The 114,546-nt window shown below is 47.0% G+C and carries 102 protein-coding genes and 3 tRNA genes (1 of these 105 only partly in view); 22 read left to right on the top strand and 83 right to left on the bottom strand.

The annotated features are described in order from the left end of the window. Positions 1-45: 45 nt before the first annotated feature. From HPY31_RS22140 to tlp, 4 genes are all read right to left on the bottom strand, one after another. A complete protein-coding gene (locus HPY31_RS22140; RefSeq protein ID WP_015891430.1) occupies positions 46-558 on the bottom strand; it encodes an ACT domain-containing protein in 513 nt (170 codons plus the stop codon). Between the two features lie 39 nt (positions 559-597). Next, positions 598-927 carry a hypothetical protein gene (locus tag HPY31_RS22135; RefSeq protein ID WP_016743597.1) on the bottom strand — a complete coding sequence of 110 codons (330 nt, stop codon included), beginning with the start codon at positions 925-927 and terminating at the stop codon, positions 598-600. A gap of 21 nt (positions 928-948) precedes the next feature. Next, entirely contained in the window at positions 949-2,061 is a 1,113-nt protein-coding gene (gene mnmA / locus HPY31_RS22130) for a tRNA 2-thiouridine(34) synthase MnmA (protein ID WP_064199254.1), read from the bottom strand. A 139-nt stretch (positions 2,062-2,200) separates the two neighbouring features. Continuing rightward, positions 2,201-2,419 carry a small acid-soluble spore protein Tlp gene (gene tlp / locus HPY31_RS22125; protein ID WP_015891433.1) on the bottom strand — a complete coding sequence of 73 codons (219 nt, stop codon included), beginning with the start codon at positions 2,417-2,419 and terminating at the stop codon, positions 2,201-2,203. 124 nt (positions 2,420-2,543) lie between these two features. Here tlp and HPY31_RS22120 point away from each other — a divergent pair, with 124 nt between their 5' ends. Next, positions 2,544-2,759 (top strand): hypothetical protein, encoded by a 216-nt coding sequence (locus HPY31_RS22120; protein ID WP_016743595.1) that lies wholly within the window; start codon positions 2,544-2,546, stop codon positions 2,757-2,759. Positions 2,760-2,762: 3 nt separating this feature from the next. Here the strand turns inward: HPY31_RS22120 and HPY31_RS22115 are convergent, their stop codons facing one another. Together HPY31_RS22115 and HPY31_RS22110 are read right to left on the bottom strand one after the other, a co-directional pair. After that, positions 2,763-3,113: a DUF952 domain-containing protein gene (locus HPY31_RS22115; protein ID WP_172142475.1), complete on the bottom strand. Its 351-nt coding sequence runs from the start codon at positions 3,111-3,113 to the stop codon at positions 2,763-2,765. 19 nt (positions 3,114-3,132) lie between these two features. Next, positions 3,133-3,378, bottom strand: a complete 246-nt coding sequence (locus HPY31_RS22110; protein ID WP_172142474.1) for a hypothetical protein — start codon at positions 3,376-3,378, stop codon at positions 3,133-3,135. Between the two features lie 164 nt (positions 3,379-3,542). Here HPY31_RS22110 and HPY31_RS22105 point away from each other — a divergent pair, with 164 nt between their 5' ends. Then, positions 3,543-4,550, top strand: a complete 1,008-nt coding sequence (locus HPY31_RS22105; RefSeq protein WP_172142473.1) for a glycerophosphodiester phosphodiesterase family protein — start codon at positions 3,543-3,545, stop codon at positions 4,548-4,550. Positions 4,551-4,622: 72 nt separating this feature from the next. Continuing rightward, positions 4,623-4,808, top strand: a complete 186-nt coding sequence (locus tag HPY31_RS22100) for a hypothetical protein (RefSeq protein ID WP_015891438.1) — start codon at positions 4,623-4,625, stop codon at positions 4,806-4,808. Positions 4,809-4,872: 64 nt separating this feature from the next. Here HPY31_RS22100 and HPY31_RS22095 read toward each other — a convergent pair whose 3' ends face one another. Together HPY31_RS22095 and HPY31_RS22090 are read right to left on the bottom strand one after the other, a co-directional pair. Further along, positions 4,873-5,925: a P1 family peptidase gene (locus HPY31_RS22095; RefSeq protein ID WP_172142472.1), complete on the bottom strand. Its 1,053-nt coding sequence runs from the start codon at positions 5,923-5,925 to the stop codon at positions 4,873-4,875. 1 nt (position 5,926) lies between these two features. Then, complete coding sequence (locus tag HPY31_RS22090; protein WP_172142471.1) at positions 5,927-6,481, bottom strand: GNAT family N-acetyltransferase; 555 nt, start codon at positions 6,479-6,481, stop codon at positions 5,927-5,929. A gap of 177 nt (positions 6,482-6,658) precedes the next feature. Here HPY31_RS22090 and HPY31_RS22085 point away from each other — a divergent pair, with 177 nt between their 5' ends. Continuing rightward, entirely contained in the window at positions 6,659-6,892 is a 234-nt protein-coding gene (locus HPY31_RS22085) for a hypothetical protein (RefSeq protein ID WP_172142470.1), read from the top strand. Positions 6,893-6,974: 82 nt separating this feature from the next. Here the strand turns inward: HPY31_RS22085 and HPY31_RS22080 are convergent, their stop codons facing one another. Both HPY31_RS22080 and HPY31_RS22075 read right to left on the bottom strand, forming a co-directional pair. Then, complete coding sequence (locus HPY31_RS22080) at positions 6,975-7,226, bottom strand: YolD-like family protein (RefSeq protein WP_172142469.1); 252 nt, start codon at positions 7,224-7,226, stop codon at positions 6,975-6,977. 198 nt (positions 7,227-7,424) lie between these two features. Beyond that, positions 7,425-8,399, bottom strand: coding sequence for a bile acid:sodium symporter family protein (locus HPY31_RS22075; RefSeq protein ID WP_172142468.1), 975 nt, complete (start codon positions 8,397-8,399; stop codon positions 7,425-7,427). Between the two features lie 179 nt (positions 8,400-8,578). Here HPY31_RS22075 and HPY31_RS22070 point away from each other — a divergent pair, with 179 nt between their 5' ends. Beyond that, positions 8,579-8,815, top strand: coding sequence for a hypothetical protein (locus tag HPY31_RS22070; RefSeq protein ID WP_016743588.1), 237 nt, complete (start codon positions 8,579-8,581; stop codon positions 8,813-8,815). Positions 8,816-8,951: 136 nt separating this feature from the next. Here HPY31_RS22070 and HPY31_RS22065 read toward each other — a convergent pair whose 3' ends face one another. Beyond that, positions 8,952-9,425: a YhcN/YlaJ family sporulation lipoprotein gene (locus HPY31_RS22065; protein ID WP_087349986.1), complete on the bottom strand. Its 474-nt coding sequence runs from the start codon at positions 9,423-9,425 to the stop codon at positions 8,952-8,954. Between the two features lie 613 nt (positions 9,426-10,038). Here HPY31_RS22065 and HPY31_RS22060 point away from each other — a divergent pair. The 5 genes from HPY31_RS22060 (at position 10,039) to HPY31_RS22040 (ending at position 13,490) form a co-directional block, all read left to right on the top strand. Then, on the top strand, positions 10,039-10,713 hold the full coding sequence (locus HPY31_RS22060) for an O-methyltransferase (protein WP_172142467.1): 675 nt from the start codon (positions 10,039-10,041) through the stop codon (positions 10,711-10,713). 171 nt (positions 10,714-10,884) lie between these two features. Further along, a complete protein-coding gene (locus HPY31_RS22055) occupies positions 10,885-11,376 on the top strand; it encodes a GNAT family N-acetyltransferase (protein WP_172142466.1) in 492 nt (163 codons plus the stop codon). Between the two features lie 74 nt (positions 11,377-11,450). After that, positions 11,451-11,999 (top strand): GNAT family N-acetyltransferase, encoded by a 549-nt coding sequence (locus tag HPY31_RS22050; RefSeq protein ID WP_172142465.1) that lies wholly within the window; start codon positions 11,451-11,453, stop codon positions 11,997-11,999. Positions 12,000-12,287: 288 nt separating this feature from the next. Further along, positions 12,288-12,632 (top strand): YkgJ family cysteine cluster protein, encoded by a 345-nt coding sequence (locus HPY31_RS22045; RefSeq protein ID WP_172142464.1) that lies wholly within the window; start codon positions 12,288-12,290, stop codon positions 12,630-12,632. A gap of 162 nt (positions 12,633-12,794) precedes the next feature. Further along, on the top strand, positions 12,795-13,490 hold the full coding sequence (locus HPY31_RS22040; RefSeq protein WP_172142463.1) for a DUF4386 domain-containing protein: 696 nt from the start codon (positions 12,795-12,797) through the stop codon (positions 13,488-13,490). Positions 13,491-13,615: 125 nt separating this feature from the next. Here the strand turns inward: HPY31_RS22040 and HPY31_RS22035 are convergent, their stop codons facing one another. From HPY31_RS22035 to HPY31_RS28920, 16 genes are all read right to left on the bottom strand, one after another. Further along, positions 13,616-14,029, bottom strand: coding sequence for an SRPBCC family protein (locus tag HPY31_RS22035; RefSeq protein ID WP_172142462.1), 414 nt, complete (start codon positions 14,027-14,029; stop codon positions 13,616-13,618). 20 nt (positions 14,030-14,049) lie between these two features. Continuing rightward, positions 14,050-15,054, bottom strand: a complete 1,005-nt coding sequence (locus HPY31_RS22030) for an aldo/keto reductase (protein ID WP_172142461.1) — start codon at positions 15,052-15,054, stop codon at positions 14,050-14,052. 344 nt (positions 15,055-15,398) lie between these two features. Continuing rightward, complete coding sequence (locus tag HPY31_RS22025; protein WP_172142460.1) at positions 15,399-15,656, bottom strand: HPr family phosphocarrier protein; 258 nt, start codon at positions 15,654-15,656, stop codon at positions 15,399-15,401. A 33-nt stretch (positions 15,657-15,689) separates the two neighbouring features. Continuing rightward, complete coding sequence (locus HPY31_RS22020) at positions 15,690-16,412, bottom strand: KDGP aldolase (RefSeq protein WP_172142459.1); 723 nt, start codon at positions 16,410-16,412, stop codon at positions 15,690-15,692. 5 nt (positions 16,413-16,417) lie between these two features. After that, a complete protein-coding gene (locus HPY31_RS22015; RefSeq protein ID WP_172142458.1) occupies positions 16,418-17,533 on the bottom strand; it encodes a DgaE family pyridoxal phosphate-dependent ammonia lyase in 1,116 nt (371 codons plus the stop codon). Positions 17,534-17,574: 41 nt separating this feature from the next. After that, the gene (locus tag HPY31_RS22010) at positions 17,575-18,225 is read right to left on the bottom strand and encodes a DUF4310 family protein (RefSeq protein WP_172142457.1); all 651 of its coding nucleotides are present in this window, start codon (positions 18,223-18,225) and stop codon (positions 17,575-17,577) included. Then, the gene (locus HPY31_RS22005; RefSeq protein WP_015891458.1) at positions 18,225-19,013 is read right to left on the bottom strand and encodes a DUF4311 domain-containing protein; all 789 of its coding nucleotides are present in this window, start codon (positions 19,011-19,013) and stop codon (positions 18,225-18,227) included. The genes HPY31_RS22010 and HPY31_RS22005 overlap by 1 nt, the downstream gene beginning before the upstream one ends. Before the next feature lie 21 nt (positions 19,014-19,034). Then, entirely contained in the window at positions 19,035-19,373 is a 339-nt protein-coding gene (locus tag HPY31_RS22000; RefSeq protein WP_172142456.1) for a DUF4312 family protein, read from the bottom strand. Between the two features lie 3 nt (positions 19,374-19,376). After that, positions 19,377-19,739 (bottom strand): glycine-rich SFCGS family protein, encoded by a 363-nt coding sequence (locus HPY31_RS21995; protein ID WP_172142455.1) that lies wholly within the window; start codon positions 19,737-19,739, stop codon positions 19,377-19,379. A gap of 32 nt (positions 19,740-19,771) precedes the next feature. After that, complete coding sequence (locus tag HPY31_RS21990; RefSeq protein WP_253901899.1) at positions 19,772-20,029, bottom strand: hypothetical protein; 258 nt, start codon at positions 20,027-20,029, stop codon at positions 19,772-19,774. 104 nt (positions 20,030-20,133) lie between these two features. After that, the gene (locus HPY31_RS21985) at positions 20,134-21,279 is read right to left on the bottom strand and encodes an amidohydrolase/deacetylase family metallohydrolase (RefSeq protein WP_172142453.1); all 1,146 of its coding nucleotides are present in this window, start codon (positions 21,277-21,279) and stop codon (positions 20,134-20,136) included. Continuing rightward, positions 21,254-23,209, bottom strand: a complete 1,956-nt coding sequence (locus HPY31_RS21980; RefSeq protein WP_172142452.1) for a BglG family transcription antiterminator — start codon at positions 23,207-23,209, stop codon at positions 21,254-21,256. Before HPY31_RS21980 ends, HPY31_RS21985 begins: the two co-directional genes overlap by 26 nt. Positions 23,210-23,443: 234 nt before the next feature. Then, positions 23,444-25,273 (bottom strand): UbiD family decarboxylase, encoded by a 1,830-nt coding sequence (locus HPY31_RS21975; protein ID WP_016743564.1) that lies wholly within the window; start codon positions 25,271-25,273, stop codon positions 23,444-23,446. 73 nt (positions 25,274-25,346) lie between these two features. Beyond that, positions 25,347-26,048, bottom strand: coding sequence for a YjjG family noncanonical pyrimidine nucleotidase (locus HPY31_RS21970; protein WP_172142451.1), 702 nt, complete (start codon positions 26,046-26,048; stop codon positions 25,347-25,349). A gap of 171 nt (positions 26,049-26,219) precedes the next feature. Further along, positions 26,220-26,480: a hypothetical protein gene (locus HPY31_RS28925; RefSeq protein WP_253901898.1), complete on the bottom strand. Its 261-nt coding sequence runs from the start codon at positions 26,478-26,480 to the stop codon at positions 26,220-26,222. Continuing rightward, the gene (locus HPY31_RS28920; protein ID WP_253901897.1) at positions 26,477-26,773 is read right to left on the bottom strand and encodes a hypothetical protein; all 297 of its coding nucleotides are present in this window, start codon (positions 26,771-26,773) and stop codon (positions 26,477-26,479) included. Before HPY31_RS28920 ends, HPY31_RS28925 begins: the two co-directional genes overlap by 4 nt. 106 nt (positions 26,774-26,879) lie before the next feature. Here HPY31_RS28920 and HPY31_RS21960 point away from each other — a divergent pair, with 106 nt between their 5' ends. Further along, complete coding sequence (locus HPY31_RS21960) at positions 26,880-27,407, top strand: isochorismatase family protein (RefSeq protein WP_172142450.1); 528 nt, start codon at positions 26,880-26,882, stop codon at positions 27,405-27,407. 83 nt (positions 27,408-27,490) lie between these two features. Here HPY31_RS21960 and HPY31_RS21955 read toward each other — a convergent pair whose 3' ends face one another. After that, positions 27,491-27,820, bottom strand: a complete 330-nt coding sequence (locus HPY31_RS21955) for a winged helix-turn-helix transcriptional regulator (protein ID WP_015891469.1) — start codon at positions 27,818-27,820, stop codon at positions 27,491-27,493. Between the two features lie 222 nt (positions 27,821-28,042). Between HPY31_RS21955 and HPY31_RS21950 the strand changes: the two genes are divergently transcribed. The 5 genes from HPY31_RS21950 to HPY31_RS21930 all read left to right on the top strand — a co-directional run bounded on the left by HPY31_RS21950 (position 28,043) and on the right by HPY31_RS21930 (position 31,177). Beyond that, positions 28,043-28,399, top strand: coding sequence for a DoxX family protein (locus HPY31_RS21950; protein ID WP_172142449.1), 357 nt, complete (start codon positions 28,043-28,045; stop codon positions 28,397-28,399). Positions 28,400-28,573: 174 nt separating this feature from the next. Beyond that, on the top strand, positions 28,574-28,783 hold the full coding sequence (locus tag HPY31_RS21945; protein ID WP_016743559.1) for a CDGSH iron-sulfur domain-containing protein: 210 nt from the start codon (positions 28,574-28,576) through the stop codon (positions 28,781-28,783). Positions 28,784-28,996: 213 nt separating this feature from the next. Next, a complete protein-coding gene (locus HPY31_RS21940; protein ID WP_172142448.1) occupies positions 28,997-29,980 on the top strand; it encodes a zinc-dependent alcohol dehydrogenase family protein in 984 nt (327 codons plus the stop codon). Positions 29,981-30,111: 131 nt separating this feature from the next. After that, the gene (locus HPY31_RS21935) at positions 30,112-30,504 is read left to right on the top strand and encodes a YkvA family protein (protein WP_172142447.1); all 393 of its coding nucleotides are present in this window, start codon (positions 30,112-30,114) and stop codon (positions 30,502-30,504) included. Positions 30,505-30,535: 31 nt separating this feature from the next. Next, on the top strand, positions 30,536-31,177 hold the full coding sequence (locus tag HPY31_RS21930; RefSeq protein ID WP_172142482.1) for a DUF3885 domain-containing protein: 642 nt from the start codon (positions 30,536-30,538) through the stop codon (positions 31,175-31,177). 10 nt (positions 31,178-31,187) lie between these two features. Here the strand turns inward: HPY31_RS21930 and HPY31_RS21925 are convergent, their stop codons facing one another. From HPY31_RS21925 to edeP, 21 genes are all read right to left on the bottom strand, one after another. Next, positions 31,188-32,105 carry an aldo/keto reductase gene (locus HPY31_RS21925; protein WP_172142446.1) on the bottom strand — a complete coding sequence of 306 codons (918 nt, stop codon included), beginning with the start codon at positions 32,103-32,105 and terminating at the stop codon, positions 31,188-31,190. A gap of 283 nt (positions 32,106-32,388) precedes the next feature. After that, a complete protein-coding gene (locus HPY31_RS21920; protein ID WP_172142445.1) occupies positions 32,389-33,360 on the bottom strand; it encodes an acetyl-CoA carboxylase carboxyltransferase subunit alpha in 972 nt (323 codons plus the stop codon). Positions 33,361-33,376: 16 nt separating this feature from the next. After that, a complete protein-coding gene (locus HPY31_RS21915) occupies positions 33,377-33,844 on the bottom strand; it encodes a MarR family winged helix-turn-helix transcriptional regulator (RefSeq protein WP_172142444.1) in 468 nt (155 codons plus the stop codon). A 271-nt stretch (positions 33,845-34,115) separates the two neighbouring features. Then, positions 34,116-35,102, bottom strand: a complete 987-nt coding sequence (locus HPY31_RS21910; protein WP_172142443.1) for a phosphotransferase — start codon at positions 35,100-35,102, stop codon at positions 34,116-34,118. Between the two features lie 97 nt (positions 35,103-35,199). Next, a tRNA-Gly gene (locus HPY31_RS21905) sits at positions 35,200-35,273 on the bottom strand. A 154-nt stretch (positions 35,274-35,427) separates the two neighbouring features. After that, positions 35,428-38,487, bottom strand: coding sequence for a cyclic peptide edeine export ABC transporter EdeA (edeA, locus tag HPY31_RS21900; RefSeq protein ID WP_172142442.1), 3,060 nt, complete (start codon positions 38,485-38,487; stop codon positions 35,428-35,430). Between the two features lie 166 nt (positions 38,488-38,653). Then, positions 38,654-39,415, bottom strand: coding sequence for a ParB N-terminal domain-containing protein (locus HPY31_RS21895; RefSeq protein ID WP_371811757.1), 762 nt, complete (start codon positions 39,413-39,415; stop codon positions 38,654-38,656). A gap of 24 nt (positions 39,416-39,439) precedes the next feature. After that, on the bottom strand, positions 39,440-40,408 hold the full coding sequence (gene sbnB, locus HPY31_RS21890; protein ID WP_172142440.1) for a 2,3-diaminopropionate biosynthesis protein SbnB: 969 nt from the start codon (positions 40,406-40,408) through the stop codon (positions 39,440-39,442). Between the two features lie 45 nt (positions 40,409-40,453). Then, the gene (sbnA, locus tag HPY31_RS21885) at positions 40,454-41,422 is read right to left on the bottom strand and encodes a 2,3-diaminopropionate biosynthesis protein SbnA (RefSeq protein WP_172142481.1); all 969 of its coding nucleotides are present in this window, start codon (positions 41,420-41,422) and stop codon (positions 40,454-40,456) included. A 65-nt stretch (positions 41,423-41,487) separates the two neighbouring features. Next, positions 41,488-41,724: a phosphopantetheine-binding protein gene (locus HPY31_RS21880; RefSeq protein ID WP_064199219.1), complete on the bottom strand. Its 237-nt coding sequence runs from the start codon at positions 41,722-41,724 to the stop codon at positions 41,488-41,490. A 25-nt stretch (positions 41,725-41,749) separates the two neighbouring features. Further along, positions 41,750-42,793, bottom strand: coding sequence for a BtrH N-terminal domain-containing protein (locus tag HPY31_RS21875; RefSeq protein WP_172142439.1), 1,044 nt, complete (start codon positions 42,791-42,793; stop codon positions 41,750-41,752). A 43-nt stretch (positions 42,794-42,836) separates the two neighbouring features. Then, on the bottom strand, positions 42,837-46,205 hold the full coding sequence (edeG, locus tag HPY31_RS21870; RefSeq protein WP_172142438.1) for an edeine polyketide synthase EdeG: 3,369 nt from the start codon (positions 46,203-46,205) through the stop codon (positions 42,837-42,839). Between the two features lie 41 nt (positions 46,206-46,246). Then, positions 46,247-47,515 carry an ACP S-malonyltransferase gene (gene fabD / locus HPY31_RS21865; RefSeq protein WP_172142437.1) on the bottom strand — a complete coding sequence of 423 codons (1,269 nt, stop codon included), beginning with the start codon at positions 47,513-47,515 and terminating at the stop codon, positions 46,247-46,249. A 16-nt stretch (positions 47,516-47,531) separates the two neighbouring features. Next, positions 47,532-56,189, bottom strand: coding sequence for an edeine biosynthesis hybrid PKS-NRPS EdeI (gene edeI, locus HPY31_RS21860; RefSeq protein ID WP_172142436.1), 8,658 nt, complete (start codon positions 56,187-56,189; stop codon positions 47,532-47,534). A gap of 1 nt (position 56,190) precedes the next feature. Then, positions 56,191-58,881 carry an edeine non-ribosomal peptide synthetase EdeJ gene (gene edeJ, locus HPY31_RS21855; protein WP_172142435.1) on the bottom strand — a complete coding sequence of 897 codons (2,691 nt, stop codon included), beginning with the start codon at positions 58,879-58,881 and terminating at the stop codon, positions 56,191-56,193. A 30-nt stretch (positions 58,882-58,911) separates the two neighbouring features. Further along, complete coding sequence (gene edeK / locus HPY31_RS21850) at positions 58,912-62,895, bottom strand: edeine non-ribosomal peptide synthetase EdeK (RefSeq protein ID WP_172142434.1); 3,984 nt, start codon at positions 62,893-62,895, stop codon at positions 58,912-58,914. 33 nt (positions 62,896-62,928) lie between these two features. Further along, positions 62,929-66,219: an edeine non-ribosomal peptide synthetase EdeL gene (gene edeL, locus HPY31_RS21845; RefSeq protein WP_172142433.1), complete on the bottom strand. Its 3,291-nt coding sequence runs from the start codon at positions 66,217-66,219 to the stop codon at positions 62,929-62,931. A gap of 17 nt (positions 66,220-66,236) precedes the next feature. After that, positions 66,237-67,400 (bottom strand): pyridoxal phosphate-dependent aminotransferase, encoded by a 1,164-nt coding sequence (locus HPY31_RS21840; RefSeq protein WP_172142432.1) that lies wholly within the window; start codon positions 67,398-67,400, stop codon positions 66,237-66,239. 15 nt (positions 67,401-67,415) lie between these two features. Next, entirely contained in the window at positions 67,416-73,934 is a 6,519-nt protein-coding gene (gene edeN / locus HPY31_RS21835) for an edeine non-ribosomal peptide synthetase EdeN (protein ID WP_172142480.1), read from the bottom strand. Between the two features lie 24 nt (positions 73,935-73,958). After that, positions 73,959-75,206 carry a lysine 2,3-aminomutase gene (locus tag HPY31_RS21830; protein WP_041749467.1) on the bottom strand — a complete coding sequence of 416 codons (1,248 nt, stop codon included), beginning with the start codon at positions 75,204-75,206 and terminating at the stop codon, positions 73,959-73,961. A gap of 79 nt (positions 75,207-75,285) precedes the next feature. After that, entirely contained in the window at positions 75,286-79,791 is a 4,506-nt protein-coding gene (gene edeP / locus HPY31_RS21825) for an edeine non-ribosomal peptide synthetase EdeP (RefSeq protein WP_172142431.1), read from the bottom strand. Between the two features lie 302 nt (positions 79,792-80,093). Between edeP and edeQ the strand changes: the two genes are divergently transcribed. Continuing rightward, positions 80,094-80,531, top strand: a complete 438-nt coding sequence (gene edeQ / locus HPY31_RS21820; protein WP_016743538.1) for an edeine self-resistance N-acetyltransferase EdeQ — start codon at positions 80,094-80,096, stop codon at positions 80,529-80,531. 156 nt (positions 80,532-80,687) lie between these two features. Here edeQ and HPY31_RS21815 read toward each other — a convergent pair. The 12 genes from HPY31_RS21815 to HPY31_RS21760 all read right to left on the bottom strand — a co-directional run bounded on the left by HPY31_RS21815 (position 80,688) and on the right by HPY31_RS21760 (position 89,141). Further along, positions 80,688-80,769, bottom strand: a tRNA-Leu gene (locus HPY31_RS21815). Between the two features lie 44 nt (positions 80,770-80,813). Next, positions 80,814-80,898, bottom strand: a tRNA-Tyr gene (locus HPY31_RS21810). 97 nt (positions 80,899-80,995) lie between these two features. Next, complete coding sequence (locus tag HPY31_RS21805; RefSeq protein WP_172142430.1) at positions 80,996-81,304, bottom strand: hypothetical protein; 309 nt, start codon at positions 81,302-81,304, stop codon at positions 80,996-80,998. Between the two features lie 66 nt (positions 81,305-81,370). Next, the gene (locus HPY31_RS21800; RefSeq protein ID WP_172142429.1) at positions 81,371-81,937 is read right to left on the bottom strand and encodes a thioredoxin family protein; all 567 of its coding nucleotides are present in this window, start codon (positions 81,935-81,937) and stop codon (positions 81,371-81,373) included. A 28-nt stretch (positions 81,938-81,965) separates the two neighbouring features. Next, positions 81,966-82,136, bottom strand: a complete 171-nt coding sequence (locus tag HPY31_RS21795; protein ID WP_015891498.1) for a YycC family protein — start codon at positions 82,134-82,136, stop codon at positions 81,966-81,968. A 289-nt stretch (positions 82,137-82,425) separates the two neighbouring features. Beyond that, positions 82,426-82,623 (bottom strand): hypothetical protein, encoded by a 198-nt coding sequence (locus HPY31_RS21790; protein ID WP_142496758.1) that lies wholly within the window; start codon positions 82,621-82,623, stop codon positions 82,426-82,428. 171 nt (positions 82,624-82,794) lie between these two features. Continuing rightward, entirely contained in the window at positions 82,795-83,328 is a 534-nt protein-coding gene (locus tag HPY31_RS21785) for a TlpA family protein disulfide reductase (RefSeq protein ID WP_064199206.1), read from the bottom strand. A 23-nt stretch (positions 83,329-83,351) separates the two neighbouring features. Further along, positions 83,352-84,062 (bottom strand): cytochrome c biogenesis CcdA family protein, encoded by a 711-nt coding sequence (locus HPY31_RS21780; RefSeq protein WP_015891503.1) that lies wholly within the window; start codon positions 84,060-84,062, stop codon positions 83,352-83,354. Between the two features lie 35 nt (positions 84,063-84,097). Beyond that, entirely contained in the window at positions 84,098-84,238 is a 141-nt protein-coding gene (locus HPY31_RS21775) for a hypothetical protein (RefSeq protein ID WP_172142428.1), read from the bottom strand. A 53-nt stretch (positions 84,239-84,291) separates the two neighbouring features. Beyond that, entirely contained in the window at positions 84,292-85,518 is a 1,227-nt protein-coding gene (locus tag HPY31_RS21770; RefSeq protein WP_172142427.1) for an efflux RND transporter periplasmic adaptor subunit, read from the bottom strand. Positions 85,519-85,546: 28 nt separating this feature from the next. Beyond that, positions 85,547-88,684, bottom strand: a complete 3,138-nt coding sequence (locus HPY31_RS21765; protein ID WP_016743530.1) for an efflux RND transporter permease subunit — start codon at positions 88,682-88,684, stop codon at positions 85,547-85,549. A gap of 124 nt (positions 88,685-88,808) precedes the next feature. Beyond that, positions 88,809-89,141 (bottom strand): MarR family winged helix-turn-helix transcriptional regulator, encoded by a 333-nt coding sequence (locus HPY31_RS21760; RefSeq protein ID WP_035985616.1) that lies wholly within the window; start codon positions 89,139-89,141, stop codon positions 88,809-88,811. Positions 89,142-89,359: 218 nt separating this feature from the next. Here HPY31_RS21760 and HPY31_RS21755 point away from each other — a divergent pair, with 218 nt between their 5' ends. Both HPY31_RS21755 and HPY31_RS21750 read left to right on the top strand, forming a co-directional pair. Further along, complete coding sequence (locus HPY31_RS21755) at positions 89,360-90,550, top strand: sensor histidine kinase (RefSeq protein ID WP_216675753.1); 1,191 nt, start codon at positions 89,360-89,362, stop codon at positions 90,548-90,550. Further along, positions 90,547-91,233, top strand: a complete 687-nt coding sequence (locus HPY31_RS21750) for a response regulator (RefSeq protein ID WP_016743528.1) — start codon at positions 90,547-90,549, stop codon at positions 91,231-91,233. Before HPY31_RS21755 ends, HPY31_RS21750 begins: the two co-directional genes overlap by 4 nt. 11 nt (positions 91,234-91,244) lie before the next feature. Here the strand turns inward: HPY31_RS21750 and HPY31_RS21745 are convergent, their stop codons facing one another. From HPY31_RS21745 to HPY31_RS21680, 15 genes are all read right to left on the bottom strand, one after another. After that, positions 91,245-91,754 (bottom strand): hypothetical protein, encoded by a 510-nt coding sequence (locus HPY31_RS21745; RefSeq protein WP_172142425.1) that lies wholly within the window; start codon positions 91,752-91,754, stop codon positions 91,245-91,247. A gap of 192 nt (positions 91,755-91,946) precedes the next feature. Further along, positions 91,947-93,473, bottom strand: coding sequence for a two-component system sensor histidine kinase NtrB (locus HPY31_RS21740; RefSeq protein WP_172142424.1), 1,527 nt, complete (start codon positions 93,471-93,473; stop codon positions 91,947-91,949). Positions 93,474-93,833: 360 nt separating this feature from the next. Continuing rightward, positions 93,834-94,112, bottom strand: a complete 279-nt coding sequence (locus HPY31_RS21735) for an antibiotic biosynthesis monooxygenase family protein (RefSeq protein ID WP_235617487.1) — start codon at positions 94,110-94,112, stop codon at positions 93,834-93,836. 98 nt (positions 94,113-94,210) lie between these two features. Beyond that, on the bottom strand, positions 94,211-95,119 hold the full coding sequence (locus HPY31_RS21730; RefSeq protein WP_172142423.1) for a hypothetical protein: 909 nt from the start codon (positions 95,117-95,119) through the stop codon (positions 94,211-94,213). An 87-nt stretch (positions 95,120-95,206) separates the two neighbouring features. Further along, positions 95,207-95,869, bottom strand: a complete 663-nt coding sequence (thiE, locus tag HPY31_RS21725) for a thiamine phosphate synthase (RefSeq protein ID WP_172142422.1) — start codon at positions 95,867-95,869, stop codon at positions 95,207-95,209. Positions 95,870-95,872: 3 nt separating this feature from the next. Next, positions 95,873-96,496, bottom strand: a complete 624-nt coding sequence (locus HPY31_RS21720) for a thiamine phosphate synthase (protein ID WP_172142421.1) — start codon at positions 96,494-96,496, stop codon at positions 95,873-95,875. After that, complete coding sequence (locus tag HPY31_RS21715) at positions 96,480-96,836, bottom strand: hypothetical protein (RefSeq protein ID WP_172142420.1); 357 nt, start codon at positions 96,834-96,836, stop codon at positions 96,480-96,482. The genes HPY31_RS21720 and HPY31_RS21715 overlap by 17 nt, the downstream gene beginning before the upstream one ends. A gap of 37 nt (positions 96,837-96,873) precedes the next feature. Continuing rightward, a complete protein-coding gene (locus HPY31_RS28650) occupies positions 96,874-97,011 on the bottom strand; it encodes a hypothetical protein (RefSeq protein WP_216675752.1) in 138 nt (45 codons plus the stop codon). A gap of 95 nt (positions 97,012-97,106) precedes the next feature. Beyond that, positions 97,107-97,523 carry a DUF3054 domain-containing protein gene (locus HPY31_RS21710; protein ID WP_172142419.1) on the bottom strand — a complete coding sequence of 139 codons (417 nt, stop codon included), beginning with the start codon at positions 97,521-97,523 and terminating at the stop codon, positions 97,107-97,109. 94 nt (positions 97,524-97,617) lie between these two features. After that, the gene (locus HPY31_RS21705) at positions 97,618-98,208 is read right to left on the bottom strand and encodes a GNAT family N-acetyltransferase (RefSeq protein ID WP_172142418.1); all 591 of its coding nucleotides are present in this window, start codon (positions 98,206-98,208) and stop codon (positions 97,618-97,620) included. Positions 98,209-98,317: 109 nt separating this feature from the next. Further along, on the bottom strand, positions 98,318-99,844 hold the full coding sequence (locus HPY31_RS21700) for a tripartite tricarboxylate transporter permease (protein WP_172142417.1): 1,527 nt from the start codon (positions 99,842-99,844) through the stop codon (positions 98,318-98,320). A gap of 17 nt (positions 99,845-99,861) precedes the next feature. Beyond that, entirely contained in the window at positions 99,862-100,329 is a 468-nt protein-coding gene (locus tag HPY31_RS21695; protein ID WP_172142416.1) for a tripartite tricarboxylate transporter TctB family protein, read from the bottom strand. A 46-nt stretch (positions 100,330-100,375) separates the two neighbouring features. After that, positions 100,376-101,413, bottom strand: coding sequence for a tripartite tricarboxylate transporter substrate binding protein (locus tag HPY31_RS21690; RefSeq protein WP_172142479.1), 1,038 nt, complete (start codon positions 101,411-101,413; stop codon positions 100,376-100,378). A 117-nt stretch (positions 101,414-101,530) separates the two neighbouring features. After that, complete coding sequence (locus HPY31_RS21685; protein WP_253901902.1) at positions 101,531-102,214, bottom strand: response regulator; 684 nt, start codon at positions 102,212-102,214, stop codon at positions 101,531-101,533. A gap of 32 nt (positions 102,215-102,246) precedes the next feature. Next, positions 102,247-103,836, bottom strand: a complete 1,590-nt coding sequence (locus HPY31_RS21680) for an ATP-binding protein (RefSeq protein ID WP_216675751.1) — start codon at positions 103,834-103,836, stop codon at positions 102,247-102,249. Between the two features lie 244 nt (positions 103,837-104,080). Here HPY31_RS21680 and HPY31_RS21675 point away from each other — a divergent pair, with 244 nt between their 5' ends. Then, positions 104,081-105,571 (top strand): NCS1 family nucleobase:cation symporter-1, encoded by a 1,491-nt coding sequence (locus HPY31_RS21675; RefSeq protein ID WP_172142413.1) that lies wholly within the window; start codon positions 104,081-104,083, stop codon positions 105,569-105,571. A gap of 68 nt (positions 105,572-105,639) precedes the next feature. On the opposite strand, the gene HPY31_RS21670 is transcribed toward HPY31_RS21675, so the two are convergent. From HPY31_RS21670 to HPY31_RS21650, 5 genes are all read right to left on the bottom strand, one after another. Then, entirely contained in the window at positions 105,640-106,164 is a 525-nt protein-coding gene (locus tag HPY31_RS21670; RefSeq protein WP_172142412.1) for a hypothetical protein, read from the bottom strand. Between the two features lie 89 nt (positions 106,165-106,253). Then, entirely contained in the window at positions 106,254-107,144 is an 891-nt protein-coding gene (locus HPY31_RS21665; protein ID WP_172142411.1) for a nitrilase-related carbon-nitrogen hydrolase, read from the bottom strand. A 34-nt stretch (positions 107,145-107,178) separates the two neighbouring features. Continuing rightward, on the bottom strand, positions 107,179-108,564 hold the full coding sequence (gene hydA / locus HPY31_RS21660) for a dihydropyrimidinase (RefSeq protein WP_172142410.1): 1,386 nt from the start codon (positions 108,562-108,564) through the stop codon (positions 107,179-107,181). A gap of 89 nt (positions 108,565-108,653) precedes the next feature. Beyond that, positions 108,654-109,931 carry an NAD-dependent dihydropyrimidine dehydrogenase subunit PreA gene (gene preA / locus HPY31_RS21655; protein ID WP_172142409.1) on the bottom strand — a complete coding sequence of 426 codons (1,278 nt, stop codon included), beginning with the start codon at positions 109,929-109,931 and terminating at the stop codon, positions 108,654-108,656. Between the two features lie 15 nt (positions 109,932-109,946). Continuing rightward, positions 109,947-111,293, bottom strand: coding sequence for an NAD(P)-dependent oxidoreductase (locus tag HPY31_RS21650; protein WP_172142408.1), 1,347 nt, complete (start codon positions 111,291-111,293; stop codon positions 109,947-109,949). A gap of 218 nt (positions 111,294-111,511) precedes the next feature. Here HPY31_RS21650 and HPY31_RS21645 point away from each other — a divergent pair, with 218 nt between their 5' ends. After that, positions 111,512-111,994 (top strand): hypothetical protein, encoded by a 483-nt coding sequence (locus HPY31_RS21645; protein ID WP_253901895.1) that lies wholly within the window; start codon positions 111,512-111,514, stop codon positions 111,992-111,994. A 9-nt stretch (positions 111,995-112,003) separates the two neighbouring features. After that, positions 112,004-112,432: a hypothetical protein gene (locus tag HPY31_RS21640; protein ID WP_172142406.1), complete on the top strand. Its 429-nt coding sequence runs from the start codon at positions 112,004-112,006 to the stop codon at positions 112,430-112,432. A gap of 10 nt (positions 112,433-112,442) precedes the next feature. On the opposite strand, the gene HPY31_RS21635 is transcribed toward HPY31_RS21640, so the two are convergent. Both HPY31_RS21635 and HPY31_RS21630 read right to left on the bottom strand, forming a co-directional pair. Then, complete coding sequence (locus HPY31_RS21635; protein WP_172142405.1) at positions 112,443-113,702, bottom strand: hypothetical protein; 1,260 nt, start codon at positions 113,700-113,702, stop codon at positions 112,443-112,445. Positions 113,703-113,887: 185 nt separating this feature from the next. Beyond that, positions 113,888-114,546 carry the 3' portion of a hypothetical protein gene (locus tag HPY31_RS21630; RefSeq protein ID WP_172142404.1) on the bottom strand. The gene runs 643 nt beyond the window's last position, so only the last 659 of its 1,302 coding nucleotides appear in the window; its start codon lies beyond the right edge, outside the window — the gene reads right to left on this strand; its stop codon occupies positions 113,888-113,890.

The following is a 114,546-nucleotide window of genomic DNA, read 5'->3' as shown; positions in this document are numbered from 1 at the left end:
CTGCCCGCTATTAACAACGGGCAGTTTTTGTTTACCATGATTCGCTTACTGTAGAGATAACACTTTGGTGATTTGGGGCAGCTCTTCGATGGCAGATACAATCGTTGGTGTAATCTCTTCATCAGTCACAGAGATAAGCAGGGCATTCTTCCCTTTTTGCTCGCGGGATACATTCAACTTGGAAACATTGATTTGATACTCGGCCAGTTTTCGTGAGACATCATAAATCACGCCTGGATAGTCGATATGGCGAACCAACAATCCGTGGGCCCCTGGAGGTATGCGACACGCGCAGTAATTGATTTCACTGATGTACACTTCTCTCCAATCTTGCGCAAAGGTGTACTTGTTCGCTCCTACACGCAAAATCGCCAAATGATTCGCATATTCGCCAGAGCTGTGTTGGACAGGAATCTTTGTCCCGAGTCCTTCCACTAGCAATGTTGCGATTTCCTCTTTATTTTCATGAGCAAGAATACTTAATTGTGCACCCGCTAACTCTGGCTCGAGTCTTCGAATCAGTTCAGCAAGTTCACGCAATCCAGCATATTGGGTCATGTGATGCCTTCACTCTCCCAGTCAGGTTTATCCTTGTTTTTACGGCAGAATCCATGCTTCCGGCTCTTTCTTGATGGAGGATTCGTTATCAGCACGATACCAAGCCGTCAACGTTTGCCCATCTTTCGTATAGTAGATACGGTAGATGGTATTGCCTTTTCCGCCGTTGGTAAAAGGACTTTCCTCCAGCGGAACAGCTGTCACTCCATCCGCGTTTACAACCCCGCCGTTCTCCTTGATGACGTTTTGGATCGTCGCCATATGCTCTTTACCCATGGAGGCCATCCCGAAATAAGAGATGATCGCCAAGAGAACCGCTCCCGCCAAAAATGAAACGATAATCACTTTTGATTTTTTCGTAGCATCCACCGAGTGCTTCCCCCGTCTATCTTAGTTCTCTTTATCGACTAAGCGTACCTTGTCAATCGTACCTCCACCCAAGCACACTTCCCCATCGTAGAAGACAACAGCCTGACCAGGCGTGACTGCTTTTTGCGGCTGATCAAATACAACTTCTACGTTGCCATCCTCCAGCAGGTGAACGGTTACTCCCTGATCTGGCTGGCGATAACGGAATTTGGCTGTACAAGTAAACGTTTCGGATGGTTTCTTATCACTCACCCAGCTCACGTTGGTCGCCAAGAGACTCTTCGAGTACAGACGGATATGATCAGAGCCTTCGCCAACGATCAGGGCATTCCGTTCCAGATCCTTGTCTACAACAAACCAAGGCTGTCCGCTTGTACCATGACCTCCGCCAATCCCTAAGCCTTGTCGTTGACCCAATGTATAGTACATCAGCCCGTCGTGCGTACCGATGACTGCTCCATCTACGGTCTCGATATTTCCTGGTTTGGCTGGCAAATAGTTTTGCAGGAACTCGCGGAAGTTGCGCTCCCCAATAAAGCAGATCCCTGTACTGTCCTTCTTTTTCGCTGTATAGAGTCCAGCTTTTTCTGCGATCTCCCTTACTTGCGGTTTCGGGAGATGACCAATCGGGAACATCGTTTTGGAAAGCTGTTCTTGGCCCAATACATTCAAGAAGTAAGTCTGGTCCTTGTTGTTGTCAGCGCCACGAATCAGCTTGTACTCGCCATCAATGTACTTGACCTGCGCGTAATGGCCGGTAGCAATATAATCCGCCCCCAAATCCATCACCTTGGCGAGAAGCTCACCGAACTTGATTTCACGGTTGCACATGACATCCGGATTCGGTGTACGTCCCCGTTTATATTCATCCAAAAAATACTGGAATACCTTGTCCATGTATTCTTTTTCAAAGTTTACCGTGTAATATGGAATGCCGATCTGTTCACAGACGCGCCGGACATCCTGGAAGTCTTCTTCCGCCGTGCAGTGGCCGAATTCATCGGTATCATCCCAGTTTTTCATGAAGATGCCGATGACGTCATATCCCTGTTGCTTAAGCAGGTAAGCCGTCACGGAGGAGTCGACTCCGCCGGACATGCCGACAACGACGCGTGTATCTTCTGGTCGCTTCATAAGTCTTTCTCCTCTTATTCAATTTGTACCATTACAGATTACCATGTTTCGCAAAACAAATCATGTTTTGTTGCACTTTTGCCCGATAGAATGAAAAAACGCCTGACGCATCGTTGGCGCCAGACGTTTGGTAGCAAGGTTATGCCTGCGTAGATTCATCCTTGATTTCCGCGCGATATCCCTCGATGCTTTCTTCACGACGATGATTTTTCGCTTCGAGGTTTGCTTTTTCCTCTGCAGAAATCTCTCCAGCATGAGCCGTCAGGTAATCTTCGGACTCACGAATGTTCTCTTCCGTATTGGAAATCATCTGTTGGAGCTTTTCTGCGTTGTCAGAACGGTCATCCGGCTTCGCCATAATCGATACGCCTCCTACAAAGGGTTATATTCAACACCTTTACCATTGTGCGCCAATCATGGTTTCTTTATGTACCCGTGTTATAATAGAAGAAACGGATTAAACGAAAAAGAGGGTTTCACCTATGGCTTCCTTAGATTTGTTGGAAAGAAAGCTGCTTCGGATCATCTCTGATACCGATCCCGTCCGCCTGAAGCGACAATGGGTGAAGGGACAAAAGGTACCTGAATCCGAAGTGGAACAGCGTATGCGAATCGATCTTCTCTTGCGCAGACTCGACAAGCTACCTGAGGCCAAGCGTCAAGAAGTGCTTGCGCTACTCAAATGGTTTAAATGGTAGAGATTAGCGGATAGATGTTCCCAGACGCCACTGGCCGTCTATCCGATTCATTTGCTTTATATCCACGATCGCCTCTTGATTCAGCGGTCCATAGATGTGCGGATACAGCAATCCATCCTTCGCAGCCTCGTATTTGACTTCCGAAGTCGTTTCCGTTTCATCGACAACGAGTACATACAACTCCTCGCCAAACTGTGCGTAGACGCGGTTTGCTACCTTTTCAAGCAGCTCGTCCCCTTTTGTCGCGTGAATAAAGCCTTCTTGCTCGTAATCGCGCGGTAAGTAGTAGTCTTTGTCCATCCACTTTTCCCAATATGTTTTTGGTACCATACAGTAAATGATAGAGTCTTGCATGCTTCTCCCCCACATTCGATTATTTTTTGGGCATTGCTTTGTTCAGGTGACGCATAGCTTTATCATAGAACATTTGCTCCATTTGCCCCTGATCGTATCGCCATTGAATGAAGTTACGCAGAGAGTGCAAATCTACCCAGGCATCCTTCGCTTGCGGATTGCGGTCAGGTACCTCTCCCGTTATTTCACCCTCGTAGACAAGCTTCGCCATCTCAGTTGGGTGCATGCCGATCTGATAAGCGATTTGATGTAAAGCTATTTTCATGGAACCTCCCCTTGCTCTTCCAGGATACATCTTATCTTCCGTCTATTGTGCCAGTCTTTTCGAATGATGCCAAGCCCCTAGCCCTACTCCCAAAGCATGTACCTTCCTCCCTTGCGTTTTGCTACAATGAACAGAGTATTTTAAGGAAGGGGTGGTATTCCATCATGTCAAAACAACGAAATCAACCACAAAAGAAATGGTTCCAGCGAAAACGCATCTGGATTCCCCTTCTTTTCATCGCTTTCCTGTTTCTGAGTAACAGCTCTTATCTTGCAAAAGAGCCAGAAGGCGAGCCTTTTTTACTTGCTCACCGGGGAATGGCGCAAACCTTCCATATGGAGAACATCACCAACGAAACTTGTACGGCGGAACGGATTTATCCACCGGAGCATCCGTACCTGGAAAATACGATTCCGTCCATGCAGGCGGCTTTTGATGCAGGCGCGGACGTTGTTGAGCTCGATGTACAATGGACCAAAGACAATCGATTCGCTGTGTTTCATGACTGGACGCTCGACTGTCGGACAAATGGTACCGGGGTCACAAGAGATTATACCTTGGCCGAATTACAACAGCTCGACATTGGCTACCATTATACAGCGGATGATGGGAATACCTTCCCCTTCCGTGGAAAAGGGATAGGCATGATGCCCGCTCTCGATGATGTGCTACAAACATTCCCTAATCGCTCGCTGCTTATCCATATCAAAAGCAATGATCCACTCGAGGGGAAAGCGTTGGCGGATGTTTTGGCGACGTTGCCAGCAAAACGACTGGCACAGCTCTCTGTTTATGGCGGTGACGAGCCTATCGAGACCTTGAAACAACAACTGCCCCAACTGCGTGTGATGTCTATGGCGACAATGAAAAGCTGCCTGATCCCGTACATCGCTGCAGGTTGGTCCGGATATGTACCACAAGCCTGTGCACAAACCCAGCTACATATTCCTGATCAGATTGCCCCATGGCTCTGGGGTTGGCCGAATCGGTTCATGGCAAGAATGGAAGCAAAAGACACCCGCGTGATCCTAGTCGCAGGCAGTGGCGAGGTGTCACAAGGCTTTGATGTCCCGAATGATTTAAAACGGGTGCCTGAAAGTTTTACAGGTGGAATATGGACGAACCGGATCGATCTGATCGGTCCAGCTTTTCACGAAAACGTACAAAAATAATGAAACAGTTCTCCAACATATTCGTATATACTTATACGAAATAGACTTCAAACCTAACTAGGAGTGATTGATATGCTCAAGAAGCTTTTAAAAAATTTACTCGGTAATCACTCATCTTCGCATAAGCACCGGAAATACAGCAGCAGCGATTACAAACATCGTAGAAAGTACAGCTCCAGCAATCGGTACGGACATTCCCATTACGGCAGCTCTCATTATAAAAGAAAGCGCTCCAGCCGTAGCTTCTTCAGCAGTTAAACAAATGTTTAACACAATTGATCAGACAACAAAACTCCGCTAACCGCAAGCGGAGTTTTTTCATTTAACGAGACATGATTTCTACGAAACGATCCAGTGGCAATGCATGTACGGTTCTGTTTTTCTGACCTTGCATCGTTTCCGCCATCAACATGGAGTTCAGAATCGCTTCCTTGACCCCTTCGATCGCTGCTTCAAACAGTGCATCCAGTTGTTCGGACGGAAACATTTTCACTGTGCTCATTTGCTCGTCGCCATATGAATAGCAATTTCCTGTGGAGAAGGTCAGAAAGAAATCACCGCTGCCCTCCTCACCTATCGCGCCGAGTTGTGCCATCGCGAGTGACGCTCGCTTGGAAATGCGCTTGCATTGTGTCGGCAAGAGAGGCGCGTCTGTCGCAATTGTGACTAAAAAAGAACCATCATTTTCAGGCGTTACCCACGGCAAAGGAACTTCATTCTCGGAGATCAGCTGGCCCACGGGAATACCATTCACATTCAAATCCTGTCTTCTGCCAAAATTCGTCTGCACCAATGTCCCGACAGTAAAAGTACCACATTCAGTCTCGACGATGCGTGAAGAGGTTCCGATTCCTCCCTTGAATTCGAAGCAGATCATCCCGGTACCTCCGCCCACATTGCCTTCCTCGACATGTCCTGTACGAGCCTCTACAATCGCTTCTTCCAAATCTTCATACTGAATCTGCGTCTTTTCGAGATCACTTAACCAACCATCCCATGTCTCCGCGACGATTCCGTTAGAAAACGGTTCAAGTCCCTCGATTTTTCTCGTCGCACGAGCAAGATGATGGTGTGCCAACCCTAGCAGATGGCTTCCCGTAAACACGATGGGTGTCACCAGCGTACCCGTCTCTTCTATCCAGTGACTTCCCGTAAACTCTCCCGTACCGTTAAAGGAGAAAAAGCCAGCAGGAAAATGCTGCCCCTCCAAATATCCGTCGTTGGGAACGATCACCGTGACACCCGAACAAACGTCTTCCTTGTTAATTGTTTTGTGTCCGACCCTCACTCCTTTTACATCCGTAATTGCATTATACGCACCTGGGATCCCCGTCCCAATCAATATGCCACATTCTCTCGCTCGTTTTCTCGTCATGTTACGCTCCTGTCATTTTGAATCTTCCCATAATAATGGTGTTGTAGTAATTGCCATCAGAAAGAACTTTGTCGTTTTTGAGTACCCCTTCGATTTCAAAACCAAACCGTTTGTATAGCTCGATTGCCTTCTCATTCGTTTCCATCACATTCAACGTCATTTTGGTAATGTGGTTGGCATCTGCCCAGGCAACCGATTCTTGCAAGAGATTCTTCCCGATGCCATAACCCCAGAAATCTTGTGATACGCAAACACCAAACTCTACTTTGTGCGCAAATCTGTTTAAGTAAACACCTGCACATCTGGAAAACCCGACAATTCGATCTTGAACAACAGCCACTAAAAACAAATTTCTTGGACTCTCTGCATCCGTTTTGATGATGTCTTCGAATCCTTGCACATCGATGAAAGCCTCTCCTCTTTCTCTGTCCAAATTTTCAGTCTCCCCATCGATTTGCAGTCGAAGGTCCGACAACTGTTGTGCATCTGTTTCCATTGCAGAGCGAATCGTGTAGGATAACCCGTTCACAGAAAGTAGTCGCTGGCTAATTATCATTATTTTTCTCCTATTGGTAAAATTTAGGTCTTTTATTTTATCATAGGTAGAAGTTTTTGTGAATCTTCTCGCTTCCTAAAGAGAAAGGAAACCACAATGTGTTTACATAACATTTATTATGTTCATTTATGCGCCAAACTGTGGATATGCTACAATAAGGAAAAGGAGCGTGCTCGTATGAATTTTTCTAAATCATTTTATTATACGGTCAACCATTCCAAGGTAGAAGAATATAAGAAGATGCTCGATTTAATGAAAATCCCCTACATCGTGGAAGCACCGATCGTTTTGCTGAATCAAGGAGCGAATGAATACTCCTTTGTTTTTCCTAACATGCCAGGTCGTCTTTATGGAATGGTGAGCAAGTTGTTTCAAGCGGATGCGAAGCCATATCCGAAGAAAGGTACATAAGAAAAAAAGACCCAATCATTGGGTCAAAAAAGGAAGTGGAGAGAATGCAGTCGATTTTCATGTAAGGTCTCCGTACATACCCCTATGCATGTACACTGATAATTTTCTCCATCTCGATCCATTGACTCCCCGTTTGGTTCGCTAATTGAACACGTCTCGCCTTCGGGTCTACCCATTTGACCACACCCCACATGCTGCATGTATTCCCCCGCTCCCCCTCAAAGGACACACACCAGCTCACATTTAAGGGATAATTCTCTCTACCCGAATCTCGCAGCATGTACATAAATGCCTCTCTTTCTTCGTGCGTTACTTCAAGATTGCCGTTAGCCACGCTTTTCCACCCGCCTACTTACGAACATTTGGATCAAATCCTCATCTTGTGTGGGAAATTGTACTTACATTATAGTGAGTACGAACATAAGTTCGCAACTCTTTTTTTAGCCACTCCTATCGCCATGTAAGTAGGTAGCTCAGGTTGTACCAAGAAAAAAGCCGTTTTCCCAGTGGTTTTGGAAAACGGCTCTTCCTTTTAGCTTGATAGTTCCTGTGGTTGAGGTTGCGGTCTTTTCTCGACCAGCTCCAAAAACTTTCCGAAGGTAGAAGCGAGTATTTGCTGAAAAAGCATACCGAGAACAACCGGAAGAGCAACAGGCGCTGGAAAGTACGTGATCGCCATTACTGCCCCTGCACTAATGTTTCGCATTCCACTGTTAAACGTTAACGTAACAATCACATCGCGCTCCCACCCGAACAGCTTTGCGATCCCCCACCCCATCAAATAACCTAAAATGGCTACTACCAGTACAAGGACTGCCATTCCCACCAGTTTAGCGTCCAACATATGAAAGTAAGACGAAACCATCGAGCTGTTGATCGCGACGACAACACCCATTCCCATCTTCGAAAAGGGCGCTAATTTGGGTGCCAACGTTTTTTTGACGTTCCCTTTTGACAAATGATTGAGCAGCATACCAACTAGCGAAGGCAACACGATCATATAAAATAAACCCTTCATCAGTTCTGCCAAATCCATCTCGACGGTTGCCCCTAAAAACAAGGACATCCCCAACGGAACAATCAATGGTGAGAGCATCGTATCCAACAATATAATAGAGAGCGTCAGGGCGATGTTCCCGAAATAAATCGATGACCACAAAAAGCTCGTGATCCCTGTGGGAATTAAGGCCGCCAGCAAAAAGCCCGTGATGACATGGATATCATCTGGATAAAACAACCGAGCCATTGACCAGGCAACAAGCGGCATAAGTGCATGAAGAATCAACAAGTTGACAATTAAAGGGAGTGGTCTGGTCAGTACCTTTGCAAATTCTTTAAATCCTGAACCCAGACTGCCGGTAAATGTCATGAAGGCAAACACCCAAGGAGACAAAAAAGCAAACGGTTGCAAATGTGTCCCTGCTATTACGCCAATAGCAACACTACTCGGCGTTAGTATGGGCATGATTTTCTCAAGAAATCGATTCAGTTTGGCTAACCCATTCATTTGATACACCTCAAGTCTCGTCCTTTGATGCTAGTGATGTGAGGTATGTTATCATGAACAGATTATCGTTACAAGACCAAAGTTCATTATTAGATTGCATACGCATCATTTTATTCGCATTTTCACCTTGCATACTTTCGCGCATGCGAGTAAAGCCTATGACGGAAAGGAGGTATTTTATGAACGGAATGGATTGGGTAGAGTTTATCCGAAAAACCGAAGATAAGATGTATCACCTCCATCGAGCGATAGATGGAATCTGTAATGATCCCGACTATAAGGAATCCATTACGACCTTGACGGAAGTGGTAAGAGATTATCAAGTCCTTGTGGAAAAAGCCAAGGGCGAATTACGCGGCATCGATCTCCATCGAGATCGAGAGCGCGCTCATCATTACGATCGTGATCACTACTAGCTGATATAGACTCCCAAACAGGGAGTCCTTCTTTGTTCATTGATTACAGAACCTTTATTTTCTATTCATCATTCTGTCAAATCAAACGACAAAAACCTCACTCTACCCATGCAGTGTGTGAGGTTTGGGAAATCGGCTAGCCCTTCATTTTCTTTTCAATTTCTTTTAAGGATTTCTTCTTCTGGCATGCCTCTTTTACATCGGTTGGCCACCGTTCGTCACTCAGCCTTTGCAAATCTTTTAACAATCGCTTGTCAGCTGTCACATGAATATTGGCATCTGGGAAGGCCTCTTTTAATTTCTTTCCGACTTCTTTTTGAATCGATTCCAGCTTGAACCGATTAAAATTCGTTACTTGAATAGCCACATCGAGCTCTTTATCGATCTGCACAACCACGATTTTGTCTATGCCCTTCACGCTAGCCGTAATCGATCTCGCTCGCTCTTCCCATTGATAATGTCTGACGGGAACAGGCATGCACAACGGCTCCGCTTCCGCTTTTTGCTTCGTTTCTGTACCAGATTTCTTCGTTTCCGTACCTGATTGCTTGGTACATCCCGTTACGGTTAAAGCAAAAGCCAGTGTCAGCACCACGAAAGTTGCGCGCACACAAAACACCTCCTGACCAAGATCACCTGTTACTAGCTTGACCTTGAACGGAGGAAGTATGTAAAAAAAAAGCGGTGACTCCTCTGCATAATTTGAGTCACCGCGGACCCCAAGAACATTTCAAGTCCTATGTACAAGGATATTAAAAATCGCATCGAAACGCGATAGGAGATAACTGGATATGAATCGGAACAAAAAAAATCCCAACCAGCAAAAAAGTGGTTGGGGCGTACGGGGTAGTACGCGTATGTCATACGTGAATGATATAATCATATAGGACTTGTTTTCTGTTGACAACGATCAATAATAGGTACATTTACCTATAGATGGAACAAAAAAATGGCGCCGACTTTGACTGCCTCAATTAGTCGGACGCGTAAAATAGAATCCCCAAGGTTGGATTATACTAGTTAGCTTGGATTACTTTTCTATTATCATGAAAATTCAGCGTTTACGCTATGCGAAAATAATGGTAACAGGTGAAAATCTTACCTATAAAGCTTGATCGACCATACAATCCCTCCGCTGAAGTGTGTTAATTGTTACAAAAAAGCCAGCCAGAAGTTGCTAATCGTGTTATGATATCCCTGTAAATTCTTGAGGAGTTGAGACCATGAATAGAGAGCAATGGACAGCAGTCGATCACTATTTTACGGATAAACTACTGGAAGCCGATTCCGTTCTAGACACAGTTCTTCAAGAGAACGCAGCTGCAGGTCTTCCAGCTATTGATGTAGCACCCAATCAAGGTAAATTCCTTCATCTGTTAGCACGGATTCAAGGCGCTCGTTCGATTTTGGAAATTGGCACTCTCGGTGGATACAGTACCATCTGGCTAGCCCGCGCACTTCCTGCGGACGGTCGTCTCATTACTCTTGAATATGATCCAAAGCATGCAGAAGTTGCACAAGCGAACATTACCCGCGCAGGACTGGATCAGATCGTAGAAGTGAAGGTTGGCCTTGCCTTGGATTCTCTCATCCAACTGCACAAAGAAAATCAAGGGCCTTTTGATCTTATTTTTATTGATGCAGATAAAAAAGGAAACCCCGACTATTTTCAATGGGCATTAAAGCTCTCTCGCAAAGGTACTGTGATTATCACGGATAACGTTGTACGAAGTGGTCAAGTCGTGGACGAAACAAGCACGGATCCCAATATTGTCGGCGTACGTCAATTCACCGATTTGGTAGCTGAAGAAAAGCGTGTCAGTGGAACCGTTGTACAGACAGTTGGCAGCAAGGGCTATGATGGCTTTGCGATCATGCTTGTCACTGAGGAGAACTAGTTTTTTCACTTTCAAAGGTTGTAACGAGTAGGAGTGTGTACATCTTGTTTAGGCTTGATTTACCTAGCATTATGCTCATCGCTAATGTCATTTTGGTTCTCACGGTACTGTCGTTGATTATCAAAGTGTTGGTGAAGAGAGAGTAGCTGATGTATTTGGAGGTGCTTTTCCTTGGAGCCATTATGTGATCAGTCCCTTACTTTGCGAGAAGTAACAGAGGCAGATCTCCCTATATTTTTCACCCAGCAATTGGACAAATCCGCTCATGAGATGGCTGCTTTTACTGTCAAGGATCCTGAAGATAAGGACGGTTTCATCGCTCATTGGACAAGGATTTTGAACAATGATTCGATTGTGAAAAGAGCTATTCTCTTGAATGGGCAGATTGTTGGTAATGTTTCGTGCTTTGAGCTGTTTGGCTTACCTACAATTGGATACTGGATAGACAAAAGCTTTTGGGGCAAAGGAATCGCGACAAATGCACTTACTCTCTTTTTAGAGGAACTCGAACTACGTCCTGTATATGCGCGAGTCGCCCATGACAACATCGGCTCCATTCGTGTGTTAGAAAAAAACGGTTTTCAGCCTTTCGGTGTAGATCGGGCATTTTCAGAAGCACGAAGCGAAGAAGTGGAAGAACTCATTCTGATCAAACACACATGAGATCCGAAGCGCTTACCTTAAGCGCTTCCCCTCTTTCTATCCAGCGATCATTTCAAAATCGAAAGGGATCTTCTATGCAAGAAACGATATCTAACCTGCACCTAGAAACCGAACGCCTCATCATTCGTCCGTACGCAGAAGCTGATTTAATGGAATCTTTTGAACTCATGCAAAGCCCAGAGTTGTTTACCTACCTGCCCATGGCCGTTATGCCTCTGGAAAACTACAAGCGTTTGTTTCACTGGCTACGAGGCAGCTATGACACCCCTTTTGACCAGCCTTTTAAATATTCTGTGGCCATACGCGAAAAGGCTACTGGCAGGTTCATTGGCTGGTGTGGTGTTGGCGTTCTCGATTTTCTTGCTCCGGAAAAAGAGCTCTATTATTTAATCGGACGAGATTATTGGGGGAACGGCTACGCTTTTGAAGCTGCCTCCGCTCTTACTGCGTACGCATTTGATGTAATCGGATTGGATCGATTGTACGCAAAAGCACACCCAGACAATAAAGCATCGGTGCGCATCATCGAGCGGCTCGGTTTTTCGTTTGAACGCGTCTTAGAAGGCTTGACTTGGGACGATGAAGAGTGCAATGGTGAGTGGTTGTATGTTTTGACGAAATAATCAAGAAAAAATGGGGCTTGTTCCGTCAATGACTTCCCAGATCTTGGATGACCGGTGATGGACCCGTCCGGAGCATCGTACAGTTCGAAACCAACTCGACTGTTTCGAAAAGCATTCGTCAAAATCTTCCTACATGTGCTATAATAGAAGTACAGTTTTTTCTTACCGAATTTTCGGATCACCCACACAATTGAATGCGGTAGTTCCTAAGATGATCTCCTGAATTAATCAGGATCATCTTTTTTGTTTTTTCTAGTACACATCACATGACGAAAGGTTGTAGATGATATGAATACTTTGCCTTGCCAAGGCTGTAAAGGATTGTGCTGTGGGCCTGTTCCCGTAACAGAAAAGGAAGTTAAAATGATACACAAGAAATTGAAAGCGCTTCCAAATAAACTCCGTGACGATCTAAAAAATCAACCGAGAATGTTTGGGACTTGCATCTTCTACGACATGCAAAACGATCAGTGTGGCATTCATAGCGTTCGACCGGAAGTGTGTCGCGCCTTTGGATATCACAAAGACCTTGTCTGTTTTCGTAAACCGGAATTGGCGAAAAAAGCAGCGCTGACCTTCAAGGAGAAACCGATTGGGTACTTGAGTATTGATTTTACGTGGAAGCATTTTTAAGGATATGGAGCAAATCATGGAACTCAACTGAATATTAATGTTATAGACTGCCTCATTGAACTATATTCCTCTTTACCCTCTACACTTGGTACGCGAAAAAAATGCCGAGGAAGGCAGCATCCCTTCATCCGCCAACGGTAGTGTATAAGAAGGAGGCAAATTATGTTGAGGAAGAGTACAAATGCAGGTAGAAGGTCTGCAATAATGACTGGGGTGTTATTAATAGCCGGATTGATTACGGGTATATGTAGTGTTGTACCTGTAATAGATGGAGCAGACTACCTTGTCATGGCTTCTCCAAATGAGAACCAGGTACTACTAGGAGCGTTTTTCCAATTGTTAATGATTGTTGCCTATGTTGGTATTCCTCTTTTGATGTATCCCTTGTTAAGTAAGCACCATAAAGGGTTAGCTCTAGGATCTGTTGCTTTTGGCATCATTGCGGGTGTGTTTATTATTCTTGGTGTAATCATTCTTCTGTTGCTATTGACAGTAAGCCACGAGTTTGCAAAAATCGGAACTTTGCATGTATCGTATTTTCAGACTCTGGGTGGATTGTTACGGGAAGGACGTGATTTGGTGAACCATGTGGCAACGACACTGGCATTCGCGTTGGCCATGCTCTTGTTCACCTGCGTATTTTATCAAACACAATTAGTTCCACGTTGGTTGTCAGTTTGGGGTCTTATCGGATCTACATTGTCTATATTGGCTAGCTTATTATTTATGATTCGCTTCATCGGTCTGGATACAACCTATATGATGTTGAACATTCCAATAGCCTTTCAACAATTGGTTTTGGCTATATGGTTAATCATAAAAGGATTCACCCCATCGGTACGGGATTCTGTATCCTAATAAAAATGAAAAGCAATTTCCCCTAAAAACAGCCGCGGTGTAGAACACTTTGCTATGTTCTACACCGCGACTGCCTTATCTATTTTTGTCAGTTGACCTTTTGCTCTACTATCCGTTCCAACTGCTTAAGCTTGAAATGCTTTTTTCAATGCTTCCAGACCATCTGAATAGATTCCGTGGAACAGCTTGATAGCCTCATCGTCGCTAACCCCTACCGGTGTAAATTCGCCAGACCATTCCACCAGCGTTCCGTTGCCACCATTCTCACGAACATGGATCGTCGATTCATAATTGGTCACAGGAAAGGGTGCTTGCATAATGGAGTAGGTGTAATGACGCTCTTTTTCATTAAAGCCCACCAGGCGCTCTATAATCACATCACCATCCGGGTTTTCCAACCGACGCACCCGTCCCCCTTCGCTCATTTCGCTACTTGGGATATAAGGAAGCCAGTCCGGTAGTGAGTTAAATCCACCGATCAATTTCCACACTTGATCAGGAGAAGCAGAGATTTTAATCGTTGCCATTGTGTTTGCCATGTTAATTACCCCTTTTTTCGTTAGATTGGTAGTGGAGCGTCTTGCGCCACCAGTTTTTGTTCACGCATTTCCTGCCAGAAGGCTGCAGGAATCACTTCGTTCATCGCAGCTACGTCCTCCGTGATTCGATCCGGGCGACTCGCACCAGGGATGACGGCAGCAACTGCTGGGTTTGCAAGCACAAATTGCAGCGCAGCAGCCTTGACGCTAATGTTGTGACGATTGGCAATCGCTTTGATGCGATCGACTTTTGCCATGATTTCAGGCGATGCTTTCTGATACTCGAAGTGGGTACCTCCGGCCAATACACCTGAGCTGTACGGCCCTCCAGCAATAATCTTGGCATTCATTTTTGCGGCGTTTGGCATCACGCGTTGCAAAGCTCGGTCATGATCAAGCAGGGAGTAGCGACCAGCCATCAAGAAGGCATCCGGCTGTGCTTCATCCAATGCCATCGCGATCTCGATTGGTTCTACACGGTTTACCCCGAGGCCCCACGACGTAATGACACCTTCCTCACGCAACCGAGTCAGGGCACGAAAGGCACCTTTTCGCGCAGTTTCAAAGTGAGAGAGCCACTCGTCGCCATAGAAGTCCTGTGCGATATCATGCACGTAGACGATGTCCAGGCGATCGGTCTGCAACCGTTTCAGGCTGTCCTCGATCGAGCGAAGCGTACCGTCTTCACTGTAGTCCACGTGGATCTTATTTTTGCGACCATATTCGAACAGTCCGCCTTTTTCACCCAAGTCACGCAAGGTTGGATCTTCCAGTTCATCCAGGATGATACGCCCAACTTTCGTACTCAACACATACTCGTCACGCGGACGTTTCGCAAGGGCTTCACCCAGGCGAAGCTCGGCCAAGCCGGCACCATAGAATGGGGCAGAATCAAAGTAACGGACGCCATTCTCCCAAGCAGCATCGACGGTAGCCAGTGCTTCTTCTTCCGGGATGTTGCGGAACATATTACCCAGCGGAGCCGTACCAAAACCAAGTTGTTTCTTCTGCAAAATGTTCTTCATATATGAATTCCTCCTAAAGAAGTGAGTATATTTCGTATCGATGACATCCTTTGAACGATACAATCGTCTTCTTCAAAGGTGATGATCATCTTGAGACTCATTATGTGATATAGCCTCATCAAAGAAAAGAACGCACTTTTTAGTACAGTAGGAACCTGGAAGTAACCATTTTCTACGATGGTTGGGGTTCGAATGAAACGAAATCTCTGATGATAACAATGTTTTAGTCTGATCCAATAAAAGAAAAAGCGTCAGTGTAAGACCTAATAAAGTCTTACACTGACGCTGATGTTGTTTAACGAAAGAACCCGTTTTTATGGTGCATCACCTATTGTCGTTCCCCTTTACTCCACACTTACCAAAACGCGCTCCAACGCATCCAACGCCTGTTCTGCATCGATACCATCCGCAGTCAAGACGACTGATTGTCCTTTCGACACAGCGAGGGACATGACGCCGATGATACTCTTGGCATTCACCTTCTTCTCCTCCTTGTTCAATCCGATTTCACTGGAAAAAGATGCTGCTACTTTCACAAACAAAGTAGCCGGACGCGCGTGTAATCCCTGTGCCAACTGGACGATGACCTGTCTCTCTCTCATCTGATTCACTCCTATCCCTTTCTCGTAAAATAGCTACAGGCCTTCTATAGCCGTCAGCAGTTCTTCTACCTGATCCAAACGAGTCAATCCCGTTTCCTTGTCGACGATCGATGTATAAATGTGTGGGATCACCTGCTTGGCACCAGCTGCAAGGCACACCTCCACAATCGGTCGAATCGAAGCAGCATCGATCCCCCCAGTCGGCTCAAAAACGGGAATCCCGTAACGTACGGCTGCTTCTGCCATCGCCTTGATTTCATTCAGCCTTTCCAACCCGTCGACTGGATAAAATTTGACCGAGTGTACGCCAATCTCCGCCAGCATCGCGGCGGCTGCATCGCAAGAGAGCAATTCTGGCAATTTGTTACTCATTGGTCCCGTGGTGACTTGAACCTTTCCTGGTTGCCCACCGGGGGCAATTAATGCATTCACGATCGTATGTGAGTTGCCGACTGCCTGTAGACCGCCGAGCGTATAGCCTGCTGCCGGAAATACTTGATTGACGTGATCCGGTTGAGTCTGCACCGCGACTTCAGCGACCTTTTTCCATTGCGTAGGATCACCTGCGCCCAGCCCTACAGACACGGGTACACCTGCTTGCTGGTATTGTTCAACAGCCGTTATTGCTGCTTCTACGGACGCAAATCCTTTGACCATGATCCCGATCAGAGCGCGGCCGTCAGCCACGGCACATACTTGTTTTGCGTTTTCTACATCCCGTGCCAAAACGTTTAAACGAATTTTTTGTGTGCCCACTTTTGTTATTCTCCTTCTCCCTGTTTTTGCAGCAGTTCCTTCATTCGTGCTGCAATGATGTGTTCTTGCCCTTCATGAAACGGTCGTGGATCAAAGGCGATCACACCCGTATTCACATAATGGTTACGGGTAAAAATAGCTGGATTTCCTTGCTCGAGTTGGCGTGTAAGCTCGCGAGCCGTCATTCCCGTCACTCGTTCGTCAAGCTGAACTTGCACACGATAAATCTCCCTGCCAGCCTCATCCTGTGCGATCCCTGCTTTCACACCAGCCAAGCTGTTCAGTTCTCCTGCCAGCCACTCCACTCGCCTGCGCTGCTCGGTAACATTTTGCTTTTCGGGATCGTACTGTCCAAGCGCTGCAAGTAAACCCGCAATGGCTTCCTTTCCTACCTTCATGGCGCGACCAACGCCTTTATATTGCGCGCGACATGCGGCAACCAGATCGGCACGACCTGCGATAAACCCAGACGTGGGGCCTCCGATGGCTTTTCCACCACTGTAGATGACGAGATCGGCCCCCATCGCCACGTAACGCCGCAGATCCTCCTCCGCCGCTGCGTCTACAATGACAGGAAGTCCAAACTCCCGACCGAGTTGAATCATCGTGTCTAACGACTGCATCCCTTTTTGAATCGCATGGTGAGATTTGACATAGAGCAGTGCTGCGGTCTGATCATCAATGGCTTCTCGCAAATGGTCTGCTTCTACGTGATTGGCATGCCCGACCTCTACGACTTTCCCTCCGCCCAGTGCAATCATCTGTTGAACGGAAGCACCGAAATGCACGGCGTGTCCTTTTTGGATGATGATCTTGTTATTCATCCCTTCGGAAAAAGGAAGCCGCTCGATCAAACTCAGATGGCAACCAGCTATGACAGCCGCTGCACTAATGGCAATGCCCGCAGCTGCTCCAGAGGTAGGACAACCATCTTCTGCCCCGGTCGCCTCTGCGACATGACGACCCGCCACAATCATCAGCTCGCTGATTTCTACATAATCCATGGCGGCTTCTCCCATGGCCTGTGCGATAGAAGGATGGACGGCACTCGCACCCAATGCCGTCATCTTACCGCTTGCGTTAATGACTTGCTTCAACCCTAGCTGCTGATAGATTCCCATGGTTTACGCATCCCTCCTGTAAAAACGGCTTCGCTCTTCCCTCATTGTGTCGGGATCGGGAAAATGGCGCCGAGGATCATAGCCCCGATAATCGCACCACCCGCAATTGGTTTGTTGTAATAGTAGAAAATCGCTGCTCCAACTGTTGCACCGAGTCCAACTGGAATCGAAGCCATAATCGCTGAAATAATGATCAATGGACCTAAGTAACGACCTGCTGCGTTTCCGGCTCCCATCATGACATCGGCACCAAAGGTGGAGTTCGACGCGTTGATCGTATACTTCCGAATCAAAATAATCACGGTACCAATGATAAAGCCCAAGAGCGCACCTGTCGCCAACGCCAAAGGAAAAGAAGTCAACGGAGCTGTAAAGCCCGCTCCCAGCATCAACGCTGGAACGCCAATCCCAATACCGGTTTGCAACGAGCCTCCAATATCGAGAATCCCAACCAACGGTCCCTCCAAAATACGTGCAAACAAAAAGCTCGCACCAAACGCGGCAGCCGCACCATATCCGCCCCCCTTGATCCCCGCCTCGAGCATCGCAACGATGGCGATATCGTTAAAGGCCCCGACATGATACACATAGTAAAGATGAGTACCCGCAAAGATTCCTGAAGCCAAGCACGCCACAAAAAGGGGAAATGCCCATTCTGAATACCAAAACCCTTTTGCCTGCAATTCACCCATTACTTTTTCACCACCGATCCGAATGTTTCGTGTAGCTCTATCAACCACTGTGGAATTTCCACGTACATACTCTTCAAGAGCGCGACATCAAAACCGCGGAAGAAGCCACTGAATACAAACAAAAGAATGACTGCAATAAACATGGATTTGGTAATTTTGTTCCAACCACTGTCATCCAAACCTTTACCGATCAAAATCCCCAAGACGATTCCAGGCACTGCATTCCCCATGACCAAGTGCGACAATCCCCCCAAGACCGTTCCCCAAATCCCCGTCCGTTTGCCTGCATCCATCGCCGCCATCCAGAACACAATCGGCATAATCGGGTTGATCAACCAGTTCGCAGCCGGGACCAGTACCTTCGTCGCTACGAGCTGCATCGATTCGGGAATTGCCGTTGCAGTGGAATTCAACACAGTGACCACAACGACACCGACTGCTGCTCCGGCAATCGCCATTTGTTTCGGATTGTGCAACGTTTCTGCGACATTCTTGTTGCGCCAGAGCAACAATGCCGCCGCCCAGTTCGGGATGACGCGATGATCGACATCTTGCGTCAATGCACCCGCACCAACAACAGACGCCCATGCGTTAAACAAAAAGCCAAGACCAAATGAAAAGTGGGAAATGGGATCGCCAGCACATGCGTTCAGCTCTCCAAAAGTCCGGAATGCTCCCATGCCTTGGACATTGGGTGCATGGAACATCCTCGCTGCCCCCGCACCAACCCCGAAGCCGACCAATGCCCCGATGACGATCGACTTCAACACAATCATCAATGTAACCATAAAGCTACCCCCTGTCTGCTTCTATCGCTGACGAACCAACTGCCCCATACCCGCTGTCGTCTCGGTCTGCTGCCGAAACGTTATGTTTTCTACCTGGACCAGACCCAACCTCACTTGAATATCTACGGTGATGTCATACCGCATCCGTTTACGGGGGAAAAGCAAACCCAAAAATCGCTCATGCTTCACAATTTCTGTCGCAGACACAATGGAAACCCCTACAGGTTCGATTCGCACGACCAAATCATTCGTTTGTCTGGCCACTACATGCTTGATTTGGGAAAAAATCTTGGTAAAGGCTCCTTCTTTCGTATCGCCACTGCCGGATAATCGAAAGGTCTGCGTCGTCTCCGTGTACATGAATTACTTCCCTCCCAGCTTGATGTATTCTTCCACCATGCGTCTGCCCAGCTCTTCTGTGTCCATGAAGCCAAAACCAATCACTTTGTTGCCACTACGCAAGGCAGTAACCCCAGCATCTATTGAGCGCAAGCCGTACTCGACTGGAAAACCATACTTGGTCTTGGCTGTCAGTGCCCCAGCCCCACCACTTCCGCAAAAAGACAGCCCGAAGTCTGCACTCTCACTGACCATAACATCCCCTACCTTCATATCCGCACCAACACCTGGAATGACGATCGCGGTTCCACCAGCAGCTTCGATTCCTTTTGCGATGTTCTGTCCTTTTCCGAGACGATCCCCAATCACGATTTTTACCTTAGACATATGCAAAACCTCCCTATATTTACAGCAATGTTTTAAGTTGGCCCCATCTGCATAGCACGGATCGCTTCAAAATGAACCGCCAATAGAAACGCCTCTGTATCATCTACCTGCCACGGCCCCTTTTCTTCCGCGAGGACTTTGTGCGAGAGCCTAACCATATCGGGATGAATTTCGGCGAATAACTCCACTTCAATCACAGGCAGCTTTTCACCGTTTGTCATCCGGCGTACAAACGCCAGCACATGAGCCCCAATGGCCAGCCAGCGATCTCGCGGTATATGAATTTCCATGAGACGAAACTCCTCTTCAATTTTCCGGAGAATTCGTCTGCATTCAGAAATTTCAGATATATATTCATGTTTTGTCTCAGCCAGTTCCTTGAGAATGTCATCAATCATTTGCATGTCAGTACCCTTCCAGAAGTAATCGCTTGATAAGCCACTACTCTTTGCATTGTCTCCATCGTTTCTTGTTCACTGTCCGTCAAAATTGTCCGCTCTTTTTTGAGCTGCAAAATGGATACGTCCGCGCATGCCCCTACTTTCAACGTCCCGATCTCGTTTTCCAACCCGAGAATTCGTGCGGGCGCATACGTACTCGCCGCGATCACTTCATCGAACGCATAGCCCATAGCGAGAAACTTCGTGAGTGTGTGCGTCAGGCTGTGCACAGGACCATCGATGTTACGCTGGTGAACATCCGTGCTAATGACATGTGGTGTAATACCCTGGGCCTGCGCATGACGCAATGTTTGGAAGCTAAAGCTCGCTTCGCCGTGCCCGATGTCGAGTAAGACTCCCCGCTCCAATGCGTCTTGTGCCTCTGGAATCAACTCGCCTCGTTCGTCGAACATCCCTCCTTTTTTCCCATGAAACGCATGTGTCACCACGTCTCCTCGGTCTAGCAGAGGCAATATTTCCGTGAGTTTTGGCGGAGCGTTTCCGATATGCACCATTATGGGTACGCCCGCTTCCCTCGCCGCTTCCTTGGCTACGAGCAAGGGTTGAAGCCCGTTTTGCTTGACAACAGAACCGCTCATGCGGGCTTTTATTCCTCGTATTATCGGCTGTTTTCTGATAAGGGCTACCGTTTCTCTCGGGGTTAACCGCGACATGTCTGCGAGCTCCCCACCACCTGTGCACAAGCCATCCCCTGAAATGTTCAGAAATGCCAGAACACGAGTAACAGAAGGGTGCACTGCTTCTTCAAGAAAAGCATCGAACGACCATAGCCCGACACTGCCAGCATCTACTACGGTTGTCACTCCTTGCTCGACCCCGACCCGATCCGCGGCTATGCCCAAACTCGTCTTTGTCGGAAAAACGTGAGCGTGCAGATCGATCAAACCGGGCGTCACCACATATCCCTCTGCCTCGATCGTCTCCTTGCTTTCCAGATACATCCCTTGATCGTCGGTTGTCTTCCCTTTCTCATACAACCCAACGATTCGCCCTTCCCGAATAGCAATATCATAGTCCCCGTTCAAGTTCTGGGAAGGATCAATGACCCGTCCGTTACGTATGAGTAGATCCACTGTCACTCTCTACCGTCCCCTTTCCTGAAAAATAGCGCATGATGGCCGTCACTTCACTAGACGGAACTTGGAGGTTTGACTCAGCCAACAATTGGTTCAGCTTTTCACGCCATGCCTTCCATTCTTTTGATTCTGCCTCAGCCAACGATTCCCACTCCTCCTGATAGGGTGAACCAAAAGCTAATCGATTCACCATCAGCAGCAGGTGCAGCGTCAGTCCACTTGCCGTCTGTTCCGTTACGTACTCACGAAAAGCAGTCACGATTTTTTGACTGATTTCATACCCTTTGCAGATGACATCCTGAGACAGCCTCTCCACCACTGGCAAATCTGATGGATTGAGATCAGTAGCCAGCGTGGGAAACCAAGCTTCCTTGCGACCATTCATAGTCTGCTGTCGAACTCCTCCCTCCACTTGCAAGGTTTCCAGACAATTCTGAATCTGGTTGATATCTTGGCGCGTTGGAAGAGGACTGACGATCACAACAGGCACCTCGGCTTTGATCGGCAGAACACTGATGATGACATCCACGCGACGACTCGCCAAATACTTTTCTACCTCTGTGCTGGAGCACAGGCCTACGACCCGAAGTGAACGCAATTCGCTTTCGAGGTACGTTTTCAAAAACCGAGAAGTCCCTCTGCCTGTTCCGCAAACAACGAGCGCATCTGCCTTTTTCTGCTCCAGCCAGCGATCATATCCCGCTTGGAAATGCAGGACAAAGTAAGCAATGTCTGCATCGAGCCAATAGACCCCGCGCTGCCAAAACACTTCTTCGCAAGAGCGTTTGACTGCATCAAACATGCGTGCGTATGAACGGCGAATCTCCTCTGTCAGTGGATTCGCAAAAAGAACTCCCTGGCGATAACGGTTCAAACTGTCATCCAGGTGAGCAAAAAGCAGTCTCATCAGCTCCTGATCCTCGTGCAACGGTGCCAGCATCCGGTTACTAACCGCTTCCGTCAGTTCTTTGGTTGCCTGGAAAACGTCCAAAACAATCCTCCCTGCTCGCGCCTCTCTTGGCACATGTTCGGTCCCTAACAGCGGAAGGCACGCATACGCAATCTCGTGTTCGGGAATATCGACGTGCAATCGCTGACATAATGCTCGAACCTCGTGTGAAAACAGCTCGTATCCGCTCCAATGCCTCGCTTCCCCCAGCTCGGCATCATCCGCCGTGACCAATTGACCTCGTTGTACACGATGGACGACAATGCATAAGCGAATCAGTAAACTAATCAGTGCTCGGTCTGCCAGCGTCTCCGCAGCAGCATTCATCCATGCTTTGATGCTGTGAATAATCCCCCCTAATTCTGCACGGCTGATCAGCCACTTCTCCAACAACGGACCCGTTCTCGCTTCTTGTCCATTTTCTAAAAACATCCCCTGTACCATCCGATACATGTCGATTCCATCCAACAGATCGTGAATCAAGTTTTCGAGGGCATACCGCTTGTGTCGCTCACTCCCGTCTACGCGCACACCGTACCTTTGCTTCGTGACGAGCTCGAGACGCCAGCCATCGAGCAGCTTTTCCGCGTCCTTCACATCGGCAACGACGGTATTGCGACTAACCCCCATATGGTCGGCCAAATCGTTCATTCGCTGATACCCTTCCGACAGCAAAAGAATGAACAAAAAATGCTTGACCCGATCCTTTTGCGGCAGAATAAGCGTCTTGCTGTCATCCCTTTGCAAATTTTCCTTCAAAGCATTTCGATGCTCTTGTTCTTCCGTGATCCACAGCCCTTTATTCGGTTGAGAATGGAGGATGACATTTCGTTCCTTTAACCATTGCCTGACGTTATCCAGATCGTACTTGACGGTGCGTTCGCTTACCTGGAAATCGCGCGCGACGTCCTTAATTTTCAGCGGATAGTAGCTGTCGAGTATCACCTTCAGTAATGCATGGGAACGTGTGGTTAAAAAGACCATTCCTTTCTCCTTTCCATAAAAAGCTGTGTCCTTGCTTGAGATTTATTATAGAAAACGCTTTCTCGGTGGTAAAGAACGATTCCTTTCCCCATCAATCGTGCAATTTTTGTAATTATCAGTTCGATTCGACAGCAACCTTCCATTCTGGTCGCTTGATAGGTTTGTGGGCTGATGGAAGCTCTCATAAAAAAGGTCCGCAACGTAAGGTTACGGACCTGTACTTGTAGGAGGTGCTTACAGGATTCCTCCCAAGCTCGCACCTTTGACAAACAATCGTTCGATATTTTTCTCGACAGTTGGATCTGGTACCAATGGCGGTGCTTGATGGGGCTTGGTTCGGGCATCAATAATCAGATTATCGCAGCCCCAATGCTTGTTCTCGTAGTAGCTGTTCACGCCATAAATGTCGTGGGATGGATTGCTTCGTGTGAAGGTTGCCCACATAAAGTTTTGTAGCGACGCGCTCATGAAGGTACTGTCATCACAAAGGATAATCATCGGGCAAGACGGGATCGGCCCTCTTGCTTGAATCGCGTCACACAGATTCTGCAATTGCTGCTGGGCGTTTGCGTAATCGGTAAAAGCAGGGCCTTGAATCGACACCACACCTGGCATAATCAGGCGAGCATTCTCAAACTCTCGCAAATCCTTCAGTTCATCCGGCACCTCTTTGCACAGCTCTCGTTTTTGATCGCCGTAAGCTGCGAGGACAACCTTACTGCCGCTGTTTAAGCCCGTTCCCGAATAATCCAGCGTATCAATGGTCGTGTTCGTATAAAAATGAACATCGCGATGCAGATCGATTCTCTCCAAAATATAGGTCATAAAATCAACTTCATCATGCGTCGTCAACGGTCGGTTTTCTTCGGCGGTAATGAATAAATACTTGGCTAAGCTCAATTGGCCAGTCCCTAAAATGCGATTGGCAATCGTGAGCATCTCCGTCGGCTGCTTGACTTGTTGATATGGCGTATAGCGCTCGCTTCCGATGGCAAACAACAGCGGATGTACACCAGCCGCATCGACTGCGTGGACTTCTTTTACACCCGGGATTTCTTGTTTGATTGCGTCGCCCGTTAACTCGTGGATCAACTGACCAAACGATGTATCTTCTTGTGGAGGACGGCCTACAACCGTGAATGGCCAGATGGCATTCGGCTTGGCGTACACTTTCTTTACTTTCATCACAGGGAATGGATGAATCAAACTGTAATAACCCAGATGGTCACCAAATGGTCCTTCTGGTTTCGTATCTCCAGGATAAATATCTCCTGTGATGACAAAATCCGCATCATTGCTTATGCAGTAACCATCGATATAGCTGTAGTGAAAACGGCGCCCAGATAGCAAACCTGCAAAAGTAATTTCGCTCAAGCCTTCTGGCAACGGCATAACAGCCGATAAAGTATGGGCAGGCGGCCCGCCAACGAAACAGCTTACTTTCAGCGGCATACCCATTTTGGTCGCTTTGGCTTGGTGGACACCGATCCCACGATGGATTTGATAGTGCAAGCCAATTTCTTTGTTTACTTCATACTCATTACCTGTCAACTGCACACGGTACATACCCAAATTGGAATTCATGATTCCAGGCTTGTCCGGATCTTCCGAATAGATTTGGGGCAGCGTGACAAAAGCTCCACCATCCATCGGCCAGCTTTGGATCAGTGGAAGGTCGGTTATACTGATTTCCTGTGCCGTTACTGGCATGCTAGTGGACTTTTTTGCAGGCAATGCTTTCAGAGCAGCAAAGCCGTTCTCGATATTTTTAAATGGCTGCTTTAGCGCTTTCATCGGATCATTGCGCATAGCGATGATATTTTCAGCGGCTTGCCAGGTGCTTCTGAAAATAAACTTGCTGCGCTCGATTGTGCCAAATAAATTGGATACCGCGCGAAATTTTGAGCCTTTTACATTTTCAAACAGCAATGCTGGTCCGCCCGCTTCGTAGACCTTCAAGTGAATCGCGGCCATTTCTAAGTAGGGATCTACTTCTTCCCGGATACGGACCAAATGTCCGTGCCTTTCCAAGTCAAGGATGCACTCTTCTAAATTCTGATACATATCTATAGGGCTCCAATCACTAGATTCTAGATTTACCTGTAGATCAATACCTTCTCATCATACAGGAAAGATCCTACAAATTCACGATACCCTTCCGCACAATTTCTTGAAGCTCGCTCCATTCTCTGATTTCGTACGTCGGCTGAATGCTCGTCTGATTTTCCATGCCAAAAGGATTGAACCAGCACGTATCAATCCCGTATTGGGCTCCCCCTTGTATATCAGAGGTCAGGGAATCTCCCACCATCAATACGTTCGCCTTGTCCGTCCATTGCAATTTGGAAAACGCGTAGTCAAAAATTTCTCGATCGGGCTTTTTGTAGCCGACCTCTTCGGAAATAATCAGATGCTCAAAAGAGTTGGAAAGCGGTGAAGCGGCGATTCTTGCTGTTTGCACAGAGGCGAACCCATTCGTAATGATCGCCAAACGGCAATCCTCCAAACTGTTGCACAATTCAACCGCTCCCGGTACCAAATGCACTTCTTTGCCCAAGGATTCGAGATAGGCGCTGCCGAACGCCTCAGCATCGACGTCTAGCTGAACAGCTTTGAAAAGTCTACGAAATCTTTCTATGCCCAGCTCTGCTAGAGTGATCCGCCCCTTTTCTAAATCCTCCCACAATCCTTTACTGATCTCTTTGTAAGCCGCTCCATAATCAGACGATCCCGTAGCAAGTCCAAACTGGGAAAACGTCTTTTGCAAAGCATTTGCTTCTGTCTTTTTGAAATCAAGAAGTGTATCATCTACATCGAATAATATGACTTGATAGCGCATGGCAACCTCCAGAAAACTTTATTGATCAATTATTCGTACAAACTAGACCTTTCTATCATATCAAAAACAGAAGGCGAAACTGCATACAAAAAGCCTCGAACTGTACTAGTCGAGGCCGTGAAGGCGAGCTGGTCAACAGCTTGTTCCTATAAAAATCCATACTCTCCTAGCTTAATTTGCACTTTTTCTTACGTAGCTCCCTGCAATGATGATCGAATTCGTATATCCGCCACTTACATTATCGAAACCTGAAAGTAAGGTTGGAACCCCCACAAATTCAACCGTATCATCTTCATAGATATCTAAAGCACCTAAGTAAACAACTTGGTAGCTATCCTCTTCGTCATTGTCGACATGTAGGACCGAAATGGTTCCGATTTCCGGTATTACTCCCTCTTCGATGCTCAACACCGTTCCTTTATCTTGAATCATGTAGCATGATACTTGGAAATATTTTTATTCATATGTTTCGGTTGCACATTTTGATCGACTAATTGCTGGGCTTCCTTCACTTTCTCTCCAGTTGCCGGGAACAGATGGGCATGTTTTTCCAAATACGCTTTAGATTCCGGTGGAAATTCTGCTTCCGCTTCAAAGCCATTCACTTTATGTAAGGTCAGTACAGCCATCGAAAGGTACGTAGCGACATTGTTTTCTGATTCTGCGACTACTTCTTTCCCTTCACTCGTGGAAGAAGAGCCTTGTGTGGCTAAATTGGAAAACACGGATGATGTACTTGAATTGGATGAACCACATCCCGTAACGATAATGCAGGAAGTACACGCTTTCCTACCGAATGATCTATTTACATGATAGAAGGAAGGTGAAGCAATGAACGCACTCTTAGTCATTGATGTGCAAAGCGGAATTGTGAATGGTGGGGATTACAAAGAGGAACTTTTTTTGATGGAACAAGTAATTAAGGATTTTAAAGAGTCCAATCGTCCTGTCATTTTTATCAGACATATCGATGCTGCAGAAGAAAGTCCACTGAATAGAAGCTCTATCGGTTCTGAAATACACCCTCCATTTAAAGACTATTCCGACTACTTGATCGAGAAGCAAACCCCTAGTTCCTTCTTCCAAACAGAGCTCACACAAACTTTAGAAAACGTAGGGGTCGAACATCTTTTTATAATCGGTTTTGAGACGGAATTTTGTTGTATGTTTACGGCGATCGCTGCCTATGATCGCGGATATAAGGTGACGTTCATTAAGGACGCAACTGGAACAACAAATACGGCCGAATCTTACGACATGCAAGGTTTAGACATTAAACGGTTTGTAGGAACCGTTCTTCGTTGGTCGAGTGTCATCGAAGTAGTAAACTACGCCGAGTACGCTGAAAAATACAAGTGATGAGTAGCGTGTATCTGTTATCCAAGGACTCGCCATCGATATTCCATTGTGGATGAAATGGCGGGTTTTTCCTATGTATCATTTTATTTATGAATACGCGCTTCGCCCCACTCGCACATCAGATTCAAGATCGTCCGCAAGCTCTCTCCTTGCTCCGTAAGTGAATATTCCACTTTTAAAGGAACCTGATGATAAACGGATCGGTTGACCAATCCATCTTCTTCGAGCTCACGTAGCTGTTGGGTCAGCATCTTTTTCGATGCGCTTGGCATATATCGATGCAGCTCACCGAATCTTTTCGTACCTTCTTTTAACAAACAAAGAATAACAACCTTCCACTTCCCACCAATTACTTCCAATGTCGCTTCAACGGGTACGTTATATTGTTTCGTTTGGATATCGCATTCCTCCATGCTTTTTTCCCGATTGGTTTGGTACCTTTGTGTACACCTGGTTCCCGGAAATTATCTACTTTTCGGCTATATCCCCATCCTATTATACTCAAATTAGCTTCCGAAATGGAGGAATTACCTTCAACTACGATCCCAAACGTTCAGTCATTGCTATATGACAAAAGATGTCATAATTGACGGCTTATACTGAATCCAACAACGAAACGATTGGAGGATTTCAGTGTGAAAAGTCTGCGTACGTTTGCAAAATGGGTAATGATTGTAGGATTGTGCTTGATGTTCGTTTCCTCTGGTATTTACAAGCTAATTGGTCATCCAGAGGCCACATTCGCCTTCCAAGGATTCGGGTTTCCCCCTTGGTTCCAAGTTGTGATCGGTTTGGGAGAAGTGCTCGGCGGACTGGGTTTATTGATGAAAAAGTATGCACGTTACGCCGCCTATACACTCGCAGTCATTATGCTTGGTGCTACAGTCACTCTTCTTTTACATGGTGACACATCTACTGTTGTGATTCCGCTTGTCTTACTCTTTGTTTTCTTGCTGATCGGTCTACGCCGATTTAATCCTTCTGCTCGCTAACAAGGCCGCTTAGTTCCCACCCGTAACCAGGATTTTAACACGAATTTTCCATGTTTCACCAGCAAGTTCACTATCACTGCGGCTGGACCTTCCCATGTAGAGAAGAATTATTTACCACATACCCTTCTGCCCGAAATCATAGTAGGTAAAGATAGTAAAAAGGAGGGATGACATGTGGATCAAGAAAAAGTAACCATCAAGATTAACGACAATGGATCAATTCGTGTTACCGGTGCAGTTGAGCTACTGGATGGAGCAGGTGACAAGTATGAAGTCGGTTCATCTTTTTCGCTCTGTCGATGCGGTCAATCCGAGAAAAAACCGTTCTGTGATGGCACGCATAAAAAAGTAGGCTTTGAAAGTGCACCACGAGCAAAAGAATGATCCGAAAGAGCGCAGATGCGCTCTTTTTCTCTTTTCAATCTCACTTTATGTCAAATTGTTTCCCCGCCGAACAATTTAGCAGCATGCCAAATTCTCGTTTTGATTGACGTCGTTTATTTTTTATCACTATGATAAAGACAATCCGATCTATACGTAATGACGGAAGAACTTTCCTTCGTCACTGATCGCTGACAAAGTTAGGAGTACACAACCATGTATGCACAAGTTATACGTTACGATCAATTTGGCGAGCCCCATGAAGTATTGAAGGTTGAACAACGGCTGATTGAACCGCTAAAGCAAGATGAGATTTTGGTGAAAATGAGCGCACGTCCTATTAACCCCTCGGACATCATCCCGATTCGTGGTGCTTACAAGCATCGCATCAACCTCCCCGCTATTCCTGGGTATGAGGGGGTTGGTACCGTTATTGATACAGGTCCTTCTGCTCCCCGCTCTCTAATCGGGAAACGTGTTCTGCCTTTGCGCGGTGAGGGTACCTGGCAAGATTACGTCAAAACGACAGCCGAGCTAGCCATTGAGGTTCCTGATTCGATCCCGGATGATATCGCCAGTCGGTTGTACATCAACCCCATTACTGCGTGGGTCATCTGCAAGGAGACCCTTCAACTGTCTTCTCAGCAGGTTTTGTTAGTCAATGCAGCCAACTCAGCCATTGGCCGCTTGTTTATTCAACTATCCGCTCTTTTTGGTTTTCGGGTAATCGCCATCGTCCGAAACGCAAGATATACCGAGGAGTTGATGCAACTCGGGGCGTGGCATGTCATCGACGGTTCACATGTTTCTATCTATGATGCCATCATGAGTGTCACAAACGGACAAGGTGCACATGCGTCTATTGATTCCATTGGCGGGCCAGACGGTTTAGAGCTGGCGAAGTCTACACGTGCTGGCGGGATATTCTTATCGTTAGGCCTTTTATCGGGAGTTCAAGTAGATTGGTCGATCATCTCGAAAGAGCTTGGCGTTCTCCCACAATTGTTTTTATTGCGCCACTGGAATCAACGGGTTTCCGTTTCTACCTGGCACGAGACGTTTGAGAAAGTCATCGAGCTCGTTCAGAATGGGAAGCTCCTTATAGCTGCGCCTGGAGAAAAATTTGCTTTGCAGGATGTAAAAGAGGCCGTGCAATTTGCGGAGAGCCGACATCGTACGGGGAAAGTCATCTTGGTGTAAACACCAGAAAAATACGCTGGGGAAGATCTATCATGCAGCACCTCATGGACTATAAGTGGTGTCAATAACACTGAAGCCAAAAATGACCGTTTTCTCGCCCTTTTTGGCTTCAACGAAACATAGGGGGCCTTATGGCTAAACATGAAAAGAGGTTTCTTAAAAATTATGAATCAAAAGCCTCGGAATATCTGAACGATAAAGAAAAAGCTTCTCATCTCCTAAAAAAAGCAATGAAAAAAGCTGATAAAAAAGCGCTCGGTGATGTTTGGGAGAATTTACAGCTACTCTTTAGTATTTTCGGTGATTGGACGAGTGGGAAATACCGAACAATCCCTGTTAAATCCATCTTGATGATTATTGGCGGGATTTTGTACTTTGTTTCACCCGTAGACGCCATCACAGATTTTATTCCCGTTGTTGGTTTACTAGATGACGCGACAATCATTGGATTGGTGTTTCGACAAGTGAGCAGCGACCTTACTCTATACAAAGAGTGGAAACAAAAGGATTTTTTACAGGAATAGCTTTCATCCATTTTAATAGAGAAGTGCTTTGATGACGCTTCACCAGTATTTACACCATACATTTCCAACGTTAATGCTTAGACCCCCTTTGTTTTATAACTGGGATATCGGAATCCGTTTTGAACTGGGCGTGGACTACCATTACCATAACGTTTATGAAAATTGCCCCTATTTACAGGGGGTTTATACGCGAGCGATTACTTTATGTAAGACTTTACATGCACCTAACGATGACATTTATATCGTAGTGGATGTAAACGATTTTGGAGACGGTGGAGCTTTCAAGCGTAAATTGAACGTCTTTTCCAAATATGTGAAGAACAAATCCCTTTTGTATAAGCTGCAACAACACACTATCCCTTTTGTTTTTCCAGAAGACGATGAGAATGAAGCCTATCGAACACATCGATTCGCCTTGAAGTGTAAGACATCGGACTTTTCATTTGTTCCGATGATAAAAGCAATCTGCCGTCAGGATATGGGATTACAACCACATATTTTTCACCGGGTCTACATTATCAATACGAGCAAACAAACCATCTTTCACATCTATGACGATCGAGGCTGTGATTTATTAGCCACTTCTCCTGAAACAATCAGAGGGATTTATGAAAGCTATTCGCATTGGATTTTAGACTATGACAGAGCCAAGATCGATCAGGTATTTTCGTAAATGGAAGCCGTTATGGCAACACATTTCCTGCAGATCGATAGATGTCATACCACTCTTCTCGCGTCAAACGAATATCGGCGGCTTTCACGCATGCTTTCATTCGGTCGATATTCGTCGTGCCAATGACAGGCTGCATGTTCGCCGGGTGCCGTAGTAGCCAAGCGATGGCGATTGTCGTGTTGGATACCTCATATCTAGCTGCAATTCCATCGATTTTCTTGTTCAGCTCAGGAAATTTCTCGTTTCCAAGAAATGACCCCTCGAAAAATCCATGCTGGAATGGCGACCAAGGCTGAATGGTAATATCATGCAGCCTACAGAAGTCGAGTACACTGCCATCGCGGTTCACAGCCGAGCTGTTCTCCATATTGACGTTAAAGCCCTGCGAGATTATTGTCGCGTTCATAATGCTGAGCTGCAACTGGTTCGCCACGATTGGTTGCTTCACATACTTGTGTAACAGCTGGATTTGCATCGGATTTTGATTGGAGACACCAAAGTAGCGGACTTTTCCCGTGCTTTCCAGAAGATCGAATGCTTCCGCTACTTCTTCCGGTTCGACAAGCGTGTCTGGACGGTGCAACAGCAAAACATCCAAATATTCAGTTTCTAGGCGCTTTAGAATGCCATCTACTGCATTCAAAATATGCTCTTTAGAAAAGTCGAACATGCCGGGCCGAATACCACATTTCGATTGCAACAAGATACGTTCGCGAACGCTAGGGCTCATCTGAATCGCTTCTGCAAATACTTCCTCACAACTGCCTTTTCCATAAATATCTGCATGGTCGAAGAAGTTCGCCCCTTCTTCAAGCGCCGTTTGTACGAAGCGCTCCGCTTGCAGCTTGTCTAGTGAGCCTATTCTCATGCAACCGATTGCGATGACAGGTACCTCTAACTTTCTCGTGCCGAGTGGTATGGTTCTCATGTCAATCCTCCGATTTTTTTCCAACTGGTATCATAAAGAAAGGACGGCTTGTTTAAGCGGATTATCATGTGAGCTCATTGGTTTATTCTACTCTCAAGACTGAGAATCCTGCGGGAATGGAGCTCGGGATGGATAAGGAGAATGTACAAATAAAAAGTCCTTCCAAAATTTCCATGGAAGGACTTTGTTTGGTGTAACTTCCCTGCACCCTTGTTTCTTCTGTTCAGAGAATATAAAGTATTTCACCTCACAGAAAGCTAATTTACCTTTCCTTAATTCTTCTCTATTTTTCCTCATCAGTTCCGTTTAGGATTCCAATTTTCCCCATCTCTCTATACTTTTCATATCGCTGTTGTGTAAGCTCTTCTGGAGACATTCGTACCAATTCTTTTAGAGATGATTCGATTGCAGATTCAACCATTTCCGCCTGCCATTTTATATCATTTTGTGCTCCACCTTTCACTTCAGGAATGATTTGATCAATAATTTCTAAGTTCTTCAATTCTTTTGCTGTAATTTTCATATATTCAGCCGCTTTTGGAGCATACTTAGCATCTTTCCATAATATCGATGCCGCTCCTTCCGGAGAAATAACCGAGTACCACGAGTTATCTAGCATATGAATATGATTACCGATACTAATACCAAGGGCTCCACCACTTGATGCTTCTCCTATTACAATACAAATAATCGGTACTCTAAGTGTTACCATTTCAAATAAATTACGAGCTATTGCCTCAGAAATTCCACGTTCTTCAGATTCTCTCCCCGGATAAGCACCTGAAGTATCAATGAATGTAATAATAGGGCGATTAAACTTTTCAGCTTGTTTCATAAGGCGTAAAGCTTTTCTATAACCTTCTGGGTGTGCCATTCCAAAATTTCTTTCTATGCTTTCCTTTGTGTTCCTACCTCTTTGGTGACCAATAATCGTAACAGGCATGCCTTTATATTTCGCAATTCCACCGATTATTGCTTTATCATCTCCATATAGTCGATCGCCATGAAGTTCGATAAAATCTGTAAACAATAACGGAATATAGTCCAATGTTGTAGGCCGGTTACGAAGCCGAGCAATTTGAACTCGTTGAAATGGTGAAATATTCGTATAAATTTCAGATTGCATTACTTTTAATCGTTCTTTTAATGCATGAATTTCTGAAGATAAATCGAGATCATTTTTTTCCATATACTTCTGTAATTCATCGATTTTTTCTTTTAATTCTATAATTGGTCCTTCAAAGTCTAAACTCATTCACGGCCTCCTTCTATTACGATTTTCCATTCCTATTTAAGGAAGCGGATTTAGCTATCGAGTTGATTAAGAGTTCAAAGCCATTGACAACTGTTTTCCGTTCAGCTTCTGATAAATCATTGAGAATTGCTTGATAAAAATGAATCGATTGTTCCCGTAAAGAAGCAACCGTTATTTTACCTTTTTCTGTGAGATGTAGATAAACTTCCCTTCTGTTTTTTTCATTTACTTCACGGCAAATAAGCTCATTTTTTACCAACTTGTCTACTAATCTACTTACCGATGATTGTTCTAATTTAAGCTTGTTAGCTAATTCCCAAATAGTTAATTTCTTGAGCTCTAGTTCTTCTAACGCCATCATTTGGGAAACCGATAAAGGTTTTTCAAACAGATCTTTTGGAATTCTTTCTGGTTCGAGAATTCCAGTCATTCTAATAAATTTTTTAATATCTGTTCTTAGTTTCAAGGCATCTTCCCTATTCATAAGAAATTAATTACTCCCCTCAACTAGTGTCTTGTGCATAATATGTACAATACATTAATTGCATTATACATGAAATTGATGTAATAACAAGTTACCGACTTATTTCACATCCAAAGAAAACCATTAGTTATGAAAAACTTGTAGGGAATTTGATAATAAATAAACACAACAGATTATTAAAGCTAACTGTTGTGTTTATTGAAGCATTTACCCCAGTCATTTGCTAGAAATGGCAAAAAGTCGGTTCGTTTTTCATGATCACTTTTTTTAGCTAGATATTCCCTAAAAGTGTGGACATATTTTTATGATTGTTAGCGAGCCAAATCATTTCCTTTGCAAAACGAGCCGGAGGTACACTATGTTGGTCCATGTTAGAATTAATCCACCATGGGCTTTCCATATACCACAACAACTGCAATGAATTTGTTAAGTAACCATCCATAACGGTGCGTTCCTCACTGTATCCCTCAATAAACGCTGAAGCCAGGGAAACGTCAAAATAATCATCTAAGGCACATGACATAACTGCCCGTGCAACATCAAGTTGAGGATAATCATATTTCAGTCGATCAAAATCTAGTATTGCAGTTAATCGATTATGATCAAATAAAATATTATCGACCCAGAGGTCACGATGTGCCCACCCAGTAGAAAGTATTTCCAGATTTTCAATATTCATTTCTTCAGTTGCTTTAAGTTGTGTCTCTATATCATCAAGCAATTCGATCTTCCCAGCTTCCCTCGCCTTTTTCAAAACTGATTTCCAATGTGCTAAACGCTCTTCACGGCTTGGAGGAACAAATTGGGGAGTATCTTTAGAACCAAGTGTCCCGTCGTTTAACAATCGATGCATTTTTCCAGTTGCTCGACCTAGATTGTATACTTGATGTGCATTAGCTTTACCTGGCGAGACTAGTTTGCCCTGGCAATATTCCATGACAATAAAGAGTTCTCCTTTATCTGATTCAAGCAGGATACTTTCATCGTGTGACAAAAGATTAGGACATTCAAGGCCTTGATTATTTAATCGAACCTGTTGAGAGAATGCAAACTTTAGATCCTCAGGATTATACAGCTTAAATCGTTCTTTATTGAATTGTTTAAGTAAGAATTGCCCTGATTCAGTCGTGACTCTCCATTTCAGGTTTAACCAACCACGTTTTATTGGACTGGATTCAATTACTTCCAATCCAAAAAAATGATGGGAAGCTCTAATTAAGTCTTCCAATATCAATTCCTCTGTCAATATGGACTCCATTTGACCACCTCTACTTACCGTTTTCGTGTTTTTCTGCAAACATTGCTGCAAAAACAAGAAAAGCCCTTGTAATCAAAGGCTTTTCTACCATTTCGTATGGAGCGGGTGATGGGAATCGAACCCACGCCGCAGGCTTGGGAAGCCGGAGTTCTACCATTGAACTACACCCGCATGATGATACCGCATTCTATTCCAACCACTTCCAATTATATAGCTGTCTGAATTATTTGTCTAGTGCCTCCAATCGAAGGGAGCTGTGCCACTCCTACAAGAAAAGACCGCCGGGCATCGTCCCCGTTCGGTCTTCTCTGCTTGTTTTTTTCCATCAGGCATGCGCAAACGTTTGCTGCGAAATAATTCGTCCACTCTCCATTTTCACTACCTGATCAGCAAGATGGAAATAGCGATCGTCGTGTGTGATCGCGATGACACATTTCCCCTGTCTTTTCATTTCTGGCAGCAAGGATTCATAAAAGAATTGACGATACTCAGGATCTTGGTCTGCTGCCCACTCGTCAAAGAGGAAAATAGGTCGGTTTCTTACCAGACTGAGCATTAAGGCAAGACGTTTACGCTGACCCGTTGACAGCTTCGTCGTGCTAAACGTTCCCGTTTCATCCACTTCTACTTTGTCTGCGATGCGAAGCACCTCTAAATATTTGTTCACTTCTTCTTGCTTCGCTTGGTAATCGATTCCGTACATCTTCTCAAATAGGTAGAAATCACTGAAAATCGCAGAAAAGAATTCGCAGCGTTGATCAGCATTCACTTTTTGGCCATTCATGAAAAACTCGCCCTCATCCTGCTCATACAATCCGGTGATTAGCTTGGCAAACGTTGACTTCCCGCTGCCGTTCCCACCTACAATGAAGACGATTTCCCCTTTTTGGCAGGAGAAGTCCAGCGGCCCTACGGAAAACTCTTCTCCCTCCTTGTTTTTGTATCGGAAACACACCTGTTCCGTTGAAAACGACTCAAAATCTTGCGCGTTCCGCTCAGCTAAGCTTTCCTCTTCTCTTCTCGTTTCCACTGATAAGGAATCAAGCAACGCATTCAGTCGCTGCCAGCTGATCTTGATCCGAATCAGCTCCGGTACTGCATTCAAAATACCGTGAACAGGCCCTGTCATATACAAAAAGACAAACACATAACTAATCAGCATCTCTTTTTGAAGCGAAGGGAATAGGACCGGGAATAAAAAGGCAACCGTGCCGATTACCACGACGAAAAGCAATTCCCCAATCAAATACACGTTCACAAATTTAAATTGGCCCGCTGATTTCTTATGTCGATAGTCAGAGCAGCTTTTTTCCATATCTTCTTCGAACTCTTTTCGTTGCGCCTGCGTCAAATACAGCTCCTTGAAGCCTCCAATCATATCGGTTATATAGGAGAAAAACACATTTTGGATGTCTCTCGTTTCCTCCCATACTTTGTTTGCAAAGCGACCTGCCAGCGTATACAAGCCTACTGCCACAAAAATGACCGCCAAACAAAACAAAAATCCGTATAGATCCAGCGAGCCCAGATAAATGAAGCAAAACACGAGTGTAACCGCACTCGTCAGTGCCACGACGACACTATTGGCGAACGTACTAATCGTTTCCGTATCGTTATTTAACCCCGCATATATTTCACCGTTATCAAGTGTCTCGTACTTTTGATAAGGGGTACGAAAAATTCTACGGATCAGTTCCATTCTTTTTTCGTATACGATTTCATTTGTGATGACAATCAGCCGGCTGCGCATCATTTTCTCCCCGATGATATACAACAAGATACCCAGGAGAAAATACAGGAAAATGGAGGCGTGAAACTTGTTCGTAGAAGTAAGCGCCAGATTGATCATAAAAATAATCAACGCATTTCCAAATCCGCTGATAAGCCCCTGTATGACAATAGACGTCATGGATGTTTCTTGCGATTTCGGGAACAAGCGGATGAGTGTGATATAGACATTAAACAGAGCGAGTCCTGTCACCAATGCGTACATGGCATAAAAAATGGTGATGGGAAGCCAGACCTCGATGAATGGCCACGGTAAGCCCATAAAAAAAACGTCTGGCAAATAGTATAAGGCGGCTGTCAAAACACTGCCCATGACAACAAATGCAACAAAGGATGCAAAACAGATTCGCCCCGCATTCGCGGCGAGTTTTCGTTCGCCTCGGTAAACTTGCACGAAAATCTGCACGATCCCCCCAACAAGTAGCAACAAAAGGATGCCAAGGATCACAAGAGAAATGCTTGCCAGGCGATCCGCTTGAAGATTGGTGTCGGACACGACTACGGGAGCTTCTTTGCCTAGTACGAGATTGACGGCCCCTTCAGCGATAACCGATGCGTTCAACGAATTGAGATTGGTCAAAACGACGGCGCCCAGCTTTTCTTCTGGACGAAATACCATGTACGAAGAAAAGGCAGGGTTATTGCCGCCGTGCGAAATTTGCCCTCCACCATCCTGATAAATCATCCAGCCTGACGCATACGAGAAACCGTCTGCAGCAGGAGCTACCGAACGATCAGGAAGTTGGGAAGCGCGCACCAACTCGGGAGGAAACGAAGATGCCTCCAACCCTAGCTGAATCTGCAACCATCGTTCCATATCGTTTAAATTGGAAACGACATAACCCGCTGGCGTATTTCCACGATAATCAGGCGCGTCATACACTTTTGGGGAAAAGAACTCGATTTTATGCCCTCTTGCCATCCCCTCCACGGGTGCCTGTGCCTTCAAAAAGGTTTGGGTTAGTCCCAATTTGGCAATGACCTGTTGTTGTACATATTGCTCATACGTTTCTCCGGTGACTTTCTCAACAATATAGCCCAGGATATCGTAATTAATGGTGGCGTATTCATACTCGGTCCCCGGCTTGCGTACCAGTTCAGAATGATTGATGGCTCGCACAGTTTCTTCGATCGCATTTTCACTAGAAGAAATAGGGATGGAGCCAATGCTTTCAAACGGAATCCCGCTGGTATGGTACAGCAAATGCTTAATCAGGATCGTTTCCGGTTGTCCTTTATATGTAACACCGAACCACGGAATATAGTTCTGAACCGGGTCCTCCAGCGAAAGTCGTTTTTGCTCGACAAGCTGGTGAACGGCTAGCGCTGTAAATGCTTTGGAGTTCGATCCGATTTCAAACAATGTGTCAGAAGTAACCGGCTCTTGCTTTTGGGTGTCAGAGAAACCAAACGATTGCTTGTAAATGGTTTTCCCCTCTTTGACGACCACAACGGCTGCACCTGGGATTTTTTCCGACTCCATTGTCTGATTGACCAGCTGTTCGATTGCCGTTCCGATTTCCGTATCTTGTCGAATGCTTGTTTCGGCGTACACGGGCATACTGCCAAATAGTACGAGAACCAAACCCATCAGCAAGAACGCTAATTTTCGTCTCGACTCCTCTATGATCTTTTGCAGAATGATCCACTCCTTTATAGGCACTGCGTCTGTGGGAAAGACCGCAACCGCAAGAAAACGAGCACATGCTGCCAATTGGGATTGGATAGAAACCGTGGCGAATCAAACTCGCCACGGTTTCTTATTACGCATCGCACATATACACGGGTTTCGAGTAGAGGCGCAAGGTTTCTCTCCATTTTTTAACCAATCGCTCCCATTGTTCTTGCTCGATTTGCTCTTGTTTCAATAGGCTAATCGGAATACACAAGTTTAATAGACGCCCGTCTATTTCAAAACGGGTAACACCCGCAGGCAAAACATGCCCTTCCGATACGATACGCTCCAATTCAGCCAGACTGATTTGCGGGAACCGTATCAAGGCAGATCCTGTTTCCGGCCATTCGAGCATCCCTGTAGGCAGACGGTGCACCGGATGGCTATAGTTGTAACTGTCAACCAGTTGACGCCATAGCTTCATTCGCCACTCATCATCCTGCCGATTTTCATTTGGATACAGATAGAAACGTTCGTTGTTCCCTATCTTCATTTCTGCCACAGGTGTTTCTCGTAAACGCTCTGTTTCCCATCGAAACACAGAATCTTGCTCCACTGATTGCAACCATGCAGCGACTGGCACAATATGATCCCACATATCCAAGTGAAAATCCTCTTGCTCCACTACCTGTACGGGGATATGTTTGCACCCAAGCGCTTGAAGAGCAAAGGTCCGATGTGCACCATCAATGATCAAATACTGGCCGTTTTGCATGAGAATCGCCAGTGGAGGATGGCGCAAAATCCCTTCCTCCTCAATGATCTGTCTGGTCTTGTGTAGTCGCTTATTTTCATGTGACTCGTGCAAACAAATACGAGATGACTCTACCAGTTTTAGATTTGCTAGCACATCGTACAAAATGGTAACCTCCAGTTAGTCTTGCAAGTGAGTTCCGATCCCCTGCGAGAGCGCTTGTTTGTAATAGTAGGCAGCAATGGCGATATCAAAAATCGCCATCCCCATCGGATTAAACATGATGGGCTCATCTTGTGGAAATTCCTTCATTTGGTCCAGGCAGACGATATCCGTGATGGATTTGGTATCTTCTTTTTGCAATCCTCTCTCCAGATGCATAATCTCGATATCTGTGTTTTCACGGCAAACTTCAGTCCAGTCATCTACGGTAATGGAGCGGGTATAGTCGAGAATTTTTGGTGTAAAATCGCGTAACGACACATTTAACAATAACGATTGACGTTTGGGTTGCTTGTCAATAAAACCATGCGGCGATACCGTGCACGTAATGAACACATCTGCCTCGCAGTATGCCTCTTCCCACGTTTGCGCGATAACCGTTTTCTCTTTTATCTCAGCCGGAATATGCTCCTGCTGGATACCCGCAATGTCATAGAGAACCACCTTGTCGATTTTTTCACCTAACATGGCCGTTACCATTTGTAGATGAAGTCTGCCAATCGGACCAAATCCGATAATTCCGACCGTTACATTTTGCAGGGGACGTACTTGTTCGTAATGCTTGAGGAGAAGACCGGAAACAGAAGCCGTTCGAATCCCGCTGACCAGGGCTGTATTAATCGTTGCCACAGGCTTACCGGTTCTGGCTTCGTTGAGGATCGTAATCGAATGCGCACGTTGGATACCCTCTTGGAGGTTTTTCGGGAAACTGGCAATCCACTTGATTCCCGCCATGTAAGTATCTCCGCCTACAAATGCTGGCATGGCAATAATGCGGTTTGCCATGTCGTGATATCGCAAGTAAGGTTTAATTGGCTGTGCATAATCTTCCTTGTATAAGGAATGCACTGCATGCTCAATGACATCAATGGTTTCCTTCCAATTCTTGCCGACCTTTTCAATATCACTCGTGTTTAGATATAACATTGTACATCCCACCCTGCTTATCATAGTAGATTTATTAGACAGTGCTTAATTGCCCACGAAAGAATGCTTTTGCTGATGCAACCACTGAACCCATTCCTGGTTGTATACGGTATTGACATATGGCATACCACCGTCTGGACATAAAAAGACGACATTTGGCTTGACTACATGCTTTTGATCTTTGAAATAGTTTTTAATCGCCCAGTAGGAAGTCCCAGAAGATCCTCCAGCAAAAATGCCATGCTCTGTATAAAGCTGATAGCAAGCCTCAACTGTGTCCTCCTCCGAAACATGAACGACCTCATCAATGATCGCGCCCTTGAGGATGTCAGGTCGCATGCTTGATCCAATTCCAGGGATGTATCGTTTTTGTGGCTCTTGTCCGAAAATCACGGATCCTGCCGTATCCACCGCAATGATTTTTATGTTGGGGAATCGTTCTTTCAATCGTTGCGAGATTCCAGTTATCGTGCCGCCAGAGCTGACGCCGATAAACGCATAGTCCAATGTCTCGAAGCTGTCTGCGATCTCGGCTCCCAGTCCGAAGTAATGGGCTCGAGCGCTATCCGGATTTCCATACTGGTTGGTCCAAAACGAGTTCTTCGTCTCATTGAGAAGGCGATTGACCGTTTGGATGCGCGTTAGGAGATATCCTCCTGTCTCGTCACGGTCCGTTACTTTTACGACCTCATGAGAAAATACCCTGAGTAAATTCTCATAGACAGGATTAATATTGGGGTCAATGACTGGAATAAATTTAATTCCGATTTGCTTGCACAAAGTCGCTAAAGCGATAGCAAAATTTCCCGAAGATGACTCGATTACGGTAGTTTCCTGCGTAATCTCTCCTCTTTTGATCGCCTCCTGTAATATATAAAAGGCGGGCCTCACTTTTACACTTCCCATGAGGTTGTTGTACTCCAGCTTGCAAAACAGATTGATGTGCTCATGCTCCAGTTTGATTAAAGGCGTATTGCCAATCATGTGACTTATGGCCATCATTTTCGTTAGCATGGTGAGCCCTCTCTCCCGTTTTTTCCCGTCTTCGTCCGATCGATTGAACACATCTCGGCCCTTGATCAGGCAGTCTTTGCATCCATTTTTTGCTGAATGTAACCTGCCAATGTTTTCATATCTTGAAAGTTTTCCAAATGAAGCATGTCATCATCGAATTCAATACCAAACTCTTTTTCAACCTTTACGACCGACTTGATAAAGGTCAATGAATCAATGTACTCCGTAAGTTCTCCGCTTTCGTTCACGTACTCAGAAAACAACTGTAGGAGCGTCTCGTATACTTCGTTTTCCTTTTCCATAGGAGTACCTCCATGTGCTAGATGCTTACACAACAACGCCAACTCGTTCCAGTACTTCTCTTGTGTTTGTGGCTGCCTCAAATTCCTGCGTTTTTATGCTGCTGATTTTTTGCAGAACGCGATGAACCATCTCACTGCGATTACTATCAAAAGCCTTTAGAATCATATTGGTCGTAATTTTCCATTGATGTCCGATACTCCGATACAGCTCGGCAAGATCTGCAAAGCTTTCGTACTTCTCACTGATCACCTGCAAGACATTGGCATACATCGCTCGTGTTTGTGCCATGCTGATCAAGCTGTGGTTAAGGATATCGAGATGATCGTCAGTAATCTCCACTCCACTAGCGAGAAAAGCCTCTACGTCTTTGAGAAACGGATCAAGCGATTTCAGCCCTACCTCGATGTTGACATCGTCAGGTACATCCAATTCCCGCTTGATTTGATTGATGTCGCAACGACCCTCAAGTACGCTGAGATTGCTCCTGACCGCTTCCAGCAGCTGATCGTGCGTCGGATGCAGGGAATCTGAAAGGACCAATTCAAATGAACGATTGTGGAGTGGATACCATTCACCTGTACCTGCATCCCGATAGGAAGAGTTGCTCGCCAGTAAGAATTGCTCGATGGGCAACAGACCTTTGTAGCGGTAGTAATCATCGACGATCAGCAGCTGGTTACCCTCTCTACCTGTGACAATGATGCTATGCATTTCAGGCAGGTCCTGATAATAAGGGTTATACGGGAGTTCTGCCATATTGCAGAGGACGATTGTCGGTATGTCCCGTTCTAAACGTTCTTGAATATTTGCCAAAAACAGGTCGTTTTCCGGTTCAGCCTGTCCTTCTACGCGGATATTGTGAATCCACGTCAGCTCTGCGACTGTTCTCATGTATTGACCGTTTACATCTCCATAAGGAGAATCTTGCGTTTTCAGATAGATGGCACCGCACTGCTTCCAAGCTGTTTCCAAAGCGGAAAAGTTCAAGTATTTCAGAACCGTGTAGATAGAAGCGCCGATGCAATCCAGGTTCGGATGCTTGCTCGGTTGAATCTCGGTGAGTGACATGAGCACTCTCCTTCCTGTCTATCGTAATGGTAAACACATGCGGCTATCGGATATCCGAATCACGTTCTCGCAAGGCTAATACTTGTTGCAGAAATTGACTAGTAAGTGACTTCAACTTGTCGACAGCAGCTTCCACATCGGATCGCTTCAACATTTTTTCTTTGTATAAGCTAAGGGCATAACGATTCACCGCGTTATTGGATGTCTGCAAAATCTCCTCCGCCAGTTCGCGCACAGACTGATCCGCCTGTGGAATGTACCAGTCCAATAATGTTTCCATCCACAGTTCTTTCCCGCCTAATTGAGCGTAGAGCTCGTTTAAATTCGCTTCATCAAAATAAATGTCTGGCTGCTCCGTAAGTGACAGTAACAGCGTAAGCTCACGGCCAACTTGCTGCTTAGTTTCGACCGCTTTTAGTAATCGCAGCAACTCCTCAGCCGCGCTCGCACGCAAGCTTGCCTCGTCATCTGTAACGCGATCGAGCACCATGATCAGCCGGGATTGCGGATCTACATTTGCATAAATCTCCTCAAGCGTTTGGTACGTTGTGGAAAATTTATCGTACTGGATTCGCTGCGCTTGCCCGCGAGTCAAATGATTGTGATTGATGATCGTATAGACCTGCTTTTCATGGTCATAGCCAGTGATGACGGTGAGATGATCGGTATGTTCCTTCTGGTATTGCGGTGTGTAAAAGGTATAGTACTCGTCAAACGCAACCATTACGGGCTTGCCATGATCCAGTTGGCGAATGATCGACTCATGCAATTCATCCAAATGTGTGACAGGCACGAGCTTGACCCGATAGCCAAATTTATAAAGCATCTCCTCATCCGACAAATACCCCATAACCTCAGCATGTTCCCGATACGAATAGGGGTACCCCTCAGCATCAAGCTGATAGCCGCGCTTCAACCCGAGAAAAAGCTTAAAATAAGGGATCAGATGAGCATCCTGCTCCTCCATTAATAAAGCGAGACCGCGATCATAACAATTTAATTGACGCCAGGATAAATGACTGAGATCGGCATACGAGCTGCGTTTGATTTGAGTACCCTGCCTTGATTTTGCGTTTCGTTGTTGAACAGCTTGGACTGCAGTAGCAGCTGCCTCTGCTTTCGCAACCTGTTCTTCTACATGCCCAGCCGCTTCAAGAAAGGCAGCAAGATCGGAAATCGTCAAATGGGTAAGCAGGTCTTGTACTTCTACTTCTCGGTTCATCCGTTTGGAGATTTCGCTGATCATTTTAATCGCGATGATCGAGTCCCCGCCCAGGTCGTAAAAATTGTCATGGACATCTACTTCTTCAAGCCCCAGAACATATCCCCAAATGTGAGCCAGCTCTTGCTCTAAAACGGTGTAGGTATCATGTTTTCTCCCACGTACCACCACGTTTGGCAGCTTCGCTTCTCCAGATTTTTGCGGTGCGACCTTGTCTTTTTCTCTCCCGGCATCCTTGTCAAGAGAAGGAAGAGAAGAAATGTCCAGCCAACAACGTTTACGCTCAAACGGATAAACAGGGAGGTGCACGCGGCGCGGCTTTTTAAACGTATACATGGCACTCCAGCGCACATCTGCCCCGCTCACATACAATTCGCCAAGCTCTTTCAGATCAGATAACTCTTTGCTTTGCGCCAACAAAAGCTTTTGCAAAAGAGCATTAGCCGCCTTATTCATCGCTTGTTGTTCTGCCTCTGTCAGTATTCCAGGCTCTCTATCGTCTTTTTCCTGGGAGATAACCTTGTGCCAGCCAAAGAGAATATCTGGATCAGAAAGTGTTGCCCAGTCGCTTGCGCACAACTTGGAGATTTTTGCGGCAAAATCGTCCATGTCCCTGCAAATCAGTAACAATCGATAGCCGTAGTGACTACGGCCCGTATTTGCCGTAAAGCTGAGACTTTCCAATGTCGGAAGTTCCACCACAGGCTTGCTGGTCCACTTCTGAAAGCGGAGCAACAGGTTGAGCAAGCTCTCCTTGCTTTTCGCGGATAACGCAATAGCCTGAGTCCCTTCTTCTTGCTTGGGTGGTGGCATGAATCCTGGTGCTTCCTCTACTACCAGGTGCACATTCGTTCCACTCATCCCAAACGAACTGATTCCAGCCCGTCGCACGCTTTGCTCTGGTTCCCACTCTGTCAATGTGTCATGGATGTAAATGGGAGATTGTTCAAAAGGAATCATCCGATTCGCGCGTTGAAAGTGCAAATGCGGAGGGATCTGCTTTTGTTTAAGAGACAGGATCACTTTGAAAAGACCAGCCATCCCTGCTACGTGGTCGGTGTGACCGATGTTCGTCTTTACCGAGCCGATCCCGCAAAATTGGCGCCGATTTGTGTATGGGCGAAACGCTCTCTCCAGCCCGTCCATCTCCATAGGATCACCCAGCTTGGTACCTATGCTGTGCACCTCGATATAGGAAAGGGTTTCGGGATCAATCTGCGCGTCTTTCCATGCCTGCTGGATCACTTCGGCTTGTGCCAGTGAATTTGGCGCCGTAAGCCCGAAAGAATGGCCGTCTTGATTGGCGGCGCTTCCCTTGATCACCGCATAAATCGAATCCCCGTCTGCAAGAGCCTTTGCCAACGGTTTCAGCAAAACGGCGCTAACGCCTTCACCGACACCCGTACCGTCTGAATCATTGTCAAAAGGGCGAGTACGCCCGGATTGCGATAAAATTCCCAAATCATTGCTTCCATCTTGTAAAGACAGCAAGATGAGCTTGACACCGCCAGCCAGCGCCATCTCGCATTCTCCTCGACGAATCGCTTGGCATGCCAGATGAACTGCCATCAACGACGAGGAGCAGGATGTATCTACAAGCATGCTCGGACCTTTGAGATCCAACAGGTAGGAGACTCGAGAAGCGATCACCGATTTCATATTGCCAATGATTGAGGTGGACAACGCTTCTGGTTCCAACTCTCGAATCATTCGTCGATACTCTTCACCAAAATCACTGCTAAATCCCAGATATACTCCTGTACGGCTGCCCGCGAGCATTGTTCCACCATATCCTGCGTCCTCAATCGCTTCCCAGCATGTCAGCAAGAATAAGCGCTGGTTCGGATCCATCTGGCTGGCTTCCTTAGGAGAAAGACCGAAGAGCTGCGGATCGAATTTATCAATTTCATTCAGGTAGGCAGCCTCTCGAAATTGAATTTGCTCCATCGTCAACCCTTTGGCGAGTAACAATGGAATCAAATCGTTTTGGCGCTCCTTGGGAAGCTCTCGCACGCAATCTTGACCAGCTTGCAACAGACGCCAAAAGTCTGCCGGGTTTTCTGCGCTTCCGAATCGGCAAGCAGCACCAATCACCGCAATATCGTGTTGATTGGCTTTGCTGTCAGTTGAATGAGCATCCGTCTGCTGTTTATTCAGTTTGACTCGGTTCAGTCCTAATGGCTTGCTCACTGCATTCTTCCTCCTTGGGTCCTCTGCTGACCTGGTTCGGCTTAGCTTGCTTGCCATTCGTTGCTGATCTCGGGAAATCGCTGTAGCAGGTCTGGTTTGCTGGTCAGCTGTTCAAAGCGCATGGTTTGTTCCGCGTCAGGAGCTTTTTTTGTTTGCAAGATCAAACGAAGCAGAGAAAAAGCTTCGCGTACATCCCCATAGCTTCCCTCTTTTTCCCCTTGTTCCAGCTGTTGTCTCAGTTGTTGAAGTGCTTGGTAGGGCGTAATCACCCCTTGCTGGTACGCTTCTTCATCGAGACCGCGGTTTTTCGTGCAAACGGCAATCGCAATGCAAGAATCGACGAATTGGGCAATTGCTGCTTGATTACGCGTTTTAGCATCTTGAAGCTCTTGCTGATAACGATCGATCTCCCCCTGCTTGTCAAAGGCAAAGGCGCGAAGCGGATATTTTTTGACCAAATTTGTCAGCACACTTTTTGGTCCGAGCTCAATTACGGTATTCGTTCCCTGTTTTACCAAGTAATCCATTGTAGCTTGCCAGCGAACAGGGCTGGTTGTCTGGGCTGTGAGCAAATCGACAAGTTGATCAGCATGGACATATGGTTGTGCTGTCACATTGGAAATGACAGGCCATTTGGGATCGCAGTACGTGTACCGCTTCAGTTCTTCATTTAATTGTTCGGCTGCTTGCATCATGAGTGGCGAATGGAAAGGCGCACTCACCTTGAGGGTGACAACGGAAGTAGAGCCTTGCTGCTTGCACGCTTCTTCTACTTGTCGCACAGCATGTGCATGTCCGGAGATGACGATCTGATCAGCGGAGTTATGGTTGGCGACCACAACGATCGCACCGTCGCGAGAATGTTCCTGACAAATCTCCTCGACAAGTTGAGCATCCAACCCGAAGATTGCTGACATAGCTCCGACACCCTGCGGCGTAGCCGCCTGCATGAACTGACCTCGCCGATAGACAAGGCGGACGGCATCTGCAAACTGGATGGCACCGGCACAAGTCAGGGCCGTAAACTCGCCCAGACTGTGACCCGCCACCCAATTCGGTTCGATGTCCAACTCCTGTGAATACACGCGGAAGGCTGCGACACTTGCTGTCAGGATTGCTGGCTGTGCGTGCTCAGTTTTGGTCAATTCTTGTACATCCCCTGCAAAACAAAGTGTTTGCAGGTTAAATCCAAGCGCATCACTTGCTTCTTCAAAGGTTCGCGCCGCAATGGGATGGGCCTCACATAATGCTTGGCCCATTCCAACATATTGCGAACCTTGTCCCGGGAATAAGAGTGCGATTTTGTCCATGTTTGATCACCCTTCTCTATGTCATGTATTCATTCACTAACATCTTGAGCAATTGCTGGTAATCCTGAGTCATCTCCGTGACTTTTTCTGCCCGGAGGCATTTAGGGTCGAACGCACACACGATATCAATCACGTCGTTTCCTTCCTTGATCCAGAAGGCAAGCTCATGTTCATGGTGTGTAAACGATGCATCTGTAAACGCGTTGACACCGCCAAATAATGGAATAATCGTTCCGTCGTTGCGTTCTTTCCGCAATTTTTCAAGCCACAACGAGGCGTCTCCCGTCCATTTCTCGATGAACTGTCGTTTCTGCTGCACCTGCTTGAATAGATCGAAGAAGGTATTGACCTCTGACATGTTCACCCGGAATGGATAGACATTCATCTGTAGCTCCCTGGCGACAGCTACTTCCATATAAAGATCCTGCTGTCCTGTCAATTCCGCCATGAGGTATAGGTACATCGAAAGCAGAACGTCTCGTACCTCAACTGCTTCCATTTGACTTACCTGCTGAACATTTTCAAACAGATCATCAGTAAGTGAGAATTGGACCCAGTCTGTGTCCACATTCGCTTCTCCACTAGCCCAATACTCAGGCGACAACTCTATCAGCGAGACACGATCCAGCTCCTTCAACCAATAGGTAGCCGTATCAGACTCCCCTTGTTCATCTGTCAGCTCTAATGCGGTATTCTTCAAAAAGTTGGTCAGGCTAGACAGCGTAGGATGAGCGAACAAATCGGCAATTCGAACCCGTCCAGGGTAAAGCTGTTCAAGCTTGGCATGAACTTGTACCAATAAAAGCGAATTACCGCCTATTTGGAAGAAGTGATCCTGCATACCGACCGTTTCACGTTTAAGCACTTCCTGCCAGATGCCCGCCACCTGTTCTTCCAGCCTGGTAGCCGGGGCTTGATATTCGATGTGGTTGTCTTGGAGTGAATCAGGCTCTGGCAATGATTTCCGATCCAACTTTCCGTTTGGTGTCAGCGGCCACATATTCATATGCGTATAGAAATGTGGAATCATGTAATCGGGTAAACTTTTGCTCAGCATCGCACGCAATTCATCACTGTCCAACGTTCGCTTCGCCATATAGTAGGCAGCCAGGTAAGGATTGCTGGCAGTATCCCGCACACTGACCACTGCTTCCGTAATATCCGGATGCTGAGAAAGGGCAGTTTCAATCTCACCCAATTCGATGCGATAACCGCGTACTTTGCACTGAAAGTCAGATCGTCCCACGTATTCAATACGCCCGTCCGGCAGCCATCTCGCGAGATCACCTGTTTTGTACATGCGCTGACCAGGTTGAAACGGATTAGGAATATAGCGCTCAGCCGTCAGTGTTGGCTGGCCAAAGTACCCTCTCGTTACCCCATCTCCTGCAATATAAAGATCGCCATTGATCTTCATCGGCTGCACTTGAAGATGCTCATCGAGGATGTAGACTTGTGTATTGGGCAACGGCGCACCAATCGTTACTTCCTCTGCGTCGGTCAAGTCCTGCACCGTAGACCAAATCGTTGTTTCAGTCGGACCGTACAGATTGTAAAGTCTTGCCTTCGTTTGTGTGCGAAGCCTTTGGAACAAAGACTTTGAAAGAGCCTCTCCTCCAATCAGGATCGCTTTCAGGCTGTCAAGTGCATGCAAGTTGCTCTTCTCTTCCAGCATGAGCTGCAGCCGGGATGGAGTCAGTTGAAGGAATGTGATTTCTTCCTGCAAAATCAACTCCTTGAGCACCTGCGGGTCTGCTTGCTGCTGCTCGGTTGCAATGACTACAGTCATCCCTTTCGTCAGCGGTACAATTGTTTCAAGCAGAAAAATATCAAACGAAATCGTTGTCACAGCCAGCATTTTGTCTGCGCTGGCAAAATCGATGCGTTCGCCGATCCCTGAGCAGAAGCTCATCAAATTGCCGTGCTCAACCATGACACCTTTAGGCTTGCCTGTAGAACCGGATGTGTAAATGACATAGGCGAGATCACCAGGTGTAGCCTGTGGCGGAAGATTGGAGTCGTCTTCTGTCTCTATCCGGGAATCGTTTACGTCCACTCGGACAACACTTCCCCACTGCTTCTCTGCCAAAGAATCGTGGGTTAACACGAGGGGAGTCATGCTATTTTCCAAAACATAGGAGATGCGTTCTTCTGGATAGTGCGGATCAATCGGAACAAACGCAGCCCCCGCTTTCAAGATCGCCATGAGCCCGACGATCATTTCCACGGAGCGATTCGTCAGAAGGCCCACGCAAGTATCAGCAGTGACGCCGTGTTGCTTCATCAAACGGGCAACTTGATTGGCTCGCTTATTTAATTCCACATAAGTAACTTTCTCATCTCCGCATGAAACTGCTAACGCGTTCGGCTGTTTTTCCGCGACTTCTTCAAAGAGCTGGACGACCGTTTTTTCACGAGAGTATTCCAAACTCGTGTCATTCCAATGCTCAATCAGCTGCATGCGTTCTTCTGCCGCCAGCATGGACATCTTGCCGATCAACTGTTTAGGATCCTCCACCATTTGCTCCAGAATCTTCTGGAAGTGTGTGGACATTGACGCGATCGTCTCTTTGCTGAATAGCTTGTTGCTGTATTCGATATCGACAATCAGGCGCTGTTCTCGTTCAATGATGTCAAAGGTCAGATCAAACTGGGCAGAGCGCTGTTCAAAAGGATAAGGTGAGAGCGTCAGCCCATTTGCACTCATGCTTCCCTTCGCGTCGCCGGTATTTTGCAAAATGAACATCACATCAAACAATGGGTTACGGGCTGTATCTTTGGGCAGCGTCAGACGATCCACCAGCATTTCGAACGGATAGTCGGCATGAGAGAGCGCCGCCAGTGCCCGTTCTTTTACTTCCTGAAGGAAATCTGACACGGTTCGATCGCTTCGCGGGAAATTTCTCATCGCCAGTGTGTTCAAAAAGACACCCACGATGTTTTCCAGGTCTGCATGATGACGGCCAGCCACTGGCGATCCGATGATAATGTCTTCTTCGCCAGCGTATTTCGACAACATAATGCTGAGCGCACCCAGTAGCGTCATGTACAAGGTTGCCCCATTATTTTTTGCCAGTGCCAGTATCTTCTGAGTCATCTCTTGAGGAATCTCAAAGGTTAGGACATCTCCCTCAAAGCTCTGGACAGACGGTCGAGGGTAGTCCGTAGGCAGATTAAGCACAGGAAGTTCTCCATCCAACTCTCCCTGCCAGAATTTCTCCTGAGCGGCCAATACCCCATTGCCAAGTTGTTCGGTTTGCCACACGCTGTAGTCTTTATATTGAATTCGCAGCTCGGGCAACTCGAGTCCCTGATACAACTGGAAGAACTCACGGATCAAAATGTTGATGGACACACCATCGGAAATAATGTGATGCATGTCGAACAGCAACAAGTGTTTGTTGACATCCGTGCGAATGAGCATAGCTCGAACAAGCGGCGCTTTTGATAAGTCAAATGGTCGAATAAATTGTTCGACCGTTCTCTTGGCATCGTTCTCGTCGACTTCACTATACGCCAACGTAAAATCTACGCTCGGTTGAACGGTTTGCATCAAAACTCCATCCACGATGGAAAATGAGGTGCGCAACGACTCATGACGCTGCACCAGGGAGACAAATGCACGTTCGAAAGCCTCTTTGTCCAGTTCTCCTTCAAGCATCATGACTGTAGGGATGTTGTAGGCGACTGCCCCTTCCTGCATTTGTTCCAGCACATAAATTCTCTGCTGAGACGAGGTGGCTGGGTAAGCTTCCCGATACTCCGCTACTGGAATCGCTGACACGGCTGTTTCTTCATTCGGAGCCATCAACATAGCTAATTGACGGATCGTTGGTGTCTGAAACAGGTTGGTGATCGTTATCTCTTTTTGCATCTGCTTGGAGACACGGGAAACGATCCCAATTGCCAAAAGAGAATCGCCACCCAGTCTGAAAAAGTCGTCGTCGATGCTCAGTTCGGTGTAACCCAGCACATCAGACCAAATCTGACCTAAGGCAAGCTCCAGCGAAGTGTAGTGATCGCCTTCCTCCCTGCCAGACAAAACAACACGGTTTTGCATGGTCACTTCTATAGGTACTTCGCATTCTTTACGAGACTTTTCGCTTGCAAATATCGAATCTCCGAGCTTTACTTTCAGAGACGGTGCCCATTCCTTCAGCACTTGCAAATCAAACTGTCCAATGATCAAGTGCTCAGTTTGGCAAGACAGAGAAGCATCGAAGGCTTGGATTGCGCCATCTATCGGCATGTATCCGATAAAACCAGGACCTGTTATCCCTTCAAACGCATACCAGTTCAAAGCTATCGTTGGTCTTCCTGTTCGACTGCGAGCTGCACTATAAGCATCCAAGAAGCAGTTGGACGAAACATAGTCACTTCCAGTCGCCCCACCCCAAATCGAAGCAAGTGATGAGAAGATTACAAAAAAATCCAAATGCTCCGGTTCTGCTATCTGATCGAGTATGACTGTGCCCGCCATCTTCGCTTTCAAACCATTTTGAAAATCGGAAAACTTCTTCTTCTGAATCGTCTCGAAGGTGATATGCGCCGCGGATTGGATAATGCCGTTGATCGGTCCATAACGAGCACGGACTTGCTCGGAAATATCCTCCATCTGCTGACGGTCTGACACGTCGGCTGCGTAGCAGACTACCTGCGCTCCCATTTCCTCTAGCTCCAGCAGGGCTTTCAGCTTTCGTGCCTCAGCAGCACTGCAGTCTGGATGCTGTAAACGTGCTTGCCACTCGTGGTTAGGTGGAAGTGGCGAACGATTAATCAGCACGAGCGTCACATTTTTTTGAGCGGCCAGATGCTTACTAAATGCCAGGCCCAGTTTTCCGGTACCTCCGGCAATCAAGTAAACGCCATTTTCGCGTATCTCTACAGGCCGTTTCGGAACTTTATCGATATCGCAGCGATTCATTTCAGGTACGATGCGATTTCCTCTATAGGCAACCAATGTGTCATCCTGATTGCAGCGAATCTCCGCTAGTAGCTGGCCTGCCAACTGCGATGCTGAACGCCCCTCTGTTGCGAGATCCAGGCTAAAGCACTGCAGTTTTGGATTTTCCTGCGAAATAACCTTGGCTAGACCGAACAAGGGAGCTTTTTCTGGAAAAACAGGTCCGCTGTCATCTACTGCTTGTGCGTAGTTCGAAACGATCCGTAAATCAAGCACCTGCTTCAGATCCAGCTCAAGCAACGCTTGTGTCAAATGAAACAGACTGTAAACTCCTAGAGGTTGCGCAGACTCAAGAGCTTCAAGCTCTCCGAGATCATTTGGCTGTTGGGCGCCCGAGGTCAGGCTCCATAAATGGATAATCCCAGTCAGCTTTTCCTTTTTGTCCCCGAGGCTCTCGAACACACGCCGCAGATCTGCCGGCTGACTAGGGTCTAGGATAAACTCGTGGGAAGAAACGGCGGCAAAAGCCTCACCGCTACGGAGTCTGAACACTTCATGTCCGTCCGCTGACATCGCGTCAGCCAGTGTTTCTCCTACACCACCTTCATCTTGAAGTACCAGCCAGACCCCGGGACGCTGGGTCTGCTGATTGGTTGTCAGCTCTTTCGTTTGCCAATGGATCTGGTAGAGCCACTCCCGATACTCTTGTGGCGTATATGCTGAATGTCCGATCAATAACGCTGAATCAGACAGTTCACCCATCGCTGTTGACGACGGATAAATGGCAACTGATTGATAGTTCGTATCTCGAAGCGCCTTTTCCCAACGTAAGGGATCCATCAGTCTGGCTTGCGGTCGCAGCTCAGTGTCTTCGTGCTGCCACCAATCTGTGGCAAGCCCTCCGATCACATTTGCCGTTGTACGATTTTTCACGAGCTCGATCGCAAACAGCACGCCTTGCTCTGCAAGCAACTGATGCACAATCGATAAGGAAGCCCGAACATCCCTCGTCCTGTGTATCGCGTTATTCGCGATAATCACATCGAATGCGTGTAGATCGAAGCCTTGTTCGGCTGGGGCCTGCTCCATGTTGAACAGGCGGAACTGAACAAACGGGTATACTTCTTGGAAGTCTTTTTCTGCCTCTGCGAGAGACGATTGCGCACCATCCGTAAACAAATAGGTGACAGCTTGTTTCTCAATCTTCGGCAGCAATAAGCGAGTAAGACTGCTGGAACCGCCTCCGAGCTCCAGAATTCGAACGGGACGGCTAAACGAATGGATGTATTGAGCAATGGTCTCCACTGCCATAAGTCCGGAAGGGTTTCCAAGCGTAATGCGATCCGCATACGACTTATATAAGTTAGAAGAACCGTGGTTCATCTCGAGTACGTCCTGCCCCGTCATGCTCTTTGAGTAATGGGCAAAACACGCTTTCAATTGAGAGAACGTATCATGCTCATCTGGATAGCGATCCAGACAATCCTGATAAAATGCTTCCGCATCAAGACCCTCTGCATGGGCAGTTAAACGGTATGTTTCTTCAACGTGTTCAACTAGGGAGGCTTTAACGACAAGTTCAAGCATGAGTTGGAAGAAGTGTTCATTTTTTCCATCAAACCTTACAGCTTCACGCAATTCTTCCAGCGAATACGTTTGCGTCTGCTTGTGGAAAGCGCCTAGTTGCTTGAAGCATTCAAGCGATAACAAGCCGGAATAAAAAGTTTCGTCCTCTTCCAAACCCGTTTGCTTTTGGACATTCACCTGAGTCAGTAACATTTCCCCAAAAGTAAAGAAGGTGGAAGCAATTTTATGCACATCAGCCGTTTCGTTCTCTTGAGCCGCTACAGATGCTACAGCATCGGACCGTTCAACCGCGTTGTTTGCGGGTTGATCCGTTTGCACCCAGTGACGGGTTTTGGCAAAGCTATAGGTTGGTAAAGGTACCTTTTTCCATTTAACTGGACGGTAGTATTCAAGCCAATTGATCGGCACTCCTCGTACGTACTGTTTTGCCATTTCTACAGGGTCAGAGCTGTCTATTTGCTTACTGATCGGCGATGAACTTTCCCCACGGGAATTCAGTACTCCGTAGAACACCTGGTTCCCATCAACAAGCGGAGCACCGTCCTCCATCCGTTCTCCCGTGCACAGGCGATGGATCTTCTGCAAAAAGTCCTCTTTGCTGTTGATAACGAAGGCAAGGCGATGCCGATAGTGTCCGCGCCCCATATTGGCAGTAGCGCACATATCCAAAAGGGAATGCTCAGAAGCTCCTGATAAAAATGTTTGGTATTTCTCGAGCAAATCCCAGAGCGACTCACTTGTTTTGGCAGATAACGTAATGAGGTAATTGCCAGTTTCTGAAACGGCTGTCGCCTCGCGCCCAGGAGGCTCTTCCAAGATGACGTGGGCGTTTGTTCCGCTCAGACCGAATGCACTTACCCCGGCTCTCCTCACAGGTTGGTCAGCCTCTACATCCCAAGCCTTTAACACATCATTTATATAAACAGGCGAATCAATAAAAGGAATTAAGGTATTGGGCCGTTTTACATGCAGCGTCGGCGGAATCTGGCGATGCTTCATCATCAGAACCGTTTTAATGATCCCAGCCACACCTGATGCCGCTATCGTGTGCCCGATATTACTTTTAACCGAGCCTATTGCGCAAAATTGCTTGCGTTTTGAAACTTTCTGAAAGGCATGCATGATCCCCTCAATCTCGACAGGGTCACCTAATCTAGTCCCGGTCCCATGTGCCTCAATATAGGAGATGCTCTCAGGATTGATTCGCGCCCGTTCCCATGTTGTTCGCAACAAAGCAGACTGAGAAATCGCATTGGGCGCTGTAATGCTGGTAGAACGGCCATCACAATTGACCGCTGTGCTTTTGATCACGGCATGGATATAATCATTGTCTCTAACTGCTTGATCGTATGACTTCAAAAGAACAGCGCCAAGACCTTCTCCCCACACGGTTCCATCAGCAAAGTCATCAAAAGCTTTGGTTTTGCGATCTACAGAAACGATGCCAAAGTCCGTATCTTGTTGAATCGGAAACAGGGAAAGGTTAACTCCACCTACGAGAGCCATTCGACAATCGTTATTTCCAATGGCCTGACATGCTTGATGCAGTGCGACCAAGGAGGAAGAGCAAGAAGTATTAATCAGTTGACTCGGACCTGATAGATTCAGCAAATAAGAAATCCGGGAAGCGATAATTGCTGCAACGTTGCCAGCCAGCGAGGACGAATCAACGTTTTTCAGCACACGCTGGTATTGTGATTCATTGTCACAATACCCCAGAAATACGCCGGTAGGAGAACCACTGATCATCTTCTCGCTATACCCGGCATGTTCGAATGTTTCCCAAGCCAGCTCGAGAAACATCCGTTGATAAGGATCCATGGTTCGAGCCTCAGCAGGTGAGATCTCGAAAAACGCATGATCAAATAAATCCACGTGATCGAGATAACCCATCCGCTCATACTGAAAATCTGTGTCGTTAAAAAATTCTCTCGCGACCCTCTCGACATCTGGACGCCTTTCAGCCGGGATATCACTGATTGAATCGTGTCCCTGTTTCAAATTGTTCCAGTATTCTTCGAGGCTGTTGGCTCCAGGAAAACGACAAGCCATACCGATGATCGCGATATCTTGGCGCGTATTTACGTTGGCAGAGGACAATTCTTTCAGCAAAGGAAGTGCTTCCTTTTCATGCAGTCGATGAGCTGCCACTTGCTCCAAGATGTATTTTTTTAGCAAACTCATCTTAATTCCCCTTCCTTTTGTCGATCAGCTCGGCACCCATGTCTACGGAGAGAACTCCCTCCTTGACCTCCCTCAGCAATTCCAGAAGGGATTCATCATCATCGCTTTGATCTTCCATCGATGCAACCTGATCCTGTTTTCTTTGTTCGAGAAAATCCACAAACATGGCAATCGTATAGTAGGAAAACAAATGCGCGACGCTAATCTCGCTATCCACTTGTTTTACCATTTGTGCATGCATTTTAAGCAAGAGCAGGGAATTCCCTCCCAGCTGGAAGAAGCTGTCGTGTACCCCCACTTTTTCGATTCCCAATATTTCTTTCCAGATCGTAACCAGCTGTTCTTCCTTCTCGTTTCGTGGGGCTACATATTCAGCATCGGACGCCTGTTGTTCATCCACTTCAGGCAATAGCTTGCGATTGATCTTGCCCCCTGCTGTCAAAGGCATTTTTTCAATGCTGACAAAAAAGGATGGGATCATGTGATCGGGAAGCCGTTCGCTGAGATAACCGCGCAGGTCATTTGCGGTCAAGTCCTCGGCATTTGCCACATAGTACGCGCACAATCGAGCCTTCTCTTCTTGAAATAGCACGGCACACTCTTTTACTAGCGGATGGGACAATAGCACCTCATCAATCTCGCCCAGCTCAATTCGGTGCCCGCGTACTTTTACTTGATGATCAATGCGACCGCAGAACTTGATATTGCCATTCGGCAGATAACGCCCAAGGTCTCCCGTCCGATAAAGCTTTTGATAACCAATTTCCGGATAAGGGTTGTCAACAAAGCTGGCTGCTGTTTTCTCGGGATCGTGCAAGTAACCGTGCCCCAAGCACAAGCCTGTTATATAAATCTCCCCTTGATGTCCGGCCGGAACAAGTTTGCGATTTGAATCTAGCAACAGAATTTTCGTATTAGCTATCGGTTTTCCAATCGGGATCGGTCCCTCATGGGTATGGTCGATCTCAAAGTAGATGACACCAATAGACGTCTCTGTCGGACCGTACAGATTCGTGATACGAACGTGGGAAAACCGCTGAAGAAACAGATGCACGGTGTGAGCGGTGATTTCCTCTCCCCCCAAAATCAGGTGGCGAATCGAAGAAAGTGAATCGTGTATGTCCATTCGTGTTTCCATTTGATCCACCAGCAGATTGAACACCGACGGCACAAAGTCCGTTATTGTAATCTGATAGGTTGAAATGGCTTGCAACACTTGATCGAGCGTCATCTCGAATTCAGGAATCGGTAATACCGTACGGCCACCATGTAAGAGCGGCCAGAAGAGTTGCCAAACCGAACTGTCGTAGTGATGGGGAGTCGTCTGGAAAATGGCGTCCTGCTCTGTACAACCGTAGTGTTCATCCATCCAGCGAAACCGATTGAAAATACCGATATGAGGAACGACCGCTCCTTTGGGTTTACCAGTAGAACCAGAGGTATAGATCACATAGATCGGATCGTCCATATCTACCTGGACATTCAAGTCCCCTTCTTCCCGGATATCATCCGCATCAACGATTACAGCACGTGTCCATTGCACGAATGACGGCTCCTGGCGTATCTCTGGTCCGATCAACGTCACGGGACAATTCAATTCATCCAGTAGCTGCTTTTTCCGTTCGCTTGGACTTTGCACGTCTAGCGGGACAAATGCCGCACCTGTTTTCATCACAGCTAGCAGGGAAATGACCAAATTCAAGCTACGATTCATCAAGACCGGAACATGGCTTCCTCTTCCAATGCCACTTTCCTTCAACATGCGTGCAAGGCAATTGGCTTTGCCATTAAGTTGAGCGTAGGTAAGGGTTTTGTTGCCAAACACAGCTGCTGTTAGATGAGGCGTCCGCTCAGCCTGTTCCTCGATCAGTTGATGGATCGGCTTTGGAGCAGAATGAGCAACATCCGTTTGATTGCGGGTGTACAACAGATCTGTCCGCTCTGCTTCTGTCACCATTTCGATTGTGTGAACGAAGCGTTTGGGATCGGCGACCACTTCACGAAGAATTTGTTGATAATGGCTGATCATTCGTTCGATGACAGCCTCTTTGAACTGCTCACCCGCATACCGTACACGTCCGGTAATTCCAGCTTCTGTTTGCTTGCATGCAAATACCATTTGTAGGGACAAGCCTTCTAAAGCAGCAATATCTTGCATGTTTTCTAGTACGAAGGCTGTATCCAGCAGTGCCATCCGAGCCGTGTCGGGTAGATCAAGCCATTGCATCATTTGCGAAAACGGATAGTTCTGATGCTCCATTGCCTCTTTGACCAGCTGCTTACCCTCTTTCGCCACTTCTGCAAAAGTAGCTTCTTGATGCATCCGTACACGCAGCGGCAGCACCCGATTCCAAGCGTTAGGGGGAAGCGGATTCTGAAAGACGGGCGTGAGAATGATCATGTCGTCTGTCTGCTTATACCGATTCAGCATGATTTGAAACGTCGACAGAAGGAATAAGTAGAGCTTCATCGGATGATGATCGCAATGGGCCGTAACGGCAGCGTTCAAATCAGCTGGAAAGACAAACAATATTTCTTTTGTCTCAACCTCCCCATCGCCTTCCTTCTCCGTTCCTTCGGTTGGAAGGAGGGAGAGCGTCCACTCCCCCTGTAACTTCTCTTGCCAGTACTGCTCCTCCCGGCTAAATTTCCGACTGGTTAGCAGAATGTTTTGCGAAATAGTAGTCTCCATATGCCCTCCCCCTCTTACTCACCGCTTGCTCTAAAATTCAAAATCCCAATCGACGCCCTGTGCTTGAATAAGGGCTACCTCACGGGTCAATTCAAAGTCTTGCAGGAGGCGCTGCGGATCTTCCATCACCTGCTGCATCAAGCTTTTGAAGTCACTCACAAACTGTTCCATCGTCTCACTTTGGAACAGATCACTGCGGTAATCCAGCTTACATATAAGTCTGTCAAAAACGGGATAAGCCGCCAGATGAAGATCAAGTTTAGCCGTATTGTTTTGCAGTGGATAGTTTTTGACGATCATGTCCTCAAGCTTTAGTTCCCCTTCCGGATTGTCCATGTTTTGTAGGACGAAAATCGTATCAAAAAGGGGTTGACGACCTGTAATTGGCTCTAGACCAAGGGTCTGGACAAACAGATCAATCGGGTAATCCGCTTGTTCAAAAGAGGCTAACGTATGCTCGCGCACCTCCGCAAGAAACTCGCGATAGGTTTTCTCGCCTTTTGGATAATTGCGTAGGGGAATGGTATTGATAAACATCCCAATGACTTCATCAAACTCTGCAAATTTACGCCCAGCTACAGGAGTTCCGACAACGACATCCTCTTGGCCGCTGTATTTTGCAAGCAACATGTTGTAAACCGACAACAGCACCATGTAAAGTGTCGCATGTTCCTGCGTTGCCAGCTCCTGCAACCGCTGCCTCTCCTCTGCCGATATCTCGAACTCAATCGTCGCACCAGGATACGTAAGAGATTCTGGTCTTTCGTAATCAGTCGGAATCGATAGAAGTGGAGCCGGGCTGGTAAACAAGTCTGCCCAATAGTCAGCTTGAAGCTCCCCTGACTCAAGTGCAGATTCCTGCCAAACAGCAAACTCTTTTTGCTGAACTTCCAATGCAGAAAGTGTCACACCTGCATAGAGACGAACAAAGTCTTCTACGAGAATATCCATGGATACGCCGTCTGAAACGATATGATGCATATCGAACAACAACAGATGCTTTTCTGGTGCAATCCTGATTAGCCCCGCGCGCAGCAAAGGTGCTTGACGCAAGTCGAATGGCCGTACAAATGCTGCCAGGCTGGCCTCCAACTGCTCTGTGCTTGCTTCGCTCACTTCCAAACGGAAGACTAACGAATCATGTACAATTTGAACGACTTGCCCATCTCTATAATCAAACGAGGTACGAAGAGATTCATGGCGGTCCACCAATCCTTGAAAAGCATGCTCTACCTTTTCACGGCTCAACTCGCCCTCGATGAAACGGGCAGCCGTAATGTGAAGGCTTGTATCAGCCGGGTTTAACTGCTGAAGAATAAAGAACTTTCGCTGGGCAGCCGTAACAGGATAGTACGATCTGGCTTCGACTGAGAATCGTCTTTTCATAATTGTCTTGTCTGATCCATCAATCACGTTGCCAAGCTCCTGAATCGTTGGGTGATTAAACATGGTTCGCAGTGGAAGCTGTACGCCAAACTGCTGTACAACCTGAGCAGCTACCGCGTTGATTTTTAATGAGTGCCCCCCTAGAGCGAAGAAATTGTCCCGAGTGCTGATTGTGTTTGGATCGAGCTGTAACACATGCGCCCAGATGTGCGTGAGAGCTTTTTCCGTCTCGGTTGTCGCTGACACCAAAATAGATGTGTCTATGCGATCCTGTATGCCAGGCTTCGGTAAAGCCCCTCTATCCACTTTTCCGTTAGGGGTAAGTGGCAATACGTTTTGTTTTACATAGTGCATCGGCACCATGTATTCCGGAAGGACAGTAAACAGATACTCACGCACATCTCGTGCGGAAAATTCCTCCTGGGGAACGACATAGGCACATAAGTACTTTGCACCCGTTTCCTCTGAAAGCGCCAAGACCACTGCATCCTTAACCGCTGGATGTCTGCGCATCACCTGTTCAATCTCACTCAATTCGATTCGGTAACCCCGAATCTTGACCTGATTGTCCATTCTCCCGAAGTACTCAATATATCCGTCCTCCGTGATCCGGCCTACATCACCCGTTCGGTAGAGGACTTGGTAGTCAGGGTCATCTATCCAGCTGGCATACGGATTTGCTACAAAGACTTTTTGCGTCCGTTCGTCATCTTTGTAGTAGCCGTAACCAACCCCAGGACCGGCCACACCTATTTCTCCTTTTACGCCACGCGGGCAGATACACTGATTTTGATCGAGTATGTAAATATGAGTGTTCTGGATTGGTATGCCGATGGGAACCACAATCTGCTGATCACTGGGCATTTCCCGAATAATGTGGTGCGTAATATCATCAGATGCTTCCGTTGGCCCGTACATATTCACCAAAGGAATTTCCGAATAGCAGGCAAACCAGCGTCGCACCAGAGGAGCAGGCAACTCCTCTCCTGTCACGGCCATCCACCGCAGATCAGGCAAGCTGCGTTCGGAGTCGGACCATTCTTCAACGAGGTCAAGCAGGACGGAGAGCAGAGACGGTACCACCTCCGCAACGGTGACGTGGTTGGAATGGAGTACGTTATGAAGTGCCTGCGTATCCATTACCGTCTCTGTATCGATCACCAGTACAGAGCCACCCACCAGCAGAACAGCCAGATATTGCCAAACAGATATGTCGAAGCAAAGAGAAGCTGTTTGTGTGACAAGATCATCCTCGCAGAGCGATAGATCATTGATTTTAGCGAAAATGTGGTTAATCATTCCGCGATGGTGAACCATTACGCCTTTCGGTTGTCCAGTCGTACCCGATGTGAAGATGATATATGCCAAGTCTGTTCCCGCACTCTCCCGATCGATGTCCTCTCCCGAAAGTGACTCTATTGATTGATCAGATTGACCAAAAACATAGAGATACTTCAGTTCAGGTGAGGATGCTCGAATCGGCTCCAATCCATCTAGCAAGTCAGGCTGAGTGATTAACCCTGCAATCTCGCTCTTCTGCACGATGTACAGGATCCGATGTTGCGGATAGTCTGGATCAATCGGTACGTAAGCTCCTCCTGCCTTGAACACGGCAAGAATCGCAACAAGCGTATCCACGTTACGCTTCATATAGATACCGATTTTCGTGCCAGGTCGTAATCCCTGCTGGATAAAATGGCGTGCAAGTCGGTTGGCTCGCTCGTTTAATTCCTGATAGGTTAACGTTGATTTTCCATCTGTCACCGCTTTGCGATGAGGCGTCTTTTTTACCTGCTCCTCAAAGAGGCGATCAAAGCTCTGATCGCGTGGAAAATCAATCCGGTTGTCGTTGAATGAAAGAACTAGCTCCCGTACCTCTGCCTCAGATAAGCACGCGATCTCCGCGATCTTCTGATCTGGTTCTGTTACGATAACCTGATAGATTCGAACTAAATGCTCTATCATCCGTTCCATCATAGGGAGTTGGTATCTTTGCCCGACGTAACGCACAAGTAAATCGAGCGAGTTCCCCTTTTTAGAAAAGAGGAGCTGCAACTCACTCGAGACCTGTTCCAGGCTGTCCTGATCATGAAGAACATCCAACAAGCAAGTCGCCTCAAAGAACGGCGTGCTGTTCCCCTGCTGTGGTACTTGCAGTTCCTCAATCAACCGCAAGATTGGGTAGTTCTGATGTTCCACAGCGGCCTTTAAGGTCTGCCGAACTTCTTGAAGCAGCTCCTTGATGCTCCATTCCGGGAGTACCTGATGACGCAAAGGCAACACTTTATTCAAAAACTCACCCGGCTCTGTTTGACGAAAGATAGCCGTTCCAACGCATATGTCCTGATGTCCCGTGTATTTGGACAACAGGATGCCAAATCCACTCAGCAAAGCCATGAACAAACGTTGATCCGAGCCATTGCTCAAATGAATCAGCGCCTTGCTCAGTTCGTCCGGAAACACGATGGTCACCTCACGAAGCTCAGACTGACGCTGAAACGAGGCCCGAGAGTCTGTTGGAAGGTCGAGTGAATGAAACTCTCGAGAGAGGTTCTCCATCCAATAGTCTTTTTCGCGATCAAACTGCCCACTGGCCAGCAAGATGTTTTGTGCCGTTATCGTTGTCAAGCCAATCCCTCTTTTCTGTCCGTCATGTATTTCTTAAAAAGCAAAGTCATCGTCGTCCACTTGTCCCTGTGCTACTTGTACTACTCCATGACCGATCTGAAGTTGTCCGATGGTTCGGTTCGGGTGGGCTACCATTTGCTCCAGAAGAATGACAAAGTCTTGCGCCATCCTCTCGATTGTTCTTCTTTGATACAAGTTCGTGTTATATTGCCAATGCATGCATAGGTGATCCTCAGCCTTAACCACTTCCAAAGCCAGATCGAGCATGGCAGCTTTGCGTCTAAACTCGTACGGTACAAACTCGATTTGATCGAGGCTGACCTTTTGCTGCTCCGCTGCATGATGCAGGGTCAGCATGGCGTCAAACAACGGGTTCCTTGCTGGATCCCGAGTCAATTGAATCTGGCTCACGAGTTGATCGAATGGATAGTCTCCATGCTCAAAACCGCTAAGCACGTTTTGGCGTACCTGCCCGATATACTCTTCGACGGTCAATTCTTTCTTCGGCCAGTTTCGCAATGCCAAGGTATTAACAAACATTCCGACAACAGGGGCAAATTCCGCACGTTGTCTACCATCCATATCGCAGCCGACGACGATGTCTTCCTGATTGCTGTATTTCGATAACAAAACAGAATAGACAGCCAACAGAAGCATGTAGAGCGTCGTAGAACTCTGACGGGTAAACGCGTCGAGCTTTTCCACCCATTCCCTAGACAGCTCAGTCACCAACTCGTCTCCATCAAATGTCATGGTTTGTGGGCGAGGATAATCGGTTGGGATTGCCAGCGGTTGCGGCTGCTTGGAAAATACCTTCAACCAGTAGGCTTCATGCTCGGCATAACCAATCTCGGCAACTTGTTCTGATTGCCACCAAGCGAATTCCTTGGCCTGTACCGACAATTCTGGCAACACCTGTCCTTGGTAGAGGGTACAAAATTCCTCAAGCAAGATGGACTTGGATATGCCATCGGAAATGATATGATGCATGTCGAAAACCAATAGATGATCTTCTGATGCGAGCTTAATTAAACCGATTCGAAGTAAGGGAGCTTGTTTTAAATCGAATGGCCTGAAAAAGCTTTCGATTGTCTTTTCCACAGCTTCCTCGTCTGCTTGCCATGTCTCAATCTCTATAGACAGGTCACTGTGTACTTTTTGCTTCACCTGACCTTCCATCAGATGAAACGAGGTGCGCAGGGCCTCATGTCGTGCGACGAGTTGATCGGCAACGTCTTGGAGACGCCCTGAATCAAGGGAACCGGTGACCCGCATAACTCCCGGTGTATGATAGCTGGTAGCATCTTCTTCCAACTGCCACAACAGGTAGAGCCGCTCTTGGGCACGTGTGACAGGGTAATATTCCTGATTCGATAGCAAGAGAATCGGTTTTTGCTCCATCTCTTGGAGGTTGCCTGTGATCCGATTAGCCAAACCACGAATCGTTGGAGCATCAAACAGGTCGCGCATGGAAAGCTTCACTTGAAAGTCACTTTCAATCCTCGATAAAAGCTGAATGGCCTTGAGCGAATGTCCTCCCTGTCCGACAAAGTGATCAAGTACACCAGGGGATGGAAGCTGTAAGACATCCGCCCACAACTCAGCCAGCTTTTGTTCGATAGGATTTGCTGGAGGTACGTATTCACTATTGGCACTTGGCTTTACAGCAGGCAAAGCTTTACGATCGATCTTTCCATGCGGGGTAAGCGGCATCTCCGACAATTCCATAAAGTAACTCGGGATCATATATTCGGGGAGCCACTCCAGCAGGTGCGCGCGAAGCTCATCCGGCTGAACACCGTCCATTTGCACAACATAGTAGCAACCCAGTTCAGTCAATCCCATTTGATCAGTCATAGCCAAAACAGCTACTTGATTTACAGCGGGATGCTGAAGGACGGCGCGTTCCACTTCTTTTAGTTCCACACGATACCCGCGCACTTGAACCTGATCGTCCATCCGCCCCAGATATTCAAAAACTCCCGTTTCACTGAGTAAGCCGACATCTCCAGTACGGTACAGGCGCTCTCCGGTAATGGGATGATAGGTAAAAGCTTTCTCAGTCAAATCAGGCTTGCCCAAATATCCATCGGTGATGCCAATTCCTCCGATACAAATCTCGCCCTTGACATCAGGGGGACAAATTTCCCCCGTCTGACCAAGGATGAACATATGCGTATTGGCAATAGGAACACCAATAGGGATTCTGAGTGTTTCTTCCTCAGGCTGTTCTGTGCAAAGAAAGACGGAAGCGTATATCGCTGATTCTGTCATCCCGTAAATATTCGCGATTCGCGCAACACGGAACAGTCGATTCCATTCGCGAACCAGATTAGCGGTCAGTGCTTCTCCTCCATTAAATACCCACTTCAAATTGGGCAATGGATCTGGCTCCTTACGAGAATGCACATGCGCCAGAAACACATTCATCATCGCTGGAACGAACTGCGTGACTGTAATGCGTTGCTCCCGGAGCCAGTCATACAACGCTCCCGGATCTTTTCCGTCTTCCTCTTTCAGAATAGACAGCTTTGATCCAACCATCAGCGGCCAAAACAATTCCCACACCGAATCCGTAAAAGAAATCGAGGTTTTTTGGGCAACAACGTCTGTCTCGCTTAACGGAAAAGTCTCCTCCAGCCAAAACAACGTATTCAAGACCTGTTTGTGCGTAATCATGACGCCCTTCGGTGTACCGGTCGAACCAGATGTGTAGATGACATACGCAACATCATCCTCTGAACCTGCCGGAGCTATCGCCTCATCCTTTTGGCGGCGAATGTCGGACGCTGTATAGACCTTGTATCCTTCGTGCTGGAAGGAAGTCTCATCCAAACAAATGATCGTTTCGATGCTGTCAGGTAGATCCGGTATAATTTCATCCAGATAGATGGATTCTGTTACAAGCACCTTGCAGCGGCTATCCTGCAAAAGATACCGAATTCTAGCTCGGGGATAATGCGGATCAACCGGGACGTATCCCCCACCCGCTTGCAGGATGGCAAGAACTCCCGCTACCATACGGGAGCTCCTGTCTGCGAGAATTCCTACGAGTTGCGAAGGAACCACACCCGCATCTTTTAAGATACGGGCTAGCTGGTTTGCTTCCGCGTGTAGTTCTGCGTATGTTCTTTCTCGATCCGCCTCTACCACAGCGACTCTATCAGGCGTTTTTTCTGCTTGCCGGGCGAACAGTTCAGCGATTGTCACTTTGTTGCGATAAGGTTTGTCTGTCTGATTGACTCGAGTTAACAAGTTCGCTTCATCATCAGTGAGCAGGTTAAACTCATTCAGATCCAGATCGAGCTGCATACGTCCATTCATTGCGACTCTTCCCCTTTTTAGGTGGTGGTGAAAAATTCCCGCAAACGGTTAATTCCCTCGTTATACTTCGCGGCAGAGTATGAGAGGCGCAGTGTGTTCGGGATGCCAAAGTCAGAACCCGGTACAGTCGCCACATGTGTTGCCTCGAAAATTTGTGTAGCCAACTCAAGCGAGGTGCTAATGCCTTTTCTCTTCATAAACGCTTCGCAATCAAGCGTGAAGTAGAAGCTGCCTCTCGCTGGCAGAGCACGGACATCGGGTACATTTTGGAAAGCGTCAATCGTGTAGTCCCGACGACCTTTGTAAAGTTGGACTAAATGATCAACTTCATGCTGGTAATCGAGCGCAGCCATTGCCCCGAATTGTACGACCGGGTCAGCTGTGAGCAGTGTGTGGTGCTGAATGACCGTCAGTGGTTGCACCAGCTCATCTGGTACGATCGCATATCCGACACGTCTGCTATACATCCGATACGCTTTGGAAAACGCATCCGTTGTGATGAAGGTAGACTTGGTATTTTTCAGCTGCATCACGGATTCGCACTCGTCATCGAAGTAAGTGTTCGCATAAATCTCGTCATTGATAATAGCTGCACGGCCGTCTACGATTCTGTCGATCGTATACAATTCCTCTTTTGTAAGAATATTTCCCAAAGGGTTACCAGGCGTGTTGATCACGACCACTTTCGTCTTGTCTGTGAAATTCTCTTTGAACGAATCCACATCAAGTCTCAATGTATCCATATCAATTTTGTAGTAACGAACTTTCGCACCGACTAAGAGCGCGCAGAAATGGTAAAGCGAGTAGTACGGAAGTGGCAGCAACACTTCATCGCCCTCTTTAAGCAAGAGGTAGAACAGGTTACGGAAGAGTGTGCTGGTACCGACACTGATCACGAAATTTTCCGGCTTGATTGTCACATCGTATTTTGTTTGATAGTGGGTCGCGAGCTTATCTTTCAGCTCAGGCAGACCACCTGGATATACGAGCGAATATTTTTCAAAGCTGTTCAACGCCTGTTGCATGGAGTTGATAATTTCGGGATGCAGCGGCATTTCTGACTTCCCAAGAGTCATGCGGATCGCTTCTCCACCGTTTCTCTCAAGCTCATTTGCCATCTGGTCCAGTACAAACATCAAAAAGCGCTCGTCGTGAAAATTAATTGAGGATCTGATTTCCATATTCTCCTACCCCTTTTACTTTATTTTGGATTTTTCTGCTAACATTTTTAGGATTTTCACATAGCGATCCGAAAGCGATTCAACATATGTCGTCTGAAGCATAGCTGGATCAAAGGTAAAAACGACATGGATACCTTCCGAAGTTTCTGCTACTTGGAGAACTAATGGGCTTCCGGCCATCTCTGGCTCGACTGATCGTTTGACTTCACGTTTCCAAACAGCTGACTGAGCTTTGAACGGAATCGTCTGATTGACAAAAAGTGTCGGCCATCCCATGTTCGTCGTCGCTTGCCAGTGCTCTGACGGATACAACGCGAGCGCTTGCATTCGGGCACGTACTTGCTTCGTTTGATCCAATAATTGTGAAAACGAACTGATCGTCTGCATATCCATCGTGAGCGGTACGATGTTGTCATAGTTGCCAAGTGTATGCTCCAGCGCATTTTGCGTCCGATTCGTCATCACTACCCCAAGCGTCAAACTAGACAATTGGGTGACCTGTCGAAGCAACAGCAGGTAGGAAGCAAGTAAGATGTCTCCCAGCTCCTGATTGGACTGAGTAGCTACATGCAGTAAATCGGCGTGATTCGTCGGGTCGATATACTGCTCGACTTGGCGCTTCGCTACCCCTCCAGTACCAAAAGGTTGAGCAGTAAGTGGATTGGCTACTGTCAACCACTCGTGGCGCTCGGCCTCGAGATGTCCGTAATAAAGCATTTTTTTCTGCCAAACAGCGAATGCTTCTTCGTAGCGAGGCTGTTCTTCCGTAGAAGGTTTATGCCCTTCTGCCATCGTCTGATACAGAGCCTCCCATTCCTCAAGGAGCAGTCCGATGCCTCGCCAATCACTAATGGAGCTGTGAAGACTTCCCATCAACCGATAGTGATCAGCAGCCAGCTTTACCAGTTCAAATCGAGCCAAACTTCCTGCATGATGCTCAAACGGTCTCTTCTGCTCGGCAATCAATCGATCCCGCAACCATACCGTTGCCTCTTCCTCGCTTTTCTCCTGTAAATCCCAAAACGCAAGTGGAATCGGTTCGGATAAGCCTTGTGGCAACAGCTGTGGAAAACGTCGCGTGAGAGCTTGCCATGCTTGCTTCATAGATGACGGTTCGATTCTGCTTCGAAGCTCGATGTCAAAACATCTGACAGCCACAATCCCCTCTTCTTGTTCCTGCTTCAGCAAACGTTCCTGAACGAAGGAATAGATGGGCGTAGCTTCCGAATGAAACTCGCCTAGAATCGGCTTAGGTCTTTCGGCGGCTGATTTCCCGTCGGTTAAAAGTAGGTAGGGGGCATCTGTCAGGAGCAGATTACGTCCTGCCCGGTCTGCAAAAGAAACGGGGATATCACACGCAATCAGAGTATCGATCCGTTCAGTCAGATTCGCTACCCTGTCCTCTATTTGGTAAACACCACAACCATTTTTCATGAGCGCCCGCTGTTCTTGCGAGTGTTCCATAAGAGGCTCGACCAATTGGATACTGCTCTCACTCGCTTTGCCCAATGTGATGATACTCGCTTGCGATTGCCGATCCAGATATTTCTCGTGAACACGGTAGCCCAGGAACGTAAAGAACGACAATGCCTGATCAGCATCTGGTGTAAGTAAACGGACAGCAGACCGCTGATCGCTGCTTTGCCATCTGTCCTGCTTCATATCCTCGCTCTCTACAAGTTCAATCAAGCCTACCGATTCCAGAAAGAGAAAGGCAACGAGTCTATGATTGAAAAGCACCGCTGGCTTAGGAGCGCTGACCAAATCGTATTTGAACCCAGAATCAACTAACCTTTTCAAAAAATGATTAATATTGGAAATAGAATAACATAGATGGTACGGCCCCGTCCCCTTCTCTTCTAACAAACGAATGCAAGGTGACGTTTCATCGACTGGCGCAATCAACTCGATTGGTACACTTCCCGGTTTCATGCACATCGAGAGATACACGTTTTGTTCTGGATCATGCAAGGAATCGCTTGCATCAAACCCGAGAGTGCCATACATGATTTGAGCCGGACCCAGTTCCGGAACGGCAACTCCGACATGATGAAGGCGGTTCATCACGCCCTCTTTTTCTGCTTGGTGATGTACGATGTCAACATCATCCAATCGCTGCTTCGGATGCTTCAGAAGCGCAGCGAGTACACGCAAATAGTTGTCTGCAAAGCCTTCCATTGTCTCCGCTTTAAACAACTGGGTATCGTATTCCAGCACGCATCTGAATTGATCAGCGAGTGGTGTAATATCCAGCTTAAAGTCAAGCTTCGACGTCTTCGATTCATGCGGAACCTCTTCAAACTGCACGTCACCCAATGTAAACCTGACTTCTTGCTCCCGTTGGTTATGAAAGATCAGCATCGTATCAAACAATGGATTTTGCGTTTGCTGGATGCCTGCAGCGCTACGAGCAACGATTTCTTCAAACGGATACTCCTGATGTTCATAAGCCAGTAACAGACTGCGCTGAACCTCTTGTACAAAATCGGTATACACGAGCTCGGCACGAGGACGATTGCGAATCGGTAGGAAGTTGATAAAGACACCGACGATTCGCTCCAAATCGGGATGGTTTCGTCCAGCTACCAGTGAACCGACAACGAAATCTTCCTGAGACGTGTATTTCATCAACAACACGTAATATGCCGACATCAAAACAGCATGGACAGTCACTTCGTTTTGCTTGGCAAACGCATGCAAATCACCGTACGTAGAATCAGTAATGAAGAACGTATGGTGATCGCCCTGGAATGTCTTAACAGCGGGACGCGGGTAATCCAGTGGAAAAGCCATAAGCGGGACTCTGTCGCTAAAGGTGTCCACCCAATATTTTTCCTGCTGATTCCACTGCTCGCTCCCCCGCTTTTGCCACTGCCAGTCGGCGTAGTCCTTGTATTGAATAGGCAGTGCAGGCAGCTCTTCACCCACGTACAATCTAGCGAAGTCTTCCATTAACACATTCAGTGAAATGCCATCCAAAATAATATGATGAGAGTTGAATAGCAGGTAATGCTGAGTGGCTGTGACCTCCACTAGGCAAACCTGAAGGAGAGGGGCTTTCGTCAAATCAAAAGATTGCCGGAAGTCCTCCATCACTTCGTCCAATGTCCTGCCATCGCTATGCATCGTTTGGATCTCAAATGGCACATGGTCGCTGATGTACTGATACACTTCTCCATCCTGTACCGCAAACGAAGTACGGAATGCTTCATGCCTATGGATGATTTCATTAAATACACGTTTCACTCGACTTACATCCAAATGACCGTTTACCGCGATTACACCCGACATGTTGTAGCTGGTGCTTTCCCCTTCAATTCCATGCATTACGAAAATTCGTTTCTGTGAAGAAGAAGCCCTGTATCTCTCAGCTTGACTGACCCGATCAATCGGTGTGTAAGATATCGCCTGTCTACCTCTGATGCGATCAGCCAATTGTCGAATGGTCGGGTTCTGGAATACATCCTTGATTGTGATGTCCGTTTTTCTCTCTTTTTGCAATCTGGTCACGAGTTGAGCAGCCTTCAGCGAGTGGCCTCCTAGCGAGAAAAAATGATCGTGCACGCTTACTTTTTCGACTGCCAAAAGTTCTCGCCATATTTGTGCCAATTGCTGCTCAAGTTCATCTGCCGGGGCATCTTCCTTTCCCGAGCGATACTGCGTGTAATCCAGACGTTGCAAGGCAGTCTTGTCTACTTTTCCACTCTGAGTCCGAGGCAAGGCATCAAGATGGACGAAAAAGGCAGGTAGCATGTAGTCAGGCAGATAAGTCAGCACTGCCTCTCTCAGAACGTTTTCCTCAATCGGATGCATCGCGGCCAAGCATGCAACCAGATAAGGATCGCGCTTTGACTCCTGAATAGCCACTACCGCTGCTTCCCGGACACCAGGCTGACGGCGCAGGACAGCTTCAATCTCCTCCAATTCAACGCGGTTGCCACGAATCTTAATTTGGAAATCCTTGCGACCAAAATATTGCAGATGTCCCTCATCCGTCCAGCAAGCCAAGTCTCCTGTACGATAAAGCCTGCCATACGGGGTCAGGATATAGGACGCTCTGGTTTTTTCCTCGTCTGCGATGTAACCTTCCGTTACTCCCATCCCGCCAACGTACATTTCCCCTATTACTCCTTTGGGCAACAGATGAAAATCTTGGTCCAGAAGAAAAACACGAACGTTGTAACTCGGATATCCGATCGGAAGCGGGTTTTCAAAAGGCCCTTGTCGCGGTACACAATACCCGGATGCCGAGATACTATTTTCCGTCGGACCATACAAGTTGTACATCTGCGCTTGAGGTAACAGGGCTGTATGTCGTTCTACTAACGAAGAAGATAACATCTCTCCTGTACACAACACTTTTTGAATCGAATCCAGCGATCCATCAGCCGCGTGGTCAAGCAAAGCGTGATACATCGTAGGGACGACGAGTATCGCGTTTGCTTGTTGGCTCTCGATGGCTGCCGCTAGCTTTTGCGGGGATTTGTTTTCATGTCGCTGCAACAAGCAAAGGGTACCACCGCTGATGAGTGTGCAGAAAATCTCGACAACCGATGCGTCAAAAGTCAATGTGGCGATCTGCAACGTTCTCGTCTGCTCTCCGAACCCAACAAATTCAATGTGCCACCAAAGAGCGTTGATTAATTGATCGTGCTTTACACGCACACCTTTTGGCGTACCTGTTGAACCAGAAGTAAAGATGGCATATGCGGTACTCGAAGGCGTCGCTTTTCGCTGTGGTATTTGCGTTAATTCCTGTGCCCAGCAAGCTGGTTCATCCAGAAGAAAGACCCTTGTTTGCAAGTCAGCAACGAGTTCCAGATAGCTGCCCTCTGTCACGATCAGACTAGGCTGAATCTGGCTTACGATCTGTTCAATTCGCGCTTTTGGCAAGTCTGGATCAAGTGGGACATAGTAACACCCAGCTTTGAGGATAGCTAGCAGTGCTGTAATCATTTCAGGGGAACGATCACACATGATAACTATCGGTCTACCTGCATCTGTCACCTCCTTTTGCAGAGCGTAAGACAGGCGATTCGCTTGCTCTTGTAGCTCCTTGTAAGTCACTGTCTGCTTTCCTTGTACAAGCGCAACTGCATCTGGTGTTTTTTCTGCCGCTTGATCAATCAACTCGTGCACGCAGTAGTTACTCGGAACTGGCACGATTTTCATCTGTTCCTCAATCATCTCGTGCCGCTCATGATCACTGAGCAAGGTAAGGTCACGAATCTCTTGATCTGGATCAACCGCAATCTGCTCGAGAAGGCTCTGATAGTGAAGCGCAAGGCGTTCGATTTCCTTCGCTTGAAACTTCCATGCCTGGTAGTTGACATGGACTGTCCATTCATCACCTGGTGTTACTTCCAGCACCAATGGATAGTCGGTTGTTTCATGTGAAGTAATATTTTCTAGCTCGAAATCAAGTTCCAATCCGGACAGCGTCTTGTCGATTGGATAGTTTTGGAAAACGAACAAACTATGCGCCAAAGGGGTTTGTACGTCCATCTCTGAGCAGTTTTTCAACTCAACTGCCGGCACATACAAGTGCGGGGCCATCTGGTGCTGCTCTTCCATCATGACACCCAGCAGGTCTTTGACTGTTGTCGTTTCTGTCCGTTTGACCCGGAGCGGATACGTCTTGATGAAGAGGCCGACGATTTCCTCTACTCCGGTGAGATGGGCAGGACGTCCGGCGTAGGCCACTTCAAAAAGAGCATCCCGCGTATCGCTGTATTTTTGCAGCAAAATACCCCATGCGGCTTGCAACAGTGTGCTGATTGTCACACGGTAACGCTTGGATGTTTCCTCCAGTGTCTCCGACAGCGTTCGACTAAGCCGAAGATGATAAGAAGAATACTTCCGCTCTTCGTTACGATCCCGCATATAGGGAAGCGGTGTAGGCGAGCTAATTCCTTGTAAGGAATCTTTCCAATACGATAAGGATTGTTCTTTCGATGCTTCTTTGAGAAAACGCAGATACTCCTTATATTTCGCCTTTTGTTTGATCGCAGGGGACAGCCCCGAGCACAATTGTCCATATGCTGTAAATATCTCTCTTAGGAGAATGCCAGAGCTCCATCCGTCCATGAGAATGTGATGAAATGACCATATGACTTCATAACGATACAACTCCATCCTTATTACTTGAATGCGAATGGTATTGCCCAACTCAAGCGTGAAAGGTGTTTGCTTGTCCTGTGACAGCAAGGCAGACAGTTTTCTTTCACGCGCACCAGATGGTAACTCGCTCCAATCGAAATAAGGAATCTCCAACGTCTTTTGCTTGAGAATGAGCTGGACAGGGGCTTGAAGCCCCTCCCAGCGAAAAACCGTACGAAGCATTTCATTGGCCTCAAACGCCATCGAAACAGCCTGCGTAAACAACTCCAGCTGAAACTTGCCACGAAGGGTTAGCCGATGCTGTTCGAAATACAGATTGGAATCCTTTTGGAGTCGGTAGTAAAACAGCATGCCCTCCTGCGTTGGACTTAACGGCAAAATGTCAGCTATATTGTTTTTGTCGATCTTGTTCATCACAATTTTTCTCTCCTGACTCCCTTACCGAACAGCTTCACTCGGCAGGTTTTCCACGATCTCCCCATCTGCATTCACGTACGGCAAGCCATTATGTTCGAAAACATGGTCGAGGCAGTACATCTCTCCCTGTTTGTAGTCCAAAATCATCAGGTCTTCTGAACGGGTTGGGATTAGTTCCTTCAACCGCTCTGGAAGATAGTCTGGTCCGACCGCTTGATGCCATTTCAAAACAATTTTTTCAGGGCGCTCGGCTGTCGGATAAAAGCCACAAATCTCTAATTTTCCAAAGTCGTGCGAAGTAAGAAGCACCCCTTTTTTCTCTAAGCCACCCAGATTGCGTTTGGACTCAGCTACATTCCGGAACGCCTCGTCCAGTGGAATGGCATACTGCTCGACTCCCCTAACTGGCATGAACACCGTCAAATAATACGAAATGATTCGATTATCCAAAAACTTGCGCTGCAAGTCGATCAAGGTCTCGACAGAATCGTTCACGCCACGAATGATAGCAGGCTGTCCGCGAATCTGGACACCGACTGATAGCAGTGCTTGCGTTGCTTGGATCGAAACGTCACTGATTTCCCCTGGATGGTTAAACTGGGAAATCACACTTACCTGCTTACCGGGCGTCTGTCTTACTTGGTCAAAAAACGCCAGCAGCTCTCCATCAAGAAAACGTGCAGGGTCATAAGCCAAAGCTTTAGTTGCAAAGCGAACGAGTCGAATACTCTTCACACTTAACAGCGTGCTGATCAGCTTGATTAAGTCAGAAGTTTTACGGAAAGAAGCAGGGTCTCCACCGGTAAAGAGGACATTATCGATGTACGGATGGGCTTCCAAATACTGCACTGCCCTTTCTGCCTTGTCCATAATATTGGTGTATCCAATATCCTCGTGGCGGATTTCGTTCACTTTATAGCAGAACTGGCAGTTGGCAATACAAAAGTCGTCGATGTGAAGCAACAATGTCTTTTTGTACTTGTGTTGCAGGAAAGCTGTTTCATCCTGACGGTACGACTTGTTTCCATATGGATCAAAACGGCCTTTATAGGGTTTCACTCCCGGTGGCGGAAGCACGATATTGATCATCTGGGTACGATAAGGCTCTGATTGACTCGCAATCAACTCGGCATAATAGCGAGTCACCTTGAACGGCATATAAGACTGCTCCAGCAATGCACCGCGTTCTTCCTTTTCAGCTTCTGTAAAGCCGACAATTGTTGCGAATTCCTCAAATCCCTTTTTTCCCATTAGTACCTTGACACTCAATGTAATCCCTCCTGTCATTCATTAAACACTCGTCATTTTTGGCTTCTCGGAAAACTTGGTCAAGCATGAGATTCGCTTCTTAACCAAACAGCAAATCCAGCTCTTTTTGCGTCAATTCCACCTCTTCAAAATCCGATGGTGTAAATTCAGGGACCTCTTGGTGGCAGCAATGATCAATGAGCTGCTCCAATTCATTGATAAACAACGTAAGTAACTTCTCCATGGTCTCCTCGCTATACTTGCGCAAGCTGTACGTAACAGAAACCTGAAGTTCTCCTTGACGAATGAGAGCAGCCACGTCAAGCAGTGCTGTCAAATGATTACCCACTCCGGCATCAACCGCCAAGTTTCCTCCCATGAGAACCAGCTCATCACTCAGTTGATTATCCACGGATCCCAGATAATTGAATCGTACATGGGATTTTTCCACTGCCGCGAGCAGATCAGGCTTTAGCCAGCCAAACCCAAGCCCCCCCATCGGAATCTGGCGCAACTTCTCCTTTATCCCTTTTAGGTGATCGGTCCGATTAGATGGATTCGTTTCAAACAAAACAGGATACATGCTGGTAAACCATCCTACTGTTCTGGTTACGTTCATCGTATGAATAGAAGACTCACGCCCATGTGACTCCATTACCAGTAAGAGACGCTCCCTATCAAACACATCACTCAGTGTCCGAGTAAGTGCTGCAACCAATAGGTCTTGGGGACCCGTATTAAACATTCGGTTGGCTGTTGTCAACAGTCGCGATGTCATCTCGGCTGAAAGTGTGCGAGTAGATGTAGCGCTGTATTCTACCAAGTCTTCGCCAAAATCGAAGTCAGTCGGTAGCTGGTCTTCCGGGATGGAAACCATGTCCCAATATGCCTTTTCTTTGCTTGCTTGAGCCGACTGATAATAGGAGGAGACTTCCTTGATCCACGCTTGCATCGAATGCGTTTTATCTGGTAAGACAATCGACTCATTACGTTTCAGACTGGCCAAGGCGCTCATCAAATCTTCCAGGATAATCCTCCAGGAAACGCCGTCCACAACAAGATGATGGGCCGTCAGAAACAATCGCTGAGGTCGATTCGGTCCCAATTCAAAGAGACAACCGGTAAACAGGATTGATTCTTCCAACTTGAAGCTAACAGCACAATTTCTCATCGCCTCAAGCATTCTTCTCTCCTGTTCTTCTTGCGGTAAGGAAGAAAGGTCGACGTAAGATACTGACACTCGATTGGTTAGGTGGCGCTCATTGTAAAAGAGCTTCCCCTCTTTTGCCGAGTAATTGAGTCGCAAACAATCGTGATGATTAACCAGTGCTGACAGACTCGCCTCAAACTCCTCCAGCGTTACTTTTTCCTTGCTTTCGAGGAGCAACGACTGGTTCCAATGATCAGCATTGCGGAACTGTTGTGACAAAAACCAAGATACAATGGGAGATAAAGGCAACTCGCCCGTACACGGCTCTTGTGGGATCTGTTCCACTCCCCAACTCCAGTCACTTCTCGCTTTTAGTTCTGCAATCGTGTCATAAATCAAGATGTCTCTAACCGGAATCTTGATTCCCCGCTGATGCAATCGATAAGAAACCTGAATCGCCTTGATCGAGTCCCCCCCTAGCTGGGAAAACGGGTCCTGTAAACCAAATGGCGAATGACCGAGCACGTCCTCATACACTTCAACCAATAGCTTGTCAAACTCGTCACGAGGACTGGTTTCATCCTCCGCACCTTTTCGCTCCATGACGGGTTCGGGAAGCTGTTTTCGATCAACTTTGCCATTTGAGGTCAGCGGAAATTGTTCAAGCTGCACGATTTGCGAAGGGATCATGTAAGCGGGCAATCGACTTGCCAGTTCTTCGCGGAGCTCTTTTTCCCGGAAAGATGTTTCCGTGATCAAATAAGCACAAAGGTACTTACGCCCCCACGTATCCATTCGATCAATCACCACTGCCTCACGCACAGAAGAATGACCAAGTAGCTGCTGTTCAATTTCACCCAACTCAATGCGGTATCCATGAATCTTCACCTGATAGTCAGCTCGCCCCAAATACTCCATGACCCCATTGGGACGATAGCGAACCAGATCGCCTGTCTTGTACATCACTTTCCCTGGCTGAAACGGATCGGGTAGGAAACGCTCTTGCGTCAATTCCTCGCGGTTAAGATACCCCCGTGCCACACTATCTCCCGAGATGAATAGCTCTCCAGTCGATCCGATTGGGATTGGCTTCCCATATGAATCCAAAATATAGAGCTGCACGTTACTGATCGGATGTCCAATTGGTACAGATCCTTCGACATCTGTCACTGGATCGTATTGATAGATCATGCATCCGACTACTGTCTCGGTAGGGCCATACTCATTGAGAATTTCGATTTGTCCGTTCCATTTCGCATGAATGGCCTCAGCCAGACTCACCTTCAAGTCCTCGCCGCCCACTATCACTCTCTTTACCGTAGTAGAAGGCAGAGCAATCTCTTGCAGCAAAAACAGATGGGCAGGTGTCAGCTTTACAACATGGGAGCGTCCGTCACTAAAGATGCGCGATAACACAAACTCAGAATCGGAGTGAGGATAAATAACCATCCGATTTCCCTTTACCAACGGGCAGAAAATGGACGTAACCGTCAAATCAAATGCCAGTGAGGAATACAGAGCAAACGCTTCTTCAGGACAAGAGAGATAGCGGTCTTTCGCCCACGAAATATAGTTGACTAGCCCTCGATGAGTAACCATGACTCCCTTCGGATTTCCAGTAGAGCCTGATGTATAAATGACATAGGCCAAATCATCTGGCTGATTGACCGATTCCAGGATTGCCCCATCATTTCGATACAGGGACGAATCACCGAGCTCCAGAATTGCTTTGGACCACGAAATATCCACTTTTCTCGAAGTGTGACGAAGCAACAGGTCCGCTCTAGAGTCAGAAAGCAGATATTCAATACGCTGTGAAGGGAGTTGAGGATCAATCGGAAGGTATGCCCCGCCAGCTTTTAGAACAGCCAACAGTCCGATGATCATCTCTGGCGAATGATCTGCTAGCAACGCAACAATTACACCAGGACCAACTCCTCGGTTACGCAACACGTGAGCCAGTCGATTCACTTGATCCTGCAGTTCCTGGAATGTCAGTGTGCGCCCCTCTGACTCCAATGCAATTCCTTGTGGCGAGCGCATTACTTGCTCTTCAAACAACTGGACAACCGTCTTCTCGCTGGGATAGGAAGATGCAGTATCGTTCCATGTATGGAGCTGTAGTTCCAGCTCTTCCTCAGCAAGGAAGTTCAGATTGGATAGCGGTACTTCTGGATTCGAGATCATCTGATTGAGTAGCCGCACGAGATGATCCGTTATCCGGTCAATATCTTCTTCCGTGTACTCGGCGATCTTATAATCCAATTCCAGCGTCAATTGTTCATCTGTAGCCCACTCCCTAATAATGACTTGGAGCGAATACAGCTGGTGACCGTTGTAAAACTCCTCATTCGTCACGGAGTACCCGCCAAGGGTGAAGGGCAGCTGCGTGCTGTAATAATTCACACAAATCTGAAACAGGCTGTCATAGCCATGTTTCTTCAATTCCAACTCTTGAGCCAGCAAATCGTACGGATATTTCTGATGAAAAAAACAGGAAGTCAATTCCCTGTTGACATATTTAACATAATCGAAGGCATCCATTTCCATCGGAACTGCCAGACGAAAAGGCATGGTGCTGGTAAACATCCCGAATATTTTGCGCTCCACTTTGCCTGAACGATTTAACAACGGCGTACCGATCACGATTTCTTCTTGCCTCGTACAACGCTGAAGGTAAAGACTGACGAGAGCTACAAACACGGAGTTTAGCGAGCATTTCATCTGGTCCGCAAACTGGCGTATTCTTGTCGAATCTTCCTTGTTGAATGCATAGACTTTGCGCTTGCCTTCGGTAGTATCTGTTGCCTTTTGTAATGTCGTGATTACGGGCAAGCTCTGAAACTTGTCCCGCCAGTAGCGCTTGTCCTTTTCAAATCTCTCAGACTGAGCATAGGCATGCTCCCTGTCGACAAAAGCTTGATAAGCGTGTTCATCTCCTACATGAACGGTACCGCCTGCCAACAATGTGTCATAATAGTGAGCAATTTGTTCTGTCATGATTGAGATGGACCAGCCATCAGCAATTAAATGGTGCAGCTTTACAAAATACCCCGCTTCCTCGTCACTCAGTTGGATCAGACAAAAGTAGAACAGAGGTCCTTGTCCGATTGAAAACGGCTTTGTAAACAAAGCTTGCAGGAATTGTCTGCACCGATCAGGGGCATTCGGTTCCTGACTGAAATCAAACACCTGCAATGGCTGCGGTTCGTACTCTCCAACAAACTGAAGGACTGTCTCTTCCTCCTGATAGTTGAGTCGCAAGGTATCGTTCTTTTGAATGAACAGGTGAATGGCCGCTTCCAGTACATCCAGCTTCACCTTTCCTTGAACGCGCACCATCCCCCCTAACGTATGGATAGGAAGCTGTGGATGTAATTTTTCCGTATACCAGATACGCTTTTGTGGATGACTTAAAGGATAACCGACCTTCCATTGCTTCTTATCTTGGCGCAAAGAATATCCCCCTTTCTGAATTGTGTAGATGTAATCACAACTCAGACATGGTAAAAAATCAAATCGGTTACAAATACTTCCAGTTTCAACTATATAGATGACTCTTCTGTAGTGTCAAATGAATTTTCCATAAATTGTTATTTCTGAAAATTTGACTAATTCTCTCTCTTTCCCTTTCTCTGGTGCTGCATAGATATAGAAAAAAATTTGTGCACTCTATTGATTTTGACTTTCTTTTCACGTAGGATAAAATGTAATATATTGACAAAATAACAATTCCCCGGAAGGATGAATGTGATTAGATGTCTGTGACACTTCGTGAAGTAACTTTGGAAAACTGGGAAGAGTGTATTGAACTGGAACCTACTCCCGAACAGAGCGAGTTTGTTGCCCCAAACCTTTACTCCATCGCTGAATCAAAGTTTCAAACGACATTTGTTCCTTTGGCCATATACCATGATGACACGATGGTTGGCTTTGTCATGTATGGGCTTGACCCCGACGATGGAAATTACTGGATTTACAGACTCTTAATTGATGCGAAGTACCAACGTCTAGGATATGGACGTACTGCGATTTCACAAGTCATTGAGATCCTGAAAGCAAAGGAAGATTGTCAAAAAATTGTCATTGGCTATGCCCCAGCCAATGTCGCAGCCGAAAACCTTTACGCTTCGCTCGGATTTCAAAAGAATGGCATGGTTTTGTTCGGCGAGACGATTGCAGAATTGAACTTTTAAGCGAGCTTTCATTACCCAAAAATGAAGCAGCGGCGACCTAAGACCTGAAAATCAAGTCTTAGACTCGCCGCTGTTTGAATTGTTTCCCGTATAGTAAAAAAGCACACCATCCATGTGTCTGTAAACATCATGGTTAGTGTGCATTCGTTTTTGATATGGTGCCGGTGAAGGGACTTGAACCCCCACGGTTTCCCTCACGATTTTGAGTCGCGCGCGTCTGCCATTCCGCCACACCGGCAAGTGAACTATGAATAAATTAGCACATCATCGATAGAAAATCAATGGTGGGGAGAGACGGATTCGAACCGCCGAACCCGGAGGGAGCAGATTTACAGTCTGCCGTGTTTAGCCACTTCACTATCTCCCCACAATATGTGCTGTCTATCTTCTGCTATTCTCTTCAACCAGAAGCGACATTTATTAATTTATCATGAACTTTGTTTGACGTCAACATATTATTTTCATTAACTCTCTTTTTTCGCCAAGATCTCCTGTGCCCACTCGTGAAAGACGCGCAGTGCCTCATCTACTTCTTGAAAGATTGCTTCTCCCTCACAGGCGTATTCCGGGAAGTCAAGTATACGGTTTTTGCGAATCTTCACTTGCCCTTCTTCACATTTTATCTCCAAGAAGTAGGGAACGGCTTCATCGATTCCATAACTGTTTTCTAAAAACTCGTAGGTACGTACCCACTCCAAAATTCGAACTTCCGATGCTTTTAAGCGAAGCACCTGCTCCAAGGACATAATCGTTTCATTCCCGTAGTAATACATGTTATTCAGCCTTTCTGCATGAAAATGGACGGAGCCGTGACTCCGCCCTGCTATGGATGTAATAGATTAGATCGAGGAAAGTAGCTCTCTCAGTTCTTTGATAATCACTTGCTGGTAGCCAGTGCCTTCTCCATACTGCTCGAGCATTTCGGCACGCGCTACTTTAATCTTCTCTTCATAATCCGTGGCGTTTCGGTCCGGGTTTTGTTGTTTGAATGCCGTCATGACAGCTTGGACATGCTTCGGTCGTGGTCCCCATTTTGCCAGAACATGTCCACCCGTGTCTGCGAAAATAACAACAGGGATCGCCCGACCACCCATCGTAAGAAACTCATCCATGAGATCGAGGTGTTCTTCCATCACCATAATTTCCACTGGCATGTCTGTTTCTTTCAAGGCATGCAAGACGACTGGCAAGTTGCGAACGACGTCGCCACACCATTCCGCAGCCAAGATTAAGCATCTGAGGTCATCACGATGCTGGAGAGAAGCAAAAAACGCACGGTCTTGTTCATCCTCCCATGAAAATGCATCCGACCAGTTTTGGTATGTATCCTGATTTTTCGTCATGCTTTCCACAAACGCTTGTGGCTTGAGCCCCGCACGGAATTTATGTGCTACATTTGCCCCCATTTTTTCTCCTCCTTTTGTATCGCTTCGCCTATTCTTGGTTTTTATTCGCTGCTTCGTTTGCTTCCTTTTCTTGATTAGCCAGCTCCATCATTTTTTGCAACAAAATATGCTGCGGCATGTGCATGAGGCGTTCCAAAGGTACCTGAAGTGCTTCCGCCAGTTTGACTGCCGTCTCCGGTGATATTTGTAATGGACGCATGTCAATTTTGCTCCTTTCCCTTGCTTTCATCAGTCCCTTCAGTATAATACACAGCCGTTAAACCTGCCAGCATGCAAGCCTGACACTTGGGAGCCTTTAACCTTTGTAACATGTTGGCTCTACTGATCCCTCTTTCACATTTGCTCAGGCCAATTCTTAATGAAAAATTAAAAAAGAGCCACCCATAGGTAGCTCCAAAATGGAGTCAGGGCTGTTTGATCCCTTCTCACCGTACGCGAAGGGACTATCTCTCGTGAGCAAAATATCCCGCACAATGGAAAAGGACGAACTATGGCTTTTGCTTGGTAAGGATGCATGGTACACCAAAGCCGATCGCGCCGGGCTGGGACATCTGTTCCAGATATGCCAACCCTCTTGCACATTGCTGTTTGCATACTTGACATGTATGGGACGTTACGATTCTCAGTTGTACTTGATTGGGATGCTGTCGTGTATTCTTCTTCTTTACCTTTTTGCCCTTGGCCATCCGTTTTCCTCCCTTTGCCCTAGATCACTCCAGTCTATGAAGGAGAACACCACCGCTCTTTAGGCAAGCATACAAAATCAAGATGATCGTCTGCAAAATGGGCCTTGTCAAACGTGTCACAAATAGAAAAAGCCGCCGGAGAATTCTCCCCCAGCGACTTATGTGCCTTCCTTATGGCTTTGGACTTAACAACTGGCGCAGTTCCAGCTCCAGTGTAGGAGCATCAACCATGCCAATGATCTTTTTTCGTACGATCCCATCCGCGTCAATCAAGTAAGTCGTTGGGAATGCCATCACCTTGTAACGGTTCGACACAGTTCCAGCTACGTCCATCGGTATCGGAAATGTTAGCTTATAGTTGGTGACGAAGGCCATGGCTGCTTCCGGGCTGTCATTGCTCGTGACGTTCACACCATACAGATCAACCTGTCCACCGTATTTTTCATAGACTTTTTGTAAATCAGGCGCTTCCAGCTTGCATGGTCCACACCAGGAAGCCCAAAAATTCAAGACCAATGGTTTCGCCCTTTTTCCTTCTACCTTGTACGTCTGCTGATCCAATCCTGTCAGTGTAAAATGAGGAGCCGCAAAACCAACTTCCGGTTTTTGAACCTCTGCTACGATTGCGGCTGTTTCTTGAGGCTTTTCCCAAACAGCAAGTCCGACCCCCAATAGTACGATCACCGCGAGCAACAGTTTTTTCATCTTGTCACCTCTGCCCTACTGAGTTAGAATCCCGTAAAGCCACCGTACATTTGAATGAGAACGCGTGTGATATCCGTCAGTTTATCTGTATACAGAAGAATACCGAACAAAATCATAATGGCTCCTCCGATTTTCATAAACAGGTCGGAATACTTCACAATCGCTTTCACCTTACTGATGAAGAACGTCATGACAAAAAAAGGAATGGCGAAACCAAGTGTATACGCCAATGTGTAAGCCAAGGCGCTTGAAGGATTGGATACACCCATGACGATAATGCCAGAAAGAATGGGTCCCACACAAGGTGTCCAGCCAGCTGCATACGTCATTCCCACCAGTATGGACCCAGTATACCCCAATGGCCTCGATTTTAAATCGATTTTAAAAGAACGCATCATCCAATCCATTTTAAACACGCCAAGCATAACAAAGCCAATAACAGCAAGTAAAATACCGCCCAATTGACGAATCAAATCCTGCTGGTCGGTGAACAAGCTTCCGATCCAAGATGTAGACAGTCCCAGCGCAACGAAAATGATCGAAAACCCGACAATGAAGAAAAAGGTATGCAAGAAGGCTTCCTTGCGAAAAACCGCTCTCCCTTTCTTTACCTCATCAATCGTTACTCCAGTTATGTAAGACAAAAAGGACGGATAAAGCGGCAGGCAGCAAGGAGAAATAAACGAGAGAAAACCTGCTGCAAAAGCCACAAACACAGTAATATCGCCAGTCATATGTACCTCCGCTGGGTATTTTATCCACTATCTTCTCATTGTATCGAATCTTTACCCCCTTCAAAAGTAGCAATGACACTTTGTCTTAAATCCGTGACAATTTCCTTTTCATAATGAGATAGATAAAGATAGCTCATGATTCGCTCTGTATCCATAATATGGCCGAGTACTTCCATTGTACACAAAAAAGAGACGGATGTACTCCGTCCCTTTTTTGCTACTCTTTTTCTTACTGAATCGTAACTTTGCCGCCATCTTGTAGCAATGTTTGCCCTTTTACCACGATCTTATCGCCGGCAGACAAGCCTGTCAAAATTTCGATCTGATCACTGGAGGATTTGCCTGTAGTGACCTCGACTTGTTTGGCAATGTCACCTTCCAGCTTGAATACATACTGTTTGCCATCGCGATCAAAAACGGCACCGCGCGTTACAACGATCGATTTTGCTCCGCTTTCCCCAACCGATGGGAAGGTCACATTCACAACCATATCGGACTTCAGCTCATTGGATGGGTTCGGAATCGTAATCTCCACTGGGTATGCCTTGAGCTGCGAATCCATGACTGGACTCATCGCCGTCACTTTGGCATCAATCGTTTTTCCTGTCGATTGTACGTTTACTTTTACGGTTGTTCCTACTTTTACTTTTGTGATATCTGCTTCTGACAGATTTGCTTTTACCAGAAGTGGGTTCGTGTTAACGACAACCACAACCGGCTGCTGACCTGCCATTTGACCAACTGCACCGCTTACGCTGGAAATATATCCGTTGATCGGTGACGTCACAGTCGCATTCGCCAATTGCTCACGAGCATTTTGCAGACTTACTTGTGCTTGCTGCACAGATGCTTCAGAAACTTGTACGCTCGTTTTTTGACCAGCTGATTGTAAAGCCTGCTGTGCGTTATCATAAGAAGTCTGTGCTGTTGTCAGTTGGGAGTTTGCCTGTTCCATCTGCTGTGCGGAAATCGCTCCTTGTGAAAAGAGCTGTTGCATCCGCTGCTGGTTGACTTTTGCATCCTGAAGGGCAGTTTCTGCCTGCTTCAGACTATTTTTTGCTTGCACCAAGCCTTGATCTGAACTGCTGCCTGCTTGGTTTAAGCTGGCTTTTGAGACATTGTAGGCTGCTTCTGCTTGCTTGACACCGTTCACCAGATCTTTTTCATCGAGCTTGAACAATACTTGACCTTTTGTCACGTATTGTCCCAGTTTCACTGGCAAGGCAGAAATTTTACCGCCCATTTTCGGGGAAACTTGCACTTCCTCACTCGGCGCCAGCTTTGCCGTGAGACCAGAATCTGATACTACTGAGCCCGTAGCAACAGTTTCAACCTGTACAGGGGTTGCGGCTTCCACCGTTTCCGTAGGCGGCGTTTCCGCTTGCGGGCTGGAGCACCCTGCCACTAGAGTGATGGCCAGCAATGCCAAAATGACGGGTTTTTTACTTCGTTTCATGTATGTCCCTCCTCTTCCCACAAACGTCTTACGATTCCAAAGCGGGATTGATTTTCTTTTGTTTCTTAGCAAGTTTCTTTTCTAGTTTCAACTGGCGCTTCAAGCGTCTCTTTTTCCCTGCATCATCAAACCAAGAAGCAACGACAGGAACCAGAACCAATGTAATCAAAGTAGAGAATCCAAGACCGAAAATAACCGTCACGGCCATTGGTGCGTTCGTCTCAGATCCGGCGCCACCAGAGAACGCAAGTGGTCCAATTGCCAGAATCGTGGTGAGTGTCGTCATCAAAATCGGACGAAGACGAATCGGGCCAGCGTGCAGGATCGCATCAAACAGCTCCATACCTTTTGCACGTAGTTGGTTCACGTAGTCGATCAATACAATCGCGTTGTTCACGACCAGACCGATCAACAAAATGTATCCGATCAAAACCCCAACGCTGATCGTCGTGCCTGTCACCAATAGTCCAAGCAGAACGCCTGTAACGGTTGGTGGCACGGAGAACATAATGATAAATGGGGTGTATAGCGATTCAAACTGTGCAGCCATTACCATATAGAGCAACACGACTGACAGGACAATCGCGAGAGCAAGGCTACTGAATGATTCCATCATTTCTTCACTTTGCCCGCCAAAATCGACTGTGTAGCCATCCGGGAGATTCAGCTTCGAAATTTTCTCTTGCACTTCCCGTGTAACAGAGCTCAGGTCACGCCCTGCCAAATCACTTGTTACTTGAACTTCACGGCTTGAGTTGGCACGGTTAATCGATACCGGAACATCTATCTTATTGATAGTCGCAACCGAGGTCAATGCGATCTGTGCCCCACCAGGAGCGGAAATTCGCAAATTGTTCAAGAAGTTGATATCTTCCTGATACGATTTTGGCAGCTTGAGGTTGACGTCAATCTCATCATCACCCGTGCGATAGTGCGTTACCGTTTGACCTTGGAAGGAAGTACGAACACTGGAGAGAATTTGTCCTGTCGTCAATCCGTACAAGCTCGCCTTCTCAGCATCGATTTTCACTTCCAGCTCTTGTCTTGATTGTTCCAAGCTGGTTGTTACGTTACTCGTACCAGGTACCTTCTCAATCTCGCCTTTAATGATACCACTGATGTCTTTCAGTACAGCCAAGTCATCCCCGCTCACCTTCAATTGAATGGGGGAACCTGTAGACATACCGGCTGGTGCACTTACCTTAATTTCTGGTCCGGCAATATGCTTCAGCTTTTCCTGGAGATCCATCACAATTTCATTGGAGGAACGTTTGCGCTGGTCGAGATCTACCAGCATCAGGGTGATCGTTCCCTGATTGGATGACAATGTACTCGCTATCGGTGATGCATTGCTACCAACCGAAGTCGCTACAATTTTCTTCTCTGGAACCGTGTTGACAATTTCTTCTACTTGTCTGGTTACTTTTTCGGTTTCAGCCAAAACCGTACCATTCGGCATTTTAATGGAGATGTTTACCTGACCTTGGTCCATAGCTGGGATAAACTCTGCCCCGATCATCGGAGTTAATGCGAGAGAGCCCACCATCAGGACAACCGAAGAAATCATGACTGTTTTACGATGGCCCAATGACCATTTTAACAATCCTTGGTAGCCTTTTTCTACTTTGCTAAATCCAATGTTGAACCAAGTAACTGGATTAATTCCACGATAGTTCTCATGATGCGTATGCGACGGAATTTTGTTCAAAATTCTCGAACTCAGCATCGGCACCAGCAAAATGGAGAATACAAGCGCCGCAATATGTGAGTAAACAACCGTCAATGCAAGTGGTCCAAACAACTCAGAAGCAATACCTTCCGTGAGGGCAATCGGCAAGAATACGCAAATTTGCGCCAAAGCAGAAGCCATTACTGCTGTACCTACTTCTTTGGAACCATCCAAGGCCGCTTCCATCATACCTTTTCCCTGTTCTCGATGACGGAAAACATTCTCGAGCATAACAACCGCAAAGTCAATCAATGATCCTAATCCCAACGTCAAACCGGAAAGGGAAATCAGGTTGATCGTCTGTCCTGACATGTACATCAGCAAGAACGTAGCGACGATCGATACAGGAAGAACGATGACCGCAATTACCATGGATCGCAAGCTGCCCAAGAAGAAGAACAGCAAGATCATACCGATACCGCCACCCAACAGGGCATGTTCAGCGGTCGTGTAAACGGAATCCTTAATGTAGGTGGATGTGTCTAGAGTTGTAATGATTTGAACGCCTTCTGGCAGTTCGCTTTTGATTTTCTCCAGCTCAGCTTTTACATCATCTGCTACCTCAATGGTGTTTCCGCCAGAAGCTTTTGTCACTCTAATACCCAAGCTAGGTGTTCCATTCACGTAACTCATTTGCGTTACATCTTGATGCGTGTCTTTTACCTGGGCAATATCGCTGAGCCTGATGGAGTTTCCTCCAACAGAAATTGGTGTCAGCGCGATTTGATCGACATCAGCATACTCACCTTGTACACGGATGTTGAGTTTGGCATCACCCTCACGTACCGCTCCACCGGAACCTGACAAGTTGCTGCCCTGTAGAGCCTGCTGGACTTGGTCAAGTGACAAACCATACGCCGCCAGTTTGGCTGGGTCGACGGTAACATCGATAATCCGGCTTTGTCCACCGCTGATGGAAGCAGATGCGACCCCATCAATACGCTCCAGGCGTGATTGGATCATATCCTCTGCCATCTTTTTCAATTTGTTGATATCTTGCTCACCCGTCACCGCAAACTCAATGATCGGTGTACTATTCGGGTCAATACGCAGTACGCGTGGCGCTCTGGCTGAGTCAGGCAAAGAACCACGAACCTGATCTACCTTCTCCCGCATGTCGAGAGTCGCCTGATCAAGGTCTGTCCCCCAGTTAAACATGAGGATAACCTGCGAGGCGCCTTCCATCGATACCGATTGTATACTATCTAAATCGGATACCGTTGCAAGTGCGTCCTCAATCGGCTTCGTTACTAGTTTTTCTACCTCACTTGGAGATCCGCCGTCTACGGATGTAACCACGACAGCAACCGGGAAGTTCAAATCCGGCATGAGATCAATCGCCAAGCGAGGCAGTGAGACGAAACCAAAAATTAGCATGGCCAGAGTCAACATAATCATGGTGACCGGGCGTTTAATCGATAGTTCAGAAAGATTCAATCCACTCACCTCTTTTTTATATATCTGCTAATTTTTTGTGAGAAATAATTCGCATAACGAAATGAACAAGGTAAATTTCACAGTAACATTTCGTTTAACGAAATATAAAGGGGTGAAACCATTTTTAAACGGTTTGTGAATTTCCCCATTTCACGTCTCGCTGTTGGTACACACGCTCTGTCAGTGACACCCACACAACTCGTCGATCTGCTTGGTCCCGGAACCTGCGTACCAGGTTTTCCTGCTCCAATCGGTTAATAAGACCGGAAGTTGTGCTGTATGAAAGACCGACAGTCTTACTTATGTCCCCCATCGTTTTTGGCCCGTTTCCAAGCTGCTCCAGAATCAAGACCTGTTGCCAGGTTACATCGCTTGTATCCAGCTCTTGCTCAGAAATCGTGGTAAACAAAACACTGGCTTCTTGCAGGAGTTTTGCCAACTGAATCAGTTCTTTCATAAGAACCTCCCTTGCCATCCTTACTTAACCACTCCACACCCATAACTAGTCGTTTATTTCCCAAAAATAATTCTACTGAAATGTATATGTAGTGAAGTCTACCCAGGGGTAGATTTCTGACAAGGATTTATCTATCTGGAGATAGACGACAACGCATGCTAGAATGAAGTTAAGTGATTATCCGGCAGAGAAAGAAGGACTTCTCATTGTTGAAGATAATGATGAAAGCCATACAAAAACGTTTGCTGATCATGTGGTTTTCCATCTTACTCGTATTAGCTTTGCTTCCTGATTCATTTAAACGGGAAACTCCGTTGCAATTTTCCCTTACCATTGTACTATTTATTTGTTACCTTGTGGTATTTTGGATTTCCAAGAAAAAATGGAAGCCTTTCCAATTCGAATTAGTCGCGGTCGTGCTTGGAATCGTTTCCTTAGTAAAGTCTCTCACCTTGGGGGGAGAGGGCTTCGGCTTGATGCTCCCACTCGCTGTTTTTATCGGTTTTCACATTCATGGACGCCGAGCATTGGCCTATGCTACTTTTTTCGGTACGTGCAGTACGCTTTTTTTATATTTTGAAGAAAATCTGAGATTCACGCACATCATCTCTTATATTCTAACGTATGTGGGTTGCTATATCGGTGCACGTGGCTATCGGATTCAAAGAGAAGCATACGAAACCAACCAACAGCACCTGGAGCAGCTGCAAAAAGCACATACAGAGTTGCAGGAGGCACACTTACAACTTCAAGAAGCAGCGCTTCATTCCCTGCAAGTAGCGGTTCTGGAGGAGCGAACGAGAATTGCCCGTGATATTCACGATGCTTTGGGTCATAGTTTGACTTCACTCATTGTCCAGCTACATGCCTTGAAGTATATGTTGCAGCATGGACCTGACAACGCACAAGAAGCCGTGCGCAACATGCTTGGTGTTGCAAAGCAAAGTCTGGAGGATATTCGCACATCTGTCCATACACTCGCTTTGGATAAAACCTCCTTGGGACTTACGCCTCTGCGAGCTCTTTTGTCGCAGGCTCAAAAGCATACAGGAATAAAGATGGAGCTGATATGCTCCGACCTGGACATCCCGCTCTCTCAGGAAATGACGATAACGTTTTATCGAATCTTGCAAGAAGCGATCACCAATTCCTTACGTCATTCTGACGCAAAAGAAATTCTCGTCATTATTGAACAAAAGAAGGACATCCTTTTGTTGTCCATCCGAGACGATGGAAGCATCACGAGCGACCAAAAAATCAAACCTGGCTTTGGCCTAACTGGCATATTTGAACGGATTCAACTATTGAACGGAACTCTCGCGTACCGCATTCGAGAGCCCCACGGATTCCAACTCGATTTCAGCTTTCCGATTCACCAGAATGAACCAGAAAGGAACATGCGAACATGACCGTTAAACAAAAAGAAGGAGCCATTCGCGTGGTCCTAGTAGATGACCAAACCATGATTCGCCAAGGTTTAGGTTATGTCATACAAATGCAAGCCGATATGGAAGTTATTGGGGAAGCATCCGATGGTGTAGAAGCAGTAGAACTGATTGGCTCCCTCGCACCTGATGTCGTTTTGATGGATGTTCAGATGCCCAACAAGTCGGGTATTGAAGCCACAAGAGAAATCATGCTACAGCATCCTCGCACGAAGGTATTGATCCTCACCACCTTTGACAATCACAATTACGTGGTGGAAGGGATTCGCGCAGGAGCGGTTGGCTATATGCTAAAAGATGCCGACTCTCAGGAAATGCTTGATCTGATTCGCAGAGCCCATCAGGGAGAAGCCCTCTTCCACACCGTAACAGCCGCAAAAGCCCTTGCCGAAGCTCTGCAAGGTCAACGTGAGACACCTGATTCGACAAGCACCTCCCAATCAGTCTTGCTAGATGAACTCACGGATCGGGAGTTAGATGTACTTCAACAGATCGCAGATGGCTATCGAAATGATCAGATTGCGCAAAACTTGTTTATATCTGAAGGCACTGTCAAAACACATGTGCATCGCATCCTGCAAAAAATGGGTGTTGAGGATCGTACTCAGGCAGTGGCAAAAGCTCTGCGACATAAAATCGTGAAATAAATCAGACAGTTTCAGGCAGGAGGATGAAGGGGAATCAAATTTCCATCCTCCTGCTTTATGCTGATGGAAACCCCTTCGCCCAGCTTTGCACAAGACATCGCTTCAAATACAGCAGCAGCCGCTTTCTTCGTATCGATCACCCGGCAAATCACTGCCAACGTCCTCTCACTGTCTTCCCCACCGTCACTGTGACCATTCCCTGTCTTTCCCAAGCATTCGTCCAACAGCTGTTCGATCCAATAGCGCATTTCAATCTCTGACTCACATAAATGGGGAAAGCGAATGATCATTGGATGGAAATCGTTCTCTTTCATAACCTGATATCCTTGTACTTTCATCTCTTCTGTCCAGCTCTGCAAAACCTCATCAGGCCTTCCCTCGATCTGTTCCGCTACCACAGCAAAATACTTGCCAATTTCCCCGACATTTCCGTAATGAACGGTATAAAGATGCTCAGATTCCTCATACCAAACCTCCCAGTAGCTCCACCTCATTTCGTTTTTTTTCAGCATCCGAATCACTGTTGTTCAACTCCGTTCAAATTGTAACCGTTTTGTAAATTATTCCACTGATCGACAGACCTTGACAACAACTTACAAAAAGATTGATTCGAAAGACTTGCAACTTTTTATCGAATAGGACTATTCGCTCATTTTAACATAAAAAAAGACGGATATTCGATCCGTCTACAGTCACAATCCTATTTTGTTTTTTTAGGAAATGGAAAGAGGTAAACGTATCTCAAAGCGGGCTCCTTTCCATTTCGGAGAGTTTTCCGCATAGAGTTCGCCTCCATGATCCGCGATGATGCGCTGTGTCGTAGACAAACCTAACCCCGTTCCCTCTTGTTTGGTCGTATAAAAAGGAACGAATAAATTTTGCAGGCAAGAATCTGATAGACCAGGTCCGTTGTCTTCCACAACAATGATTACTTGATTGAGAGAGGAGTATACCTTCACATGAACGAGGTTCCCTTGTGTCATCAATGCTTCAAGCGCATTTTTCAAGATGTTCAAGATGGCTTGCTTGATTCGAGAACGATGACCAAACACATGCCACTCGCCTTGTGCAATGTCCAGCTCTAGCTTGATTCCTCTTCGATTTGCTTCTGGCTCCAGTAAACGAATGACGCCATATAATTCGTCCATCACTAAGAAACGTTCCGATACGATTTTATCATCCCTGTACCGTGCCAAAACAAGGACATCGTTTAATAGCCCATCAATGCGTTCAATTTCCGTTAAGATAACAGAAAAATAGGATTCACTACGATTTGCTTCCCCTTGCTCCCGCAATAACTGAATGAAGCCCTTGATCGCTGTCAGTGGATTCCGAATCTCATGTGCCATCCCGGCAGCCAATTGCCCCACTGCTGCCAGTGCTTCACGCTTGTTTAATTCTTCTTCGTACTTTTTGCTTTCCGTAACATTCCGAAGAACGGCGATTGCTCCCCACATCTCTCCACTGTAATAAATGGGGCTCGTGCTCACTGTCGTCCATTTGCCTCTGTATTCCGCAACATAATGGCCGGACTGCCCGCGTTCAATCACCCACTGGACAAAACGCTCGCTTATATGAGGGCGAAGGGCATGATCAATGTTTTGACCAATGAGTTGATTCCGATCCACGCCATATAAATGACAGACAGCGTAATTCGCTTCAATGACTCTTAGCTGGCGGTCAATCATCAAAACGGCAATATCACTGGACTGTAGAACCAATTGGACTAGCTCCTGTTCAGCGAGCATAGTAACATTTTCTCCTTTGGCGTCACTTGTAGGAGAAGTTGGCGTTTTTTCAAGAGGAAATTGATGCGAATTTTTGTTGAAGACATCATCCATTTGTTGCAATATGTAGTCCATCGATTGATAGAGACGAAGCTGTGCTTGCAAAAGCTCTACTCTCTCCATTTCTGTCGTGGCAAGAGAAAATGAGTTGTTATTCATTTCTTCAATAATAACGTCTCGACACTTGCGCAAAAATTGCTGTAAATACGTAAGATTCATTCCGAGCAACGAAAATTGGTACGCCATTTCGCTCCATTCTCGCTCGAATGCACACGTGTCGACTGCATTTACTACTTCAATCCATTTGGTGATTTGCTGAACAAACAAAGCCTCTGTATTTTCGCGGTCTTCTAGAAGCAAAGCAGAGTAATGATGATCTGAAAGAAAGGAAAACGTCTTGGCCACCGCCGCAGGGACCAAATGAGTAAGATACTTACTTATTCGATTTTTCAAAACACTCTGGCTCCTTTTCTCCGTGCTTCATTGAGGCTATTTTCCCAAGTATGTATAGGCTCTATTATGGACGTAAATGAGACAAGATGTAAAGCGGCTTGATGATATCCTGGTGCAGAGAATGACACCATCCAATCAGGTTCTCTTCTTATCCTTACAGACAAACAATCTCGGCTAGCATCCTATTATCGCGCGCTTTTATTGCCGCTTTCGGAGACCCTCACCTCCTAACCATGTTTGACTGAAACCGCTTTCCCAACATTTTCTATCATATCACGATCGAGCATAAAAAGGTCAAGGATGTTTATTCGTCAACCAATCCAAAAAGCATCTGCCCCCGTAGAGACAAATGCTTTCGCTTTATGAATGGGACTTGACAGCGTAATTGCGCAAATCCGATTTTACCGGGCTATTAGGATTGGTTCCTGTATGCGCGCGCTTGAAAGCCTCGCTTTCTGTCCAATTTTTAAACGATTCTTCATCTGTCCATTTCGTAAACACGATGTATTCGTCACCTTCCGTCGGTGCCAGGAAAAGGAACTCCAAAAAACCAGGAACCTCCTTCATCCGTTCTCCCCCATTACCAAATGCACGTTCCAAATGGGATTGGTAGTCTGCTGGTACAGTCAGCCTGTTCATGGATACATACATGATTGGTCACACGTCCTTTTCATTGGGTTCATCTACCAATTTCCATTATACTACTCCTTTGGCGAAAAACCTAAAAACCGCAAACGCTATTCGCGCCTGCGGTTGATTTGTTGCTCGAGCATGATATCCATCAAGAGTGTATCCTGCAACGGATCTTTCGGGTCTGCCGTCAGCAAGGCAGCGACAGCGGCCATCGAACATCGAACGGATTGGTAGGAATAAAAGGCATCTCGCTCTGATTCACTGAACAAAGATATATCCGATCGCTCTTGGGGCGGATAGGGGAAGTCAGTCTCGACACCAGCACGATCAAGAACAATGAGTGCCTGTTTAATCGCAATCAATGCCGCACTGACACTAATTCCGTATTCTTGGCGTAGATCTTCCCACACCTGAAAAGCAGATTTTTCTACCCTTTCCTGATTGGGACGCGTAATGATTCCTGTTTTGCGCCCTTCTTTCAATAACCAATCCACAAAAATATCGTTACGTGGAGGAAAAGCGTATACTTGCAGCTTCATTTCCAATTCTGTCGGGTTATCCTTGGCAAATCGGGCGTGAGCCAACGACATTTCGTAACGTCTGGACGGATGCCCAGGAACCGTGACAAATACAGTATCTTGTCGCACTGCTGCGATTTGCAGCTTGGTTCGCGCTGGTATCCTGCCTTGAGGTGCCTTTTCCCTACGAATATTACCAGGAATCAATTCTACGCCGAATTGATGGTACTCCAGCGGTGAATCTATCCAGGGAATGGGCTCTCTCGTCTGTATTTCGTATAGCCCGTTAAACGTCACCCATTCGCCGGGGCGGCGCTGACTGCGAACTAAAACAGCATGAGTTTCTTTTTCTGGTGGCACTTCTGTATCTTGATCCTCCGGTGGGGGATGAATTCGCTTGTGTTCGATAAGAATGCAGTCGGTCATGAACAATCGCTCGAGCAATTCCCGCTTGCTCACCCATTCATATCCGATGCGGTAAATCCGATTTTTCATCGGCTTCACCTCCTTTTGATCGCCATGATTGCATCATCCTGGTTTGTTTCTATTACCCTACCTTATGTAATCGTCGCTTTGTCCGTGCTAACGAGTTCGTACAATCCGCTGAAGCGCTTGGGCTGCTTTTTCAGGTGATTCTGCTCGGCTGATCGCACTGATAATCGCGACGCCATCGGCCCCCGCAGCAAGCACTTCAGAAGCATTTTCCAGTGTAATACCACCAATCCCGACGATAGGCAAGTCATTACCGACAGCCTTGCGGATCTCCTCTAGCCCAACCGGTCCGATGGGCTCACCAGCATCTGCCTTGGAACGGGTAGCAAACATCGCTCCTACACCAATACAATCGACGCCACCGTTTTGGGCAGCGAGTGCCTCTTCGACTGTACCTGCCGAAACGCCGATGTACATCTCAGAGCCAACTTTGGCTCGTACTTCTGACAACGTCATGTCATCTTGCCCAACATGGACGCCGTCTGCCTGCAAGCGAATCGCCAGATCTACATCGTCATTCACAAAAAAAACGGTATCATGTTCACGGCATAGCTGTTGCAACTGAATGCCCAACTCATATTGCTCCTGAGCAGTTAGCTTGCTTCCTTTATCGCGTAGCTGAAGCGTGCCCACTCCACCGCGCAATGCTGCTTCCACGGTTTGAACGGTCTTTTCACTGGAATACCCGCAGTCCTGCGTGCCAATAACAAAATATACACCCATCTTTTCTCGAAGTCTTTGTATATCACGCATGCTTTATTTCCCCTCCCAACGATCCAATGCCTCTCGATAAGCGCTGGCTGCTGACTTGGCATCCGTTGCATCTGTGATCCCCGATAAGACAGCAATGCCCGTACACCCTGCTTCCAAAACATGCGCCGTCCGATCTGGTGTGATACCACCGAGTCCGATGATCGGCACATGCCATCTTGCCGTCATTTGCGCAAGTTCGATTGTTCCTCTTGGCGCAAGACCCGGCTTCGAACCACTCGCAAAAATATGCCCGTAGAGCAGGTAATCGACATTTGCAGCAATGGCTTCCTGTACTTCCAAAAAGGAATGGACAGAACGCCCTATTTTTTGACCAGTCTTCAGTACCATTCTCGCTTCCGCAGGAGACAGACTATGGTATGCCAGGTGAGCACCTGCACAACCAGACGCAGCTGCCACGTCCACCCGATCATTCATGATCAAGCACGAAAGGGGAATAACATTCGACAATGCTTTTACCCAGTCCATGCATTCCTTTGCGGTACGCTGTTTTTCCCGTATGTGTAAAAAGTTCATACCACCTGCATAAGCAGCTTCTGCCATTCGCATTACGTCATCAAGCGAATGTCTGCCGCTCGTAATCACATGCAGCTCACGAGTGCTTGACATTTGGTTCGCCTCCAGCGAGTGCTGTCACACATTCCTGTAGCCATTGTGTCGTTTTGTCTTCTTTGTCAGTCGGAGACTGAGCCAACAGCTCAATCACGAGACGACGCAAAAAAAATGCTTGTTGCACGGTAAGTGGAAAGGTAATATTTTTCGGCTTGGTTTCCTGTTTCTCCAACGTCTCTACGCCCGCCAACAAAATATCACCGATAGACTCCACAAGTTCGCGAATCTGCTCATTTTGATTCAATTCGTCATAGCAGCCATCATATAGTCTGCACAAAAGTAAAAACGCCTGTGACGACAAGGTCACCGGCTGTACATTCTGCATCGGTTCCGTCATACGTTTCCCTCCACTCGCTAGAAAAAAACAAAATCTATTATATCACATCATGACCTGTATCAATGAAGAAAACCGCTGATTGCTCAGCGGTCTTTTGCAGTTCCTTCATTTCGATCATTATGATTCGATTGTCGCAAATTTGTGTTGCGATCATTTTCATCCAGCGTTTTACCACGATTTTTCCCGAGGTCTTTGCTGTTGTTGTTCTTTCCCAATTGATTCACCTCCTACGTCGTTCATAGGATAGCGTAACCAATTCGGGTCACTTTATTAGCTGGTTGCGAGTAGTCTCTTGCGTTTGTAGATCGCGTAGCCGATGGCGAACGGTACACGCCACCCAAACAAAAACGCCAGTGTGATGAAATAAGTCACACCTGCAAAAATAAGCGTAGTCGGTACATCTGTCCACCAGGAGCGGATCAGCAAGCCAATGGGTGCCGCTACTGTCCAAGTAATCAGTACCGATAATAATTGTCGGCCCGCAGATTCATATGTTCGATGTCCGTAGCTCTTGAAAAGCAGACTCGCGATGATCCATCCTACGAGGAAAGGAGCTAATGTTTCGATCATTCCCATAACCGTGACAGGGTAGTTATGAATGATTTTTCCATAATAAACAAAAAGCACAAAGGCGATCAGATCCCCGAGCAACAAAAAATAGCCCGGTGGCGACAAACGCAGTCTCATGTATACCCTCTTTTCCGGGTCTTGTCAGAGTAAACCCTCTTGGTTCACCCCTATTGTACACATGCTCTGAACGCCCTTCAATCAATCCAAGCTTTTATTCACCAAACAGCAACAATTGCAGCTTTTGCTTGACCTCTGGCCATTCGCGATCGAGTATGCTGAAGTATACCGAGTCGCGAATATATCCATCTGGCATCACCATATGATTGCGCAGGATACCTTCTCGAATGCCACCGATTCGGGCAATGGCACGTTGCGAATTCAAATTGCGCGAATCTGTCTTGAGCTGTACGCGAATACAACCGACTTGTTCGAAGCAGTGGCGCAAGAGAAGCCACTTACACTCTGTATTGACGCCCGTTTTCCAGACGGATGGGGTCAGCCATGTAAACCCGATTTCCAGCCCGCGATCTTTTTGCGCTATCCCTAAGAATCTCGTGCTCCCGATGATCCGCTCATCTGCTCGGCGAATGATGACGAATGGCAATTCTGTTTGGGCTTGTTCATTTTTTAAAGCCTGCAGGATAAAAGCCTGAGCATCTTCTCTCGTTCGAATGGTAATGGACATATGCGGCCAAATCTCTTCGCATGCACCTGCTTCCCAGATTCCGTCCACATGAGCCATCCTGAGCGGCTCCAATCGGACCAGTTTGCCTTCCAAGATAACTGGTTCCATGTTTAACATGTCTGTCTCTCCTCTACTGTTCTGCTTCAATCATCGAGCAGAACAGCTTCCCGAAATTTTTCCAATGATACGGGCTTGCGAGGACGCTGTCAAGACAAAAAAGATGAGGTTACGCTTCTTCACTGATAATGACTTGCTTCCCCCTGCGCTTTAAGAGTAGGGGGATCAGCAACCACAGAACCGCACAAACCAGAAAAGCAGCGGATAGCGGCTTCGTGAAGAAGATCGAGAAGTCGCCATTCGAGGTGGTCAACGCTCTTCTCATGTTATTTTCGATCATCGGTCCCAACACAAGGCCGAGGACAAGCGGTGCCAGGGGAAAATCATTTTTCGTCAGGTAATAGCCAGCTACCCCACAAATCACAAGCAAAATCAGGTCAAACGTACTGATTTGCACAGCGTACACACCGAAAACGGAAATCGCGATAATGAGCGGAAGCAGGAAATGGGACGGTGTTTCAATAATTTTCGCAAACACTTTTACCAAAGGCATATTCAAAACCAGCAACATGACATTTCCGATAAACATACTGGCAATCAAGCCCCAAGCAATCTGCGGGTGATCACTAAACAATAGTGGACCCGGCTGTACGTTATACATCAATAAGGCACCCATCAAAATCGCAGTTGTACCGGAGCCGGGAATACCCAACGTCAACAGTGGAATCATCGCACCGCCAGAAGCTGCATTGTTTGCAGACTCTGGTGCTGCTACACCTGCGATCGCTCCTTTTCCAAAGCGGCTAGGATCCTTGCTCAGCTTTTTCTCAAAAATATACGAGAAGAAGGATGCGAGGGTAGCGCCAGCACCAGGCAAAACACCAATGAAAAAGCCGAGCAACGAGCCGCGTGTAATCGGTCCGGCACTTTCTTTCAAGTCCTGCTTGGAAGGCAGTACCCGCCCCACTTTAATGATTTCATTTGAGGATTGATCGTCTTCGATTATCGTCTTGAACACTTCTCCAAGGGCAAACAAACCAACTGCTATCGTGAGGAACTCCAAGCCTTGGTACAAATCGGGAATATCGTATGTAAATCGCGCCACACCCGAAACGGTATCCATCCCAATTGTCGCAAGCAAAAGTCCCAAGACTGTCATAATGAGGGCTTTCGTCATCGACTTCCCCCCCAGTCCACTGACCGCACACAAACCGAGAAGCATGAGGGAGAAATATTCAGCGGGGCCGAATTTCAAAGCGAGATCAGATAATGGATCAGCTAAAAACACAAGCGCTATCAACGCTACTAGCCCCGCGATAAAAGAACCGATTGCTGCAATCGACAACGCTGCGCCAGCACGTCCCTGTTTGGCCATTTGATAGCCATCCAATGTCGTTACGACAGAGGAGGATTCACCCGGTGTATTTAACAAAATGGATGTCGTGGAACCACCGTACATCGCGCCATAGTAAACGCCTGCCAACAAAATCAGTGCGCTAGCTGCCGCACTCTCAGGAGGTAAGCCAGAGGTCAAGGATGCTGTAACGGGCATCAATAACGCGACGCCGCTCATCGGACCGATGCCGGGAAGGACCCCTACCGCAGTACCGATCAGGACGCCAATAAAGGCAAAGACCAGATTATGCCACTGTAAGGCAACGAGAAAACCCTCCGCCAAAAATTGCAAGGCACTCATGCTAATCTATCCCCTCCCTAGACGCCTAGCCAGACAGGTAGTCCTGGAAGCGTACCTTTTAGCAAATGCACATAGATGACATAAACGCCTACTGAAAACAGTAAGGAAACGATTGCCGATTTAAGTACGCTTTTACTTCCCATCATGGTGAAGGCGTACAGAAGGAATGCGAAGCTCGCGATAACATAACCGAGTTGCTCCAGCAACAAAACATACAAAACTGTCGCTGCCAAAATGAATAAAAACCGCTTGTATCGCAGTGGGCTCTGTGACACAGATGTGGAAGCAACCACGCCTTTCTTATAGGTCTCCCAAAACAGTCGCAAGCTCAACAAGATCAGGATGACACCAAGTCCGAATGGAAACATATTCGGCCCGACCTGACTACCATATGCACTAGACGAAATATTTTGACTTTCAACAATAAAGAGTGCACCTACAAGCGCAAAAAACAGGCTACCGATCCGATCAAACATCAGGTTCATGTATACCTCCTAAGGTGTGGAAAAGGAGGGGATGCCCCTCCTCTCCCTACTTCGACATTCCCAGTGATGTCAACAGTTCTTTGACCTGCTTATCTTGTTCGTCCAGGAATGCTGAGAAAGCAGCAGCATCCTTGTACTCGCTTTCCCAACCGTTTGCCGCCAATTCTTTTGTCCATGCCTCATGCGTGGAAAGTTGTTTCAGCTTGGCATCCCAGTAAGCTTTTGCGTCTGCTGGCATATCAGCCGGACCGAAGACACCGCGCCAAATCGTGAACGTCGCATCAATGCCTTGCTCTTTTAACGTCGGTATCTCTTTCAAATTGCCGCCGAGACGTTCATCAGAAGTAACGCCCAGCACGCGAATTTTCCCTGCTTTCAAATATTCACCCACGCTGGAAGCATCCGTTGCAATGATGTCTGCATTCCCGCCCAATAAGGCTGCCATTGCTTCTCCACCGCCATCATAGGAGACGTATTTGACGCTTTTCGGATCAATTCCATATTTAGCTGCTGGTAATACGCCGATCAGATGGTCCATCGATCCAGGAGCTGAGCCCCCTGCCAGAGTAATTTTGCTAGGGTCAGCCTTGATCGCGTCCAGCACACTCTTGATGTCCTTATGAGGCGAATCCGCTTTTACAACAAGAGTACCGAAATCTTTCGTCATTTGCGCCAATGGTGTGACCTCTTTGTAGCCAAATGGGCTGTTCCCCTCTTTTTTGTTATGGTTAATCAAGATAGGAGGAGAGCTCACGAATAATTTATAAGGATTGCCTTTGTCTTTGCTTACATACTCAGCCAAGAACACGGTCCCCCCGCCGCCCGGCTTGTTTTCAACCGTGATGGTTTCTGTCACCAGCTTGCTTTCTGCTAACACCTTTGCTACCGAGCGAGCTGTCTTATCCCAGCCCCCACCTGCACCCGATGGAGCTACATACACGATCGGCTTTTCCGGGTATTTGGATGCCTCTGTGGCAGGCGCTCCGGAAGTTGCTGTTCCCGTATTTCCGGTACCTCCACCACAAGCAGCCAAAACTAGTGTAAGAAAAGTGGACAATGTGATTAGCACTTTTTTTCTTTTCATCAAGCAAATATCCCCCTTAACCCGCTTATTTGTAAGCGCTATCACGCTTGAGCATAATGTACCACCGCGGTAGCTAGGGGAATAGTTTTCGTGCATAAGGTCTATTTTGAAAATTAATCACTTTTTGTTCATATTGTTCATGGAACAGGATGGAAGAAAGCGGTATTTTCTTTCCGGTCTGCCAACTGTGCCATAAATCAAGTCAGCACGCGCCTTTTTTTCCAGGACCAAGTATTCTAAATACCGTCGCGCCGTTGTTCGACTGGTTCCAATCTCGCGGCCAATCTCCTCCGCCGAGACCCCCTTGTCCCCAGTCTGTCTGATCGCTTCGATCACCTTTTCAAGTGTTAAGAGATCAATTCCTTTTGGTGCAAGCACATCGCGATTTTTCGGGGCAACCAGTCTTCTGGTCAGCATTTGGTCAATGACTTCCTGGTCTACCTCGACGGCTTCTCTCGTCCGAATGACATGCTTGCGATAGCTTTCCAACCGTTCACGAAAACGCTCGAAAACCAGCGGCTTGACGATGTAATCATACACTCCGCCGCGTAGTGCTTCCTGTACCATTTCCATCTCCTTAGCTGCGGTGATCATGATCACGTCAACTTCGCGGTAATGTTGCCGAATATGCCAGACCAGCTCCGTTCCCAGCATGTCAGGCAGGTACACATCCAACAAAACGAGCTGGGGGCGCGTACAAGACAGTAATTCTTTGGCATCCGTCCCATTCGTTGCTGTAGCAATGACTTCAAAGCCTTCAATCTTGCTGACAAATCGCTTATTGATATCGATAATCCGCATATCGTCCTCAACGATGAGAACCTCCAGCTTTCTCAAGACGCCACCTCCATTCTTTTTCGTAAGGATACTGTGAAAAGTGCACCACCTAGCTCGCTTCTGCCGACGAGAATATAGCCATCCCATTCATTGATGATTCCATGCACCTTGGCCAGACCAATTCCACGATCTTCGCCTTTTTTCGTTGAAAAACCGTGTTCGAATATTTTTTCTCGCAGATCTTCCCCAACTCCCGGACCTGAGTCCTCGACTTCAAACAAGATCTCATCGCCCGTGTCAGACAAATAACACTCTACTCGTTTTTGCTCGACACATGGCTCGTTGACAGCTTCCATCGCATTTTGGATCAGTGTCCCCAATAAAACCACGATCTGCTGTCGGTTAATCGTCGGCGGGAGCTCCTTCAAGTGACTGTCGTGATGGATGACGAATTGAATTTTCAGCTCCTTGGCTCGATTGTGCATACCTAACAGCAACGCGCCTATTAACGGATCGGGAATTTGCTTCGCCAAAAATAAAATCATCTCTTGCTGTGCGGACGTTTCACTCGTAATCAGCACGACCGCTTCCTGAATCGAACCAAGCTGCAACAAGCCGGAAATGGTATACAACAAATTGTGAAATTCATGTGTTTGGGCGCGAAGTACATCCGCATAACGCCTCGCTTGGGACAATTCTGAAGCTAGCTGGTCAATTTCCGATTTGGGTCGAAAGCTGCTGACTACTCCTACGACCTTCCCCCCGAACTTGATCGGAAGTCGATTCACAATGATTTCTTTTCCACTCATGATCGATTCGCGATCTAATTGATGCTCGCCTGATTCCAGAACTTCCGGCATACGACTGTCTGGTAGCACTTCCACTATTTCTTTGCGATGAAACTCTCCTTCCGGTAAGTTCAAAATACGAATGGCAGCCTTGTTGATCATCGTAATGCGTTTATTGCGGTCAATCGCCACGATGCCTTCGCGGACTGACTCCAGTACAGCATTTCTCTCTACGTACAACGATGCGATCTCCTCCGGCTCCAATCCCAAAATTAAGCGCTTTAAATAGCGACTGAGTGCAATGGCACCAGCAACACCGCACAACAAAGCGAGAAGAGTCAGAATCAAGATACGGTCTTGGTAGAGGTCAATGGCCTCCTCGATATCCTCTAGCAGGAACCCAACGGAAACGATTCCGATGATGTCCCCTTTCTCGTTTTTGATCGGCACCTTCCCTCGCAATGATGGTCCCATGCTGCCGACCGCCTTTGATATGTACGATTGACCATGTGAGAGTCCAGGCTCGTTATCTCCTCCCACCATTTCCTTTCCAATCCGATCCACAATCGGATGCGCATACCGAATTCCCTCATGGTTTCCTACGACCACAAACTCTGCTCCGGTTTGAACACGGACGTTCTCAGCGATAGGTTGAATGAGCGCAGGAGGATCATTGCTTGAAAAAGCACTACGCAGCTCAGGATCGCTGGCAACGATCTTCGCCACACTCAATGCTTTTTTGCCCACCTGCTCTTCGATCGAAGACGCAACAAGGGAAGAAAACACCATTCCAATTGACGAAACAATCAGAATAATAACGATAGCAATTAATAAGATCATTCTGGTTTGCAAAGACATATGGATTTTTCTTGTCGTCACAGCTTGCTCACCCCTTGCTTCATCTTACCACCCTCATTAGGTGAAAAGGTAGAATCATTCCCATTGTCAATGACGAAGCTTGTCGTTGAAGGCTATCTGTTTATGACGAAAATTCAGGTATTAGGCCTTCTTTCCCCCAATATAATGTTACAACTTGTATTCAAGACAAACTGGGGAGCTTGTCCGAATACGAGACATCTTGAAAAGCAAAGGAGGGAAAGAAGTGAAGACGCAAACGGTATCAAATGGAATTGTTACCCTGACGAAGGAAGGCGAAGAGGCAATTAAGAACAGTCCGCTTTATAATGAAGGTCTTCGGCCGACGAGGACAGCAGAGCACACCTGGACATCTTACAACTTCGCCAGCTTGTGGATTGGGATGTCGATCTGTTTGCCGACGTATGCAATGGCGGCAGGGTTAATTTCCTTGGGTATGAACTGGTGGCAGGCCATTTTGACGATCATTCTCGGTAATTGTATTGTCCTTATTCCCATTCTCCTTAACTCTCATGCCGGGACGAAATTTGGCATTCCGTATCCAGTTTTTGCGCGCCTCTGGTTTGGCTCTAAAGGAGCGCACATCCCTGCTGTCGCTCGCGGTTTGATTGGTGCAGGCTGGTTTGGCATCAACTGTTGGTTCGGAGGTGCTGCCATCGATACACTCCTCATGTCGATGACAGGCTGGGCAAATGTTCCCGGACATCTCTGGATATCCTTCTTTGGCTTTTGGCTGTTAAACGTATGGGTCGCTTATCGCGGTCCTGAAACGATCAAAAAAATGGAGGCTTGGGCTGCTCCCGTCCTAATCATTATGAGCTTGGCTCTTCTCGTCTGGGCGCTAACTAAAGCAGGCGGATGGGGACCGATGCTCTCTGCACCTTCGAAATTCACTACCACTTCAGAATTCCTCAAGGTTTTCTTCCCTGCATTGACGGGAGCGATTGCTTTTTGGGCAACAATGGCCCTCAACATTCCGGATTTCTGTCGGTATGCCAAAAGTCAAAAAGCCCAAGTCATCGGACAATCCTCTTCGCTGCCGACCACGATGGGTTTCTTCTCGTTCATCGGAGTTGCAGTCGCTTCTGCTACTGTCGTTATTTACGGCGAAGCGTTGTGGGACCCTGCTGCCGTGTTGGCTAAATTCTCGCCTTTCGCCATTTTCCTCGGAACGATTGGAATTATTCTTGCCACATTGACGACCAACGTAGCGGCCAATATCGTCGCTCCTGCCCGGGCAGTGGAAAATCTAGCCCCTCGCCGTCTCTCCTATGAAGCCGGCGCCCTCATCGCTGGGGTCGTGTCGCTCTTGTTGCAGCCTTGGTACATTTTAGAGAACTTCGGCAACTACATCTTTTTATGGCTCGGCACCTATGGAGCCTTGTTAGGCCCGATTGACGGAATAGCCATCGCCGACTATTGGCTTGTGCGCAAACGGCGTATTCATTTAACAGAGTTGTACAAAACAAATGGAATCTACACCTACAAAACGGGTTTTAATGGCAGAGCCATCTGGGCGATGCTCATCGGTATTGCGATTCCTTTTATAAGTAAATACATTCCGGGCTTATCTATTATTTGGGATAACGCTTGGACTGTCGGACTACTGATTTCACTCGTGATTTACACATGGATGATGAAAGATGATGGTTCGATCTTGAGTGCCAACGATTACGAGAAAATCACGGCAAACAAAAAACAAACGATTGCTTCCTAATACAAGCTACAAAAAAAGACTGGCTGCCCCGTTGGGTTTGCCAGTCTTTCGTTTGCTCACTTACTCTATCATTTAAATGGACTGACATCGAGCACAGATAGAATCGCAATCTCTTCGATTTGAACGTCAGGCTCATAGCAAATATAATACGTTAGCTCCGGGCTGATTCGATACCGAATCCCCCGGTATCCACAAGCAATCAAATACGCACGCACCTTGTCCCCTGTCCATTGCAGCCACTCTTCATAGCCCATTCCGTTTTGTCTTTGTTCGAGTTCCTCTTCTGAAAAAGCAGCACGCAATGCATCGATGCGCAGTTCATTTTCCCCATAGCGCTCGTCCAAACAAACGAGACCCTGCAAATGAAGCTGCTGGCTCAGCACCACTGCCTTCTCCCCATTGGTTTCTGCATGACAAATCGCATACTGTGCGGCGATTTCCGGATTGCTCACCAAGTAAACACCAGTCCCAAACACTGCCTTTGCACTCGCACCGTTTGTAAAATGACGCCTTTCTGCTCTCTCATACTTTTGCGCTTTCACGACACGAAGTCCCTCACCGTATTCGACCCCTCGATATACAATCTGCCTCATCCCTGAACGCTCCTTTTGTCTCTGATGGAATCCTTCCAATGATGTGAAAAGGAGGAAGGCGCATAACAGGCACCTCCCTCACTCTTTTCTTAAGGTAATAGCTTTACCATATTTTCGTAGGTCTCCGGTCTGCGATCCCGATAAAATTGCCACGTATCTCGCACCTCATGAATTTTGTTTCGGTTCATTTCAGCGAGAATGACCTCATCCTGATCCCGGCTCCCCATGGCGACAAATTGTCCACGCGGATCGACCAAGTACGATTGCCCGTAAAACTCTCCCATGTTCCACGGCGCTTCTGTCCCTACCCGATTGATCGCTGCCACATAGTAACCATTGGCAACAGCATGAGCAGGCTGCTCGAGCTTCCACAAGTATTCGGATAAGCCCGCTACCGTCGCAGACGGATTAAATACAATCTCCGCTCCGTTCAAGCCAAGCAATCGTGCGCCCTCTGGAAAATGTCGGTCATAGCATATATACACCCCAACCTTGGCAAAAGCGGTTTCAAAAACGGGATACCCGAGGTTGCCGGGCTTAAAGTAATACTTCTCCCAGAATCCGCAGCCGCTGCTGCCCACTCCTACATGCGGAATATGCTGCTTGCGATATTTGCCCAAATACGTGCCATCCGCGTCAATCACAGCGGCGGTATTGTAATACGTTCCGATCCCTACGCGTTCATACACAGGTAAAATGAGTACGGTTCCTAATTCACGGGCAAGGGAAGAGAAATGTTGCACGGTCGGTCCATTTGGGACTTCTTCCGCTGACTCATACCACTTCGGTTGCTGTTCGGCACAAAAATAGGGGCCATAGAAGATTTCTTGCAGACAGATGATTTGTGCGCCTTTGGCTGCCGCCTCCCTCACCATCCTCTCATGCTTCTCTATGGCTTTTTCTTTGTGCATATGAACCGGTTCGTCTCCGTGGACATCGTTTTTTGCCTGAATCAAGCCGATGCGAATAATATCTGCCATAAGCGCCCTCCTCGCCTTTTTACGCTCTCCCTTATTACGGTCTTGCAAAGGTCGATCGTTTTACAAAGCGTCCAGTCCCGGCTTGACCGACGAATTGCTGATCGCGAATGACAAATGAGCCACGCGAAAGCACCGAGATGATATCGCCGTTCACCACCATCCCTTCAAATGGATTGTAGTCGACATTCATATGGTGCGTTTCAACAGAGATCGTGCGCGTAACCGTTGGATCAAACAATACAATATCCGCGTCCGAACCTACCGCAATCGTTCCTTTTTGCGGGAACATCCCGAACAATTTGGCTACTTTCGTAGAGGTCATATCGACGAACTGATTGAGACTGATCTTGTCCTTTGCTACGCCTTCCGAGAAGAGGAGGCGCATGCGGTCCTCAATGATTGGTCCACCATTCGGGATTTTTGTGAAATCCCCCAGCCCCAGTTCTTTTTGTCCGGAGAAATTAAAGGAGCAATGATCGGAACCAACCGTTTGCAAGATGCCGTTTTTCAACGCGTTCCACAAGACGTCCTGATTCCACTTTTCCCGGAGTGGAGGGGACCAGACGTACTTCGCCCCTTCAAAGCCCGGCTTCTGTAGATCCGTAATGTCGAGTACTAAATATTGCGGGCATGTCTCCCCGTACACATTCCATCCTTTTTCCCGAGCCTCTGCGATCCGGCGCACTGCCTCTGCACACGATACATGCACGACATACAGCTGGGCATCTGCCAGTGCCGTCAATGCGATTGCACGTCCCGTCGCTTCTCCTTCCGCTTCAGGAGGGCGGGTGTAGGCGTGGTACACGGGGTCTGTCTGCCCTTTGGCAATTGCCTGCTTGATCAAATAATCCAAAACGTCTCCATTCTCTGCATGGACCTGTACCAGGGCACCTAGTTCCTTAGCGCGAACCAATGTTTTAAATAAGGTCTCATCATCGGCCATCAACACATTTTTGTAGGCCATGAATACTTTGAGCGAAGTAATCCCTTCATTTCGTACGACTGCTCCTAATTCCTCGAGTACTTGATCGTTCGCATCTGAAACCATCAGGTGAAAGCCGTAGTCAATGACCGCTTTCCCTCTTGCTTTTTCGTGCCAGGTCGAAATGGATGAATGCAATGGCTCCCCTTTATTCGTCAGGCAAAAATCGATGATGCTCGTCGTCCCGCCAAAGGCTGCTGCCTTCGTGCCTGTATAAAAGTTATCGGAAGTAACCGTTCCGCCAAAAGGCATATCGAGATGGGTATGTGGGTCAATCCCTCCTGGGAAAACGTAGTACCCGGTAGCATCGATCATTTCAGCATCTTTCCCATCCAGATTGGAGCCAATTGCGACTACCTTTTCCCCTTCGATCAAAATGTCCGCCTGATACGTGTCTGACGCTGTCACGACTGTGCCATTTCGAATCCATTTTTTCATCCGATGATCATCTCCCCTTCAACCCGTCACTAAGTAGACATGCCTTCCCTTCTACACGCTATGCATCCCACGCCGAAAACATGATTGCTCTACAGCTCGCAGCTACCACCCGCAGCCAACGCCGCCTGCCGCTGATTCCAGCTGAGAGGAGGTTTGTCGCTCGGGATCTCGACCATCTCGATCGTTCCTTCCACTGGACAAACGATGGAGCACAAATTACAGCCTACACAATCTTCTTCTCGTACCACCAAGCGCTCTTTGCCTGATACTGCATCAGGAACAATGTCGATGCATTGATGCGAGGTATCCTCACAAGCGATATGACACTTGTTGCAATTGATACAGGTCTCTTCATGGATGCGTGCCACGACCTTGTAATTTAAATTCAGATGGCCCCAATCCGAGTACGTATGCACGGCTTTTCCGACAATGTCCATCACAGAGGCAATTCCGCGCTGATCCAGGTAATTAGTAAGCCCATCAATCATGTCTTCGACGATCCGGAATCCATGATGCATGGCAGCTGTACATACTTGAACACCTGTTGCACCCATCAGCAAAAATTCAACAGTATCGCGCCAATCAGAGATTCCTCCAATACCAGAGATCGGAATACCAACCTTGGGATCGCGTGCACATTCTGCGACCATATTCAGGGCGATTGGTTTGACTGCTGGTCCACAATAGCCGCCGTGCGCCCCTTTTCCATCCACGTGTGGGATCGGCAGCCATCTGTCGAGATCAACCCCCATCAAGCTGTTAATCGTGTTGATCATGCTGATGGCATCTGCCCCTCCCTGGCTCGCGGCTCGTGCAGTAAAGCGAATGTCCGTAATGTTTGGGGTGAGCTTGACGATGACAGGGGTTTGGGCGACTTCTTTTACCCATTCGACCTGTTGCCGGATTAAATCTGGATGCTGACCAACCGCAGAACCCATCCCGCGTTCTGCCATGCCGTGCGGACAGCCAAAATTCAATTCCAGACCGTCTACGCCGATTGCCTCTACCTTTTTGACAATCTCGTGCCATGCTTCCCGTTTATGTTCAACCATTAGCGACGCAATCAACGTATGCTTCGGAAAACGCCGCTTCGTTTCATCCATTTCCTTCAAATTGACCTCGAGCGGTTTGTCCGTAATCAGTTCAATGTTGTTGAAACCAAAGACGCGCTGTCCCCCAAAGTTTAGACCGGCAAAGCGAGAGGTGACGTTGATGATCGGTTCTCCGAGTGTCTTCCAGACCGCGCCACCCCAGCCCGCTTCAAAGGCACGCTGTACTTGGTAGCCTGAATTGGTCGGCGGCGCAGAGGCCAACCAAAATGGATTCGGGGATTGAATTCCCCCCAGATTAATGCTGAGATCTGCCATGATCGTTCTCCTCCTTTATACTGGCTGTTCTCGATCACTGAGCGATTGGTGGATAGCATGAGCCGCTCGTTTCCCGTGATTGGCTGCATCGACGACCATCGCATCTGTTTTGCCTCCACCAAAAATGACATCGCCCGCCGCGTAAACTTTGACATGGGAGGTTCGATAGGTGCCTTCCTCGACCTCGACAATTCCATTGCGATGTTGGAGCCCAAATGCTTCAAGTAAAGACAGATGTCTGTTTTGTCCGATCGCTTTGACGACATAATCGACCTCGATGACAAAATGACTGCCTGGAATTTCTACTGGACGCTTTCTTCCTTTCTCATCCGGCTCACCCAGCTCCATGCGCACCAGTTCCAATCCCTTCACTCGTCCGTTTTCCTCGAGTACACGCGTTGGGGCAACGAGCCAGCGAAATTCTACGCCATCTTGCTTGGCGAATTCGTACTCAAACTGATAACAGGACATCTCCTGAACGGTCCGCCGGTACAGAATCTGGACATTGTCTGCACCCAACCGTTTCGAACAGGTGGCAGCGTCAATTGCCGTATTCCCCGCACCGATGATCACGACTTTTTTGCCAAACATCTCGTCTGATAGTGGCTTGGTCTTGGTCTCCTCCACAAGTGCGATGGCATCGAGAACACCTTCCAGTTCTTCTCCCGGGATATTCAACTGAGGGACATTGCCCATACCGACTGCCAACAGGATGGAGTCATACTGGTCAAGTAGCTCATCTGGCGACACATCCTCGCCGATTCGTGTATGCGTTCGTATCTCTACCCCCAATGCCTCTACTTGCTCTACTTCCCATAGCGAAATTTCCTGTGGCAGACGGAATGACACGATACCGTACGTGTTCAATCCCCCCGCTTTATCCTTTGCTTCAAATACCGTAACCGCGTAGCCGAGGCGCGCAAGCTCACGCGCTGCTGATAATCCCGCAGGGCCCGCTCCGACGATGGCTACCCGTTTTCCATTTGCTTCGCCTCTTGAAAAAAGCGTGGCCTGATTTTGGATTGCCCAGTCTGTCGCGTGACGCTGGAGCAGGCCGATCATGATGGGCTTGGAGGCTGAATTGAGTACACAGGCACCTTCACACAGCTCCTCGGTTGGACATACGCGCGCGCAGCTCGCCCCGACGGGATTCGATTCCATGATCGTCCGGGCTGATCCAAACAAATTCCCGGTCGCAATTTTTTTGATGAAGGAAGGGATGTCGATCGACGTGGGACAAGCCTTAATACAGGGTGCGTCGTAGCAATACAAGCAGCGATTCGCTTCATGGATGGCTTCCATCGGTTTTAGGGCAGGCACGACTTCCGAGAAATTTTTCGCGAGCTCATTGGGAATGCTCATCGGTCCACAACCTCCTCACCAGATCTAAACTTGCTTGCTATTAATCAATGTGCGAATTCGCTTTTTTATGATTGTTCCATTTCGTATTTGCCTAGTGAGGAAGCGAAATCAATTCTGCTTGGATTGACATGAATGATTTCATGTTCGAATAGGATAACAACAAACTAAGGTAGAAAGGGCCATCCCGTATGAAGGATTACGACCTGGAGATCAGGATCATGAAACAAAAAATCGCGGAAGCATATGCGCTTCTCAGCCAATTGGAAGCCGAGCGCAAAAACTACCTGACGCAACTCGAAAAGCGCAAAGCGTTTCTCTCTTCGCGCGAAATACTCGACCTCCTGGAGTCAAAAGCCGGTCGTGCTGGCAGTATGGCTACCGTCAAACGCTGGGCAGATCAAGGCTTTTTAGGGGATTGTATAGACGAACGGGAGTCCTTCCCCCTGTTGGTCAGTAAACAAGGAAACAAACGATTTCTTTTTCCTCGAGAATCCGTACTCACTTATCTATATAAAAAAGGGTATCTTCGCCCGAGCTACGAGGTTTTGGATCGTGTCCAACTCACAAGAAAGAGGGATTGCTGCTGGGGAATCATCACATCCATCGAGCGAAGCGATCAGCACTTCACCTACCAAGTCCAATTGGAAAAAACGGGAGAAGTATTGTTGTCGGTACCAGAAGAAGAACTGCTCATCCCATAAGGAGGCACTATGGAACTGGCCGTACTCACGCTGGAAAATACAGTTTCCAATCAAGAGAGATCACGACAAATCCGCGACTTGCATAAAAAAAAGGGCCAGACCCTCGCCATACGCTTTAGCGAAGAACTGACCCATATTATTTTGGAAGCACCATGCTTGTATATCCCTGTCCAGGAATGGTTGGACGAAGCTGTTGTCCTCGAAGGAATCGTAAAAAAATCAACGGATTACTACGAGCTGCACCCACGGACCAAAGGGAAGACTGTCAACCTTCACCTTGATTCAGAATTGGTAGCTGAGCTAGAGCTCATTCGCTCTCTTGTCAGCAGCAAAACACAGCAGGAAGTCCTTCGTGAGTTGTTTGTTCGAGGCATGCGCTCGTATTTGGCCGAGAAGGAAGCAGCCATCTCGCCCATCAGTGCCAAAAAAGAGCACTAGTTCCTCCTCTTTACCAGGAGAACGTGATTTTGTTACCCGTGATTTGATAGCGCACTGTGTAAGTCTGTTTCTTCTCTTTCATGCCAACTTCAAACACAATTGCTTTTTTCGTCAGATCCGGCTTGACTGAAAGGACATCCAGCATATCAAACGGCTCGTTTGCCTTTTTCTCCATCCCTACAATTTCTATCTTTTCATGGGTCACGACATGATAAACTCCCACACCCATCATGGTCTGATACAAGATCCAGTTGTTGTCCAGCCATGTTACTTCATCGATAAAATAACCTGGATACAGTTGAGCTAGCGGTGTGTAATCTGGCTGGTAGAAACGTAGATTCGCATTATTGTACAAATTGTCTGAATCGATCACGGCAATTTTTTTCTTGTCTGGTGAAGGAATTCCAGCTTTTTTTGCCAATTCGATTGTTTCTTTTTCCGATTCGATTCTCAGTTTTTCGATCAGGAACAGGGAATCTTCTTTGGAAAAGATGATGTTCTTTACGTTTTTCAAATCTGCGAGCTTGTCTTTGCTCCCAAAATTACTGTAGATGGTTAGCGTTGCATCATCTGGCATACCATCGTAGGCGATGCCTCTGGATGGATACTCCCAGGCGTATGTACCGATTCCTCTAAGGTGATACGAAAAATCCGGCTTACCCCAAGCACCAAAGATAGAAAAATCAGCATATTCTGCGGGTGCCCCTAATTTTTCACCATAGTCTTGCAAGTTTTTAGCCATATCAACAAGCGCTTTTGTATCGGCGATCTGATCGCGACGATAAATAGAAATGGCTTTTACTTTATCCTGTGTGAACGTGAAGAACAAGTGATAACCCTGTTCGGCATAGCCAATCAATGCAAGCTTTTCATCTGAAAAATGTGGTTTACCCAAGATTCGGATGATCTCGTCTTTTCTTTTAGAGGTCGTAATCCCTTTTACAACTTCGCCTTTATAGGAAGGTTCAACGAGAACGGCAAACGCTTGCTTGTTTTCGTCCCACTTCATGCTGATTCCTTGTGGATAATACACATAATCATCAAATTCTTTCACGGATTTCCCCAGAAGCTTCGTGAGCGAATCTTGTTTCCACTGATGGGAAGTGAAGGTATTCACGAGCAGCCCTTTTGACAAATCTGCTGGTGCCTGCACGGATGTTCCAGTACCGCTTTGCGTTGCGGTTGGCATTGTCGTTGATGCGTTTGCTGCGAATGCTGTTGAAGCGAACAAACAACAGGACAACAGTAGCATTATCGCTTTCTTTTCCACTTCATTCCCTCCCAAACTATCAGCATGACTATACAACTATCGTCATAAAACAACGGTTATCCCTAAATTATACCAGAAATAGACAAAATCCGCTAAAAAGTTTTTTAACCCATTATCAATGTAACAGAATAAAGCGTCCTTTCCCCATTTCACTGAAGGGAAGGACGCTTTTCGATGCATGGTATTTATTTCGATTCGCCGTTGAGATAATTGAAGAACGGTTGATCCACCCAAAACTTGTATGTCTCTACCTTTACCTTGTCATTCAGCTTCCGGAAGCCTTCCACGACTTTTGGTGATTCTTCATTCAGGGAGAAAGACTGCACGACATAACGACCATCTTTTAACACGTTGTTCGTAATGACGGCATAATCTGCTAGCTCCGTACGAGAATGATAAAGCGGCTGCCACCAAGAAGCCTTGAGCAATCCGGTCATGTCCTCTTGATCCCGTTTGGCATATTTCAAAACAAGTGGCTGGAACTTCTTCTTCGCCTCTACGCTATCGAATTCCAGGCTGAGATCGTACTCCTTGGCATACGCAATGTAGTTGCCGTTTTCAATCTGAACCACCTGATAATCGGCTGTTTGAATAGGCTCTCCCCATTCTTTCAGATAAATGAAGGCAGATGTTTTTGGCTCAAATTGGACCTTGGCATCGACGCCTTCACTTTTTAACAGGCCGATTAATTGAATAGCGTGAGCAATATCACTATGCCCATACGTAATCGTGCGCTGTGGATCAAAATGAGGATCGAATGCAGCATCCTTCAGATTGTAGCCAGTAATCAGGTTTTGCTTCAAGCCTTTGTCTATGAGCTCTTGTAGTTCACCAGCTTTGATGA

It is taken from the genome of Brevibacillus sp. HB1.3 (genome assembly GCF_013186635.1).
GTDB classification, from domain to species: domain Bacteria; phylum Bacillota; class Bacilli; order Brevibacillales; family Brevibacillaceae; genus Brevibacillus; species Brevibacillus brevis_D.
The sequence above is the reverse complement of the archived record's forward strand: the minus strand, read 5'-3'. Positions and strand labels throughout refer to the sequence as shown.

Bases quoted from the DNA above. Each gene is read 5' to 3' on its own strand.
- HPY31_RS21785 (WP_064199206.1), bottom strand. From the start codon at position 83,328: ATGAAAAAACTGTTGCTCGCGGTGATCGTACTATTGGGGGTCGGACTT.
- HPY31_RS21875 (WP_172142439.1), bottom strand. From the start codon at position 42,793: ATGTCACTCACCGAGATTCAACCGAGCAAGCATCCGAACCTGGATTGC.
- HPY31_RS21715 (WP_172142420.1), bottom strand. From the start codon at position 96,836: ATGACGGAACCGATGCAGAATGTACAGCCGGTGACCTTGTCGTCACAG.
- HPY31_RS21690 (WP_172142479.1), bottom strand. From the start codon at position 101,413: ATGAAAAGAAAAAAAGTGCTAATCACATTGTCCACTTTTCTTACACTA.
- edeQ (WP_016743538.1), top strand. From the start codon at position 80,094: ATGTCTGTGACACTTCGTGAAGTAACTTTGGAAAACTGGGAAGAGTGT.
- HPY31_RS21650 (WP_172142408.1), bottom strand. From the start codon at position 111,293: ATGAGCATTCCCAATGAGCTCGCGAAAAATTTCTCGGAAGTCGTGCCT.
- HPY31_RS22000 (WP_172142456.1), bottom strand. From the start codon at position 19,373: ATGTACACGGAGACGACGCAGACCTTTCGATTATCCGGCAGTGGCGAT.
- tlp (WP_015891433.1), bottom strand. From the start codon at position 2,419: ATGGCGAAGCCGGATGACCGTTCTGACAACGCAGAAAAGCTCCAACAG.
- HPY31_RS21755 (WP_216675753.1), top strand. From the start codon at position 89,360: ATGATGAAAGCCATACAAAAACGTTTGCTGATCATGTGGTTTTCCATC.
- HPY31_RS21975 (WP_016743564.1), bottom strand. From the start codon at position 25,273: ATGTATCAGAATTTAGAAGAGTGCATCCTTGACTTGGAAAGGCACGGA.
- HPY31_RS22100 (WP_015891438.1), top strand. From the start codon at position 4,623: ATGCTCAAGAAGCTTTTAAAAAATTTACTCGGTAATCACTCATCTTCG.
- HPY31_RS21840 (WP_172142432.1), bottom strand. From the start codon at position 67,400: ATGGAAATCAGATCCTCAATTAATTTTCACGACGAGCGCTTTTTGATG.
- HPY31_RS21770 (WP_172142427.1), bottom strand. From the start codon at position 85,518: ATGAAACGAAGTAAAAAACCCGTCATTTTGGCATTGCTGGCCATCACT.
- HPY31_RS22085 (WP_172142470.1), top strand. From the start codon at position 6,659: ATGAATTTTTCTAAATCATTTTATTATACGGTCAACCATTCCAAGGTA.
- HPY31_RS22070 (WP_016743588.1), top strand. From the start codon at position 8,579: ATGAACGGAATGGATTGGGTAGAGTTTATCCGAAAAACCGAAGATAAG.
- HPY31_RS22115 (WP_172142475.1), bottom strand. From the start codon at position 3,113: ATGCAAGACTCTATCATTTACTGTATGGTACCAAAAACATATTGGGAA.
- HPY31_RS21750 (WP_016743528.1), top strand. From the start codon at position 90,547: ATGACCGTTAAACAAAAAGAAGGAGCCATTCGCGTGGTCCTAGTAGAT.
- HPY31_RS21735 (WP_235617487.1), bottom strand. From the start codon at position 94,112: ATGAACAGGCTGACTGTACCAGCAGACTACCAATCCCATTTGGAACGT.
- HPY31_RS21680 (WP_216675751.1), bottom strand. From the start codon at position 103,836: ATGTCTTTGCAAACCAGAATGATCTTATTAATTGCTATCGTTATTATT.
- HPY31_RS21795 (WP_015891498.1), bottom strand. From the start codon at position 82,136: ATGCGTCCATTACAAATATCACCGGAGACGGCAGTCAAACTGGCGGAA.
- HPY31_RS21990 (WP_253901899.1), bottom strand. From the start codon at position 20,029: ATGGAAATTCATATACCGCGAGATCGCTGGCTGGCCATTGGGGCTCAT.
- HPY31_RS22110 (WP_172142474.1), bottom strand. From the start codon at position 3,378: ATGAAAATAGCTTTACATCAAATCGCTTATCAGATCGGCATGCACCCA.
- HPY31_RS21780 (WP_015891503.1), bottom strand. From the start codon at position 84,062: ATGACTGGCGATATTACTGTGTTTGTGGCTTTTGCAGCAGGTTTTCTC.
- HPY31_RS21710 (WP_172142419.1), bottom strand. From the start codon at position 97,523: ATGAGACTGCGTTTGTCGCCACCGGGCTATTTTTTGTTGCTCGGGGAT.
- HPY31_RS21955 (WP_015891469.1), bottom strand. From the start codon at position 27,820: ATGGAGGAATGCGATATCCAAACGAAACAATATAACGTACCCGTTGAA.
- HPY31_RS21720 (WP_172142421.1), bottom strand. From the start codon at position 96,496: ATGTCAAGCACTCGTGAGCTGCATGTGATTACGAGCGGCAGACATTCG.
- HPY31_RS21685 (WP_253901902.1), bottom strand. From the start codon at position 102,214: ATGCGGATTATCGATATCAATAAGCGATTTGTCAGCAAGATTGAAGGC.
- HPY31_RS22090 (WP_172142471.1), bottom strand. From the start codon at position 6,481: ATGATAATTAGCCAGCGACTACTTTCTGTGAACGGGTTATCCTACACG.
- HPY31_RS22035 (WP_172142462.1), bottom strand. From the start codon at position 14,029: ATGGCAAACACAATGGCAACGATTAAAATCTCTGCTTCTCCTGATCAA.
- HPY31_RS21705 (WP_172142418.1), bottom strand. From the start codon at position 98,208: ATGTTAAACATGGAACCAGTTATCTTGGAAGGCAAACTGGTCCGATTG.
- HPY31_RS21640 (WP_172142406.1), top strand. From the start codon at position 112,004: ATGGAACTGGCCGTACTCACGCTGGAAAATACAGTTTCCAATCAAGAG.
- fabD (WP_172142437.1), bottom strand. From the start codon at position 47,515: ATGGACAAAATCGCACTCTTATTCCCGGGACAAGGTTCGCAATATGTT.
- HPY31_RS21960 (WP_172142450.1), top strand. From the start codon at position 26,880: ATGAACGCACTCTTAGTCATTGATGTGCAAAGCGGAATTGTGAATGGT.
- HPY31_RS21970 (WP_172142451.1), bottom strand. From the start codon at position 26,048: ATGCGCTATCAAGTCATATTATTCGATGTAGATGATACACTTCTTGAT.
- HPY31_RS21670 (WP_172142412.1), bottom strand. From the start codon at position 106,164: ATGAGGCAGATTGTATATCGAGGGGTCGAATACGGTGAGGGACTTCGT.
- HPY31_RS22030 (WP_172142461.1), bottom strand. From the start codon at position 15,054: ATGAAGAACATTTTGCAGAAGAAACAACTTGGTTTTGGTACGGCTCCG.
- HPY31_RS21880 (WP_064199219.1), bottom strand. From the start codon at position 41,724: ATGGAAAAGGAAAACGAAGTATACGAGACGCTCCTACAGTTGTTTTCT.
- HPY31_RS21645 (WP_253901895.1), top strand. From the start codon at position 111,512: ATGAAACAAAAAATCGCGGAAGCATATGCGCTTCTCAGCCAATTGGAA.
- HPY31_RS22075 (WP_172142468.1), bottom strand. From the start codon at position 8,399: ATGAATGGGTTAGCCAAACTGAATCGATTTCTTGAGAAAATCATGCCC.
- edeL (WP_172142433.1), bottom strand. From the start codon at position 66,219: ATGAATGGACGTATGCAGCTCGATCTGGATCTGAATGAGTTTAACCTG.
- edeJ (WP_172142435.1), bottom strand. From the start codon at position 58,881: ATGGAGACTACTATTTCGCAAAACATTCTGCTAACCAGTCGGAAATTT.
- HPY31_RS21700 (WP_172142417.1), bottom strand. From the start codon at position 99,844: ATGAGTGCCTTGCAATTTTTGGCGGAGGGTTTTCTCGTTGCCTTACAG.
- HPY31_RS22120 (WP_016743595.1), top strand. From the start codon at position 2,544: ATGGCTTCCTTAGATTTGTTGGAAAGAAAGCTGCTTCGGATCATCTCT.
- HPY31_RS21775 (WP_172142428.1), bottom strand. From the start codon at position 84,238: ATGGAAGTACTCGGCCATATTATGGATACAGAGCGAATCATGAGCTAT.
- thiE (WP_172142422.1), bottom strand. From the start codon at position 95,869: ATGCGTGATATACAAAGACTTCGAGAAAAGATGGGTGTATATTTTGTT.
- HPY31_RS21805 (WP_172142430.1), bottom strand. From the start codon at position 81,304: ATGTATTACTACGGGAATGAAACGATTATGTCCTTGGAGCAGGTGCTT.
- HPY31_RS21800 (WP_172142429.1), bottom strand. From the start codon at position 81,937: ATGGGGGCAAATGTAGCACATAAATTCCGTGCGGGGCTCAAGCCACAA.
- HPY31_RS21940 (WP_172142448.1), top strand. From the start codon at position 28,997: ATGTATGCACAAGTTATACGTTACGATCAATTTGGCGAGCCCCATGAA.
- HPY31_RS21790 (WP_142496758.1), bottom strand. From the start codon at position 82,623: ATGGCCAAGGGCAAAAAGGTAAAGAAGAAGAATACACGACAGCATCCC.
- HPY31_RS21935 (WP_172142447.1), top strand. From the start codon at position 30,112: ATGGCTAAACATGAAAAGAGGTTTCTTAAAAATTATGAATCAAAAGCC.
- HPY31_RS22045 (WP_172142464.1), top strand. From the start codon at position 12,288: ATGAATACTTTGCCTTGCCAAGGCTGTAAAGGATTGTGCTGTGGGCCT.
- HPY31_RS22060 (WP_172142467.1), top strand. From the start codon at position 10,039: ATGAATAGAGAGCAATGGACAGCAGTCGATCACTATTTTACGGATAAA.
- sbnB (WP_172142440.1), bottom strand. From the start codon at position 40,408: ATGTTATATCTAAACACGAGTGATATTGAAAAGGTCGGCAAGAATTGG.
- HPY31_RS21760 (WP_035985616.1), bottom strand. From the start codon at position 89,141: ATGAAAGAACTGATTCAGTTGGCAAAACTCCTGCAAGAAGCCAGTGTT.
- preA (WP_172142409.1), bottom strand. From the start codon at position 109,931: ATGGCAGATCTCAGCATTAATCTGGGGGGAATTCAATCCCCGAATCCA.
- hydA (WP_172142410.1), bottom strand. From the start codon at position 108,564: ATGAAAAAATGGATTCGAAATGGCACAGTCGTGACAGCGTCAGACACG.
- HPY31_RS21925 (WP_172142446.1), bottom strand. From the start codon at position 32,105: ATGAGAACCATACCACTCGGCACGAGAAAGTTAGAGGTACCTGTCATC.
- edeN (WP_172142480.1), bottom strand. From the start codon at position 73,934: ATGAACAAGATCGACAAAAACAATATAGCTGACATTTTGCCGTTAAGT.
- HPY31_RS22025 (WP_172142460.1), bottom strand. From the start codon at position 15,656: ATGAGAGAGAGACAGGTCATCGTCCAGTTGGCACAGGGATTACACGCG.
- HPY31_RS21910 (WP_172142443.1), bottom strand. From the start codon at position 35,102: ATGGAGTCCATATTGACAGAGGAATTGATATTGGAAGACTTAATTAGA.
- HPY31_RS22040 (WP_172142463.1), top strand. From the start codon at position 12,795: ATGTTGAGGAAGAGTACAAATGCAGGTAGAAGGTCTGCAATAATGACT.
- HPY31_RS22095 (WP_172142472.1), bottom strand. From the start codon at position 5,925: ATGACGAGAAAACGAGCGAGAGAATGTGGCATATTGATTGGGACGGGG.
- HPY31_RS21730 (WP_172142423.1), bottom strand. From the start codon at position 95,119: ATGAAAAATCGGATTTACCGCATCGGATATGAATGGGTGAGCAAGCGG.
- HPY31_RS22050 (WP_172142465.1), top strand. From the start codon at position 11,451: ATGCAAGAAACGATATCTAACCTGCACCTAGAAACCGAACGCCTCATC.
- HPY31_RS22010 (WP_172142457.1), bottom strand. From the start codon at position 18,225: ATGGGTGAATTGCAGGCAAAAGGGTTTTGGTATTCAGAATGGGCATTT.
- HPY31_RS28925 (WP_253901898.1), bottom strand. From the start codon at position 26,480: ATGATTCAAGATAAAGGAACGGTGTTGAGCATCGAAGAGGGAGTAATA.
- HPY31_RS21995 (WP_172142455.1), bottom strand. From the start codon at position 19,739: ATGTCTAAGGTAAAAATCGTGATTGGGGATCGTCTCGGAAAAGGACAG.
- mnmA (WP_064199254.1), bottom strand. From the start codon at position 2,061: ATGAAGCGACCAGAAGATACACGCGTCGTTGTCGGCATGTCCGGCGGA.
- sbnA (WP_172142481.1), bottom strand. From the start codon at position 41,422: ATGCTAACGAAAATGATGGCCATAAGTCACATGATTGGCAATACGCCT.
- edeI (WP_172142436.1), bottom strand. From the start codon at position 56,189: ATGAGTTTGCTAAAAAAATACATCTTGGAGCAAGTGGCAGCTCATCGA.
- HPY31_RS21665 (WP_172142411.1), bottom strand. From the start codon at position 107,144: ATGGCAGATATTATTCGCATCGGCTTGATTCAGGCAAAAAACGATGTC.
- HPY31_RS22140 (WP_015891430.1), bottom strand. From the start codon at position 558: ATGACCCAATATGCTGGATTGCGTGAACTTGCTGAACTGATTCGAAGA.
- HPY31_RS21930 (WP_172142482.1), top strand. From the start codon at position 30,536: ATGACGCTTCACCAGTATTTACACCATACATTTCCAACGTTAATGCTT.
- HPY31_RS21915 (WP_172142444.1), bottom strand. From the start codon at position 33,844: ATGAATAGGGAAGATGCCTTGAAACTAAGAACAGATATTAAAAAATTT.
- HPY31_RS21695 (WP_172142416.1), bottom strand. From the start codon at position 100,329: ATGAACCTGATGTTTGATCGGATCGGTAGCCTGTTTTTTGCGCTTGTA.
- HPY31_RS22105 (WP_172142473.1), top strand. From the start codon at position 3,543: ATGTCAAAACAACGAAATCAACCACAAAAGAAATGGTTCCAGCGAAAA.
- HPY31_RS21980 (WP_172142452.1), bottom strand. From the start codon at position 23,209: ATGGTCTTTTTAACCACACGTTCCCATGCATTACTGAAGGTGATACTC.
- HPY31_RS22015 (WP_172142458.1), bottom strand. From the start codon at position 17,533: ATGGGAATCTATCAGCAGCTAGGGTTGAAGCAAGTCATTAACGCAAGC.
- HPY31_RS22005 (WP_015891458.1), bottom strand. From the start codon at position 19,013: ATGGTTACATTGATGATTGTGTTGAAGTCGATCGTCATCGGGGCATTG.
- HPY31_RS21920 (WP_172142445.1), bottom strand. From the start codon at position 33,360: ATGAGTTTAGACTTTGAAGGACCAATTATAGAATTAAAAGAAAAAATC.